Raw genomic sequence first — 115343 nt, forward strand, 5'->3', positions numbered from 1 at the left:
TTGGTCGTGCAGATTCCCGCATCGATAGTCTCGTCCTCTCGGACGGACAATCTCAACGCAGAATCTGCTACAGCGCCATGCGGCCAACCGTTGGCTGCAAGCAAAACACACCTACACAACATGATTAATATATTTAAAAGGAAAAATAAAAAGACCGCAAAAGTAGAAACAAAAGCCAAAACTATTTTATGTATTCCAGGCATTTGGAAGGACAGGTCAGATATTGTTTCTTCAATTACAAAAGAAAACTTAGGTGACTTTCTTGTTGCAGGAACCATCATCATGAATTTGAAAACCGAGCAAGGATTTGAACTCGAAATTCATGAAAGAGATGAGCAAATGAGAGAAGCTTTCAAATCTGCAGGGATTGTCAATCAAATATCTGAAGACTTCTTGAATCTTATTGAACAGCACAACTATGTAATATACTTAATAGGTGAAACAGGAAGTCTAAAAGGAGCAAAAGCAATTTCAGAGGCAGGCAATGCAATTTTGAAAGCAGGAGGAATTGGAATAAAAGTTGAATCGACAGGAAAAGCATTTACAAGAGAACACTGGACTAGCTTATTATCGGATTTTCAAGAATCCAACCTATATGAAATGTTTGTACTAGATTCTATTCACGATGGAAATGGAACGACATATACATGCGGCATGCATAATCTAGGATTTAAAGACTGTATCGTTTCAGATATTGAATTTCAAGAATCAGTTCGCTTATTATCTATTTTTGGTTATTATCAAATTGTTGATAAGCCAGAAATTAAGGAAAAACAAACATTTAGCGAAGATATAAACTCACCAGTTTTTGAAATTAAAAATGAAATAAACCAACCATGTATTGGAGATGAACTTTTCGAAAACCCATATGGCATGTGGAGGTTAAAAAAGAAATAAAATGCCAGCAGCCAACAAACCGTAATAGAGCATAAAGGGTGCAGCGAATCTTGGTTGGTTCGTAGCTTCGGCAACCAACGCCAAAGGCTGATTTGGCTTTATAAATGAAAAGTTAAAAACAAATACAACGCTTTGGCTCAGCCCAATTTGGAAAGTATGTAAGGTTAACTTCCTTTACGCTCCATACGGCAGGCCGTTGGCAGTATCAGCAAGGAATATGACAAACACAAAGCAAATAATTGCATTCACTTTAAGTACAATATTGACAAGTTTAGTATGTAGCATCCTAGTGTTTTTTGTTATCAGCTGGACATTTAAAATGTATGGAATCCGAATTGAACAATCTAATATTTGGGGCACAGGCTTTATCTTTTATCTAGCACTGCTATTTTTCCCATTATCTTTTGTGCTACAGAAATATTTGAAGCGCGAAATGAAGTTGCCCAAATATTTGATTTGGCTAATTTTTCCAACAATCCATATATGCCTTTATTCAGTAGGAATTAATTTAGGATTGATTTATCAATTAGAAAAGATTGGAATATCAGAATCTCAATCATTATATGATTTACCTGTAGCAATTAATTTTAACATGGTAACCTTAAGTTACTTTTTCATATCAGGTATAATTCTCGCTTCAATTATCGAGATTGTATGGATAAGGAACTTGATAACAAAAGACAGCAAATAATCCATATAAAAAATGGAGTTCATTGAATCCAAAATGAAAAACTAGCCCCTAATAACTAAGCGTTCTGGCTGGTTGAAAACCAGAGTCTGAACGCGGTGTTGCCGACAACCGGGTAGAAATCACTGTCCATGGGGAGGGAGGTAAGTCTATAGAAGTCGTTACGCAGTGCACTACGTCTCAACAATTGAGATGGATGTCGTAAAATTTCTACAAGCCACTTTGCATGCAAACCCATAATTTTTCGTAGTTAACCTGGAGGTATAGCTGATAGATGCCCAGCCTCCCGGTTTTTTATTGTATTGGTATGTGGGTAGTGTTGTTAATAACTAACTAACAGTCAATGATAATGATGTTAGTAATTATTCTTATTTTAGGGATAAATGAAATAGAGAGCATATACTGCTTCTTGATAGTTGGCAACAAATAGAAATCAAATAACCTATAACAATCTTAATAACCAAATCATGAGACTACATTTGAAAAGCTTCGGTTCAGCAATAGGGTGCCTGCTGATATCATTTAACCTATTGAGTCAGGGAATTACGCTTCAGGACATTGTCAGGGAGACGAAACCTTTACCATCTGTTACGGTTTATACAGCTAAAGAAATTGTTACATTAGATTCTGAGAAGCCCAAAGCTACAGCGGTAGCAGTTGTAGGAGACAGGATACTTGCTGTTGGCTCGCTGGAGGAATTAACAGCTGCAGCGGGCGAGCAACCCTATACCGTTGACAATACTTTTGCCGATAAAGTAATTGTACCGGGTTTAATCGCTCAGCACGACCATCCTTTATTAAGCAGCTTAGCAATGATGTCGGAGATAATAGCCATTGAAGACTGGGTATTACCAAACAAAACTGTGCCTGCTGCCAATAACCAGGATGAATATCGCCAACGGCTAATAGAAGCTAATAAGCGACTAAAAACAAAAGATGAACTCCTCTTTACCTGGGGGTATCATCCTTCCTTTCATGGCCCCTTGGTGCGTACCGACCTGGATAAAATAAGCACCACCCGCCCAATTATTGTTTGGCACCGTTCCTGCCATGAATTTACCCTAAATACTGTTGCCTTAAAAACATTGGGTATTGATGAGGCATTTGTTGATAAATTTTCAAAAACGGCTAAAGAACAATCTGATTTATCTAAAGGTCACTTTTGGGAGCAGGGCATGTTTGGTATTGTGCCTAAAATTGTTCCTTTCCTTGCCACTCCCGAGCGACTTCAAAAAGGGTTGGAACTGACACAGGAGTTTTACCATACCAACGGAGTAACCCTGGCTTGTGAACCAGGAGGTTTATACTCCCAGAAGCTGCAGGAAGCAGAAAATGCAGTTTTATCCAAGTCATCCAGTCCTTTCCGTTTTTATTTTATTCCCGATGGTAAATCTATTTACAGTCTATACCCCGAAAATGCCATTGTGGAAACTGAAAAAACACTGGATTGGTGCCATGGAATGACCAATATGCTACCTAATCAGGTTAAGTTATTTGCCGATGGAGCTATTTACTCATTAGCCATCCAGCTTCGCGACCCATACATCAACGGTGATTTTAAAGGCGAATGGATTATGGATCCTGAATTGTTTGCCAGGGCTTTTCAGGTTTATTGGGATGCCGGCTATCAGATTCATATTCATGTTAACGGCGATGCGGGCCTGGATATGCTTCTGAATAACTTAGAAGCTAACATGCGCAGAAACCCGCGTTACGATCATCGTATGGTAGTGGTTCATTTTGCGGTATCGGGTACGGATCAGGTAAAACGTATTAAACGATTAGGCGCCATCGTAAGTGGTAATCCGTACTATGTTACTGCTTTGGCCGACATGTATAGCAAAGACGGTTTAGGTCCTGAACGAGCTGATAACATGGTGAGAATGGGCGATGTGGAAAAAGCAAATATTCCTTTCTCATACCACTCTGATATGCCAATGGCACCGGGGCAACCTTTATTTCTAATGGATTGTGGGGTGAATCGTATTACAAAATCAGGAAGAGTGGCGGGTAAAGAGCAGCGGGTTAGCCGCGAAGGAGCATTGAAAGCGGTTACTATTGAAGCAGCGTATTCGCTGGGATTGGAAAAGGAAGTAGGCAGCATTGAAGCTGGTAAACTGGCTAACTTTACCATTTTGGCCGATAATCCAATTACCTGTAAAGCATCTGAAATAAAGGATATTCCCATCTGGGGCACAATGCATGAAGGCAGACTATTGCCAATAAACCATGATAATAGTGTTAGTGGTTCTATAGGCCCTGTATTAAACGAGAATACATACTTAAGCATGCAGGAGATGGAGACAGATCATTGTCATAATGATGAACACAATCATAATAACTGTGTGTGCACCTTAAACCGGATTTTCTCCCACGCGCTTGCTGAGCAATTAGAACGATAGTAAATCTATAAAGATGCAAACAGTTAGTAGTTGATATGCTACTCATCATGCAACTAACTTTTAGTTGCCAATAAGACAATATGAAAAAGCTATATATCTTAATTGCATTTTCTACATTCATCTTGCAATTAAATTGGAGTCAACAAAAAATGGAGTTGGATTCAACAATTAACCATTTGTTTAATCAATCTGAAATTAAGGATCTCGAAACAATATTAAACTTCTTTAATAACCAAATAGCAAGGTTTATAGGCCAGAGTTCTGAAAATGAAGAACTATGTTACCTGAAGTTTTTAGAGATAATGACAACTCCTCCTGATACCGCATGCTTTGATGTGCCTATTTCATTTGAAGAACAGCTAGAAATGTATAGCCAAATAAGCGATACAACCTTTAATCAAATCTGGGTATTTCATGAGAGTATGAAAAAGAATTCAACAGTTACAAATAAACGCCTGGAGCTAACATTTCATGGTAAATATCAATTGTTTTTAAAGCAATTAGGCAACGAGTACAAATTTCTAAAAAATTATCATGAATCATTGAGAGCCATGAGGTGTTTAAGTGCTTCGATGTGGTGGAATCCGATTGTCCATCATAAAGAGTATAATCTAAATGATATAAAAGTTAGACTCTTCATTGCTATTCATTATTTAACTATTAACGACCAGAATAAGAGAAGAGAAAAGTTTTAAAATCAGAGCCTAATATACCCGATAAAGTTAAACCTAAACCAACATTCGTATGATAAACCATATAAGCGCACTTTTAGTTTTATTAATGGTTTGTAATGGCACATTTGCACAGGAGCATCGTGATACTGTATATTCTACAACTCGTTTAGTTCCGCGCTTGGCACTTAATGCGCAGAAAGGGTATGGTATTGAGGCAGGACTATTTTTAAACCGATTCTATACGAGGTATCCAAGAAAACCTGTTATGACCGCACTACCATATGCTTCATCTGGATTTTACTTATCTACAGAAATGAGCTTTCAAGACCTCAACAACTTGGTTATTGGTCCAAAAGTTGGCTGGGAATTAAGTGTAATTGGCGAGACTCATGGAAGTTACTTTGGACTGGAGTTTATTAATTATACTGATTTTGAACAATATAGTCCTGCGCTATGTTAAAAATTGGAATACCTTTAATGTGGTTAAATGTGGGGTATGGATTCACAATGTATTTTGAAGACACACTTAAGGATAAAATTGGAAAGCACAGAATAACAATTTCATACACAATAAACAGAAAGGCTGCAAGAGACTTTAAACGGATTCAGGAGAATTATTTAAGTAGATCCGGAGTAAATTAGCAACGAGTGCCAATAACTTACATTATAACACAAAACCTGCCTGACATACTGAGCTGGCACAGTTGTTGATATCACGCAGCCATCTAAAAAAACATTATCAATGCGAACCATTTATCATCACATTTTACTGATTGTAGTTAGTTTACTCACGGCACAACAGGCTGGCGCCTGGGGGAGTACGGGGCACCGTGCCATTGCTGAAATTGCTTATGGCGAATTATCAGCCGAAGCCAAAGTACGGGTTAAGGAGCTGTTAGGCAATGACTACCTGCCTTTGTATGCCAATTGGGCCGACGAAATTCGTTCAGAAAAAGATAATCCATACAGCAGGCTGCCGCACTACGTTAATATGCCCCTGGATAAGCAATATGAAGAGGCTGTTAAAAATCCCCAGGGCGACCTGGTAACCGTGTTCAATGATATGGTGCAGCTGCTTAAGGATGAAAATGCCACACCCGAACAGCAGGCCATAGCCCTCAAGTTTATCATTCACCTGGTAGGTGATGCTCACCAGCCTATGCACGTTGGCTTGCCCGAGGACCTTGGTGGTAATAGGGTGGAGGTACAATGGTTTGGGCAAAAAAGTAACTTGCATAAGCTGTGGGACGAAGACCTGATTGATTACAGCCGCCTGAGCTATACCGAGCTGGCAGCGTTTGCAGGGAAACCGGGAAGCAAGCAGCTGCAACAATGGACAAGCTTACCGGTTACTGACTGGATTAATGAAACGCATGAAATGACCAGGGTGATATACAACAACCTTGGTGATAAAAACTACAGTTTTAGATATAATCACCAGTTCAGCCCCGTCGTATATGAGCAAATACAGAAAGCCGGCTACCGTTTGGCTTTGTTGTTGAATAAGCTGCTGGTATAGAGTTTGATTCGAAATGATGATAAAAGCACTTATCGGATTGCTGGTAGGTGTTTTTTTAGTAATATCTTCACTGACCAAACTTATGGCTTTGAATAATGATTGAGCCGTAGCCAGACAAATAATTAAGAGGGAATCCTACTGCTTTGCCTTAATTCAGGCAAACAAAGTTTCAAATAATGATTAATAGAGGCCAGTAGTTAAATGCCTATAGGTAAATAGCCTGGTGCAGTTGAATAAAGAGCGTTGGCCTGTCAAAAAGGCGGGCCGGCGTAGGGCTGTGGGGTGAAGCATCTTTTTGACTAGCGTTTTTTGTTTACTTTTTGTGGCGATGACAAAAAGTAAAAGCCCATCCGGCTAGAGGATTAAGTAATATGAAGTGCTTTTTGACAAATGAGTAGGTATCTACTGACCTCAAATGATTAATTTGGCTCGAATAACGAATCCTGACGTATAATTTTATTAGCACTAATGAAAACCATTCGATTAATGACATTTGAGTCGCCTGTTGAAGCCAACCTGGTAAAAGGGCGACTGGAGAACGAAGGCATACCTTGCTTTGTAACGAATGAGCATTTCTCTAACCTGATGCCTCACTACAACCGAATAATGGATTCAGGAGTTCAATTGATGATTCGCGAGATAGATTACCAGAAAGCTATTGAATTACTGGAGCTTAATGTAGAGAAAGAACTGGTGTGTCCACAATGTCATTCGACAAGCATAAAGATGAGTTTAGGAAAGAACTGGTTTAAAAAGCTGATGCTTATTATTGTTTCGCTATTTTGTTTTGTTCCATTTAATAATATTAATGTCAATTATTTGTGCAAGAATTGTCATACAGAGTTTAAGAATATATAGAGCTATGCCTTATCTTGCTATTTCTGTGTAGTTCATTGCCGTTGATGCCTATAGTTTTGCACCACGAAGGAAATACCAAAAAGAGTTATTGGCACTACCTGTACCATTCAATTATTTATGGTAATTTTATAACTAGGAAATAAAACCCTGAGCATATGAAACATATCTTTCAGATCCTGCTGGTTGTATTGACGGTTAGTGCTTGCGGCAGACAAGAAATTGATAAATACCCGGCTAAGCAAGCCGATTGGAAAAGTAAACAAGTAAGTATTGAGCACTTCGATGATTTTTATGTTGGCAAAACCTATTTGCCCGTCTATTCTCATGTATACCATATATACGATCACCGCACCTTCGATCTCACCATCACCGCAAGCATACGCAATGTGTCGGTCAGTGATTCGCTTTTCCTGTTAAAGGCCGATTACTACAACACGGTTGGCGATAATATTCGTCAGTATGTGGAAGCACCCATTTATCTGCGTCCCCTGGAAACCCTGGAAATAGTCATTGAAGAGAAGGATATTGAAGGAGGCTCAGGTGCCAATTTTGTTTTCGACTGGGCCATGAAAAATGATAAAAATCCCCCCTTATTTGAAGCCGTTATGATTTCAACACATGGGCAACAAGGTTTGTCATTTACCACACGCGGGGTACAAATCTTTGAGTGATAAGGATGAAGTGATGACTCATTTCAAGTCTACTAAACCAGCCAGTATGATAGCATCAAAAATTCAGGAGATAAGCACCTTTTGTAAGGCCAACGCCAGCGATGAGGTGGTTAAGAAATACACCCGTTACTTCAAAGAAGGATTTGATGGTTACGGTATTGAGCAAAAAGTGTTTGAGCAGCAGCGCGATGCCTGGATAGAGCACTGGCAAGCTGAAATGACACTGGCCGATTACCTCGACCTGGGCGATGAGCTGTTTAAGCATGGCCGCTACGAAGAGAAATCCTTTGCTATTGCCTTTGTGCACTCACAGCGGGCCCATTATACCAAAGATACCTTTAACCGAATCGGCAAATGGTTCACTTATGGTATTGATAACTGGGCCACCACCGATGTGCTGTGTATGCTCGTGCTATCCGGCTTTTTATTTGATAATATCATTAGCCTCGATGAGTTGAAAAGCTGGCATACCTCTTCGTCAGAATGGCAGCGGAGGGTTATACCTGTTACATTGGTTGAACTGGCCAAAAAAGAGCTGAGGCCGGCAGATGCATTTGATTGTATTGAGCCACTAATGCTTGATGATTCGGAGTATGTGCAAAAAGGCATTGGTACATTGCTGCGTACACTGTGGAAAAAGCATCCTGCCGAAGTTGAAGCTTTTCTTTTGAACTGGAAAGACCAGTGCGGACGCCTGATTGTACAATATGCCACCGAGAAAATGGATAAGGAATATCGCAAACAGTTTCGAAAAGCAAAACTACCCACCTGAAGCATAATTTTGGGTGTATGATACCAATAAGGTACTGATTTTGATTGACGTGGCTATTGAATGGGCTTAACTTTGCTGTTAGATTGTTGACACCCTTAGTAATGGCTGCAGAAATAATAAACGGAGCAGGTTTTCAGCAACAGGTTTTTGCTGAAATACAGGCAGAGGTAAGCGCTATGCAGCGCCAGCACCAGCCAACACCCGGTATCGCATTTATTGCATTTGTTGACCACCTGCCGTTGATGAAATATACTATACCACTTCATACAGAAGCCGCTCGTGCCCTTGGTTTTCAGGTGTCTCTCGAGACATGTTCCGCCTCATCAGGTGAAGAGGCTATGCTAAAAGTTATTGAGCAACTCAATGCAGATGAGTCTGTACATGCCATTGTTTTACTTCAGCCGGTACCAAAGCACATTAATGCCATAAATCTGATTAAGCATATCAACAGCAGCAAGGAGGTGGAAGGATTTCATCCCCAGAATATATTGGCTACGCAGGTGCATGGAGTGTTTGGTACCCGTTATCCGATGTGTTTGCCCATGGCCTTTTTCGAGCTGTTTAAATATGCCGGTATTAAGGTAGAGCGCGGGCAGGAATTTGTGTTTGTGGCTGATCAGGATTTCATATCCAATCCTTTCAGAAGTCTGATACTTAAAACGGCATCGCTGCAGGTTATCCCGCAAGGTTGTTCTTATACGCTTGTTAATGCAGATAATGAGCGAATAGAAGACTACTGTAAGCGAGCCGATTATCTGTTTGTTGTAAGCGAGCAGCCCGAGTTTGTAAAGCCCGAATGGTTGAAAAAAGGCGTTTGCATTATTGATATCTATTCAAATCTGGTTAAAGAGGTGGCTAGTAAGAAAAATCCAGATGTTATGATACCCGTCATCAGGGGAGGTGTTAGTAAAGAGGCAGTAATGCCAGTTGCAGGTAAGATTGCACCCTGTCCGGGTGGCTTGATGCCGGTGTTATTGGCTGTTTTGCTGCGCAATGCCTTAAATGCCTGTAAATACCAATTGAGCCATACATCTATGCTTTCCTAATGTTTGATGATATTACCTGTAACCTGAGTTCGACCTAAAATTTTGAACTCAGGTTTGCAGTACCTGTGATTTCAAAGCCTCTTCACCAGTTTTTTGCCAGGCTCAAACAAGCCCGGTGAATATCAGGATTCGATATTATTCCTATTTTTGATATCATGCTTATGATGCTGGTTGGCATTTTATCAGCATTTTTATCACACATTATTAATTACACACACATGAAAAGAAGTAGTTTAGTCAGAGGCCGTGTGCTTCTACTGTTCGTATTGGTAGGCTCTTGGCTCACCAGTGCCTTTGCCGAAGTTAAATTACCAGCTATTGTATCGTCAAATATGGTGCTGCAGCGCAATGTCACCGTCAAGCTGTGGGGCTGGGCCGATGCCAATGAGAAAATTACCATTCAGGTATCGTGGCAGACAGGCAGTAACAAAGTAGTGGCCGATGAGAAAGGTAACTGGCAACTGGCCGTTACAACAACCGATAGTAAGGCACCGCAGACCATCAGTATTAAAAGCAAAGAATCAGACATCAGGTTGGACAATGTGCTGTTTGGTGAAGTGTGGCTATGTTCGGGCCAGTCAAACATGCAGCAACCCCTAAAAGGCTATATGGGTCAACCCACCTTTGAGGGACCAATGACTATTGCTAAAGCCAATAATCCCAACCTGCGACTTTTTACGGTTAATCGTAAAGCGGCAAAGTCACCTTTAAATGATGTAGCTGAATATGTTGGTTGGCAGGCAGCCAATGCTGCCAGTGTAGCTGATTTTAGTGCAGTGGCCTATTTCTTTGGGCAGCAATTGCAGGAAATACTTGATGTGCCGGTTGGACTAATACATACCTCCTGGGGAGGCAGTGCCATACAAGCCTGGATAAGTGAGGAGGCTATTAGCGCGTTTCAAACGGTTAACCTTGATGAGGTGGATTTAAGCCAACGCACCAATCAGATACCAACGGCTTTATTCAATGCGATGATCAATCCTTTAACTTCGTATGCAATAAAAGGGGTGTTGTGGTACCAAGGCGAAAGTAATCGTCTGGAGCCTGAAAAATATAAGGACTTTCTCCCTGCTATGGTGCAGGATTGGCGCAGTCGCTGGGAGCTGGGTGACTTTCCTTTTTATTACGTGCAGATTGCACCATTTATGTATGGTAAGGATAATGAGGTGTTTCAAAGTACCGAGAATTCTGCATTTATCAGGGAGGCACAGTTACAGTGTCTGGATCTGATTCCTAACTCGGGCATAGCGGTTACCATGGATATTGGCGATGATCACTGCATTCATCCGCCAAAGAAAAAAGAAGTGGCCGACCGTTTGTTATTCAATGCTCTGCATCATACTTACGGTTATCAGACTGTTGACTATTCGGGGCCTGTTTTTAGCAATCAGATAGCTGAAAATGGCGGTCTCCTGCTGGAATTTAAACAGGCTGAGTTGGGTGTGTTTGCCTACGATGAACTGGCAGGATTTGAGATAGCTGGTGAAGATAAGGTGTTCCATCCGGCTAAGGCCAGCATTGTTAAGCGTAAGCAGGTGTTTGTGATGAGCGACTCTGTGCCTCACCCGGTAGCAGTTCGTTATGCCTGGCGAAACTGGGTGAATGGTACCCTCTTTGACTCCAACTTACTGCCGGCTTCATCTTTCAGAACAGATGATTGGGATGATGCTACTAGAGTTGAGTATTAAACCTTCTATTATTGAATCAATAATTAATAGCATACAAACTTTATAGGCCCTATCTGGTACGAAATGTGCAGGATGGGGCTTTTTGCAGGGATAATAATAATGACCAGAAGTAAACAATAATCCTCTGTTGGCCATTGATTGACAGGATAAAAGCAAATGATGACCACCACATATGTTTTAAAGGGGTATAGGTTTGTTAATCTGGCAGTGCTTTCACCTCATTGCGCTTTAAAATATCACTAATCTGTTTAATTTAGTGGAGCTTGAACAGACAAACCAAAACCTGGTATCTAATATGAGTAAATCATCTGTCCCCAAACCTATAAACAACAAAGCGCTGTTGGTTATTGATATGCAGAAAGGGTCATTTACACCCGCCACACCCAGGCATGATGCCCGCGGAGTAATTGAGCGAATCAATTGTTTGGCAGAGTTATTCAGGCAATCAGGGCACACCATCATCTTTATTCAACACGATGGGACTGGTTCGGGTGAGTTTGAAAAGGGTAGCCACTCGTGGGAACTATTAGATGAGTTGGTGGTTGGTACAGACGACGTGCTGGTTGATAAATATGCCAATGATGTGTTTTACCAGTCTCAATTACAGCACCTCCTCAGCACCAGAGGTATAACAGAACTGTATATGGCCGGTTGTGCTACTGATTTTTGTGTTGAAGCCACTATCCAATCTGCCTTGGTGAAAGACTATCAGGTGACAGTTCTTGGTGATGCTCATACAACAGCTGACAGGCCTCACTTAAAGGCTGATAAAATAATTGAGCATTATAATTGGGTGTGGCAAAATATGATTCCAACTAAAGGACGGGTGGAGGTGAAGTCATCGGGGCAGGTGATGGAAGAAACAGGTATTTAGTGTGGCCTGTGCAGGTGTTTCAACTACAATTAAATTGAACTGAAGATGATGAATGAGATTTTGACTGCTTTTATTACATTCTTCACAGTGATTGATCCGATTGGTACAATACCTGTGTTTATTGCTGTTACAGCTAACGCTAAGGCGGCTGAAAAACGAAAGATGGCATTCACTGCTGCCTTAACAGCTGCTGGTGTGTTGTTATTCTTTATTGTATTGGGCGAACTGATATTAAGCGCCATTGATATTCCATTGGCCACCTTCCAGATTGCTGGTGGAATTGTATTATTCCTGTTTGCGCTAACCATGATATTTGGTGAAAGTAAGCCGGAAGAAGAATTGTCGCACATCGATCAAAAAGATAACAAGGCGATATTTCCCCTGGCAATGCCTTCACTGGCAAGTCCCGGAGCTATACTGGCTGCCATTCTGCTCACCGAGAATAGTAAATACAGCTTTGCCGAACAGTCCCTGACAGCGCTGATGATGTTGCTGGTTGTCTTTATAGCATGGGCGTTGATGGCCATGTCAAGCTATATCTTTAAATACATTGGTAATAGTGGGGCAGCAATCATCAGCCGGGTTATGGGACTTATTCTTTCAGCTGTGGCCGTAGCCAATATTTTGGGCGGTTTTAAAATCTACTTTAACTTATAACACCTAATACGATTCACATTTGGTTCTTTATGAATATTAAAAACTTCCTGACCCTTGTTTTTGTGGCGCTGGCAACGTCTTTGCCGGCTCAAAATAGTTTTTACAGCCAGTTGGCCGATTCGGCATTTTTGCTCACCAGGCAGCATGTTATTTACGATCCAACTTATTATTCAATTGATTATCCCAATGGTGATGTGCCAGCTGGCAGGGGTGTTTGTACCGATGTAGTTATCCGTGCCTATCGTATGTTTGATATTGATTTGCAGCAGCTGGTACATGAGGATATGAAGAATAATTTCGGACTATATTCCAAAAACTGGGGGCTCAGTCGGACGGATAGGAATATTGATCACCGACGGGTACCTAATCTCATGACCTTTTTTGAGAGGTATGGGACAGTGCTTGAAGTGTCGGACAGCGGCAATAATTATCAGCCGGGCGATATTGTGTGCTGGAACCTCGGAGGTGGATTGACGCACATTGGCATAGTATCCGATCATAAGTCGTCAGATGGTCGTCGATACAAGATTATACATAATATCGGAGGAGGACAGGTGCTCGAAGACTGTCTCTTTGCCTATAAGATAATAGGTCATTATCGTTATCATTAAAAACTCAAATATTACACTATGAAAAAAATTCTACTATTCGTTACACTATCTGTTTTTTGCGTATTAGCCTCATCGCAGGCTGTATACGAAGATGAACGTTATGTACCCGAAACAGATCCGTTGGTTCTTGAAAAGATTCAGGAATGGCAGGACCTGAAATTTGGATTATTAATGCACTGGGGAGCTTACAGCCAGTGGGGCATTGTTGAGTCCTGGTCTTTATGTCCTGAGGAGTATGGTTGGTGCGAACGCACTAAAGGTGCTAATCCAGATGATTATTTCGCCTATAAAAAGGAGTATGAAGGTCTGATAAAGACGTTTAATCCTACCAAATTCGACCCTGACAAGTGGGCCGATGCAGCAGAAAAGGCAGGGATGAAATATGTCGTTTTTACCACCAAGCATCATGATGGCTTCTGTATGTTTGATTCTAAATACACCGATTATAAAACTACAGGTGACGATTGCCCTTTTTCAACACATCCGAAGAAGAATATTGCCAAAGAGGTGTTTGAAGCTTTCAGAGGGCAAGGTATGTGGGCCGGTGCTTATTTTTCCAAGCCCGACTGGCATGTGGAGAGCTATTGGGATCCTAAGTATCCGCCACGTGACCGCAATGTCAATTATGAGCCCGAAGCTAATCCTGAGCGCTGGCAAGAGTTCATTGATTTTACCCATAACCAGATGCTGGAGCTGGTATCGGACTATGGAAAAATTGACATTATGTGGCTCGATGGTGGCTGGGTAGCAAAAACACCTAAAGATGAGATTACCAGTTGGTACGACAGGCAGCTTCAAAATAATGACAACGGCTATCTGAAACATCGCATTGTGAATCAGGATATAAAGATAGATGAGCTGGTAGTGAAGCTGAGGGAGAAGCAGCCGGGTTTGATAGTCGTGGATCGCGCTGTGCATGGAAAGAACCAAAACTACCTTACCCCTGAAAATCGAGTGCCTCACAAGGCTTTGCCTTATCCGTGGGAATCGTGTATCATTTCAGGTGGAGGATGGGCACATACCCCCAATGCCAAATACATGAGTGGCCGTGATGGTGTGCAGATGCTGGTGGATATTGTGGCCAAAGGAGGTAACCTCTTGCTCAATATTGCCCCAACTCCCGAGGGTGAGTGGCAACAAGGGGCTTACGATTTATTGGAAGAGTATGCCGCGTGGATGGCAGTTAACAGTGAGGCCATTTATAGTAGTAAAGTACTGGCTCCTTTTAAGGAAAACAATATCTGCATGACGCAGCAGGATAACGGGAATGCCTACTTTATGTACATGGCAGAAGAGGGAGAAAATAATATGCCTGCCACTATTACCATTACATCGCAGCAGCCTGCCAATGGGGCTGAGGTACATTTGCTGGGATATAATAAGCCATTGAAATGGAAGAAGGTGGATGATGGTTTCTCAGTATCGATACCAAAAGCATTAAGGCAAAAGCCACCATGTAACTATGTGTGGACACTTAAAGTGTCGAAGTTGAAGTAATAAACGAAAAAGGAAATAAATTTTATCATACTTCCCATTCAACTTTACACTGCGGTTGAATGGGAAGTGTTGTATTTAGATGTTATACAAAACGCATTATCTCATCAATGCTTTTACGTGGTGTTGGTTGGGCATGTTCACCCTCTTCGTAGCCATATACAATAAGTGCTGCTACCGACTCTTCGTTGGGCAGGTTAACGATTTCTGATATCTTTTCATCATCAATCACACCAAAAATGCAGGTGCCAATGCCCTTGGCATGAGCTGCCAGGCAGAAGGTCTGACAAGCGATGCCCGCGTCAAATACTTCCCACACGTTGTTTTTCGATGGACTGTAGCTGCCTTTGGGAGTGTCCAGTTTTCCGCTTTTACCTTTAACAAAGCTTAGTACGGCTACCCCTTTGGCATTTTCCAGTGTTTTAATGTTGTATGAAAAGCCGTGAACACCTTCATCTGCCAGGCGCTTAACGATAGATTCATCATCAACCAGAGTATAGCGGGCCACCTGGTAATTGGCCCATGATGGAGCCCAGCGGCTTAGTTCTATGACTTCCCTCATTATCTCCCGATCAACTTTTTCATTTTTGTATTTACGCACGCTGCGGCGTTCTTTTAATAGTTCAATTGCATCCATGGTTTGTCTTTTATATCTGTTTTGGGGCAAAAGTATTTTATATATATCTTTGAGTCAAGTACCTACTGAAATGGTATATAGTATCTAGAAAGGTACTAATGCAGATAATAAGATAGATAGAGTGGAATTAAACCTGAAGTATGATAAAAAAAGATACTATTCCCCCGGTTTGTGCCCTTGATTATGCCTTCAGAAGAATAGGCGGCAAGCACAAGGCACGTATTTTATGGTATATCTTTAAGCAGGATAATGTAATGCGTTATGGAGAGTTGAAAAAGCGCATTCAGAACATTACCTCTAAGATGCTGACCCAAACTTTGCGCGAACTGGAAGAGGATGGTTTGCTTAACCGGAAAGTATATGCGCAGGTACCGCCCAAAGTGGAATATTCGCTAACAACTACCGGCATGGAGCTCATCCCTTTTATCGACCATATTGGTGCATGGGGACGTAAGCAAATGGAAAAGGAAAGTCAATAGGCCATGTATCAGCATAATCATGAGTGAGAACATTAAAGAGTATCCGTTTAAACATGGCTTGCCTCTGGAGTTTGAGATCATTGATCTGTCAAAGGTATTTGAGTCAAAGAAGAATATGATGACAGTCCCGCACCGGGCGCAGTTCTATCATATTCTATGGCTTGAGAAAGGGGAAGGTACCCATTTCATCGATTTTAATCCGGTGCAGGTAGAGGATAACAGCATTCTTTTCATTCCACATAATTGCGTGAACCTGTTTGATAAAGATGGCCGCTACGAGGGCAAGTCCATCATCTTTACCGATAGCTTTTTCTGTAAGAACGAGCAGGATGCTCAGTTTTTGCATGCCTCCGAATTTTACAGTGAACTGTATGGCACTGCCAGTCTCAAAACCGATACTAAAGATTCTGAACTAGGCATCCTTTTTGAAGCTATGGAAAAAGAGTTTGCCAGGGATAAGGATGAGATGCAATACAGTATTTTGCACAACCTGTTGCATGTTTTTCTGCTGAAAGCTGAGCGGGAGATGCGTCGCCAGGGCTTTAACCAGCTAAAGCCAAGTATTCATCTGGATCATTTGTTGCTGTTTAAAAGTTTACTGGAAAGTCGATTCAAAGAAGAACGCATGGTTAGTAAATATGCTGCTGAGCAAGGTATATCAGAGAAGCAGCTGCACAAAGCCACTACCACTTTACTGGATAAAACTCCCAAACAATTGATCGATGAGCGTGTCATGCTGGAGGCTAAGCGTCTGCTGGTGCATAGCCATCAGTCGGTTAAGGGGATTGCCTACGATTTGGGCTTTGAAGAGCCAACTTACTTCATCAAGTATTTTCGCAAGCATGCTCATACTACTCCTGCGGAGTTTAGGGAGAATTACTAATGCATCTGTTGCTTCCGGGGAGAAAATTACCATATTAGGGCAAAATCTTACCTTTTGCACCCTTCCAAATCCCTTCATCTTTGCATCGTAACAAAAACTTAATGACGATGCTAAAAATTTACATGCTTACAGTATTAACCCTGGCTACATGCATCTCTTGTGAAGCCAATAAAAATGATGAAAAGATGGAAATTTCAAACAAACAAAAGGTACTTGAGTTATTAAAAAGTATTGAGACTGGTGCTACCGAACCAGTGGCTTACATCAACCCTGAAAAATATATTCAGCACAATCAGTCTGTAGCTGATGGTTTGGCTGGCTTTGGAGCTGCTCTTGGAGCATTGGCAGAAATGGCAGCTAGTAATCCGGCCATGGCTCCTGCAGTAAATACGGTTCGTATATTTGAAGATGGTGACTTTGTGATCGCCCATACGGATTATAACTTTTTCGGACCAAAAATTGGGATTGACATTTTCCGTTTTGAGGATGGGCTAATTGTTGAGCATTGGGATAATTTGCAGGAGAAGGTCGACGAAACTGCTTCAGGCAGAACGCAGATTGATGGTCCTGTAGAGGTGCAGGATGTGGAACAAACAGCAGCTAATAAGGCATTGGTGAAAGGTTTGTTAGCAGACGTGTTCTTTGGCGCAAATCCGGAAAAGATTACTGATTATATTTCAACAGAGCAGTATGATCAGCACAACCCGGGAGTTAAAGATGGCCTGACAGGATTGGGAGAAGCTTTAACATCTTTAGCTGAAGCAGGTATGCCCATGGTTTATGAGAAGAACCATGCCTTGTTTGGTGAAGGTAACTTTGTGCTGGCAGTGTCTGAGGGTATTTTTATGAATGAAAGAGTAGCATTTTACGATATTTTCAGAATTGAAAATGGGAAGATTGTTGAGCACTGGGATACCATCGAGAAGATAATTCCAGAGGAATCAGCTAAGAATTCAAATGGAAAATTTGGATTCTGACAGACCTAAATGAAATACCTAATAAGAAAAGCCATGAGAATTCTGCTTCTCATGGCTTTTCTTATTCTGTGTTATAGTATTAATAATCAAAACTGCTACCACCTAAAAACTCGCGAATAATGGAGGTTGGGGGTATTTCATTGGGCTGTATTGGCTTAAATAGGCCAAAGAACTTCAGTAATCGTCTGGCCTCGGCATATTCGGGCTGGTTGGGTTGCACTTCCAGCAGTATAGGTTCGGCCTGTTGTTTCAATACCGAAAGCTCATAGAGCAAAGCGGTGTTAAACATCACATCGGCTTCCTCCTGGTAGGGGAAAATATGTGCATCTTCACCCCGGCGTACACTGCCCCATCTCGATATGGTTGCCTGTGCTGAGTAGCTACGGTATTTGTAATCACGCACAATTCGGCGAATCAATCGGTTGTCGGTGGTGTGTATCAGGTTCTGATCATCAATGTTAACTGACGTGAGCGCCGATACATAAATCTTAAACTTCGAATGATCAGGGATGAGATGGGTGAGCTTTGGATTCAGTCCATGAATGCCTTCAATCACCAGCACATTGTCCGGGTTCATTTGAAGTTTCTCACCATCGTAATAGCGCTGCCCGGTTTCAAAGTTAAATTTGGGGATTTCCACCGCTTTACCGGCCAGCAAATCCAATAGCTGTTGGTTGAATAACTCTACATCCAAGGCTTCCAGAGCTTCAAAATCGTATTCGCCATTTTCATCCAATGGCGTATTCTCTCTGTTTACAAAGTAATTGTCCAGCGAGAGGTTAACAGGTTTCATGCCAGCTACCATTAACTGGATAGCCAAACGCTTGCCAAATGTTGTTTTACCACTGGATGATGGACCACTTATCAGCACCAGCTTGACCGCTTTTTTGCGCGCCTCAATCATATCGGCGATGTGTCCGATTTTCTTTTCGTGTAATGCTTCCGAAATTTTGATAAGGGTTTCGGCCTTGCCGTTGGTACACGATTCATTAATATCAGCCAGATTTCTGACATTTAATACACGGTTCCATTCGGCAAATTCCTGGAAAATATCAAACATCTTGTTCTGAACCACAATCTCTTCGAGGTACTCAGGCTGTGTGCGTTTTGGTATTTGCAGCAGCATGCCGTTGTAGTATTTAATGAGGTCAAATACCTTCAAATACCCGGTTGATGGCACCAGGTAGCCATAGTACAAGCCAATGTGCTTTTCAAGTTGATGGAAAGAGGTGTAAAGCAGGCCTCTATGTCGTATGAGTGCCGCCTTATCCATTTGGTTTTGTTGCTCAAAGCGTTTGATTACTTCCTCCGATTCCTCAACATGCCTTATGAAAGGCGTATCCGAATCAATGATTTCTTTCATCCGGTTTTGTATGGCCATTACATCCTCAATGGTCAGCTCCTCGCCTTCCACTGAGCAATAGGTGCCTTTTGATACCGAGTGTTCGATACGCAGACGGGCCCTCGGATAAAGCTCATTAACCGCTTTGTATAGAACCAGTGATAAACTCCGGATATACATACGCATCCCATCGGGGCGTGTGATATCGATGAATTCAATGGTTTTAGGATGGTACACCTCGTAGTTTAACTCACGTAGCTTATTGTTGACGTAGGCGCCAAGGATAGGGGTATCCAGTTTTACTTTCAAATCCTTTGCGATCTCTTCCAGCGTTGTGCCTGCTTTGTAGCAATTGGTTTTATCGTTATTAAGGCATTTTATATGAACATTCTTCATTGTACTAGTTTTCTGTTTGGCTAATAAAAATAGGATAATTACCGCATAATAGCTGCAACTATTGTTTAAAATGGGTGAAATGAAGGATGAGGAATATTTATTTTCAATTCAAGTTTCAATAAATGCGATATTATTTAAAGTTATCACTTTTTCAAAAGCCCCTTTAGGGGTTTGGGGTTGTCTCGAATAGTGACTTGCATTTTTCTTCAATTACACGAATTACATTATGTATTTCACCCAAGACCTGTTCATTTGTAAATCGAATTACTGTTATTCCATAGTGTTGAAATTCTGCAGTTCTATCAATATCATACTCTTGCTCTTTTTTAGATAGGTGCGTTTTACCATCAATTTCGATGATAAGTTTAAGCTGGTGGCAATAAAAATCAGCAATGAAGATGTCAATAGGATGTTGTGCTCTAAATCTTAAGTTAAATATTTTCTTATTTCGTAGATACTCCCAAAGGATTTTCTCAGGAATAGTCATATTCTTGCGAAGCATCTTAGCTTTTTCAAAAGTGTTAGGTTTGGCACCATAGAACATATTTATTGGGATGCTTCGTTTGTTCATAATAACTGTTTTAATATCGAAAAGGTAATAAAATGAGATTAAAAATAACACTTCTTCGTATGCCATCTCTAATATCCTATTCTGATAGGTTTTTAATGTTAATAATCATTGGCCAGCACAACCCCAAACCCCTAAAGGGGCTTACCCTACGTGCTTTTAATCTAAAGGCATTAAAGGGTAATCGCGCAGAAATGAAGTATTCTTATGGGTGTACTCCAGATGCTAAGGTATTTTAGAGAATTTGTAATACAACAAAAAAGCGCCTGAACTAATTCAGACGCTTTCTGCGGTCAGTTTCTGATAATGTTATTTACTCAACCATGAGTGTAACATCCAGATGGTTTTTTCCTGTTGACTAATATAGTCGGTTAATAGTGTGATAGTTCCTTCGTCATCAGCTTCTTGCGCTAGAGGTAGCATGGCCTTCTCCAGTTTAATAAGTGTTGACATATTGTCGAGTGTCAACTCCATGCATTCGTTGCCATTTGTTTTGTTTTTGGCGGTTTTAATCTCTGCATGGTCCAGGTAATCGCTGAAGGCATGCATCGGTGTGCCACCCAGTGTCAGAATACGTTCTGCAATTTCATCAACTTTCACCACTGCGTCGTTGTATAGTTCTTCGAATTTAAGGTGCAGTTCAAAAAATTTCTCACCCTTTACATTCCAGTGAAAACCCCGCAGGTTTTGGTAGAATAGCTGGTAGTTGGCAAGCAGGTTATTTAGTTCTTTTGTCAGTTGTTCGCTTTCTTGTTGTTTTAGTCCTAATAGTTCGTTAATTGTCTTCATTTTATTTGTTTTTTGTTGTTTTAATTTTCTACGACAAATATATTTCAACAATCAATATCAATCAAATAGATAAATTTTATATATTGCATCAGTAATATTTATAATAATTGATAATCAAATGCTTGGATTAAATTTGCAACAGTTGGAATATCTGGTAGCTGTTGATAATTATAAGCAGTTTACCATAGCTGCCGAGAAATGCTTTGTCACACAGCCTACATTGAGCATGCAAATTAAAAAGGCAGAAGAGCAATTAGACATTGTAATTTTTGATCGTACAAGACAGCCTATTTTAACCACACCTGTTGGGAAAAAGATAATTGCTCAGGCCCGGGTGGTCATCAACGAGTATAATCGCCTGGAGGAAATTGTGCGAGAAGAATCAGGGCGGATTGAGGGCAATCTGACCATTGGCATCATACCATCCCTGGCGCCTTATCTGTTACCGCTATTTGTAGGCCATTTTAAAAATAACAATCCACTGGTTAATATTTCCTTCAAAGAGATGATTACAGAGGAGCTGGTTAAAGCACTTAAGCAGGATCTGCTGGATGCTGCCATATTAGTAACGCCCCTGGAGGAGAATGATATTATTGAGCAACCCTTGTTTTATGAGGATGTACTTATTTATGCTCACCCTGACCACTCCTTGCATAAAGTAGATATATTGACCGTGGATATGCTGACATCATCGGGTTTATGGCTGCTGGATGAAGGCCATTGTTTTCGTTCGCAGGTGCTTAATCTGTGCGAGTTGCAGGAGAATGTGAGCTCTGATTTGCCCCTTCATTTTGAAAGTGGGTCGCTGGATACTATTCGTAAAATGGTTGATACCGAAGGTGGTTATACCTTATTGCCCGGACTGGCTGCCGAAGAACTGGCTTTTGATTTGCACAAGCAGGTGAAGGAATTTGAATCGCCCGTGCCCTTGCGTGAAGTCAGTTTGGTCTATTCACGCGCTTTTTACAAGCGTTTGTTACTCGACCGGCTGGCAGAATCTGTCCAGGCCAATGTACCCGAAGAAATGCTGCACAAAGACAGGGGACATGTGGTTGAATGGAAATAGGGCAAGCTATTGGCTAAAAATCTCCGACTGTATTAGCTGACATTCATAGGTGGTTAATAAGGGGTGCGTATAGCTAAATGATGATGGAGGTATCAGTTGTTGTAATCCATTCTTGATAATAAATGTCTGAATTGTTTGCAAGGCTCTTAATGCTTCCAGATAACTGTTGTTGGTAGTTGATGTTTTGGTAACTGATAGTTGCTTTTTAAGCGTACCGGCTGACTGACTGAGTCGGCTGGCAACAGGATCGGTGGAGGCATTAACTGCTATATGCAGAGTGTCTCCTTGTTCGAATAATTTAATTGATGCCTGTCGTTTAAGTGCATCGCCGGTCATTGGCAGCTTGTATTCCCTTTGGCGATCAGGGTAATGATAATCGGCGGATTGAGGTTTGAGTACATCGCTATGTGTGAAGTGAATGGCAACTGCCTGGTAGTGCTGCAATTGTTCAATCAATATCGTATCGAGGTAATGAGTGTTGTATGAATGGTATTCATCGGGGTGAAAGTAATAGCTAAACGTAGTGTCAAGCTCGCTGAGCAATGGCTGGGGCGGCTCAGCTGCATTGGTCAGACTTACATAGGCTTGAACTTCGTCTTTTTGCTTCCCCCTAAGGCTATACGAGGCCGAAAGTAATCTGATTTGCAATGTCCGTTTGCTGGGATGTGAAGGAAATATAAGATCCTGAGTTTGAAAATCGAATTTTACGCCAGTGGGAAAGACGTAGTTCTCACCTTGTTTCTGCCAGGTTTGAGGATTTGGGCCACATAGTTCTACCATTTCCTTCAGTTGCTCTTCTGCTTGTATGATATCCCGGTTTTCTTTGCTCAGCTTCTCATTAAGTGTCCGGATTCGTTGTTCTTTATCGCTTAAGATGTGAAGCTTACTGTCTATCAGTCTTTTCCGGTAGCTGATGGCATTGGTATTATCCGGCTCATACTTCAGTAGAGTATCAATTTCTGCCTCAAGCTGATGTATCTCATCTTCAACAGCTGCTTTGGAGGCTAGTTCTTTATTGAAGATAGTTGTCAAGGAGTTGTCAGCTTGTAATTCCTTTAGGGGCTCAATTATATGTTTGTGCCGATATTGTTCGATCCGGTCGAAATGTGAAATTCCTTCACCTAAGTGTGCATCAGGAGATAAGGTTTTTGTATCGAAATTGGCAAATAAATGGTAGCTAATGGTGTCATCAGTAATAATCAGCATGGGTTTAAACGATGAATTAAGGCCCCAGAGTGAGGTGTGCAATGCCACACGTTGCCCGGCTGGCAGCTGCATGGTGGTTGACAAATGCTCTTTAAGTCTCACACTTTTCTGATAGGTGCGCAGCTGATAAGTAAATAAACCAATACCTTTGCCATACCAAAGTTGAGAGCTATCGTTTGGGTTGATCTCTTCTTCGTATAACAGTCCGGCAGTGCCACTCCCTTCGCCAGCGGCCAGAAAGGCGGTGTTTACCATATGAGCGCCATCACTCAGAATTGAAAAGAAATACTGGCTGCGCACCTGGCAATAGTCGGCCACCATCTGGCTCCATCTATTCAGTACTTCTTTTTGTTCCATAGCATCAAGCTTTAATGCCTCGAGTGTTTCAATCTTTTTAAATATAGGCAGAGAAGGGTGCATAACCGTTTTTATGGCTTCCTCTTGTTTCTTACTTTTTATTTTTGGTAGCAGCGCAATAAGCGGTTTGCTAAACTGAACCCAAAGCGCATGGTTTCGGTTGTCAGGATGATAGATGCATGCCTTCAGCTCTTCATTCAGTTCCCAGAGGGTGAGCTTGATGGCTGCTTCAGTAATTAGTCCATGCGATGAGGTCTTTATTGCCTGATAATTGATCTGAAGACTTTCTGGAAATTGCTGCTGGTAGTTGAATATTGCATCAAAATCGCTCTTTAATTCGCCTTGTTGCACTCTTTGAAACGGCTCTGTGTTAAATGTGAAATGTTCCTTCCAGCTGTTGCTGAGGGCAGGTGTTTTTTGCACAATACGATAGAGCCAGGCTTCTTGTTGGGTAGTCATCTCTTGCGATTGAGCCAAAAGAGCAGTAAAAAAAATTAGCAGTAATAAGGTTAAAAGACGCGGTGTAATCATTATTCTATTGTGGCAAATCCATATTAAACCAAAGATAGCTTAAAAAAAGTTGTCATAGCAGGCCGGGGTATAAGTCTGCGCCAACTAATCAGCTATCTTTGTAACATGCAACATTTATCAAAAGCAAGTAAGGCGGCTTTGCATCGCCTCAATATTCAGGCATTAAATCCCATGCAGGAAGCGGCTATGGAAGCAATCGGTCAAAGACAGGACACCATATTACTGTCGCCCACAGGTTCGGGTAAAACACTGGCCTTTTTGTTACCATTGCTGGAACAGCTCGATCGGAATATTAAAAATGTACAGGTGTTGATACTGACACCAGCCCGTGAATTGGCCTTGCAAATTGAAAGTGTTTTCAAACAAATGCAATCGGGTTTTAAGGTGAATTGTTGCTATGGTGGCCATGCCATTCGTACCGAGATTAATAATCTGAAACATCCGCCTGCAGTGTTAATAGGTACGCCCGGACGAATAGCCGATCATCTGCGACGTGGTTCATTCAAACCTTCTGAAACTCGCTTTTTAGTCTTGGATGAGTTTGATAAAGCGCTGGAACTGGGTTTTCAGAAGGAGATGAAAGAAATTGCAGCTCAGCTGCGAGGCGTGAAACAGCGTGTGTTGACATCGGCTACACCCATGGAGGAGATACCACCTTTTACACAACTTCGGGAGCCTGTTGAACTGAATTACATTGATGAGCAAAAACAGCCCGATGGCCTGCAACTAAAGGCGGCGCGGGCTAATGAAAAAGATAAACTGGCCTTGTTTGTTAGGTTGATAGGTCAGCTGGGTAATGCCCCAATGCTGGCGTTTGTCAATCATCGCGATGCAGCCGACAGAATCAGCAATCATTTAAACGATCAAAGTGTGGCGCACGATGTGTTTCATGGTGGCATGAAGCAGGAAGACCGGGAGCGTGCGCTAATTAAGTTTCGCAATGGCAGTCATCATTTGCTAATCACAACCGATTTGGCATCGCGCGGACTGGATATACCGGAAATTGAATACGTGATTCACTACCACCTGCCATCCAAGGAAGACGCATTTATCCACCGCAATGGCCGTACAGCTCGTATGCATGCCGATGGAACGGCTTATGTGTTGTTGTCAGAAGGAGAAGAGCTGCCTTCTTTTATTCCGGATACAATCTATTTTGAGGAAGTATTGGCTGAAGCGATTTTGCCCGAACCACCCGAATGGCAAACGATTTATATAGGCAGTGGTAAGAAAGATAAAATCAATAAGGTAGATATTGTGGGCCTTTTCCTGAAGAAAGGTAAACTTCAAAAGGATGAACTAGGTCTGATAGATGTGTTGGATCACAGTGCCTTTGTGGCCATTCGTCGCAATAAAGTAAAGAAAGTACTACAACTGCTGAAGCACGAAAAGATAAAAGGCAAAAAGCTGAAGATGGCCGTGTCTAAATAATGGCTTAGCCAATCTCAGCTCCTTCATAGATAATAACGCCATCAATTGAATGTTGTGTTTTGTTGTACATGGCCATGGCTACGTCACTGGCCTCAATGGCTTTATACTTCCGCAACCGGCCTTTCATCATTGGGTTGAAAAGACGCATCATTATTTCGGATACTTTCTCACCAAAGCGGAATTCATCGCGTTGGCCTAGTAGTAAGGATGGTCGGAAGATGTGAATGGCAGGAATGTTGAGTGTAGATATAGCGGCTTCCATCTCGCCTTTGGTGCGCAGGTAAAAGTTGGAGGTATTAGTGCTGGCACCAACTGAACTGATGGCGGCAAATTGCTGGCAATGCTTATTCTCTGCCCACTTGGCCAGTTCAATTACGTAAGTGAAATCGACCTTTCGGAATGCCTCCTGGCTGCCTGCTGTTTTTATGGTGGTACCCAGACAGCAAAATACGTCGTCAACATTGTGAGGTGATTCATAAGAACCAAGGTCCTCGAAGTTTATAACCTCCTCTTTAAGCTTTGGGTGGTTACCCAGCGACGGGCGTCGCACCAAGGCAATGATTTTACTGTATTGGTCGCTATGCAGCAGCTGTAGCAAAAGAGATTGGCCTACCAATCCACTTGCACCGGCAATAAGAGCTGTTTTCATTTTATTAAAAGATTAGAACGAGCAATATTATAATTAATAAAAGAATGATAATAAAAGATTGAACCAATGCTGATTTACCCCATATGTTGTTTTTACTCATTTTTATTGTTATTGGCTCTTCGTGAGTCGTTAATGCCTCACGAAGAGCTGTTTTTTAAAAATCCCAGTCTAAACCATATTTATCGCTAATCTCCAATGGGGGCATAGGGCCATCTAATGGCTGCAGGTCTTTCACATACCAATCCATCCAGCCTATCTGGCGATACAGCACATCGATGCGGCCCACTTGTTTGCGGTTGCCATGGCCTTCGCCCGGGTATTGTACAAGGCGCACAGCCGGGTGGTCGTTCATCTTCATGCGGCGATACAGCTCCATGCTTTGCGATGGGTGAATACGTGGATCGGCGGCTCCACCATAAATCAATGTGGCCGTTTTACTTTTATGTGCATGATATACCGGGCTGCGTTTCAGGTTCATCTCCCACTGTTTCTCCAGTGGTTGACCGCTGTGTACATATAGCTCTTCATAGGCAATGTCGGTCGTTCCCTTTTTGCTGATGATATTGGTGATGCCCACAAACACGGCTGCCGCTTTAATGTAATCTGTGTAATAGGTGGCAAACCAGGCTGAGGCAAAACCGCCATATGAACCACCGGCCATGCCCACACGGTTGCGGTCGGCACCATAGTTTTCAACCAGGTAGTCAATGCCATCGGCTAAATCATCAAACTCCTTGCCGGCCGGGTCTTCAAAACCTTCCATGGCAAAGTCAACGCCATAGCCGGTACTGGCGCGGTAGTTGAAATAGGCCACCAGGTAACCTTTGCCGGCCATCACCTGTCCGGGGGTTGAGTAGCCTGTTAGCCAGCCATTGGAGTGGTGCGACTCAGGGCCGCCATGCACGTATACGATTAGCGGGTATGTTTCACCCTCTTTGTAGCCGATTGGCTTCATCAGCAGGCCTTCAATGTTCAGTCCGTCGCGCGCAGTAAAGTTGATGACTTCCTGCTTACCCAGCGTTGTTTGGGCTAATTCAGGATTGATGTCTGTAATCTTCGAAAGGGCAGTTTTACCATCCCATTTGTAAAGGTTGGAAATATCATTGGGTGTATTGCCCGTGAAAGCAAACGATTTGAAATCAGGCGTAAAAAGCGGTGTGCCGAAGATGACGCCATTGGTCCCGGCATCCAATATCAGGTTTCGTTTATTGTTTTTAAGCGAAAGCGTGTAAAGTTTTGGGTAAACGCCTTCGTGCGCCAGGTACACAATTTCTTTGTTATTCTTCCAGTCGGCCCAACTCACATGCCCTTTGTACTTTTCCGAGGTGAGGTTCTGGATAGAACCATCTGCTAAATCGACTTTATATACCTGGCTTACTGCATGGTCGTTGATATTCAGCGCGCCGGTGTAGGTCAGCTGCTGCCCATCAGGACTAAAACGGTAGTTACCCAGCTTACCAACGTTATTGAGAACGCGGCTGACTTTACCCGTTTCCAGGCTATAAATATGAATCTTTCTGAACACGTACCGCTGGTCAATCAGCTTTTGCTCAGTAGCGGCATAGGCCAGTTGTTGGCCCTGGTGGTCAAAGGTAAAATCCCACACGTTAACATTTTCCGTGATTTGCACTTTAGCAGTTTGTTTAAAATGCTCATCAATCTTAATTAGATAGAGGTTGTCGTTTTTGATATTCTCTTCGTAATAGATGAAGTCATAGCCCCTCTGTTTAAGCTCCTTTTCTCGTGCCGAGTAGGGCGTAGTTGACAGATAGGCAAAACCTGTTCCATCGGGGTTCCACTCAAATGAGTTAACACCATTACTTTCATCACTTACCTGGATAGGCTCCGTGGCGTTTTCGGGTAATACAAAAATCTGATAGGCATTGTCTGCCCTCATCTTGAAGGCCAGGTGTTTGCCATCGGGGCTCCATTGCGGCGAGCTGCCTTTAATGGCTTCGTCAAACAGCGGCTTGCTTTCACCTGTTTTTAGGTTGGCCAGTATATAGCTTGTGCGCGAGCCACCAGGAGCTTCATTGGCTGTTCGCGGGGTGTACACGGCATAGATAAGCTGATCGCCATCGGGGTGTAGCTGTACTGCACGACTGTTTTTTAGTTTGAGTAATTCATCGGGCGTTAGTGTATTTTGAGCATGTAGCAGGGTGCCGATGCACATAAGTAGTGCCAGCGATAAGCCAGTTTTTATGATTGCTTTCATATGTATGTTGATTGATTTTTGATTAAAGATAGAAAGAATGTGATTATTTGAACCTGATTATTGGGTATCGCTATTCTTATATCTTTAAAATAAGTTAGTTTCGCATAAAAAATAGTTTATGCCCTGGGAAAAGAAATGGTTTCAGTTTACAGTCTTACTTCTGTTGGCCTTTATTTGGGGCAGCTCATTCATCTTGATGAAAATAGGCTTAAAAAGCTTTGATAATATTCAGGTTGCTTCGTTGCGTATGGGTTTTGCATCTTTATTTTTGTTGCCATTGGCATTGCCTCATCTGAAAACACTGAAGCGTAAAGATATATTGCCATTACTGGTGGCCGGCTTTGTGGGAAACCTGATTCCGGCTTTTTTATTTACCAAGGCACAAACACGCATTGATAGCTCACTGGCCGGTATGCTTAACTCATTAACACCGGTTTTTACACTTGTGGTTAGTGTGGTATTTTTCAAGCTGAAGAGCCGCCTGAGTCAGTATCTGGGTATTACGCTGGGTCTGATTGGTGCTTTGGGTTTAATAGTATCCGGACAAAGTGTATCGCTCAACAACCTGAATACTTACGCCTTTTTTGTGGTAGCTGCCACCATCTGTTATGCCGTTAATATCAATGTTGTCAAAGCATACCTTACTCATTTAAGTGGTGTGCAGATAACTGCCTTATCATTTCTGTTTTTCGGCCCTGTGGCCTTGTATTACTTTTTTAGTTCTGATATACAGGCGGCCACACAGAACCCGGATTGGTTACTTCATCTTGGAGCCTTGGCTTTATTAGGCTTTATTGGTACTGCCACTGCTATGCTACTGATGAATACCTTGATTAAATATTCGTCACCCGTATTTGCATCTTCGGTTACCTATGTCATTCCAATATTTGCCATTATGTGGGGCATGCTTGACGGGGAGACAGTCACCGCTTATCATTTCCTGTTTATGGGTATTGTATTGCTGGGGGTTTACCTTACTAAAAAAGGTTCCAGATGAAAAGCGACTAGCTGATAGCTGTTTCTTGTCAGCCTCAGAAGAAATTGAGATAGTTGGAGGATGGCTAAAAAATAAAGGCTGCCTTATTTAGACAGCCTTTCTTCGAGTTATGTAATTGCTTACTATTTGTTTTGCTCTTTAATTAGGTTAAGTGCCGATCCGGCCTTAAACCAGGCAATCTGCTGCTCGTTGTACGAGTGGTTGGCTACAATCACTTCTTTTGAACCGTCGGCGTGAACCACTTCCAGCTGTAATGGTTTACCAGGCACAAAAGCATCCAAATCCAGGAAGTTAAACGTATCGTCCTCCATGATTTTGTCGTAGTCTGCTTCGTTGGCAAAGGTCAAACCAAGCATGCCCTGCTTCTTCAGGTTGGTTTCGTGGATGCGGGCAAAGCTTTTTACCAATACAGCACGAACGCCCATGTGACGAGGTTCCATGGCAGCATGCTCACGCGATGAACCTTCGCCATAGTTATGGTCACCCACCACAATAGTTGGAATACCTTCGGCTTTATAGGCTCTTTGTGTGGCAGGCACTTCGCCGTACTCACCTGTCAGCTGGCTTTTCACCATATTGGTTTCTTCATTGAAGAAGTTAACTGCTCCAATCAGCATGTTGTTGGAAATATTATCCAGGTGACCGCGGAACTTTAACCAAGGACCAGCCATTGATATATGGTCAGTTGTACATTTGCCTTTGGCTTTAATTAGCAGTTTGGCACCCGTGATATTTTTGCCATCCCAAGGTGTAAATGGTGTCAGCAGCTGCAGACGCTCACTTTCAGGGCTCACAACCACTTCCACACCAGAACCATCGGCCGCTGGGGCCTGATAACCGGCATCTTCTACGTCAAAACCTTTTGGAGGTAATTCATGACCGGTTGGTTCATCCAGCTTCACTTCCTCTCCCTTGGCATTTTTCAGCGTGTCTGTAATCGGGTTGAAGCCCAAGTCACCGGCAATGGCTAATGCTGTTACTAGTTCAGGAGACCCTACAAATGCAAAGGTATTTGGGTTGCCATCTGCACGCTTAGCAAAGTTGCGGTTAAACGAATGCACGATGGTGTTCTTCTCTTGTTTTTCAGCACCTGTGCGTGCCCACATACCAATACACGGTCCACAGGCATTGGCGTAAACTTCGCCACCCATTTGGTTGAAGATATCTATCAGGCCATCGCGTTCAATGGTGTAACGCACCTGCTCAGAGCCTGGTGTGATTTTAAACTCACCGGCTGCTTTCAGGTTTTTCTCAGCTGCCTGTTTGGCAATTGAGGCTGCACGTGAAATATCTTCGTATGATGAGTTGGTACATGAACCAATCAAACCAACTTCAACCTTCAATGGCCAGCCATTTTTCTCAGCTTCTTCGCGCATTTGCGAAATAGGAGTGGCTTTGTCAGGTGTAAACGGACCATTCAAATGTGGCTCAAGTGTATTTAAATCGATTTCAATCAGTTGATCGAAGTATTGCTCAGGATTAGCATAAACCTCTGCATCGGCAGTTAAGTGTTCCTTCACCTGATTAGCAGCAGCTGCTACATCAGCACGGCCGGTTGCTTCCAGGTAACGCGCCATAGATGCATCGTAGCCAAAGGTAGAAGTAGTGGCGCCAATTTCGGCTCCCATATTACAAATGGTACCTTTACCAGTACAGCTTAACGATTCGGCACCTTCACCGAAATACTCAACGATACAGCCAGTACCACCTTTTACAGTCAGCAGGCCTGCTACTTTAAGGATAATATCTTTAGGAGCTGCCCAGCCATTTAGTTTTCCGGTCAGCTTAACACCAATCAGCTTTGGAAATTTCAGTTCCCATGGCATGCCTGCCATTACGTCTACCGCATCGGCACCACCAACACCAATAGCCACCATGCCTAGTCCGCCGGCATTAACTGTGTGGGAGTCAGTTCCGATCATCATACCGCCCGGGAAAGCATAGTTTTCGAGCACGACCTGATGGATGATACCAGCACCTGGTTTCCAGAAGCCAATACCATACTTATTTGATACTGAACTTAGAAAGTCGTAAACCTCTTTGTTAGTTACTTCGGCTGTTGCTAAATCTTTATCAGCTCCTACCTTGGCCTGTATCAGGTGGTCTGCATGGACCGTTGAAGGAACTGCTGCCTTAGCTTTGCCGGCCTGCATAAACTGCAGAAGCGCCATTTGTGCCGTAGCATCCTGCATCGCCACTCTGTCCGGATTAAAATTAACGTACGAGTTGCCTCGTTCGTATGGGACCGCAGGTTGTGCATCAGCCAGATGAGCGTATAAAATCTTTTCAGTTAAGGTCAGCGGCTTGTCAAGCAATTGTCGTGTTTTCTCCACTTTGCCTGGCAGCTCGGCATACACCTTTTTAATCATTTCAATATCAAAAGCCATTTTACTACTGGTTTAGTATTTTTACATTCGATTTTTTATCAGATTATAAGAATAACAAACTTACTAAAAACTGCTTATTTATTACCATGTTTTAGAACAGTTCAAAAATGATTTGGTTGTTCAGAAGGCCTCTATTAAAATACTTTTAGTAACTTGAAGCCTTATTCAAACCAGCTGAAATCTAACCAATATGAAGTTCACCTTGCTTTATGAAAATCTACGAATAGCCTTAGGTTCAATCAGAACCAATTTGCTACGAACTATTTTAACCATTTTGATAATTGGCATTGGCTTAACCGCTCTCATTGGTATTTTAACAGCTATTTCTTCCATTGAAGCAACCATCAGCAATAAATTCACCGGGATGGGCGCCAATTCATTTACCATTGAGAATCGTGGAATGAATGTGCAGATTGGTAAACGTAAGCTGCGTAACAAGCGTTTTGGCTCTATTACTTTCAAAGAAGCGATGCAATTTAAGGAAGAGTTTGATTTTCCAGCTATAGTGGCTGTATCGCATATAGCCACAGGTGCAGCTACTGTAAAGCATGAATCCGAGAAGTCAAATCCTAATGTGATGGTCATTGGCGTAGATGAGAACTTCCTGGATGTGGAAGGTCATAATATCAGCTCAGGTCGCAATTTTACACAACAGGAAATAAAAGATAACAGGTATGTAGCCATACTAGGAAGTGCGCTAGCTAAAAAAGTATTTCCTAATGATCAAAATCCGGTTGATAAGGTCATTGTATCGGGAGGAGCCAAGTATAGGGTGATTGGACTGCTTGACGAGAAGGGTGCCGGTTTTGGGTCACAAAGTGATAATATTCTGTTATTACCTGTTACCAATGTCAGACAGGTGTTTAGCCGGCCAAATATGTCCTACAAGATTGTGGTAAAAGCGAATGATAGCGGGCAGGTAGATGTGGCTATTTCGGAGGCAACCGGCTTATTTAGGGTAATTCGCCGTTTGACAGTTCATGATGAAAGTAACTTTAATGTGAACAAGAGCGATAACTTATCGCGACTATTGATAGAAAGTACTGGCAGTGTAACACTCGTCGCCTTTTTCATTGGCTTAATTACCTTACTGGGTGCAGCTATTGGTTTGATGAATATTATGCTGGTGGCCGTAGCTGAGCGTACACGCGAGATTGGCATTCGAAAAGCCATAGGCGCCAATTCCAAGGCTATCAGAAATCAGTTTCTCTTTGAATCAATTATCATAGGACAGCTTGGTGGAATGATAGGTATAGTGCTGGGCGTACTTGTCGGCAATTTGATGTCAATGGTGATGAAATCTGATTTTATTGTACCATGGGGGTGGGTTCTTGTAGGTATCATCGTTTGTCTGGTGGTAGGTGTCCTGTCTGGATTGATGCCCGCCATAAAAGCTTCCAAACTGGATCCTATTGAATCGTTGCGTTACGAGTAATAATTGATTATATTATTTCAGATAGGGTTGTTTTATTAGGCTCAATGTGTGAGCATCTCTACTTGCAGGTTTCATGTTTGTATTAAGTTCAGAAATTTCTGATTGGATGATAACCTGTTGTTTGGCAGTTGAATCATGTTAATAAACGTGAATAACAGCAGTTGGTTTTCAGGAGGTTTATTAAAAAAACTTAATGCAAAGCGCAACTTTAGTTAGGTGTGAGGCGTAAGCAGGAGAGTATCATCGTATAAAATCATGGTACTTTGGGGTTATTTAGTGTAGGTGGTTATATAAATCATTGGTAATAACAAGTGAGAGTTGGACGGTATCTTACATCTCACCTAACATTAACCAGCATGAAAAGGATATATCTTTATCTTCTTCTGTTGACTGTGGTATCTGCAGTGAACGGACAGATTGGTCGTGAATTTTGGTTTGCTGCACCCGACATTTGGGAGGGGTACGGCGATGCGCCACTAGTGTTGCGCGTTACAACTTTTGAAGAAGCGGCAACTATTACAGTTTCTTTACCAGCTCAGGGAGGAAAGGTACTCAGTACGCAAACAGTACAGCCTTATTCTCATCTGGGTATTGAACTGAATAAAAATGACGTTGAGAACTCACCGGCTAATCAGGTAAATAATAAGGGCTTGCTTATTATCTCAACCGCCGATATTGCTGCTTATTATGATATAAGTGCAGCTGATAATCCGGATAAATTCATTTTAAAGGAAGATAAAGCCCTGGGGTTTGAGTTTTATGTGCCAGGTCAAAATAGTTATGGTAACTGCATCGATTACAGCGGCAAGGCCAATGAAAAGGCCGATATTGTGGCTACTGAAGATAATACCACTGTCACCATTACGCCGGCTGTTGATGTTACGGGTCACCTGGCAGGGGTGCCTTATACAATTACGCTAAACAAAGGTCAAACCTATTGCATTGAGAACAGAAATATTGCACCTGCTTCCACATTGGCGGGCACGCATATACTGGCCGATAAGCGCATTGCTGTCACCATTTCTGATGATGCGATAGTGGAAGACGTCAATAGTTTTCCAAAGGATTTGATAGGCGATCAGTTGGTACCTGTTAATGTTATTGGTAACGAATACATTGCGATGAATACAAGCAAGGCTTCATCCAGTTATAAGAATCAGAATTCGGTACAAAAGATATTTGTATTGGCTATTGAGGATAATACGCTGGTGTTTGCTAATAACACTACTAAAAATGCCAAAGCCTTGAATAAAGGTGAAATAGCTGAGTTTGATATTTCGGATCATGCCCTTTACATCTATGCTACCAAAAAAGTTTATGCCTATCAGCTGACAGGTCTGGTCAACCCCAATTCATCTACCATTGCCAATGAGATTGGCAGTGCCATTCTGCCAAGTTATAGTTGTAATGGTTCCACTAGTGTGTCATTCACACGGGTGTTTAATCGTGATTTTTGGGTCAATATCATTATCAAGAGGAAAGATGTTAAGAATTTCATTCTCTACGATAATAAAGGCAATGATATTGGCGTCACTAAGTATATAAAGAGTTGGCAAACGGTACCTGGACAGGGAACGGGTCAGGATGCCTGGGTGTGTTGCGCCGTTAATCTGGATGAACTAAGTACAGGTGTTCCATATCGCCTTGAAAATACCAGCGGACTGTTCCATTTGTGTATCCTCGATGAGAGTGATTCGAAGAAAGCAGATGGAGGAGGGGCCAGCTTTGGCTATTTCTCATCTTATAATTCGTTTTATGCCGCTGGTGCCGGCGACAAATGCCTGGGCGAGGAAATTATATTGGAAGCCAAGGAGGGCATGAAAAATTATACATGGTATTCGGTTGAAACGGGTAACCAGGTGCTGTCAACAGACAGGGTGTTAACAGTTACCGAAGGAGGTAAATATTGGGTGGAAGCCGAAGTGGCTTTTGGAGGTTGTATTATCGCAGATACGCTTAATGTCAACTTTCTATTCCCCGAGGTTGATTTGGGTAATGATACGACTGTTTGTCAAGGCGAGGTGCTCGACTATGAAGTTGAAGATGCATATAGTGCTTATTTATGGAGCAATGGAGATACCAACCATCAAACACAACTAGTGGTCGATGGTAGTACCTCTGAATTAAACGTGATAGTGACGGATGCGATGGGCTGTATCAATAGCGATACAGTGCAAATAAATATTTCACCGGTACCCGATATTGTGTTGGATGCCACCACTGTTTGTGAAGGCACAGCAGTAATTAACACTACTGGATTTGAGCGCTACGAGTGGCGATACAATGGAGTTGTTTTAAATGAAGATGAATCCCAAAACTGGATTATTCCTGATCAGAGTGGAACTTATACAGTAACTGCCTGGACGATTGATGAATGCTCTGCCAGCGAAACCATTAATATCACGGTGCTTCCATTGCCTTCTTTTACCTTAGCAGATCAAACTGGGTGCCAAGGAAGCGTAGTGACCATTGACGGACCTGCAGGTTTTGTAAGCTATAACTGGAGTACGGGCGAGCAAACACAGTCTATTGATGTGAGTACTGGCGGTAATTATTGGTTAGAAGTAACTGATGCTAATGGTTGTATGGCTCGAGAAGAGGCGCAACTTAGCTTGCACGAACCGCTTTATATCGATTTAGGACCGGATAGGGATGAGTGCGTAGGAATAACATTGACAATAGGTAACGAAACAAACTATACCGGATTTAACTGGACTTTTGAGCCAGCTAATAATCCCGGCACTAGCGAAGACTTAAACCCATCACCTGCACATGCATACCAGATAACTAACTCTACTGTTGATAATAGTGGGATATATCGGGTTGAAGCCATAGATGTTAACGGTTGCCCGGTGAGTGATGAGGTGAATGTTGCTTTTTATACCACCAATCCTATCGACCTGATTATTACCAAAGATTTATGTGATGGTGAATCGGTTGATGTTATTGCCAGTGAAGGCTATGATACGTATTCATGGACGATTGATAATGTCTCCAGGCCTGAATTCGATAATCAAAATAGGATTATTAATGTATCATCAGGAGCTGTTTATGAAGTAATTGCTACCTCCGGAACTTGTACGAAGCGTAACGAGATAACGGTGGCTGAGCATAGCTTACCAGAGGTTAAGCTGCCAGATCTTTTCTCGCTATGTGATGGCCTTGAACAGGAGTTGATGGTGGAAAGCTTTTCTTCACCTGATAACGCCAAATTTGGCTACTTGTATTGGAATGGAAATGTAAATAGTCGTTATAGTGACTGGCAAACGGCATTAATCACAGTATCATCACCTGGTTTGTATTCAGTAACCGCGGTGGATGAGTTTGGTTGTGCAGCTACCGACGATGTTAATGTTAATAGTATGGCCACCACACCACTTAACCTGGTTACGCCTCCATCGGCTTGTGATGATGAAACGGTTGACTTACCAAATGCGCCTGCTGATGCGCAGAGCTACAGTTGGTACCGTTTAGGTGCTGCGGGGGAAAGTCATCTGGCAGATAATACACCGCTTACAGTTGATGCATCAGGTACCTATGTTTTAAAAATAGTTGATGTCAATGGGTGTGATGTGTCTGATGATGTTGTGGTAAATATCTATCCATCGCCTATAGTTGATTTAGGTGATGATATTAATGCTTGCGGTGATATCAGTATTGGTATTTCGCCTAAGGAAAGCTATACACAATACCAGTGGAATGATAATCCAGCTTTAAATACACAGAGTCTTTGGGTTACACAATCAGGTGCTTATAAACTTGAGGTATTGAACCGTTATGGTTGCCGTGCCGAAGATGTAGTTAATGTGTCACTATTTGAAGCGCCGATAGTTGAATTAGAAGATTTTATAGATTGTGCAGGAACCCTGGCAACGCTTTCGGGGCCGAGTGGCGATTTTCAATACCTGTGGAGTAATGGTGCAGTTACACAGTCAATAACGGTAGGCAATGGTTACTATGAGTTAAAGGTCACTGACGTAAACGATTGTGCTTCTTCAGCGGGTGCTTCAGTTGTTTGGAGGCCTGTTCCTGAAGTTGATTTAGGACCTGATATGATCATTTGTCCGGTTGATACCTGGGTACTTGATGCCGGCATTGGCTATGCCTCATATCTGTGGCATAATGGTGCCACCTCTCAAAGTATTATAGCTAACCGCATGGATACAGTTAATACAGTAGTTGTAACTGATGAATTTGGGTGTACGGGTTTTGATACACAAACGCTTAAGCATAAGGTGGCTCAGCCTATTGGTTTATTGTCTGACACTTCAGTCTGCTCGTTCAATAGCATATGGATTGATGCTGATATGGGCTTTGAGCAGTACGAGTGGAGTACCGGAGATGTGGTGCCATCGGTAGAGTTGGATGCTGCCGGCACCTATTGGTTGCGTGCTTTTGATGGTTGCGTATGGGCCAGCGATACCATGCAGCTGGTTGTTCATCCAACACCGGTTATTGCTTATCTCGATACCTCTATATATGCTCAGGCAGTTGTAATGGCCGATGGTGGTACATCTCCGTATTGGTACGCCATTAATGATGAGGATTTGCAGGAGAGTAATGTGTTTAGCAAATTACCTAATGGTGAGCATATATTCTATGTGGAAGATGTCAATGGCTGTTTTGCAGTGGATACACTGTTGCTCGATAATATTTTGGAGATAGGCGTACCGCCGGTTCTAACGCCTAATGGCGATGGCTATAATGATACCTGGCACATCAAGGGACTCGATAAACTGCCCGATTCAATTATTCGCGTTTTTGACAGGTATGGCAAGTTACTCAAAGAGTTTTATGCATCCGATCCACCATGGGATGGAAAATACCTGGGTAAACCGCTTCCTTCAGATGCATATTGGTACGTGATAGAATTGAAGCCGATAAATAAATTGATGAAGGGGCATCTTACGATTAAACGCTAAACTTAAACGAGGAATTATTGTGCGGAAGCTAGGGTTGATAATAGGTTTATTTATTGCCACTCAGATAGGGTATGCTCAAAAGTATTATCTGACAAATCAGTACGTGTATGATTTGTTCCAGATGAATCCGGCAGCTGCGGCCTTTCATAAGAACTGTTTCACTGCCACAGGTATCTTTCAAAAGCAGTGGTTTGGTACCGATTTGGCTCCAACATACCAGGTGTTTAGTTTTCAGATACCTGTGCTGGAGCAGATGGGATCAGGAACCTATGTGTACAATGATAGAAATGGCTATTATAAAGAGTTAGGTTTGCATCAGGCTTTCTCATATGAATTGCAGCTTAAGAAATCAAAGAGAAAGGCTATAACGCTTTCTTTCGGTTTAGCTTTTTCGCTTGAACAAAGTTCATTGCAAGTGCAGGATTTACTGGACCCCGATTATTTTGATCCCATATTAAACGGAGGTAACGAAAGCGGTTGGGGTTTTAATGCTAGTACAGGGGTGCTTCTGAAATACAATGATTATCATTTTGGAGTGGGTATTACCAACCTGTTGCCGCAAAACAATCGTTTATATGCTCATGAAGATGAACCTCCGCTAACGACCGATATTCATATCCACGCAGGAAGCAGTTTTAAAATACCGGATAGGGACTTTTATCTTGAGCCTACTTTCCTTTATCGGCGCAATATGTATGTTGATAGTCGTTTGGATGCTAATTTAAAGTTATACATGCCAACGCCTGATCCTGATTGGGCTACCTGGGGTTTGGTGTCGTATCGTCACACTACTGAAGATAAAATTGGTAAATCGCTTGGTATGGCTGTAACCGGGGGTATTGTTTATAAAAACTTTAGTGTAGGACTAGAGTATCAGTTTGGCTTAACAAAAGCGCGTTCGGCATATGGAAATACCTACCAGCTTGTGGTCAACTATCGTGTTTGCCGAGATAAAAGCAAAAGTGCCATCCCGTGTTCAATTGAGCGACGTAACAAAAAACACAATTACAAGTTCTTGAGCTACTAAACGCCTGCCTTTGATGGGATTTAAGAAGAGGAATGACTGTTCATTTGTTATTGGTAAAAAATGAACAAAATTTTAGCACCTAGGTTTAAGAAGTATGGGTGATTGATATTTATTAAAAGTATTGATTTTTCCCTGATTGATTCTATATCAAATAAAAGAACCTATGGCATTTTATCAGTTAATAAGGCAGCAGCATCTAAACTCCGATCTGCAAAGTGTTTGGGAATTTGTATCTAACCCAGCCAATCTGCGGAAAATCACCCCTACATCCATGGGCTTTGATATTGTTACCAGGCATATGCCTGCCCAAATGTATGAGGGAATGATAATTGAATACAATGTAAAGCCGTTTACTATGTATCGTGCTAGATGGGTCACCGAAATTACTCACATAAAGCAAGGGCAATATTTTGTTGATGAACAACGAATTGGTCCCTACAAAATGTGGCATCATGAGCATTGGATAGAGCAGACGGATAACGGTACTTTAATGACAGATATCGTGAGTTACAGTCCGCCTTTTGGTTTATTGGGGCGTATTGCCAATGCCTTGTTTATTCAGCGGCGCCTGGCAAGTATATTCGATTACAGAGAGAGGATTCTGGCGAAGCATTTTAGTCAGGTTCAGGTTAATGCATAGAGTTTGAGGTTATGAAACTGTTCTTAGTAATATTGATTGGTATGATGGTGAATACAAGCGATAAAACGATTTATGATTTCTCAAAAAATGACAATTCGTCTGGCTGGCAGGTAATTAATGATGGCGTGATGGGCGGGATGTCGCAAGGACAGCTGAAAGTTAATAGTGATGGCAAGGGGGTGTTTTATGGTTATGTTTCGCTCGAGAATAACGGAGGATTTTCTTCTGTCAGATATCAGTTCGAGCAGTTAGATGTAAGGTCATATTCAACTGCTGTTATACGATTAAAAGGTGATGGTAAACGTTATCAGTTTCGGGTAAAAAGCCATCGGGAAGACAAACATGCTTATATACAGTATTTCAATACCACGGGAGACTGGCAATTAATAGAAGTAGATTTAGGTAGGATGTATCCAACCTTTCGTGGACGACAGCTAAATATGCCGAACTATCCGGCTAATAAACTTGAAGAAGTGGCTTTTTTAATAGCCAATAAGCGAGCTGAAGCATTTCAACTGGAGATTGATTATATCCGTTTAAGATAGATGTAGGAGCATATTTTCTTTCTATTTCCAACCGTTTATTCAAACTCAAATTATAATATGTTCGTTGATGTTTATTAAATGAAATCAACTATAAATATATGCTTTTGCTTAAAAAGGTATTGACAGAACCCACATTCTCCCTTATTATGAGTTTGCTAACATACCAATTCATCAATTTTGATTCATTAGTGGGTTCAGGCCATCATTAGTATTTGAAGGTTTATTAATAGGTAGGACAATTTTTAAATTCTCACATTAAGGTTTAGGGTGCTTAAACGGTTAGAACTTAAATCTGGCATTAATGGTGTTGCCTGTTCCTCTTATGCAGAAGGGTTTGAGTACTAAAAAAGGCTCCCAGTATTGGAAGCCTTTCTTATATGATTGAGGGAATCAATTATTTTACTGATTCCATGTACTCGATCAATTCACATACTTTAGCTGAGTAACCCATTTCGTTGTCATACCATGATACAACTTTTACGAAAGTGTCAGTTAAAGCGATACCAGCTTTAGCGTCGAATACTGAAGTTTGAGTTTCACCGATGAAATCGTTAGAAACAACAGCGTCTTCAGTGTATCCTAAAATACCTTTCAATTCGCCTTCAGAAGCTTCTTTCATTGCAGCGCAAATCTCGTCGTAAGAAGCACCTTTTGCTAAGTTTACAGTTAAGTCAACAACTGATACATCAGGAGTTGGTACGCGGAAAGCCATACCAGTTAACTTACCATTCAACTCAGGAATTACTTTACCTACAGCTTTAGCAGCACCAGTTGATGAAGGGATGATGTTTTGACCAGCACCACGTCCACCTCTCCAGTCTTTAGCTGAAGGACCGTCAACAGTCTTTTGAGTAGCAGTAGTAGCGTGAACAGTAGTCATCAAACCGTCAACAATACCGAACTTGTCGTTCAATACTTTTGCGATAGGAGCTAAACAGTTAGTAGTACAAGAAGCGTTTGACACGAAAGTCATATCGTTAGTGTACTTAGTGTTGTTAACACCCATTACGAACATAGGCGTGTCGTCCTTAGAAGGAGCAGACATAACCACTTTTTTAGCACCAGCGTCGATGTGACCTTGTGCAGTTTCTTTTGTTAGGAAAAGGCCAGTTGACTCAACTACGTAGTCAGCACCTACAGCACCCCATGCAATGTCAGCAGGGTTTCTTTCAGCAGTAACACGGATTTCGTCACCGTTTACGATTAATTTACCGTCTTTTACTTCAACAGTACCGTCGAAACGACCGTGAGTTGAATCGTACTTCAACATGTAAGCCATGTAATCTACATCGATCAAGTCGTTGATAGCAACAACCTGAACAGTTCCTTTAGCTACAGCCTGACGGAAAACGAAACGTCCGATACGGCCAAACCCGTTAATCCCAATCTTGATTTTTGACATTTTATTGCTTTTTTAAGAATTGTTTTAATAAGGTCTTCAAAAATGCAACGCAAAAGTAGCAATTCATAATTAAATCATCAAGAAATCAGAAAATGATTTTCTTAATAAACTTTAAAATGGTGGGATAAAATTGTAATTGAGGAACAAAGAGATAGGTAGACTTGCTACCATAAAAATGTAACATAAAAGAAAGAAGCTGCACTTTCTCTTATGTTACGCGTAATGCTTTTTCGGACTGTGTTATTTAGGCTCGTGCAGTGTTATTGTCAACCACTACTTCTGCTTGTCCGTAGGCTGGACAATCCTGAGTACTTTTACATGAACTCATCCCCAACACCAATAAAAATAAAACAGCGGCAATCAACGAAATCTTTTTCATTTTTCTATCCTTTACTTTGTCTGTAAAATTAGGAGATTATTCCATATCTCCAAAATGTTTTAGTTTACAAGACTGTAAACGAGAAAAGTAAAAATGGGTTACGTTAAAGGTATAGCTTATTGGGCAACGGTCGGGATTTCTTTGTGAAAGCTACTTTTTTTTACATGAATGAAAAAAAGAGGCTGTCGTTTGACAGCCCCTGTATCTTAATCTTCATCATTCTTACTTCTCTCCGGCCAGCGGATCGTTTCATCATCGACCCATTCAGGCCCAATCTGAATCGAGGTAATTGCCTCTTCGTCCAGCCAGATGTTGATGTTTTCTTTCTCAAATGTGTATAGCTCTTTATCATCAAAGCCATCTTCTTTCATGTCTTCCATCTCGTAGTCTTCCATTTTTAGCTCCTTTACGGCTGCTAAAAAGTCCTCTTTCGACATGCCTACTTTTATCTTGTCATAAAGAATAAACTTGTCGTTCTCAAATGAGATTTCAACTAATTTGTAATCTGCTTCCTTGTCGAATGACATGGAAATACCCATTTCATCGAAATAAAGCACATTCGCTTCGGCGCCTTCGCCATAGTCTTGTACTTCCGTTTCATCGGGATCGCCTAGATAGTTTGATACTTCGTGTTCTTCCATCCCGAATTTGATGTTGCCGAATCCTATGTACGGCAAAATGGCTTTTGGTGTCATTTTATTATAAATAAATTAAAAAGTTAACGGGGTAAATATAGAAAACCCCTTTGATATATTCTACTGTTTTTGTTAAGAGTACTTTAAAAGATGTTTGAAGACAGATAACGAAAGTGTGCTAGATGGCAACTTAGGTCTTCTGTCTTCAAACTTTACAGCATTAATTCCATTGAGGAATGCGGCCGTTGGTATATGGTGCATTTAATGCATCAAGCTGTTGTCTGAGCTCAGGCAGCTTCACTTTAGCAATTTGCTCTACTTGTTTTAATACCGGCGGGAATTGCTCTTTAAGTATTTCAAAACTGTTTTTTGAAGTGCTTGTAATGTCAGATGTGCTGTTAATTTGTGCCCAGATGATACTGTTTAGTCGGTTCATTAATGGCATCTCAGCCGGAGGAATTTCTTCCCAACTGGCTTTGGCTCTCAATCCTCTGAAGGCAAAGCGAATCTCATCCAGTTCCTTTTCCAACTCAGTTAAAGCAGGTATTAACTGGTTATGAGCATTAGCTATTGATAGCGATGTTTGCTTCATGCTAGCTACTTCTTCCCTCATTTCGTTAACCAAAGTAAGCGTACCATTCATCGCTTTGGACAGTTCACTCACTTCTTTCTGGAAGGCCACCATTGCCGCACGATTTTTCGCCGGAAGCGTTGTGTTATTCAGCGCTTTTACTTCAAATTCAGCCGGACCAGCCAGTTGTGTTGCAATGCCATTCTGTACTTGGTTTATTTCGATGGTGTACGTTCCAGGAAGTACATACACGCTGCCTTCCGACTTTTTGAACGGATCGAACTTTTTGGCTTTAATAATTTCAGGGCTGTCGTATTGTAAATCCCAGTTAAAACGTGTGATGCCTTTGGCTGGCTTTTTAGTAAACGTACGCACTACACTGCCAGTTTCATCCTTAATGGAAATAAGCTGGTAGGCAGGCACTTCTTTTTCTTCCGCCTCTAATTCTGACCAACTTGGTTGAGGAATGCGTTCACCTTTTTCAAACAGCTCTTTTTCTCTTTTATGGCGCAGTTCCCGCTGTGTTTTAGGCGTTTCGTTCTGGTAAAACGTGAAAGTAGCACCAAACTCCGGATTGGCAGCACCGTAATATGTAGCACCCTGTCCATATATTTTATCTACCTGCATAAAAAGCAGTGCATCTTTAGTGGCAAAAAGGTGTGCATCTTTCTCCGGCAGTTGGTTTGTTAATTCGCGCAAAGGAGCATAGTTGTCAAGTACATAAAAACCGCGACCAAATGTGGCTAATACCAAATCATTTTCGCGTTCCTGAATGGCCAGGTCTCTGACGGCAATTGTAGGTATTCCAGCTTTTAACTGTACCCAATTTTGGCCTTCGTCAATGGTAAAGAAGATGCCAAATTCGGTACCTGCAAATAGCAATTCAGGCTTTTCAGTATCTTGTTCAAGCGTGTGAACAGTACCATTTTCTGGTAAGTTGGATGCTATTGGGGTCCAGGTTTTACCTTTGTCAGAGCTCTTAAGTACATAGGGTTTGAAATCATCGCTTTTCATGCCGTCGAAGGTGGCATAAACCACGTTTTCATCGAAACGGGAGGCGTAAATATCACTAACGTAGGTATGAGCAGGTACGCCTGGGAAACTACCTGCTTTACGCCAGGTTTGACCATCATCTTCAGTTATCTGAATAACACCATCATCGCTGCCGGCATAAATAAGACCAGCTTTGACAGGGGACTCATCCAGCGACACAATGGTGTTGTACTGCGAGGTAGATACATCTTTAGCCACTGCATCAATGCTCCAGTATTTATCCATTACCGGCCATGTGTTGCGGTCAATCTGAGCAGTCAGGTCATCTGATATCACTTCCCATGTGTTGCCGCGGTCAGTACTTTTAAATACTTTGTTGGCTGCCATGTAAATGGTGGTTGGGTTGTGCTTACTCAGAATCAGAGGAGCATTCCAGTTCCAGCGATAAGTGAGTTCGTCTTTTCGGGGTTGTGGTTTGATGCTGATCTTTTCTCCACTTTTCTTATCATATCTAACGACATTACCATATTGCCATTCGCTATAAACAATGTCAGGATTGGTAGGATCAACACGTGACCAGAAGCCATCGCCAAATACCGTTACAATCCATTCGCCTGAAGTAACGCCAAATTCAGAAGTGTTACGAACCGGGCCTCCCAAAGTAGCATTGTCCTGAGTACCTCCATAAACATTGTAGAATGGCGCTTCGTTATCAACAGTTACACGGTAGAATTGTGTAACCGGCAGGTTGCTAACCTGACGCCAGGCTGCTCCTTCGTCGTAGGTCATATATACACCACCGTCGCCACCAATCATCAGGTGCTTATTATCATTGGGATCAATCCAAAGGGCGTGATCATCCACATGTCGATCTTTGGTGCTAAGTTTTGTCCAGGTTTTTCCACCATCGTTAGTAACGTGTGAAAAGGTTTCAACCGAATAGACTTTGTCAAACTCAACGGGGTCACAGTAAATCTCGTTGTAATACTGACCACTTGAGTGGTGGTCGCTCATTTTACTCCACGACTCGCCACGATCTGTTGTACGGAAAAAGCCGCCTGATTCATTGGCAGCTTCAATAATCAGATACAAAACATCCGGATTTTGAGGGGAGATGGCAATGCCCATACCACCAATATGTTCTGAAGGTAGTCCGGTCATAATCTTACGCCAGTTCTGGCCGGCATCAGTTGATTTGTACACAGCTGATTCGGGCCCACCACCCACTTTGGTATGAACATGCCTGCGTCGTTGTTCAGTGGTAGCATACAGAATATCCGGGTTGCGCGGATCGCATATAATATTATTAACTCCCGTGTGCTGGCTGATGTCCAGTACTTTTATCCAGTTTTCACCACCATCAGTGCTTTTATAGAGGCCACGGTCACCACCACTTCCCCAGGCAGAACCTTCAGCAGCTACATAAACAACATTGGAGTTGCGCGGATCAATCAAAATCATACCAATTTGGCGCGATTCTTTTAAACCCATGTTTTTCCATGATTTACCGCCGTCGACCGTTTTGTATATACCATCACCATAACCCAGTGCACGCTGGTGGTTGTTTTCGCCAGTACCGGCCCACACTACATTACTGTTATTAGGATCCATAGCCAGGCAACCAATCGAATAGGCACCATACTTATCAAACACTGGTTCGAATGTGATGCCTTTGTTGGTAGTTTTCCAAATGTTTCCACTGGCAACTGCTACATAAAATTCAGAGTGATTTTTGGGGTTAACGGCAAAATCAGCAATTCGACCAGAGGTAAAAGCAGGGCCGATGTTACGAAATTTAAGACCAGAGACTAATTCGCTGTTAATAGGTTTTTTATCTTCTTCAGCTTCTATGTTTTTTTTCTTTTGGGCTGAAGTGTTCAGTGAGCACAGTAAAAGTGTACATGCTAATACAGTGCTGACCAGCTTACTGAAATGGTTCATCTTATTTTGATTTGGGTTTGAAATATTTTAAAACCGAAAAGATAAGGATAATAAAGAAGAATGTATGGTTGTTATTTGCCAAATATTTCTTGTCCCAATAGAAAGGCAAAGGGCTGCAAGATGCAGCCCTTTTAATACGTTTACAAGTGTGCGATAGGATCGGGATCTCCATCCGGGTCGTTATTAACAAAGCCTTCAGTTGACAGATTATTGGTAAGTAACAATAATCCGCAAACATGTGGAGCAGCCATTGATGTACCGCTGAGTGTTGAGTAGCCACCGTTTTTGTATGTTGATTGGATGCTGTAGCCAGGCGCACAATAATCAACACTTGGTCCGTAATTAGAAAAGTAAGCCCAGTTGTCGTTTATGTCCATAGCTGAAATGGTATAAACATTTGGCCCATTGACGCGTGCAGGCGAGTGGCTATCGGCGTCATCAGATTCATTACCGGCTGCCAAAACAAATTTCAATTGTGATGAGGCGTTTAGTACAGCTTCATCGAGTGTAGTTGAGATACCTCCGCCTAAACTCATGTTGGCAACATCGCTTGATGAAGCATTGGCTGCAACGTAATCAACACCGGCAATTACGCCTGAAGTGCTGCCACTTCCTCTTCGGTCAAGCACTCTCACGGGAACAACAGAAGCACCCGGTGCTACTCCAACAACACCGATGTTGTTATCCAGCGCTGCTACTGTGCCGGCTACATGTGTTCCATGGCCGTTTTGGTCATCAGGTGTGTCTCTCGGACCTAAAAATACAGCTGCTCTTTGGGTATCAACATTTAAGTCCGGATGATCCAGATCAATACCCGAATCAATGATCCAGGCTGTTTTGCCGGCACCACTTACAGGGCCACCAACGCGTGTGATGCCCCAAGGTGTTGTCTGAGCCGGATCTTCTTTGCCTGGTTTAGCTTTTGCTTTTGGAGGAGCCAAGGCAATGATTTTATCAATTTCTACTCGTAGCACACTCTCTTCATTTTGTAGGGCGGCAGCTTCCATTTCTGTTAAATCCATTGCAAACCCTTTAACAGCTTTACCGTAGAGGTGCTTGAATTGCTTCGATTTAATTTTGTTCTTTTTCAACAGTTTATCAGCATGTTTAAACACCTTCTCCTTTTTGGCATTGTACGATTCACCTGCTACATCAAAGGTGGCGTCTGATTTAAACACAACAATGTAACTGTTGAGTTCTGTCTTTGCACCCTTTAGTTCGGGTGTTGCTGTATCCTGTTCCTGCAGGACGATTTGGTCTTTTTCACAACCGAAAAATAGCATGGCTGATATGGCGATAGCGCATGCAAAAAAATAATTTCTTCTCATTTTTTGACGATTTAAAAATTAATTGAGGTAATTAACGGTAAAATATTCATATTGTCAAGTAAGATATTTCTTCAAATCTTTATTTTATTTATTAACAGGCACGAAATGAGGGGAGTGTGGATGTTTTTTTCTAAAATACTAGAAAAATAGTTGCAATACTAAAAAAATAGTATTAGAATTGTAGTAGTTGTGATTTATACCTTTGAAGGATATTAATATATTTTTATAATCAAGTGATTGTTACGATGAAACAACTGACAAAAGCGGAAGAAGAAGTGATGCAAATCCTATGGAAGATGAAAGAGGGGATGATAAAAGATATATTGGAAGGATTTACAAATAAGCAGCCAGCATACAATACGGTGGCAACAGTATTAAAAGTGTTGAAAAATAAGGGTGTTGTTGATTATAGGAAAGTGGGCAATGTTTATGTGTATTATCCTGTGATTACGAAAGAAGAGTATTCGTCGTTTCAGATGAAACATCTTCTGAAGAATTACTTTGGCGGAAGTTTTACTCGTTTGGCTGCTTTTTTTGCCAAGGATAATGACATGTCACTAGAGGATTTAGAAGCCATGTTAAAAGAAGCTGATACGCAACATCTAAAATAGGAGCCATGGAATTATTAACTTATTTAGGACGCTCAATTGTAGTACTGATGCTGTTTGTGATGGTTTACCGTCTTTTTCTAAGAAGCGATGCTCATTATTCAGCCAATAGGTACTTTCTGTTGTTGGGTTTACTGGCTTCTTTTATAATGCCATTGGCTCAGCTACAATATACGGTGTTGCTTGATGTGGTTGAGCGATCTGAACTTTTTACACCTGTAGCACCTAGCGCAGCTGTTGAAGAATCTATTATTGCAGAAGAAGTCGCAGGTGTCAATTGGATGGGAGTCTTATTGTATGTTTATGCAGCCATTACCATATTCTTTGTACTTAGGTTGTTCGTGCTGTTTGGTAAATTGCTCCGGTTGGCTCATCGTTCGGAGAAAGTGGAAATTGAAGGGATTATCATTTGTATCAATGAGCAGGTTGATGAACCCTTTGTGTTTGGTAATCGCATATTTTTGAAAGATAAAAATTACCTCGCGCCTGAGAATGCAGAAATATTGGTGCATGAGCGAGTACATTTATTGCAGTATCATTGGGTAGATGTGTTTATAAGTGAACTGTTGATTGCTGTGCAATGGTTTAATCCACTGGCTTGGTATTATGCCAGAATTGTTAAGCAAAATTTGGAGTTTCTGGCAGATCAGGGCGTGTTGAAAAAAGGCTTCAAACTAGAAAAATACATTCAACACATAATTTGTGAAACAATGGGAGCGGAAGTGTCAGTGCTAGCCAATCACTTCCGTTTCTCCCAAAATAAACGACGACTAAAAATGATGAAAAACGACAAGAAATCCAAATGGCGACTGTTGAAGTTGCTGCTGGTACTGCCTGTATTGGGCGGTTTGCTGTGGGCTTTTAGTGAGCCGGTGTATGAGTATCCTTCTAATCCTGAATTGATAAACGACAATATAATACAGGATAGTAAAGAGACCTTTGTTGTAAAAGGGTATGTGTATGGGCGCACAACAATCGGGAAGAATGACAATGCTTCCGGTTTAGATGAGGAAAAGCCTATACCAGGTACGAGTATTGTGCTTAAAGGTAAGACCATCGGTACTGTTGCGGATATGGAAGGTTACTTTGAATTAGAATTAAATAAGGAGGATATTATTGTATTTTCTTTTGTTGGTTTTGAAACAAAAGAAGTGGTGCCCCAAATGGGTGAAGAGATAAAAGTGGTGTTGACACGCACGGCCTATCAGCTTGATCCATCTCCTTACCGTGGTAAATATAAAGGAAAAATGGTTCCTCCTCCGCCACCTCCTAAGGCAGCTAAGAGCAAGGCAATGGTGCCTCCACCACCTCCACCACCTCCGGGTGATGATAAGCCGGTTTTTTATGTAGTTGAGGATATGCCAAGCTATAAAGGCGGTATGGAAGCTTACTTTGCAAATTTATATACAAGCATTACCCAGGTTAAAAGCAAAGCTAATTTGAGTGGGACAATTAATGTGCAATTTACAGTTAATGCTAAAGGTGGCATATCAGATGTAAAGGCACTGAACAGGGGCAATAAAGATGAAGCCCGTCATGCGGTTGAGATTGTATCGGCGTTAAAAAACTGGCAGCCCGGCGTGCAAAGGGGGAAAGCGGTTTCGACTACTTTAGTAGTACCGGTTGAGTTTAATTAAAGGAAGTGTTATACAATATGTAAGGGCAGTGTAAAATAAAATGCACTGCCTTTGTTTATTTCACTTTCTACCCAGATTTGTCCCCCATGCATTTCAATAAATTCTTTGCAAAGGCTAAGGCCGAGTCCGCTTCCTTGCTCGTTATTTGTGCCTTGGGTCGATAAATTCTGGTCAATCATAAATAGCTTGGGGATATTATCTTCAGCAATACCAATGCCATCGTCTTTTATAGTAAAAGTTATATGCGTTTTATTGGGATGGCAGGAAAGCTCAATGAGTCCTTTATTATCAGTAAATTTAATGGCATTGGATATGAGGTTTCTAAAAACCGAGCCAATCATGTATCTGTCGGCAAAAACTTGTGTTGTTACAGGTATGCTCTTCTTAATTGCAATATTCTTCTGTTTGTAATTGGCCTCAAGGGCCTTTAACTCCTCATTTAACACATCGCAAATGTCAAGGGTGTCGGGCTTGTAGTCAATTTTGCCACTTTGCGAGCTGGACCATTCAAGCAGGTTGCTGATTAAGGCCATAGCCTGTTGTGAAGATTTTTGTATACTTCTGGCAGTTGCTTCAATATCATCTTTATCTATAGCTTTTGAGACTAACAGGTCACTTAATCCCAGAATGCTATTGAAAGGGCTTCGTAAATCATGGGCAATTATTGAAAAGAACTTATCCTTTGTACGGTTTAGTTCCTGAAGTTGCGTTTCACTTTTCTTTAAGGCTTTTTGAGCCACAATGCGCTGCGTGATATTGTTGGCAAAAAAGGACGCACCAATAACCTGATTGTTGCTTAAGATGGGGTTCATTGACACTTCAACGTAGTAAATCTGTTTGCCGGTATCTATTTCATCGATAAACGAAAAGCGTTCATTGTTCAAAGCCCGGTCATATCGTGGTTTCCAAATCGGCTTTAATATGTCAGGAAGTGCCTTAAGTAAATTAGTACCCTTGCTAAGTTCAACTCCAAAACTTTTACTGAATTCACTTTTAAATACAGAGTTAGTGAACAGGATATTGTAGTTGGTATCAATGGCCCAGATAGACTCTAAGGTATTGTCCATAATAGCCAGGATGTTGGTATTGTTTTCGGCAAGGGCCGCTTCTACCTGTTTCTGATTGGTAATATCAGTACTTAAGGCTGATACGCCTGTTACCTTATTGTTGGCTAATACAGGATTAAGTGAGACCTGGTATATTGATTCTTTGCCATTAGAGGTATTAGTGAATTCGAAATCAGTTTTTTGACCTGCTAAAGCGATGTCGTATTTCTCTTTCCAGAAGTTAGCTAAATCAGGTGGCAGAATGCCTAAGGCTGAAGTGCCTTTCTGTAAATCAATGCCAAAAGCCTCTTTATATGCTTTAATAAAGAAGTTATTAAGAACAACATAGTTGTAGTTGGTGTCTATGGACCAGATGGAAGCATCCTGGTTGTTGATTAATGAATTAACCTTAGCTTCAGATGTTTCAATCAGTTCATTGTAACGACGATAGCTTTCAAGCTCTTTTTGCAGCTTTTGGCATTCGTTAATAAGATCCTGATATGTTGCTTCTTTCTTACTCAAGATGTTGGAAATAGGTATAACCCCCAAATAGCTGAATTTTTACACATTCATCAGCATTAAAAAGTGTCTTATAATGCGTTTGAATGGTTTTAAATCAGCTGCTTATAAAGTGAAACAAAAATGATAGGAAAAAGATTAATCCATTCGGTACTTTTTCGTCATTATATGTTCTGTATTTTAAGCAGGAGGCAGGAGCTACTAATCATTTATTGAGAATGATGCAGAACTTTATTATCATGCAGCGTGATATTACTTCTGCTTATAAGCTGTTTTTAAGTTTTTAAGTATGGTAAAGCCTCTATCTACATCTTCATCGTTCACAATAATGGTGAACTCATTAGTAGTTGAAATAACCTCTTTAATGTTGACACCTTCCCACGCTATGGCCTTTAATATGTGATAGTAAAATCCTGTTACCTGCACATTGTCAGCTGGTAGCTTTAGTGTGATGGCTGATAATTCTCCCTGTCTAAGCAGGCAATCTTCTTCGGCAAAGTACTTTTCAACCAAATCTTCATAGGCAGAACTTACTACCAGGTTGGATTCAAATACTCCTCGTACCAGTGTGTAAAAAACATCCTGGTGATTGCTTATTTCCTGCATTACCTTTGTGTGGCTGTTAAAAATGGTATTGCTATTCCGAAATGTATAATCTGTCAGGTTAGAGCGTACAATAATATCACCCAGAGATTCCAGTAGTTTCTGCAGATTACGGTTAAGTGAATAATCAAGTTGGGGAGTCAGTCGGTTTAGGGCCATTACAATGGCACCTTGCTTAACAGGTTTCTCAGTTAGCTTTTCTACCATGGGCTGTATCTGTCGTGCTAATGACGAGATGTTTAATAATCCTTCGCACAGGGCTTCTATAACGAATGGTTTTACTTTAATAACTGACTCAACGGCTTGACTTACTGTTTTCATGGTTTCCTGATATTTGGTCACAAATATATACAATGTTAAGATATTAACAAAGTGTTATAAAGAAGTTTTTTTTGTTGAAAAACTTTTGTAACCGCAATGCATTTGATATTTTTGACACTTGATTAGAAGAATTTGTATTTGGTCGAAACAAGATAAGGATGAAAAAATTTGATTTGAAAGGCTCTATAGTAGCAATTGTTACTCCCTTTAAAGATAATGGCGAGATTGATGTGGACGCATTTGATCAATTGATTGACTGGCATCTGGAAAGTGGTACAAATGGATTGGTTGTATGCGGAACAACAGGTGAAACGCCAGCGCTAACTGGGGATGAAGATGCCTTTTTAATTGAACGGGCAGTTAAACGAGTGGCAGGGCGAATACCTGTTATTGCCGGAACTGGCAGTAACTCAACCCAGGAATGTATTAAATATACGCGCAAAGCAGAAGCTATTGGAGTTGATGCCGTGTTGGTAGTAGGTCCTTATTACAATAAACCTACCGAAAAGGGGATGTATATGCATTTTGCCACGGTAGCCGAGGCTGTTGATGTGCCAATTATACTTTATAATGTTCCGGGTCGCACCGGGTCAAGCATTTCTGTTGATAACTCTATAAAACTGGCGAATACCTATAATAATATAGTTGGTATAAAAGAGGCATCGGGCGATTTATCTCTTTTTACCGAGTTGGTTGCGCGCAGACCTGATAATTTCCTAATTTACAGTGGTGATGATTTTCTGGCTGCTTCAGCCAATGTGTTAGGTGCCGATGGTTGTATCTCGGTAATAGCAAATGTAGTACCTCAGCAATTTGCACAGCTTATGGGTGCTTCATTGACCGGTGATATAGCTGATTTGAATGCAATTTTCTATAAATACCGCCGATTAATGGATTTGATGTTTATTGAATCAAATCCGATACCGGTTAAAACGGCTTTGGCTGAGATGGGCAAAGTAAATGAAGTGTTTCGTGCTCCAATGTGTAGCATGGAAGAAAATACCAGGAGTGCATTAATAGAAGAACTTAAAAAACTAAATATTATTTAGATAATTTAGTTGTTGTTGGATTGGATAAAAAAGAGTGTTTCAACGGAAACACTCTTTTTTCGTTTTGATTTTAGCTTTCTATAATCTCGTTGTTGTCTTCTTTTAAGGGGTCAACTGGTTTGACTTCTTCAATCACTTTCTTCCCTTTCAGATAGTCAGGTAGTTGCATTCCCGCCATGTTAAACAGCTCGTCCATAGGAGGTAATGAGCCTAACATACCAGATAGAAATTTAGCCGACGTTGGTGAATTGCCATCTTTGCCTCCTGACATAGAGTCCCATACGGTTATCTTATCAATCTTAAGGTTTTTGATAGCTTCTACTTGTGTTTTAACAAGTTCAGGTAGTTTGTCAGCGATCATCAGCATCACTGCGTTGTTTGAATCGCCACCCGAAGCTTTTACTAACTTATCGAATCCTTCTGCTTGCTTACTGAGAATCTCGAAAATACCTTTAGCTTCTGCTTCCATTTTCATATAAATAGCATCAGCATCACCTTTGGCGTGTCTTCTTGTTTGTTCGGCAACAGCTTCTGCTTCAATCTCAACTTTTTGTTTGTCAACTTCAGCCGGAACAACAACATCAGCTGTTTGCGCGGCCTTATCTCTCAATGCTCTGGCAGTCTCCGCTTTTTGCTCTGCAGCATAGGCTTCCTCCAATGCTTTGGCCTGACTTACCTTTTCTGCAGCCACTGCTTTTCGTTCTGCTTCAGCTTCATTTTCTCGACGATTGGCATCTGAGTTGGCAATGGTGATTTTGGCGCTATTCTCACCTTCTACGGCAGTTGCATCAGCGCTGGCTACCTGAACGCGTTGGTCCTGAAGAGCGTTTGCCTCACCAATTGAACCATCCCGGTTTTTTTCAGCAACACTCTTTTTTGCATCATTGATGGCCTTGGCGGCTGCCTCTTTACCCAAAGCTTCAATATAACCCGATTCATCATTGATGTCGGTTACGTTAACATTGATAAGTTTTAGGCCAATTTTCTTCAGTTCTTGTTCCACATTGCTTGATACTGCAGCAAGAAATTTATCGCGGTTGCTGTTGATTTCTTCAATGTCCATGGTTGCAACAACTAGCCTTAGCTGACCAAAAATAATGTCTTTAGCCAGGTTGCTGACATTCTCCTGTGATAGGCCTAGCAAACGTTCAGCGGCATTGGTCATCACTCCTGATTCAGTTGAAATGCCGACAGTAAATCTGGATGGGACATCTACCCTGATGTTTTGTTTACTAAGTGCATTGGTCAGGTTGATTTCGATCGATATAGGTGTCAAATCCAGGAATGAATAATCTTGGATGATTGGCCAAATGAAAGCCGCACCACCATGAATACACTTGGCAGATCTTGAAGCTGCCCCTGTACCTTTCCCAACTTTTCCATAAACTACTAAAACACGATCGGATGGACAGCGTTTATATCGTCTAAAAAAAGAAATTATGAGAATAAACAGGAATAGAACTACTGCTGCGATAAGAAATACTAAATATTGTCCCATTGTTTAAATGTTTGTTTTACTTATTGATTTTTACTAATAATATATCATTGTTTAATACATCCACAACTTCAATAATGGCTCCGGTTGCTATATCCTCATTGTTGTCGGTCACGGCATCAATGGTTCTATAGCCTTGCGCATTAATCTGAATTTGGCCTCTTCCATTTCTTTTGGCAGGTATTGTCAGATAAACTGTTCCAGATTTCCCAATTGTACTATTGATTTGGAAGGTGCCATTTTCAGTTAGTCTACCCATTAAGTACATTATGGAAGCCATCATTAGCATCATTACTAATCCGCAAAGGGTAGAAATTAAGATTGTGGTCCATGTGCTTAAGTTAAGATTCAAGCAGATGATACCAGTCCAGCCAAATATAGTGAAGAAGGCTACAATATTTTTTAAACTTAAAAATTGAAACTCTATTCCATGGTCACTTTCAATTGAAACATCAACATCACCACTGGCTTCAATATCATGCATGTCACTTCCTAAAATAGTGAGGAGTACTTGAATGATAAAGACTAAAGAAAAGGGAATGGCAAAACACCAATAGATTTTTTCAAGTAAAACCATGGTTTCCCATGATTGTGTAAAAGATTCCATCATATATCTGAATTTTAGTTCGTCCTAAATTAATAAAATAGTTGAAATTTATTATTCGATTTGTTAAATAGATTATTTGATTTATAAACTATTGGAAAGGAGTTGAGAGCAATATCATCGTATTATGCCTTTTATTTTTTTACATTTGGTTTTCAAAAAAAAATCGTTGTAATGATAGATATTTTAAAAAAACACAAGACCATTCGACAATATACCGATAAACCAATAAGCGAGGAGTTGCTCAATGAAATTCTGGAGGCGGGAGTAAGAGCCTCAACGACCGGTAATATGCAAGTGTATAGTGTTGTGGTAACACAAGATGAGGCCATGAAAGAAAAGCTGGCTCCGTGTCATTTTAATCAGCCCATGGTTAAACAGGCGCCGGTTACTTTGACGTTCTGTGCCGACTTTAATCGGTTTAACCAGTGGTGCCGTCAGAGAAATGCAGAACCAGGCTACGATAACTTCTTGTCATTTATGACTGCCGCAATTGATGCACTTTTAGTAGCACAGAATGTGTGTGTGGCTGCCGAGACAAAAGGTTTGGGTATTTGTTACCTGGGAACAACCACTTACTTAGCGGATAAAATCATCGATGTGCTAGAGTTGCCGAAGGGGGTAGTGCCTGTTACAACTGTAACCATTGGATATCCTGATGAAAATCCAGAACAAGTTGAGCGTTTGCCATTGGATGCCGTTGTGCATTATGAAACATATAAGGACTATACTACTGAGCGTATTGATGCATTATATGAAGCAAAAGAAGAGCTCGCAGTAAATAAGGCCTTTGTTGCTGAGAATGAAAAAGAGACACTCGCGCAAGTGTTTACTGATGTCCGCTATAAAAAAGCAGATAATGAGCATTTTAGTAGTGTTTTGCTGCAAGTCCTAAAAAATCAGGGATTTATGTAGTGCCACATGTTCGAAAAAAATAACGGGGCAGGCTATTGTAGCTTGCCTTTTTTGTATGTTTTGTTTTGTCAAGCCCTGGCGTTCTGTCGTACCTTTAAATATTGGGAATTATTCGTAATAGGATTAAATGTATTTGTTTATTAAGGTTGGGGGAACAGCAATGAAATCACAATTGTTAGGTTTGGAATATAGTTTTCTGAGACTACTGCTGGCTGGACTTTTTACTATAATTGCTTTAAGTGCAGCCAATGGTCAGGTGGTGTCTGATTCGCCTTTGAGCAAAACAGTTGTGTACGCTGATGCTGGTGTTCACTTTGGAGCGCAGGTGTCGGCAAATATTGAATTTCAGATGGCTAATGGAGAAAAGGTTACCTGGTATGGACGAGGCGGAGTTGGATTTGCAGGTGTTATTATGGCAACCGGAGGCCCAGGTGTCTTAGGAGGAGTGTCAATGCTAACTGGTAGGCAAAACAAGCATTTTGAGCTGAATGGTGGCGCCTTTGTTGGTAAGGATGTGGAACGTGATGAAATGTTTGTCTTGCCGTTGGTTGATGTAGGATATCGTTATCAAAAACCGGAAGGTGGATTTGTTTTTAAAGCAAAGATTGGAATTTTGGGTGTAGGTATTGGATTGGGTTATGCATTTTAAATATCGCGAATCCCCCAATGCAGTGGGATTGTTGGGCTGTCGCAGGTAGTTTGTATTTTGAAAAAGCTTAGAATGAGAGTGGCTTGATTCCTAATTCCTGGCTTAAGTCATTCAGTTCCTCAATCACTAATGGATGGATAGGAATACCTGTTTTAATGCGCTCCTCCTCAATAGTTCTCTCCTGATCACCAGGTATCTGTACTTTTGGTTGTCCTTCAATGTTTTGCGCGTCTCTAAAAGCTTTTATCCAGATGTCCATGTGTAATTTGAATTCGTGAGCCGGCCGGAAAGCATCAATACGCATGGCACCAATGAAATGTCCGATGCCTTCACCTAAAGGATTGGGAGGTGGTGATAAAAAGGCCACAAATGGAGGAACCCAGGGGCCGTAATTAGCTCCTGAGAGAACTGCTGAGAAGATATCAACCCATGCACCAAGGCAATAGCCTTTATGTGAACCATGTTCGCGGTCTGAGCCCAGGGGAAGCATAGCTCCACCGTTTTTAAGAGCTCTGTTATCAGTAGTTGTAGTGCCTTCTTTTGTTTGTGCCCAGCCTTGAGGAATATTTTTGTTTAGCCGCTCGTGCACTTCCAGCTTACCGTTGGCGGCAGGCGTGGTGGCCATGTCCATTACAAAAGGCGGTTCATTGTTGGCAGGTATGGCTACCGCAATGGGATTTGTACCGAGCATGCGATCTTTGGAAAAGGTTGGTGCAACCAGGGCACTGGCATTCGTCATGCTGATGCCAATCATATCATGCTGAAGTGCCTTCATAGCATGGTAACCGGCAATGCCAAAGTGGTTGGAGTTTTTTACAGCTACCCAGCCACTACCTGCTACTTTGGCTTTCTCTATAGCTATGTCCATTGCTTTTTGTGCCACCACCAACCCAGCTCCCTTATCGCCGTCTAGTACGGCAGTGCTGGGCGTTTCATGCACTATATTCATATTGGGCTGCATGTTTAGGCGTTGTTGCTGCCAAAGCCGAATGTAGCCTGAAAGCCTGGCGATACCATGTGAATCAACACCTCTTAAGTCAGCTGCCAGAAGCGCTTGTGAAGCCAGTGATGCATGTTCAGTGCTGCTTCCGGCCGCTAAAAAACTTTCCTCAATAAATGCTTTAACCTTTTGGGCAGGATATTTCATTTACTCTTCTCTGTGATTATAAACTGCACTGGCCTGCGCTGTTGGCATGATGAGGATATCGTTAATATTCACATGAGGCGGACGTGTAATCATGAACTCAATAGCATCGGCAATATCATCAGCGAAGAGAGGAGTAAGGCCTTTGTAAACATTGTCAGCTTTTTCTTTATCGCCATGGTATCTTACGATAGAAAATTCAGTTTCAACCATACCTGGCGATACCGAAGATACCTTGATGTTATAAGGGAGTAAATCAATGCGCATGCCTTTGGTAATAGCTTCAACAGCATGTTTGGTAGCGCAATATACATTGCCATTGGCATAGGTTTCTTTCCCGGCAATGGATGAAACGTTGATGATGTGGCCTTGTTTGCGCTCCATCATATTTGGTATAATTAGCTTTGATAAGTAAAGAAGTCCTTTAATATTGGTGTCAATCATTTGCTCCCAATCGCTCCATAAACCGTTGTATATTGGATCGGCACCTGCTGCCAAACCGGCATTATTGACCAAAACATCAATGTTGGTCCATTCGGCAGGTAGCTGCTTAACCGCATTTTCAATGGCAGTCGTTTCCCGAATATCAAAACACAAAGTTTCAACATCCACAGAGTGACCTTTAAGCTCATCTTTAAGTTCCTGTAGTCTGTCACTTCTTCGGCCTGTAATTATTAGATGGTAACCCGATTGGGCTAATTTTTTTGCAGTTGCTTTTCCAATCCCGGAAGTTGCACCGGTAATCATTGCAATTTTTTTCATTGTAATATCTTTAATTAGCATTGATTTAATCTGATTGACCTTCGAATTGATGCCGGCGATGTTTCTAATTCCCGTCTTTTAATTGCAGTTATCCGTTTGGTATTTCTGTTATTTTTTATACTTTCAACATGAATTAGATACTAGCCAAAACCCATTACAAATGTAATTTAAATTGTTTCTGCTAAAAAGAACAATTCAAAAATGCTGAACCATGAGTGCGAACATACCGTCATTAGAAGAAGCTGAGAAGTTGGACCTGACTTCAGTTGAGTTTGAGAAGATAAAAAGTCTGTTAAATCGTCATCCTAATGCCCTTGAACTGGAATTGTTTTCCAGGCTCTGGTCGGAGCATGCCAGTTATAAGAATTCAATCAAGTGGTTGAAGACCTTGCCTACTAAAGGTGAGAATATACTGGTGGAGGCTGGTGATGACAATGCGGGAGTAGTTGATTTGGGAGATGGTAATGCCTGTGTTTTTAAGGTGGAATCTCACAATAGCCCGTGTGCTATTCAACCACGTTTAGGTGCTTTTACAGGCCTGCGGGTAGTTATGCGCGATGTGGTTTCAATGGGGGCTAAACCGGCGGCATTTCTTAGCTCACTGCGCTTTGGCGATGGCAAACGAGACACAGCTCGCTGGCTGTTTGAAGAGGTTGCTGATGGAATTTGTGAGTTCGAAAGGGGTTTTGGTGTGCCTATACTTGGAGGTGAAACTTTTTTTTCAAGGGGGTATAACACAACGCCTATCGTGAATAATATGGCAATTGGGATAGTGCCTAAAGACAATATTATATATGGAAAGGCAGAAGGAAAAGATAGCCTTCTGCTGATTGTTGGTGCTCGTACAGGTAAAGATGGTGTTGAGCGCGATGTGTTTGAAACGGATATACTGGCTGAAATAGATTCGCCACCTGTTTCCATCGATCAAATGATGGATGCATCTATTGAAAAGGAATTGTTTGAAGCAATTCAGCAATTGAATAAGCAGGTTAATTTGGTGGGCGTTCAGCCAATTGGAACGCAGGGTATTGTTGGGGCAGCTGTTGAGATGGCTGCTCGTGGAAATGCAGGAGCTGCGATTGCTGTAGAGAAGATTCCTCAAAGGCAGTCGGGATTGAATATCAAAGATGTATTGCTTTCCCAGACATGGGGCAGAGTGTTAATCTGTGTGACAGCGGAGGAGCTGGGACGTGTGAAAGAAGTTGTTGAATCGTTGGAAGTGGCGATGGCTGTAATCGGAAAGGTGACCGACGGCGACAAGATTGTGTGTTCTTCTGGTGAAGAAATTGTAGCTGAGTTGCCTGTTAACATAGCAATGCTTGGTGATGAATCACCTGTTTATGAGCGAGATTTTGTTGATATTAAAGATAAAGCACCCGGTATCAATCTGGATATATATGACGAACCGGATCATTACCCGGATGTGGTTCAGAAAATGCTGACTAACCTGAACGTGACATCCAAAAGCTGGCTAACTAATAAGTTTAATAACTTAAATGGTGACGGAGGTGATAATGGAGACTATCCATCGGATGCTGCCTTTATTAATGTCGAGGGGTCTGATAAAGCCTTAACGGCTACGATGGATTGTAACTCAAGGTATATGAAGTCGGATGCGTTTATTGGTGCACAAATAGCTGTAGCTGAAGCCGCTCGTAATATTGTATGTGCTGGCGGACAACCATTGGCTTTATCTGATTGTCTCAACTTTGGCAATCCGCATGATCCTAAAGTGTATGGTACCTTTGTTGAATCGGTTAAAGGAATAACAAAAGCCTGTAAGGATTTTAATGTGCCTGTGGTGAGTGGAAATGTGAGTTTTTACAATCAACGCTCCGAAGATGGACATCTAAAGCCAATAACACCAACGCCTGTTATTGGGATGATTGGCTTGATGGAAAACAAGAAGCACCATAGTACACTTTCGTTTAAGCATAAGGGTGATATGATTTTTCTGGTAGGGCAATCTCGTAATGATGTTAATTCATCCGAATACGCCAGTAGCATATTGAATATTAAAAAATCCGCCGCACCATATTATGATGCTGAAGAGGAAAAGGAATTACAGGCTGCTGTGATGCAGATGATTAAAAAGGGTTTGGTACGCTCAGTGCATGATGTTTCCAATGGCGGACTGTTCTTTAGTTTGCTGGAATCAGCCATACCTATGGAGTTTGGATTTGATATCACCTCAGATGCCGAGATTCGTAAGGAGGCCTTTTTATTTGGTGAGACGCAGAGTCGGGTAGTTGTTTCAGTTGCTCCTGAAAAGCAGGATGATTTTGTAGACTTTATGATGGAGACGGATGTTCCATTCTCTATTCTTGGTCATGTTACCAAGGGCGAGGTGCGAATCGATGACGAGTCGTATGGGTATATTAGCGAATTAAAAGAAGCCTTCGAACAAAAACTCGAAATTTGGGTTGAAGGAGAGTAAGCAAACACAATTAAATCTATGAAATGAATCACTGACAGTAGCTTTGAAACTTTGTTGTCAGGTATGAATTTCATGTGAACTACAAACAATATTAAATTCATGAAATTAAGATTATTATCAGCTGTTATGTTGATCCTAACAGCAGGTGTTTTAGTGGCTTGGGCCAGCACTGAGGAAGCGGATAAAGTTAATGTTGGCGAGGTAGCTCCGGCTTTTAAAGTATTAACTCCCAATGGAGAAGTAAGCAGTGAGTCCTTAAAAGGAAAAGTGGTGTTGATTAACTTTTTTGCCACCTGGTGCCCGCCTTGTTTGAAAGAATTACCTGTGTTGGAAGAGAAGGTGTGGGAAGTATACAAAGACAATGAAGATTTTGTGCTGTTGGTTGTTGGTCGAGAGCATACCAGCGAGGAATTAGAGAAGTTTGCCAAAGATAAAGGTTTTGACTTGCCATTTTGTCCGGATGTGAATCGTGAGGTATTTGGCAAATTTGCTACACAATCAATTCCGCGTAACTACATCATTAATAAAGCGGGTAAAATTGTATATGCCTCAAAGGGGTATAGTCCAACAGAGTTTGACCACATGATTAGTGTTCTTAAAACACATTTGTAGTGAATTGAATTAAAATATAGAGGGTGTTGACAGGCAACATCCTCTTTTTTTATCCGATAAATTCTTCCTTTTTTATACTTTTGACGAAAATCAAGAATCAAATGACGGTTAAACCATATACATCCGAAGGATCAAAGAAATCTCAGGTGGCGGGCATGTTTAATAATATTGCGCCCAAGTATGACTTTTTGAATCATTTTTTGTCGCTGGGAATTGATAAAATCTGGCGCAAAAAGGCCATCAACCTGCTAAAGGATATTGAGCAGCCTTTGGTGTTGGATGTGGCTACCGGTACCGGAGATTTGGCTCTGGAAGCTAATCGCAGACTAGGATGTAAGGTTGTGGGGGTAGATATCTCAACAGAAATGCTTAAAGTAGCTAGGGAAAAGATTGTCCGACGCAATTTGCAGGAGCATATAAGCGTGCAGGAAGGCGACTCTGAGAATCTGCCATTTGAGGATAACCATTTTGATGCCGTGATGGTGGCTTTTGGTGTGCGTAATTTTGAGAATCTGAATAAGGGATTGACAGATATGGCCCGCACCTTAAAAGTTGGTGGTAAAATGGTTGTCTTAGAATTTTCTAAGCCCGCCTATTTTCCATTTAAGCAGTTGTATTTGTTTTACTTCCGTTATATTCTGCCGTGGTTGGGTGGAGTGATTTCCAAAGATAAGGCGGCTTATACTTATTTGCCCGAATCGGTGTTAAGCTTCCCGGATGGCGAGCAATTTGATGCAGAACTGAAGAAGGCGGGTATGACACCGCTAAAACGCTACAAACAAACCATGGGCATTGCCACCATCTATTTATCAGAAAAGAGAGCGCAATAAAAACCACAATTCTAAGTTTATAAAGTAAATTCAATTCGCATCCATTGAAAAAACTGGTTCTCTTTATAGTTGTTTTAGTACAGGTATGTGCCGCTTCTGGTCAGGGTAAGAATAGCAGAATAGCTAATCTGCGCTCTTTTGATGAGCGCCCTCTGCACTTTGGGTTTCTTATTGGGATAAATACCATGGACTTCAGAGTGTATAATACCGGAAAAGCTATAGATGAACAGGGGAATATGATGTATGGCGACGTGTTAACGTTGACGCCCGGATTGAATATTGGGATTGTTTCCAGTTATAAGCTGACCAGGGATTTGAATTTGCGCTTCCTGCCAGGCATTAGTTTCGGACAACGTAACCTCACTTATAATGTCTATGATAGAGAAGGTAATTTCATCGAACAAAAGGAACCTATTAAAATTAAATCCACTTTTCTGGAGTTTCCGCTTTTGTTAAAGTACAATGCCTTTCGGATGCACAATGCCAAGCCATACCTGGTGGGTGGTTTTAATACGCGTTACGATTTGGCTAAAAACAGGCAAGACAGGCTTTTGTTAACATCTTTGGATGGCTATGTAGAGTTTGGTGCAGGCTTCGACTTTTATCTAACTTACTTTCGCTTGTCTGTTGAGGCAAAAGCATCTATTGGTCTGGCCAATATTCTTAACCCCGAAGGTACTGGAGAGCCAGGAGATGAACCATACACTAAGGCACTGGATAAGCTGAAATCGCGTATTTTTTGCCTGACCTTCTATTTTGAATAAATTCAATTACTTTTGCGTTTTGATTTGATTCATTCCATTCCGGGGTGAACCTTTAATATTTGGTATAGCATGAAGCGCGAAATTGTATTACGACTCTCTCCTAAAGATGCGGCTGATGATAAGTTAATTAAGTCATTGGTTGCAAAAAAGATGAAGGTGTCACCTGATAAATTATCTTCTTTTAGAGTTGTGAAGCGTTCAATTGATGCACGTCAGAAGATCGTGTTGGTGCAGCTGCATATTGAGGCTTATGCCAACGCGAAGCCGCCCAAGGAAAAGCCAGTTGTATTTGAGTATCCTGATGTGAGCAATAAGCCGGAAGTGGTTGTGGTTGGTGCTGGTCCGGGTGGATATTTTGCTGCTTTACGTCTGCTTGAATTAGGATTAAAGCCAATCGTCCTTGAGCGAGGTAAAGGTGTCAATGAGCGCAAGAAGGATTTAGCCTTGCTTAATCGGAATGAATCTGTTAATACTGAATCAAACTATGCCTTTGGAGAAGGTGGTGCCGGTACATTCTCTGATGGTAAACTTTATACCCGGAGCACAAAGCGTGGCGATTTCAGAAAGGTGCTCGAAGTATTCCATTTTCACGGCGCCAGTGGTGATATTCTGATAGATGCTCATCCGCATATTGGTACAGATAAGTTGCCGGAAGTGATAAAGGCCATGCGTCAGTCTATTATAGATGCTGGTGGTGAAGTGCACTTTGATACGAAAGTGACCAACGTGCTGTTAGATGGTCAGAAAATAACCGGCGTTGAAACACAATCTGGCCATAAGATAACAGGGGATGCTGTTATATTGGCAACGGGCCATTCGGCGAGGGATATCTATTACATGCTCGATGAAAATAATGTTTTGCTCGAAGCCAAAACCTGGGCTATGGGCGTGAGGGTTGAACATCCGCAGGATTTAATCGATCAAATACAGTATCATTCACCTAAAGGCAGGGGAGAGTATTTACCTGCAGCCAGCTATAGTTTGTCATGTCAGATAGAAGAGCGCGGTGTGTATTCTTTTTGCATGTGCCCGGGAGGTTTTATTGTACCAGCTATGACGGATGCTGATGAGATGGTGGTGAACGGTATGTCGCCTTCGAAGCGTAACTCACCCTGGGCCAATTCGGGCATGGTTGTCGAAATCCGACCTGAAGATATTGGGGAATATCAGAATAAAGGTGTACTGGGCGGCCTGGAATATCAGAAGGAGCTGGAGCGCCTGGCATTTGTTAATGGGGGTCAGGGAGTTGTTGCTCCGGCACAGAGCCTGGCTGATTTTGTGGATGGCCAGTTGTCTTTTGATTTACCAGAGTGTTCATATGTGCCTGGCCTGGTGGCTTCACCGCTGCATTTTTGGTTGCCAGAGAATATTGGTCAACGTCTGCGTAAAGGATTTGAGTATTTTGACCGACGTGCTCGTGGTTTTGTCACCAACGAGGCCCTTGTTGTTGGGGTTGAAAGTCGTACTTCGTCGCCTGTTAGAATCCCCCGGGACAGGATGTCCTTTCAGCATGTGCAGATAGCCGGGTTATATCCGTGTGGCGAAGGTGCCGGATACGCCGGAGGAATTGCATCATCAGCCATTGATGGTGAAAAATGTGCTGAAAAGGCCTGGGAATTTGTGACCGGCAGGAGCTTAGATTAAGCTTATTTAGCTTGTCGGCGAAATTCGGCACAGGTAATAGCTGTCGCAACAGATACATTTAACGACTCGGATGTTGGTATATCTGCCGGGAAAGAAGGAATAAAAAGACGTTGGTTTACAAAGTCTTCAACCTCCTTGCTTATGCCTTTGCCTTCGTTGCCCATAACAATTAGTCCTTGATTGCTTAGTGTTTGTTTATAGATGTTTGTGCCGTCCAGAAAAGTGCCGTATACCGGCAGGTTCAATGCTTTGTAGGCTGTAAGAAATTTGATGGGTTCAACATAGTGCAGGTTTACACGGCTGATTGCCCCCATGGTTGATTGTATTGTTTTGGGATTATAAATATCAGCACAGTTGAGTGAGCAAAATACATGCTCAATGCCAAACCAATCGGCTAGTCTGACAATGGTACCTAGATTACCTGGGTCCTGCACTTCATCAAGCAATAAACACAACTGACTGCTTAGCGAATGAATGCTATACTTAACTTGCTTTTGCTCAAATATACCTATTACGCTGGGCGGGCTTTTTAGTGTCGATACCTTTTTTAGCTCCTCTGTTGTGGCCGAAATAAGTTCATCGGTCTTGCCAATAACTGCCTGGTTGTGATTGAGCCAATCATCAGTGGCTATTAGGGTTTTTGGGTTGCATGATGATTGAAGTAAATCTGTTACCAGCTTGGTTCCTTCTGCTACAAACATGCCATTTTGTTCTCTTATCTTCTTTCTGCTTAATGACAAAATGAACTTTTGCTTGTTTTTACTGAGCATATCCCAATGATGTTTAAATTAGAATTGTGTTTATAGGGCGCAAAGTTATAGCATATCAAGCGAATTAAATATCTTTATGGCAAAATAAGATAACTCATAGCCAAACCACCATTACCACAGAGGAGTATTTGAACTAATGAAGGGGCATCGTGTATTACTAGTTGTTGGATTGTTAATATTAGTCGGACTGTTTGGATGCCGATCTACAAAATACGTCCCTGAGGGTGAATACCTGCTCAATAAGGTGGAGGTCGATAATCAGGCAAAAGATATCTCCAACGAAGAAATTAAGTACTACATCCGTCAGAAAGAAAACGTTAAGATTCTTGGTTTCTGGCGCTTCCATATGGGCTTGTATAACTTGTCCGGTCGTGATAATAGCAAAGGTTTTAATCAGTGGTTGAGGCGTATTGGCGAGGAGCCTGTGCTGTATGATGAGCTGCTTAAGGAAAAGTCGAATGAGCAAATCAGCTTATTTCTCAAGAATAAAGGTTATTACAATGCTCAGGTGAGCGATACTGTTGTGTTTTATAATAATAAGAAAGCAAAGGTCAGGTACACAATAAATGCAGGTGATCGCTATAGTATTAACAAGCTCTCTTACCGTATTGATGACGATTCTATCCGAAAGTATGTATATGCTGATACAGCTAAAACGGTTTTGAAGAGTGGAGCACCGTTTGATGCTGATTTGCATGATGACGAACGAAAGCGCATAACTCAGAATATGCGTAATGAAGGATATTATGGTTTTCGTAAGGAGTATGTTTACTTTCTGGCGGACAGCGCCATTGGTAATTATCGCGTCAACGATTCTTTGATAATTGTTAAGGATCGCATTCAGGAAGCTGGTAAAGCCGACTCCATTATCAGTCACCGGAAATATAAAATTAAAGATGTTTATTTCATGGTGGGCTACGATCCTCAAAAGGCTGTTAGAAAAGGAGCCGATTATATGAATCAGTTCGATAGTCTGGAGTATGGAGGGTGTAAAATATTATATGCAGATAATCTCGAGTTTAGGGCTGATGTATTGGTTAACTCAAACTATATATTCCCGGGCGATTATTATAACCAGCAATTGGTAGAGAAAACCCAACTGCTATTGTCGGAATTGCAGCTATTCCGCTTTGTTAATATTCGCTTTAAGATAGTTGAAGGCGAAAGTGACAGTGATGGAAATGGTATGCTGGAGTGTATTATTCAGTTGTCCTCATCAAAAATGCAAAGTTACACAGTTGATTTGGAAGGGACTAACTCATCAGGAAACCTTGGGGCTGCGGGTAGTTTCCGCTATAAGCATAAAAACTTCCTTCGTGGAGGCGAGGTATTTGATATGCGCTTTAGGGTGGCCGGCGAAAATCAGATTGCCAAAGATAAGAGCACATTTCAGACACTTGAGTATGGGGGTGATGCTACACTGACTTTGCCAAAATTTATGGTGCCATTTAAGGTCGATAATTTCCGGAGGCGTTTTAATCCACGCACCAACTTTACATTATCATACAACTATCAGCGACGCCCTGATTATACAAGAACCATCGCCAATGGGCGATTTGGTTATGCCTGGAAGTCATCACCTCTCGTGAGCCATTACCTGGCGCCGATTGATTTTAGTGTAATTAACGTGCCTTATATACACCCCGACTTCAAAAGCAATATTGATAGCACTTTCTTGCGGTATAGTTATGAAGACCACCTTATAAGCAGTACTTCCTATACGTTTACTTATAATGAACAATCAATCGCAGGTAATAAAAACTATCACTTCCTGCAAGCAAATATTCAGTCGGCTGGAAATATAATTGATGGCGTTGTTTCATTGTTTTCAAGTCGCGATGGGGAGGATTATAATGAGGTGCTGGGTATTAGGTATGCGCAATATATTAAGGCCGATATTGACTGGCGCTATCACATGAATGTTAACCGAGCTAATTCCTTTGCTTACCGCTTGTTTGTCGGGGCCGGATATCCATACGGGAACCTGACGGTACTTCCTTTCGAGAAACGATATTTTTCTGGTGGTGCCAACAGTATCAGGGCATGGCCGGTACGAGGATTGGGACCCGGTTCCTATGAGGAAACACAGCTTAATTATTACAATCAAACCGCCGACATAAAGCTGGAAGCAAATGCTGAATATCGCTTTAAATTGTTTTGGTTACTCGAAGGCGCGTTTTTTGTGGATGTAGGTAATATCTGGACAATTCGTAACTCGGGCCATGAAGAAATTGATGCAAAGGGCTTATTTAAGTTTGATAAATTCTATAAGCAAATAGCTGTGGGAGTTGGTACTGGTGCCAGGTTAGACTTTAATTACTTTGTGTTTCGCCTCGATATGGGTATTAAGGCGCGAGATCCGATATTACCAGAAGGTCAGCGTTGGATCTTGGGAAGAAAAGCTATAACCTGGGATGATATGGCTTTTAATTTTGCCATTGGATATCCGTTCTAAGCAAGATGTAAACAATCGTTAAACTTCTTTTAAAACTCCAAAAGAGGCAGTTGGATTTACAGAATTACAAAGTGCTCTTTTTTTACAATTCTGCCTGTTTTTAAATCTGCTTGTTTGCTGAAAGCTATTGATTGACAAAAATATAAGTGATATTTGTCATGTGTTCAGCTTTTAATTTGTAATCAATTTGTGGCAATAAGTGTAAGCGATAGGAGGTTAGTGGGTGAATAAATGTAATTTTTTCTCGATGTTTTTCACTAATTTCGTAGAGTTTTTTAGAAAAGTATTATTTCGAACTATAAATTAAAAGCTATGAAGCGAGTATTAGATGTTGTAAAACCTGGTGTTGTTACTGGTGATGACTTAGGTAAACTTTTAGCAGTAGCAAAAGAAGAAGGTTTTGCAATGCCTGCTGTAAATGTTGTTGGTACAGATTCAATTAATGGTATTCTTGAGGCTGCAAAGGCAGTTAACTCTCCTGTAATGATTCAGCTTTCAAATGGTGGAGCTGCATTCTATGCTGGTAAAGGTTTAAAGTTAGAAGGTCAGCAAGCACAAGTATTGGGTGCAGTTTCGGCTGCGAAACATGTTCATACTTTGGCTGAAGCTTATGGGGTGCCTGTTGTGTTGCACACAGACCACGCTGCTAAGAAATTATTGCCTTGGATTGACGGATTATTGGATGCCAGCGAAAAGCATTTTGCAGAAACTGGTAAGCCTTTATTTAGCTCACACATGCTTGACCTTTCAGAGGAGCCATTAGAAGAAAATATTGCTATCTGTAAAGAATACTTAGCTCGCATGAGCAAAATGGGTATGACTTTAGAGATTGAATTAGGTATTACTGGTGGTGAAGAAGATGGTGTTGACAACTCTGATGTAGATAATGCATTGCTTTATACTCAGCCAGAGGAGGTATGTTATGCATACGAACAATTGTTGGAAGTGTCTCCAAACTTCACTGTTGCAGCTTCATTTGGTAATGTGCACGGTGTTTACAAGCCAGGTAACGTTGTATTGAAGCCATCTATTCTTGATGATTCTCAGAAATACATCCAGAAGAAGCATAATACAGCAGAAAAGCCTGTTAACTTTGTTTTCCATGGTGGTTCAGGTTCTACACTTGAGGAAATTCGTGAAGCAATCAGCTATGGTGTAATTAAGATGAATATCGATACTGATACACAGTGGGCTACTTGGGATGGTATCCGTAAGTTTGAGGCTGCTAATCGCGATTACCTGCAAGGTCAGATTGGAAACCCTGAAGGTGACGACAAACCAAATAAGAAGTACTATGATCCTCGCGTATGGTTACGTAAAGGACAAGAGACTTTGGTTGAGCGTTTGAAAGTGGCTTTCGAAGATCTTAACTGCATCGATCGTCTGTAAAAAAAACTTAAGAGTTTAAATATCATTATAAAGAGGCACGGGTTTTGTACTTGGTGCCTCTTTTTTAATTATATTGTAACGGATTAAATAACAAGTAAGTATGAGTGCTACATCAAGAGATGGTTTTACAAATAAGTTTGGAGTTATTGCTGCAGCGGCAGGTTCAGCTGTAGGTTTGGGAAATATCTGGCGTTTCCCTTATGTTGCCGGTGAAAATGGGGGAGGTGCCTTTTTGTTGGTTTACCTTCTTTTTATTGTGATGATTGGTCTGCCAGTAATGTTATCTGAATTATTGATCGGACGTAGGGCTCAAAAAAGTGTATTCGGTGCCTTCCGAACACTGGCTCCTGATAAGCCACTATTTATGTCAGTTGGTATAATGGGAGTTGGTGCGGCTTTTATGATTCTGGCATTTTATGCTGTTGTGGCTGGCTGGACCATGGAATACACCTATCTGGCTATAACAGATAGTTTATCAGATATGACTCCTTCAGAGTTAAGTGCTTTCTTTAGTGAGTTTCAAACCTCTACCGTAGGTCCTCTGGTGTGGGTTGGTGTTTTTATGATATTGACCGCTGGTATAGTGATAGGTGGCGTAAAAAATGGTATTGAAAAATATACGAAGATTTTGATGCCTTTGTTGCTGGTTATTATTATCATCTTAAGTATCAAATCGGTTAGCCTTGAAGGTGCGCATGCTGGTTTGGCATTTTTGTTTAAACCTGATTTTTCCAAGCTAAGTGGGGATGTAATATTAGAGGCTTTAGGTCAGGCCTTCTTTTCTTTAAGTATTGGTATGGGAGTGATTGCAACATATGGTTCTTACATCCAAAAGAAGGAAAATCTAATTCACACTGCTGTCTCTGTTTCTTTTGCTGATAGCTTAATTGCTGTATTGGCGGGAGTGGCTATTTTTCCTGCCGTTTTTGCTTTTGGTATCGATCCAAGTTCGGGGCCTGGTTTAGTTTTTGAAACGCTGCCAAATGTATTTAATAGCATGCAAGGCGGATATATTTTTTCTGTTGCATTCTTTATTTTGCTGGTGATTGCAGCGCTCACTTCATCCGTTTCCTTGCTGGAAGTTGTGGTCGCCTATTTTGTGGAAGAACTCGGGTTAACTCGTAAGAAGGCAACCATTATAGCTGCGGGTAGTATATCTGTTTTAGGTGCGTTCTGTGTCTTGTCTGATGGCGCTTTTAAATTCTTTGACTGGACTTCTTCAAATATTTTATTGCCATTAGGAGGTATTCTGATTGCTGTATTTGCAGGATGGGTGCTAGGTAAGGCTAAGGTAGCAGACGAACTGAAAGCACACGGCGGTAAAATTTATTTGACAGGCGTGTTGATGGTTATTCTCAAGTTTATTGCTCCATTGGCTATTAGTGCAGTATTCTTACATGGCCTTGGTTTACTTTAACCTTTACATATGTGGCGCGATTTACTAACACTATCCAAAAGAGAACAGCTTGCTTTATTGACGCTGGTTGTTTTGCTTATATTAGTTGCCAGTGTTTTTCTTATTGCGCCAAGCGAGCATGACGTTTTTGTAGACCAAGAATTAATTGCCTGGGCTGAAGGTGTTAGTGTTTCAAAAGACATTCCCAAGGGAGCAAAACTGGATACTGTTTTCTTTTTTAATCCCAATCATGAGAGCGTAAGTAGGTTGCAAATGTTGGGTTTTACCAATCATGCTATTATAAATCTATTAAAATACAGAGAAGCGGGGGGGAGAATTAAAACGCCCGAGAAGCTCAGAAGTATTTATGGGGTGGATTCGGTGTTGTATGTTAAGCTGGAAAACTATATCCTTTGTGATGATGTTCGACAGGAGGTAAGCTATCAACCTGAGAAAAGGGTGAGTTATGATGCGTATAATATCATGCATCATGAAAACGAGGGTGTAAAAGCATACCAGACAACTCAAGTGCTTGTTGATGACAGGCCAAAATTGTCAATAGAAATTAATAGTGCTGACACGGCAATGTTTGCCTTGTTACGAGGGATTGGCCCGGTGCTGTCAAAGCGTATTGTGGCTTATCGAAATAGGATAGGTGGTTATTGTTCTGTTGATCAGTTGAAAGAGGTGTATGGACTTTCGATGCAAGTGATTGAGCAAAACAGAGAGTATCTTAAAGTGGATGAAAAACGGGTGATGCCAATGGATATTGCCAAAGCCAGCCTGAAACAGATGAAGAATCATCCGTACCTTGATTTTTATATGGCCAAGGATATTTATGAGATTCGAAAGGCCGGTCAGCTCAATTCTATAATGCAGTTTCGTGATTCACTCTCTTTCGCTAAGGCTGACATGCAGCTGTTGGCCAGGTATTTTGTTGTTGATGTCAGGTAAATAGCAATAATTCATTGAAAAAATAAGGACGAAAATTTGTTGTAATCGCTAAACTTCATTTTCTTTGCAGCTGCAAAAAATTAAGGTTGGGGAGTGAAAATGCTTCAAACAGTTGAGATTTTGCGGTTTAATGACTAATTTTGCGGTCCAAATAAAAAGTAAGCGTTATGATAGTAATTCCTATTAAAGAGGGCGAAAACATTGAAAGAGCTCTTAAAAAATTCAAAAGAAAATTCGAAAAGACTGGTGCTATGCGTGAGTTGAGATCGCGTCAGGCATTTACTAAGCCATCTGTAGTCAGAAGAGAGCAAGTAAAAAAAGCTATATACATCGAGCAATTGCAGCGCGAGTCTGAATAAATTGCTTGCGGAGGGCGTCTGTTTACTGCTTTTTTCGTATATTCGTTTAAAGCATAAAAGGACACCCTCTGTTGATGCAATACTTAGATTCTTTCTTTAAATATCTGGAATTTGAGCGGAGAAATTCTCCGCATACGATCACTGCCTACAAGACAGATGTTAATCAGTTTTGTGAGTATTTGAATGATTGTGAAATAGGGTTCTGGAATGAAGTTACTTCGAAAACAATCCGAGCCTGGGTTGTTAAGCTGGTTAATGATGGTGTCACAGCACGATCAGTAACTCGCAAAATTTCTACACTTAAAGTTTTATTTCGGTATTTGATGCAACAGGGGGGTGTAGAGACCAATGTGGCGGAATATGTTTCTGTTCCAAAGCTTCCTAAGCGTTTGCCTGTGTTTGTCAAGGAGCAGGAAATGGATTTGTTGCTTGATAAAGTGGATTTCGGGAAGGGATTTAAAGGGCAGCGTGATCGTTTGATTATCGAGATGTTTTATAATACCGGGATGCGCCTTTCTGAGTTGGCCGGGTTAACAAATGAGCAGATTGATTTAGCTAACGGATTATTGAAAGTTAAGGGGAAGCGAAATAAAGAGCGGATTATTCCTATTATTCCGGAACTAAAGGTTTCACTTGTTGGTTATCTAAAGAGTAGGGATGGTGAGTTTCCGGAGCGCTCGGCTAAGCATATTTTTTTAACGGAAAAGGGAATGCCTGTCTACCATAAATTGGTGTATCGAGTGGTGAACCGGTATTTGGGGCAGGTTTCAACAGTAGCTAAGAAGAGTCCTCATGTAATTCGGCATTCATTTGCGACAGCTTTATTAAATAGGGGAGCTGATTTGAATGCCATCAAGGAATTGCTGGGGCATGCTAATCTGGCGGCGACAGAGGTTTATACACACAATACTTATGCGCAATTAAATTCTATTTATAAACAGGCTCATCCAAGAGCCGAAAAGATGGAGGATTATTTATGAATATTACAATTCAATCCGTACGCTTTACTGCGTCTGCACAGTTAGAGGAGTTTATTCAGCAAAAAGTAGCGAAAATGGGGCAGTTCTTTGATGGGATTGTTTCGGCCGAGGTGATTCTGAAGTTGGATAAGTCTGACTCAACGGAGAATAAAGTGACAGAGATAAGTCTGAATATTCCGGGGGGAGAGCTGTTTGCGAAAAAGCAATGTAAGACATTTGAAGAGGGGGTGGATTTGTCAGTTGATGCCCTGCGTAAGCAGCTGATTAAATGGAAGGAAAAGGTGAGAGCTAAATAGGCAAAAAAAAGATTTATTTTTTTGTGTTCTTGAAAAATAATTATACATTTGCACACCGATTTTAGGGTAGTAGAAGTGCCCTAAAGCGCTATAAATAGGCTGATTGACCAAGGTTATCGGCCTATTAAAATGAAATAAAGTTAGTGTTTTGAAACTAACAACGGTCTTTAAATATTATTGAAAAACCAAATGGGGAGATACCAAAGTGGCCAACTGGGGCGGACTGTAACTCCGCTGACTTATGTCTTCGTAGGTTCGAATCCTGCTCTCCCCACTTTTTTAGGAACAAAATCTGTTTTTTGCTGACATTGAAGTTTAATTTACTTATCTTTAACGTCCTGCGAAAAATGCGGGAGTAGCTCAGTAGATAGAGCATCAGCCTTCCAAGCTGAGGGTCGCGGGTTTGAGCCCCGTCTCCCGCTCTCTCTTGGAGCTGTGATAGTGATTCCTTAAAATGCTTTAAATTAAGATTTAATTTATATCTAATTGTCTAATATTTCGAGTTATGGCTAAAGAAACATTTGTAAGAACGAAGCCTCACGTTAATATCGGAACCATTGGTCACGTTGACCACGGTAAAACTACCTTGACTGCTGCAATTACTAAAGTGTTGGCAGATAAAGGACTTTCTGAAGTGAAAGACTTCGATCAGATTGATAACGCTCCTGAAGAAAAAGAAAGGGGTATTACAATTAATACTGCTCACGTTGAGTATCAAACTGAAAACCGTCACTACGCACACGTTGACTGTCCAGGTCACGCCGACTACGTTAAGAACATGGTAACTGGTGCTGCTCAGATGGATGGTGCTATTCTTGTATGTGCTGCTACTGATGGTCCTATGCCACAGACTCGCGAGCACATCCTGCTTTGTCGTCAGGTAAACGTTCCTAAGATCGTTGTATTCTTGAACAAAGTTGATATGGTAGATGACGAAGAGCTTCTTGAACTAGTTGAAATGGAAGTTCGTGATCTATTGAGCTTCTACGAGTTCGAAGGTGATGATTCTCCAGTAATCATGGGTTCTGCTCTTGGTGCATTGAACGGTGAAGAAGAGTGGGTTGAAAAAGTAATGGAATTAATGGCTGCTGTTGATGAGTGGATTCCGCTTCCTCCACGCGATGTTGAAAAGCCATTCTTGATGCCTGTTGAGGATGTATTCTCTATCACAGGTCGTGGTACTGTAGCTACTGGTCGTATCGAAACTGGTGTTATCAACTCAGGTGAAGAAATGCAAATCATCGGTCTTGGTGCTGAAGGTAAGAAGACTGTATGTACTGGTGTTGAGATGTTCCGTAAGATTCTTGACCGTGGTGAAGCTGGTGATAACGTAGGTCTGTTATTACGTGGTATCGACAAGAAAGAGATTAAGCGTGGTATGGTATTAGCTAAGCCAGGTTCAATCACTCCTCACTCTAAGTTCAAAGGTGAGATTTATGTATTGAAGAAAGAAGAAGGTGGTCGTCACACCCCTTTCCACAATAAGTACCGTCCTCAGTTCTACCTGCGTACGCTTGACGTAACAGGTGAGATTACTCTTCCAGAAGGAACTGAAATGGTAATGCCTGGTGATAACGTAACTATCACAGTAGATTTGATTTACCCAGTAGCATTGAACCAAGGCCTACGTTTCGCTATCCGCGAAGGTGGACGTACAGTAGGTGCTGGTCAGGTAACTGAAATTCTTGACTAATCACTGATTAGAATATACCATAACCGGAAGTGCTGCTTCCGGTTATTTTACGGGTGTAGCTCAGTTGGTAGAGCACTGGTCTCCAAAACCAGGTGTCGGGCGTTCGAGTCGCTCCTCCCGTGCACAAAAGAGCCGGTTTTAGATTCTTAAATTTAGGACCGGCAAACTAATGAAAAGTACTATGAGTAAGATAACAGCATATTTCAAGGATGTTCAGAATGAACTAATTCATAAGACATCATGGCCAAGTTGGTCAGAACTGACTAACAGTGCTATCGTGGTAATGGTAGCCTCAGTGATTATTGCAGGCGTTGTCTTTGCAATGGATTATTCGTTTGATACAATTCTTGACTGGGTATATAAACGCCTTTACTAATTTATAAGGACTCTCAAATAATGGCAGAAGTCAGTAAGAAATGGTATGTCCTTCGTGCAATCGGAGGAAAAGAGAAGAAGGTTAAAGAATATGTGGAGAGCGAAATCGCCGGCCTTAAGCTGACTGATTACGTTAGCCAGGTATTAATTCCCACCGAAAAAGTTTACCAGATTCGTAACGGTAAAAAAGTAAGTAAGGAGCGTCCTTATTTGCCAGGTTACGTTTTGGTTGAAGCGGCTATGGTTGGTGAGATACCACATATCCTTAGAAATATACCTAATGTTATCGGATTTCTCAATGATAATGATGATATGCCGGTACCATTGCGTCAATCTGAGGTTAACCGTATACTAGGTAAGGTTGACGAATTGAATGAGACCGATGAGGAAATCAATGTACCTTACTTTGTTGGCGAAACAATTAAAGTAATTGATGGACCATTTAATGGATTCAATGGCTTAATTGAGGAAGTTAACGAAGAGAAGAAGAAATTAAAAGTAATGGTGAAGATTTTCGGAAGAAAGACACCATTAGAGTTGAGTTTTATGCAGGTTGAAAAGGAATAGTGACTTAGTAGTAATGGCTTCCATGTAAACGTTAAGTTTGCATCTACAAGTTAAACACTTTTTAAACCTCTAAACTATATATTTATTAATAAATACGAATTGCTACAATGGCTAAAGAAGTAGAAACCTTTATCAAACTTCAGATCAAAGGTGGTGCAGCAAATCCTTCACCTCCAGTAGGACCTGCGTTAGGTGCTAAAGGAGTGAACATCATGGAATTCTGTAAGCAATTCAATGCCAGAACACAGGAAAAAGCTGGTAAAGTTTTACCTGTGGTCATTTCGGTGTATAAAGATAAGTCTTTTGACTTTGTCATTAAAACACCTCCGGCAGCCGTTCAAATTATGGAAGCAGCTAAGCTTAAAGGTGGTTCACCCGAACCTAACCGTAAGAAAGTTGGTTCTATTACCTGGGAACAGGCAAGAACAATTGCTGAAGATAAAATGGCTGACTTGAATTGTTTTACTGTAGAATCTGCAATGAGGATGATCGCCGGTACCGCCCGAAGTATGGGAGTAACCGTAACTGGAGAATTCCCTGGTAGTAACTAATTAAGACCTTTTTGCGAAAATGACAAAACTAACAAAAAATAAAAAGTTAGCGTTAGAAAAATTCGACACCTCAAAGCAATATTCTCTTGAGGATGCAGCAAAATTGGTAAAGGAAATCACCACTACCAAATTTGATGCCTCTGTGGATGTTGATGTGCGTTTAGGAGTTGACCCTCGTAAAGCAAATCAAATGGTTAGAGGGGTTGTAACTTTACCTCACGGAACTGGTAAGGAGACTCGCGTTCTTGTAATGTGTACTCCTGACAAGGAAGAAGAGGCTAAAGCTGCAGGTGCGGATCATGTTGGATTGGACGAATACATTGAGAAAATCAAAGGCGGTTGGACTGATGTAGACGTGATCATAACAATGCCTAGCGTGATGGCTAAAGTAGGTGCTCTTGGACGTATATTAGGTCCACGTGGTTTGATGCCAAACCCAAAGAGTGGTACTGTAACTATGGACATCGCTAAAGCTGTTAACGAAGTTAAGGCTGGTAAGATTGACTTTAAAGTGGATCGCTACGGTATTGTTCATACCTCAATCGGTAAAGTATCATTTACTGAAGATAAGATTGTTGACAACGTAAAGGAATTTATGAGCACTATTATGAAGCTTAAGCCTTCAGCTGCTAAAGGAACTTACGTAAAAAGTATTAGTCTTTCTAGTACCATGAGTCCTGGTATTCGCATCGAACCTAAATCGGTTGATGCTTAATGTTTAACTTTTAAAGAACAAAGGAATCATGAGAAAAGAAGATAAAAGTACATTAGTCAACGAACTGCTTTCAAACTTAAACGAGTACAGCCACTTCTATGTGACTGAAGCAGGTGGTTTGAATGCTGAAAATAGTAGTAAGTTACGTCGCGAGTGCTTCAGCAAAGAAGTGAAGATGATCATGGTAAAAAATACCATTTTCAAGAAAGCTTTGGAGCAACACGAGGGCGAGTACGAAGAGCTTTATGATACATTAAAAGGAACAACAGCCATCATGTTTTCGAACACTGGTAACGTTCCTGCCAAGTTGATTAAGGAATTCTCAAAAGGAAAAGAGAAACCAACTTTAAAAGGTGCGTATGTAGAGGAATCACTTTACGTAGGTGCTGACCAACTTGAGGCACTATGTAACATTAAGTCTAAGGACGAGTTACTCGGCGATGTAATCGGATTACTACAGTCTCCAATGAAGAATGTTGTTTCTGCGCTTCAATCAGGAGGTTCAACAATACATGGTTTATTACAAACCTTAGCAGAAAAAGAATAAAAAAAGTACAAACAATATTTAATAAATAGAAAAATGGCTGATATCAAGAAGCTTGCTGAAGAGTTAGTAAATTTAACTGTTAAAGAAGTTAACGAACTTGCTGAAGTATTAAAAGAAGAGTATGGTATCGAACCTGCTGCTGCAGCTGTAGCTGTTGCAGGTCCTGCTGCTGGTGGCGAAGCTGGTGGTGCTGCTGAGCAAACAGAATTCGACGTAATTTTGAAAGCTGCTGGTGGTTCTAAATTAGCTATCGTTAAGTTAGTAAAAGAAATGACTGGCGTTGGTCTTAAAGAAGCTAAAGAATTAGTTGACAAAGCTCCAGCTCCATTGAAGGAGAAAGTTACTAAAGAAGAAGCTGAAGCATTAAAATCTCAGTTAGAAGAAGCGGGAGCAGAAGTTGAACTTAAGTAATTTTGGTCCTATATAGGATATCCGGTTTAGGAATCAGCGCAAGCTGACTCCTAAACCTTTTTGTGCTTTTATATTTTAGGTTCAATAAATTAGTTGATAGATGACTCCAAATACTACAGAAAGGATTAGTTTTGCTTCCATCCAGAACAGGTTAAATTATCCTGATTTACTGGAGGTTCAATTAAAATCTTTCCGCGAATTTTTTCAGATGGGTACTACCCCTGAAGAGCGGACAAAGGAGGGGTTGTACCAGGTATTCAACGAGAATTTTCCGATTACCGACACAAGAAACAATTTCGTTCTTGAGTTTCTTGATTTCTCGATTGACCCTGCTCGTTACACCATCCCTGAGTGCATTGAAAGAGGTTTGACCTACAGTGTACCTCTTAAAGCCAAGTTAAAATTGTACTGTACAGATCCCGAGCATGAGGATTTCGATACTGTGGTACAAGATGTTTACTTGGGAACTATCCCTTATATGACCGATAAGGGAAGCTTCATTATTAATGGAGCTGAGCGTGTTGTTGTTAGCCAGTTACACCGTTCGCCTGGTGTTTTCTTCGGCCAAAGTGTACACGCTAATGGTACAAAGTTATACTCTGCACGTATAATCCCTTTCAAAGGGTCATGGATTGAGTTTGCAACCGATATCAACAGTGTGATGTATGCCTACATCGACAGGAAAAAGAAATTACCTGTAACAACACTGTTAAGAGCCATCGGATACGAAGGAGATAAAGACATCCTTGAAATATTCGATTTGGCAGACGAAATTAAAGTTAATAAGGCAAGTCTAAAAAAAGTTGTTGGCCGTAAGCTGGCAGCTCGTGTTCTAAAGAGTTGGATAGAGGATTTTGTAGATGAGGATACAGGTGAAGTTGTATCGATCGAACGTAACGAAGTGATTATCGATCGTGAAACCGTTATTACCGATGAACACGTAGACGAAATTATTGACTCCGGAGCAAAAACAATTTTACTCCATAAGGAGAATCAAAACCTTTCTGATTTTGCCATCATTTACAATACGCTTCAAAAGGACCCATGTAACTCCGAAAAAGAAGCGGTTGTTCACATCTATCGACAGCTACGTAATGCTGAGCCACCCGATGAGGCAACAGCACGCGATGTAATTGATAAGTTATTCTTCTCTGATAAGCGTTATGATTTAGGAGAAGTAGGACGCTACCGATTAAATAAAAAACTGAATCTAAGTACGGATTGGGAGACTAAAGTGTTGACACGCGATGATATCATTGCGATTATCAAACACCTGATTCAGTTGATCAATTCAAAAACTGACGTTGATGATATTGACCACTTGAGTAACCGTCGTGTAAGAACCGTTGGTGAACAAATGGCTAATCAATTCGGTGTCGGTTTAGCTCGTATGGCACGTACTATTCGTGAGAGAATGAATGTGCGCGACAACGAAGTGTTTACGCCAATTGACCTGATTAACAGCAAGACTTTATCTTCTGTAATTAACAGTTTCTTTGGTACAAACGCTTTATCTCAGTTTATGGATCAAACAAACCCATTGGCTGAGATTACCCATAAGCGACGTATGTCAGCGCTTGGACCTGGTGGTCTTTCGCGTGAAAGAGCAGGTTTCGAGGTACGTGACGTTCACTATACCCACTATGGACGTCTTTGTCCGATTGAAACACCTGAAGGACCAAACATTGGTTTGATTTCTTCATTGTGTGTTTATGCTAAGATTAATGATCTTGGTTTTATTGAAACACCATACCGTAAGGTAACCGACGGTCAAGTTGAATTGTCTAATGAAGGTGTTTCATACTTGACAGCCGAAGAAGAAGAATCAAAAATTATTGCACAGGCTAACGCCCCATTGAATGAGGATGGACGTTTCGTCAATGACCGCGTTAAGGCGCGTGAAGAAGGTGACTTCCCGGTAGTAGAGCCAGGCGAAGTGCATATGATGGACGTTGCGCCTAACCAGATTGCTTCTGTAGCTGCCTCGTTGATTCCTTTCCTTGAGCATGATGATGCGAACCGTGCATTGATGGGTTCTAACATGATGCGTCAGGCCGTACCATTGTTGCGCCCAGAATCACCTATCGTTGGAACAGGATTGGAAGGAAAATTGATTCAGGATTCGCGGACCCACGTTGTTGCTGAAGGCGATGGTGTAGTTGAGTACGTTGATGCTGATGAGATAGTCATTCGTTATGATCTTACTGACGATGAGCGTTATGTAAGCTTCGAAGGGGAGACAAAGCGTTATCCTATTGTAAAATATCAGAAGACCAACCAGAATACCTGTATCGATATCAAACCATTGGTTCATAAGGGAGACCGTGTGACTGAAGGTATGATTTTGACAGAAGGCTATTCAACTCAAAAGGGTGAGCTTGGTTTAGGTCGCAACCTGAAAGTGGCATTTATGCCTTGGAAGGGATATAACTTTGAGGATGCGATCGTAATATCTGAGAAAGTTGTACGTGATGATGTATTTACATCGGTACACATTGACGAGTATTCACTGGAAGTGCGTGATACTAAGCGTGGTCTGGAAGAGTTAACTTCTGATATACCTAACGTTAGTGAAGAAGCTACCAAGGATTTGGACGAGAATGGTTTGATCCGTATTGGAGCTCATGTGAAGCCTGGTGATATTCTGATTGGTAAGATTACTCCTAAAGGAGAAAGTGATCCTACACCTGAAGAGAAGTTGCTTCGTGCCATTTTCGGTGAGAAAGCAGGTGATGTGAAGGATGCTTCATTGAAAGCCTCGCCTTCATTGAAAGGTGTTGTAATTGATAAGAAGTTATTCTCAAGAATCGTTAAGGATCGTAAATCAAGAACTTCAGAGAAGAGTCAGATTGCCAAAATTGATGAAGATTTCATCAGGGCAACTGAGGAATTGAAGGGACGTTTGGTAGACAAATTGTTTACACAGGTTAATGGTAAAACTTCGCAAGGAGTTAAAGACTATTACGATGTAGACATTGTGTCGAAAGGAACGAAGTTTACTCAGAAGATTCTGAATGATATTGATTATATCAATGTAAATCCTAACAAGTGGACAACCGATAACGATAAGAATGAACTTATTGCTAAAGTTATCCATAACTACAGGATGAAATATAAAGAGTTGGAAGCGAAAGAAAAGCGCCAGAAGTACAATGTTACGATTGGTGATGAACTTCCAGCTGGTATTGTACAGCTTGCTAAAGTATATATCGCCAAGAAGCGTAAGATTACAGTTGGTGATAAGATGGCAGGCCGTCACGGTAACAAAGGTATTGTATCACGTATTGTTCGTGCGGAAGATATGCCGTTCCTGGAAGATGGAACACCTGTTGATATTGTATTGAACCCACTGGGTGTACCATCAAGGATGAACCTTGGACAGATTTATGAAACTGTTCTTGGTTGGGCCGGGTTGAATCTAGGAGTGAAGTTTGCAACACCTATTTTTGACGGTGCCAAGATGGACGACCTGAACAAGTGGACGGACGATGCTGGTATTCCAAGGTATGGACGTACTTACTTATACGATGGAGGTACAGGAGAGCGTTTCCACCAGCCGGCAACTGTTGGTGTGATTTATATGCTTAAGCTGGGCCACATGGTTGAAGATAAGATGCACGCGCGTTCAATTGGTCCTTACTCACTGATTACTCAGCAGCCATTAGGTGGTAAAGCACAGTTTGGTGGTCAGCGTTTTGGTGAGATGGAGGTATGGGCACTGGAAGCATTCGGTGCAGCTAATATCCTTCAGGAGATCTTAACAGTTAAGTCTGATGATGTAATTGGTCGAGCCAAAGCTTATGAAGCAATTGTTAAAGGAGATGGTCTGCCACAGCCTGGTATTCCAGAGTCTTTAAATGTATTGTTGCATGAGATGAGAGGTCTTGGACTAAGTGTGACCCTAGAATAATAGTCTGATCGAAGAGAGTAGCCTTGTGTTACTCTCTTGATAACCATATTATATAATTTACAATAATACTCTACGCTATATGGCATTTAGAAGAGATCAGAAACAAAAGAGTAACTTCAATAAAATCACTATTGGATTGGCTTCTCCTGAGGAAATTTTGGAGATGTCGAGTGGTGAAGTATTGAAGCCTGAAACAATTAATTACCGTACATACAAGCCAGAACGCGACGGATTATTCTGTGAAAGAATTTTCGGTCCTGTGAAGGATTACGAATGTCATTGCGGTAAATATAAACGTATTCGTTACCGTGGAATCGTGTGTGACCGATGTGGTGTGGAGGTAACGGAGAAGAAAGTACGTCGCGAGCGTATGGGCCACATTTCATTGGTGGTGCCTGTTGCTCATATTTGGTACTTTAAATCGTTGCCAAACAAAATTGGTTACTTGCTTGGTTTGCCAACAAAGAAACTAGATACTATTATTTATTACGAGCGTTACGTTGTAATAAATGCTGGTATTAAGGCGGAAGATGGCATCAATAAGATGGATTTCCTTACGGAAGAAGAATACTTAGATATTCTTGAAACATTACCAAAGGAAAACCAGCATTTAGATGACGATGATCCAAACAAGTTCATTGCAAAAATGGGTGCTGAAGCATTGCATATGCTTTTGAGCCGTATCGACTTGGATTCATTATCATATGACTTACGCCATAAGGCTAACACTGAAACATCTCAACAGCGTAAAAATGAGGCGCTTAAGCGCTTGAATGTTGTTGAGTCATTCCGTGATTCACAAGGAATCAACCGTCCTGAGTGGATGGTTGTGAAGGTTGTGCCTGTAATTCCACCAGAATTGCGCCCTCTTGTACCTTTGGATGGTGGTCGTTTTGCTACCTCTGACCTGAACGATTTATATCGTCGTGTTATTATCCGTAATAACCGTTTGAAACGATTAATTGAAATTAAGGCACCTGAGGTAATCTTGCGTAATGAGAAGCGTATGCTTCAAGAGTCTGTAGATTCGTTATTTGATAACTCACGTAAATCAAATGCGGTAAAAACAGATTCAAACCGTCCGCTTAAGTCATTAAGTGATAGTTTGAAAGGTAAGCAAGGACGTTTCCGTCAGAACCTACTTGGTAAGCGTGTTGACTATTCAGCTCGTTCGGTAATTGTTGTAGGTCCTGAATTAAATATGCATGAGTGTGGTCTGCCTAAGGATATGGCAGCCGAGCTATATAAGCCGTTTGTTATCCGTAAGCTAATTGAGCGCGGAGTAGTAAAAACGGTTAAGTCAGCCAAAAAGATTGTTGATCGTAAGGATCCGGTTGTTTGGGATATACTGGAAAATGTATTGAAAGGACACCCAGTACTGTTAAACCGTGCCCCTACGCTTCACCGTTTGGGTATTCAGGCTTTCCAGCCTAAACTGATCGAAGGAAAAGCGATTCAGTTACACCCATTAGCTTGTGCGGCATTTAACGCCGACTTCGACGGTGACCAGATGGCGGTACACTTACCACTTGGTAATGCTGCTATTTTGGAAGCACAAATGTTGATGCTGGCTTCTCAGAATATTCTAAACCCTGCCAACGGTGCACCTATTACGGTACCTTCTCAGGATATGGTTCTTGGTCTGTACTATATGACCAAAGCACGCGAAGGCGCTAAAGGTGAAGGTTTAGTATTTTATTCTCCTGAGGAGACAAAGATTGCCTTTAACGAAAAGCGTGTTGATTTACATGCGATTGTTAAAGTTAAAACGCTCGATACTAACGATGAAGGTGAAGTTGTTACAAAAATGATTGAAACCACTGTTGGACGAATTCTTTTCAACGAATTTGTACCGAACGAAGCCGGTTATATCAATGCTGTATTAACTAAGAAAGCCTTACGTGATATTATTGGAGACGTACATAAAGTATGTGGAACACCACGTACTGCTGCGTTCCTTGATGACATTAAAAACCTTGGATACCGTATGGCATTCGAAGGTGGTCTGTCATTTAACTTGGGTGATGTGATAATTCCTGCTGAGAAAGAAACGCTTGTTCAGGAAGGTTACGACGAGGCCGAAGAAGTAATGAACAACTATAACATGGGTTTCATTACCAACAACGAACGTTACAATCAGATCATCGATATCTGGACGCATGTTAACGCGCGCCTGACGCAAACATTGATGAACCAGATTAGTACCGATAATCAAGGTTTCAACTCTGTGTATATGATGCTTGATTCCGGTGCGAGGGGTTCTAAAGAGCAGATTCGTCAGTTATCTGGTATGAGGGGTCTGATGGCCAAGCCACAAAAAGCTGGTGCTGAAGGCGGTCAGATTATTGAAAACCCAATTCTTTCGAACTTTAAAGAAGGTCTGTCTGTACTTGAGTACTTTATTTCTACTCACGGTGCCCGTAAGGGTCTTGCAGATACCGCTCTTAAAACGGCGGATGCGGGTTACCTGACTCGTCGTTTGGTTGATGTATCGCAGGATGTTGTGATTTTAGAAGAAGACTGTGGAACTTTGCGTGGTCTTACTGCTACAGATATCAAAAACAACGAAGAAATTGTTGCTTCATTATACGAGCGTATTCTTGGTCGTGTGTCTGTTCACGATATTTATCATCCAAATACTGGAGAACTGATTATTAAGTCAGGTCAAGAGTTTGGTGAGAGTGAAGCCAGAATTGTCGACGAGTCTCCAATCGAACGTGTTGAAATCCGTTCAGTATTGACTTGTGAGTCTAAGAAAGGAGTATGTGCTAAGTGTTATGGCCGTAACTTGGCAACTGGCCGTATGGTTCAGTTAGGTGAATCAGTTGGTGTTATAGCAGCTCAGTCGATTGGTGAGCCGGGTACACAGTTAACACTGCGTACGTTCCACGTAGGGGGTACAGCAGGTAACATTACTTCTGAGAACAAGATTCATGCTAAATACGATGGTATTGCTGAAATTGAAGAATTGCGTACCGTACCATCGAAGACAGAAGAAGGAGATGAAGTGGATATTGTAATTGGCCGTTTGGCAGAATTACGTATCATCGACAAGAATACCAATATTGCTTTAACCACTTATCCAATTCCTTATGGTGCTAAACTTTTCATCAAGAATGGTGCTGAAATTAAGAAGGATGATGTGATTTGTGAGTGGGACCCATATAATGCGCTGATTATCTCTGAGAAAAAAGGTAAGGTGGCTTTCGAAAATATGATCGATGGTGTTACCTACAAGGAGGAGTCGGATGAACAGACTGGTTTCCGCGAAAAAGTAATTACTGAAACAAGGGATAAAACGAAGAATGCCGGCTTACGTGTGGTCAGCCCTGAAGGTGAAGTGTTGAAAAACTACAACTTACCTGTAGGTGCTCACATGGCTGTAGATGAAGGCGATGATGTGGCTCAAGGTCAGATTCTTGCCAAGATTCCTCGTGCAGTTGGTAAAGCAGGCGATATCACCGGTGGTCTTCCACGTGTAACTGAGTTATTCGAAGCCCGTAACCCAAGTAACCCGGCTGTGGTTTCTGAGGTGGATGGTGAGGTAACATTCGGTAAAATTAAGCGTGGTAACCGCGAAATTATCGTAACTACCAAAGCAGGTGATGTTAAGAAATACCTTGTGTCTCTTTCTAAGCAGATTCTTGTACAAGAGAATGACTATGTTCGTGCTGGTACACCACTTTCTGATGGTGCAACTACGCCAAATGATATTTTAAGTATCAAAGGGCCTACTGCTGTTCAGGAGTACATTGTAAACGAGGTACAGGATGTATACCGTTTACAGGGTGTGAAAATCAACGATAAGCACTTCGAAATCATTGTGCGTCAGATGATGCGTAAGGTTGATATTGCTGATCCGGGTGATACTAAGTTCCTTGAAAAGCAGGTTGTTGACAAGATCGAATTCATGGAAGAGAACGATAATATCTGGGGTAAAAAAGTGGTAGAAGATGCCGGTGATTCAACATCATTGAAGCCTGGTATGATTATCACCGCCCGTCGTTTACGTGATGAGAACTCACAACTTAAGCGTCGTGACCTTAAACTAGTAACGGCTCGTGAAGCTATTCCAGCAACATCAAGCCAGGTACTGCAAGGTATTACACGCGCAGCTCTTCAAACACAGAGCTTTATGTCTGCAGCTTCCTTCCAGGAAACAACTAAAGTACTGAATGAAGCAGCTATCCAGGGTAAAGTAGACCAACTTGATGGTTTGAAGGAAAATGTGATTTGTGGTCACTTAATTCCAGCTGGTACAGGTGTGCGTAATTTCACAAAGGTTGTGGTAGGTTCGAAAGAAGAATACGATAGCCTGGTGAGTAAGCAAACTGCCAGTGAAGACGTTGAGTAAGCAAATTTTATGAGATAATAGGAAGAGGGGAAGCACAATTGTGACTTCCCCTTTTTTAAAAAATAAAACCATGGAAGAAAAAAAGAATCCGAATCAGTTGAATATAGAGCTTAACGAAGAGGTTTCGCAGGGTACTTATTCAAATCTGGCGATAATTACTCATTCACCAGCTGAATTTGTTATTGATTTTGTGCGTATCATGCCAGGCGTACCTAAGGCGCAGGTGAAATCGCGTGTGATTGTTACACCAGAGCATGCCAAACGTTTAATGAATGCACTCAAGGATAATATAGCCCGGTACGAATCATTGCACGGCCCGATTAAGAATACCGATAATAATGGTCAGGGCCCTGTGATGCCGATGAACTTCGGACCAGCCGGACAAGCATAAGCGCACGTAGCTAATTAATTAGGAAGAACGAAGCAGCACTGCTTCGTTTTTTTTATTTTTACTAAAAAAATCCAATGCGCAATTTCATTTTGGTTACTCTTTTGGTTTTTAGTCTCATTTCTGCATATTCATGTCAACTAAGCGTTCAGGATGATTTACCCGAATTAAGATTGGGATGTGAACAGTTTGAACAATACCTCCCATTATTAGAAGGTAAGCATGTTGGATTATTGGTCAATCATACATCTTTGGTTGACGATAGCCATCTTGTTGATACGCTCCTTGCGAGAGGTATTCTGGTTAAAAAGATATTTGCCCCTGAGCATGGCTTTAGAGGTAATGCTGATGCAGGTGAACTTATCGATAACAATGTGGATACCCAAACAGGTTTGCCCATTATTTCATTGTATGGTAAGCATAAGAAACCAACAGTAGAAGATTTGGAAGGAATTGATGTTGTTGTCTTCGATATTCAGGATGTAGGAGCGCGCTTTTATACCTATATTTCATCCATGCATTACATGATGGAGGCTTGTGCCGGGCATGCTGTTAAAATGCTTGTGCTTGATCGCCCAAATCCCAATGGTAATTATTTCGATGGGCCTGTTCTTCAGAAAGAGTTTCAATCTTTTGTTGGGATGCATCCAATACCAGTCGTTCATGGCTTAACGGTTGGGGAGCTGGCTTTAATGATTAATGGAGAATATTGGCTTAATGATTCTTTGCAATGTGACTTGTCGGTGATTAAAATGGTTAATTACACGCATCATACGGCATACTCATTACCCGTTAAACCATCGCCCAATCTTCCTAATGATTTATCAATACGGCTGTATCCATCTCTTTGCTATTTTGAAGCTACGGAAGTGAGTATTGGTCGTGGTACTTATATGCCTTTTCAGGTAATTGGCTATCCCGACTCGATTTTTGGGCAGTTTACGTTTACCCCTGTTAGTATTGAGGGTATGTCCAAACATCCACAGCAGCAAGATAAATTGTGTTATGGTGTTGATTTGCGAGGAGAAAGTTTGAATCATCAGTTTACTCTAAGATATCTACTCGAGTTTTATGAGAAGTCTGGTAAACGGGAGGACTTTATTAACCGAAAACGTTGGTTTAATTTACTGGCAGGAAACGATACTTTACTCAAGAAAGTGGAAGCTGGCTGGACTGAGGAAGCTATAAAAGAAAGCTGGCAAGAGGAACTAAACGCGTATTCTAAACTTAGAGAGCAATACCTGCTTTATCCTTAATTATACTAATGAAAAAAGCAATCATCGCAATAATTCTTGTTTTTGGATGGATTTCTGCCAGTAAGGCGGAGGCACATCTCAATGATTCTGTAGAATATTCTTTCAAATTATATGAGGTTCTCAAGCAATTTAGTTGGCTCAAGCAAACAGCTGATAATATGCCGCTACAAGATCTTTCAAAAGATAAGATAGGCATTGTAGTACCCGATAATTATGACGAATGGGAGACAAATCTGTACCGATATCAGCAAGTGGCAGTATATTCTGCCAATGATTCCTCTTTTAAAGATAAAGTTGTAGCAGATGCCATCACACACCTTGTAGTTGTTACCAATGATAGCAATTCATCGGTTTTAGATGATGTTGCTGACCAAAACCTAACTTTATCTCTGTTAAATTTCGCCGATTCATTAATGCTTGCAGATGAGCAATTAGAAAAGGTGGATAATGCGCTCTTTTGTTCATCAAATACTTCTTTAAATAGGGATTTAGCCGTTCAGCTTGTTTATAAAGCCATTTCGCTTCCTACAGAGGTTGAAGCGCTTAATTTATCCGATAAAAATCAGCGTTTGAAACATCTGTCGGCAGAGGTTTTCGGTTTAGATCAACAAGAGATAAAGGCATGCGTTGATTCAGTTGTTTATGAAGCCATCAATGCCAAAGCATTCCCAGGTTGTCGGGTGCTTGTGGCGCTAAAAGGGGTAGTGATATTTAACGAAGCTTATGGCTATCATACCTATGACAAGCGGATTAATGTCAGACAGCATGATGTTTATGATTTGGCATCGGTAACAAAGATAAGTGGCCCATTACCATTAATTATGAAAGCTTGCGATGAGCAATTGATGGAGCTTGATCAACCATTCTATTATTATTGGCCCGATTGGAATAGCCGTTTATTTCACCGTTCCAATAAGGAGGAAATGACAGTGCGAGAAGTGTTGGCTCACCAGGCCCGACTAACACCTTACATCAACTATTATCCGATACTATTAAAAGATGGGATGTACAAAGAGCGATATTTCGATATCAACAAATCAGACAAAAATAGCTTACAAATAGATCGACACCTTTATTTGTCAGCTAGCTTTAAAAACCAGGTTTATAAAGCTATACGTAAGTCGCCACTGCTTAATGAGGCGAAGTATAAATACAGTGGTTTATCGTATATGATTTATCCTGAGCTGCTGAGTAGGCTTTATAAAACAGATTATGAAGACCTGCTGTATAATGAATTTTTTAAACCTTTGGGGGCGTCATCACTCACCTATAAGCCATTGGAATACATCGAGTCATCACGCATTATACCAACAGAGTATGATCACCATTTTAGAAAGCAGCAGATTAAAGGTCTGGTTCACGATGAGGCAGCTGCTGTAATGGGTGGCGTATCGGGTAATGCCGGCTTGTTTAGCAGTGCCGATGATTTGGCTAAACTAATGCAGATGTACCTTCAGAAGGGTAGCTATGGGGGTATCCAATATATTTCGGAGGAAACAATGAATGAATTTACAAAGGTGCAATTCCCAGAGAATGACAATCGTCGCGGAGCAGGTTTTGACAAGCCTTTGTTTGGAAATGATACGTTATCAATTCAGGATAGCTACCCGGCACCGGGTGTCAGCAGAGCCAGTTATGGGCATAGCGGTTTTACAGGCACTTTTGTGTGGATAGATCCTGAATATGAACTGGTTTACATTTTTTTATCTAACCGGGTGTATCCAACGCGTGATAATCCATTAATTTACCAAATGAATGTAAGGCCACGCATACAGCAGATTTTTTATGATGCGCTAAAGAATTCTGATGGCTACCAATCTTCAGGCAAACCTTGATTAGGTTCCGGGTATTCAGGTTTGCTGTTCATCTTATAAAAGATCTGGGATTCGGTAATATCCATCTCAATCACCTTCATATGAATAAGATTTATCAGAATCTTCTCTGCTTTGCGTGGGCTGATATTGGCCATGCCGCAAAATTTTGAGAAGGTGATATAGCCATGTATACCAAGATAAGTTAATAGTTTACTTTCGGCATATTTAATTTTGAGTAAGGCGCCTCCTGGCTCTTTTTCACGTTTCCACACCTCAGTTAAGATACGATTAGCTACCAGATTTTGGTCTTTCACTCTGACATAATAGATAGGTTTACCATCTTTATCTGGCGCTGAATGAGGTTTTTTGCTACTCTTTTCAATAATGATCTCCAGAACTGTTTTTCCTTCTATTTCCCACTTTCGCGTTTCGAAATTAACAGATGGGCGGCAGTGGCGTTTGGCAGCCGATTCAATCATGTAGTATTCCTCATCTGATTCAACGCCTGCTATTTTACCATTGTCTTTGACGCCAATTAGTAAACGGCCACCATCTGTATTGGCAAAAGCAGCTATTGAGCGGGCAATCTTTTTTGTATCGGTTATGGCAAACTTAAAATCCTGGGTCTGGTGCTCACCCTCCTGGATCATTTGCTGAAGTTCTTTCTGATTCACTTGACTAGTATTTTGCACAAAGATCGAAAAATTGGCCTGATTATTAAAACTCAATGAAGAAATGTTGGATTTGGACTATTAAAGTATTGTAAATACATAAATAGGTAATAATATGTTGATAGATAGCTATTAAGAATCAGTATTAATAGCGATTAATTTCTATAATTATGAGAAAAATCATGGAATTAAGTGTTAAAAAAACTTAACTTTTAAAGAAATAATTCTTTATACCAAGTTTATTTTAATCCCTTAAATCAACAGTTATGACTGAAGTTAAACAATTGGTAAAAGGATTGGCTGACCAACATGGCCGGACAATGGAAAGCCTTTTACCCATTCTTCAAGGAATTGTACACCAAGAGCAGCACATTTCTGAAGATGCCATGGTAGAAGTTGCCCGCGAATTAAATATCTCGGCAGCCCAGGTTTATGGCACGGCAACTTTCTACTCCTTCCTCCACACCAAGCCTTTGGGAAAGTATGTTATTCGCGTTTGTAAAACAATTACCTGCATGATGCATGGTAAAAATCAAATTATTAAAGAGTTGGAAACAGTTCTAAAGATTAACCTGGGCGAAACAACGCATGATGGTAAATTTACACTGTTGGAAACCAATTGTTTAGGTCAGTGTCATAAGGGGCCGGCAATGCTCATCAATGATGAGCCTTATACCGAGCTTACGCCTGAAAAAGTGCGCGAAGTAATTATGAGCTATAAAAAGAAGGAAATTAGTGCTAATTAATATCAAAGCAACAATTCACCTTCTCTATATGACCTAGCTAATAACCTGTAAACACCAATGCCAGGTTCATATTTATTATTGACTGTGGCATGCGTCTCAACATATTATGTAATAAACATTTGGTTGTACGAAAATAAGGCAAAATAGCTTTAATGTATTCTATCAAGTGTGACATCATAGTTTAAACGAACCAATTGAGAGTCGATTAATATTAAAAGACTCTGATTTAGAACCTTTGGTCGTTCAAGTAATTATCAGGCAAGTTAAACGAACGCAAATTGTAACATACTAATTGACATCCATTAGGATGAATCAAATTCAGCGAGAGTTCACCTGCCAACTAAAGATAAACTTAAACAGATGAAAAAGAACTTACAACGACTCGACCTCATTTTTAAGAATGAGCACGATACCAAAACAATATTAAAGAAAACACTAGCCCGAAGCAATGATGAAGTGATCAATGATTTAATCAGTTCAGGGTTGAAAGGGCGTGGAGGAGCAGGTTTCCCAACCGGCTTAAAATGGAAACTGGCAGCTGAAGCAGAAGCCGAGAATAAGTATGTGATTTGTAATGCGGATGAAGGTGAACCTGGCACTTTTAAAGATCGCGAAATTCTATCAAGTGTACCGCATAAGGTGTTGACAGGTATGGCTGTTTGTGCCCACATTATTGGTGCTAAACAAGGATTTATTTACCTCAGAGGTGAATACAGTTTCCTAAAAAGCCAGCTTTTAGAGATTATCGATGATTTTCATGGCATTCTAGATGAGTGTGGTGTTAACTTCAGAGTAGAAATATTTATGGGAAGTGGCGCCTACATCTGCGGAGAAGAAAGTGCGTTATTTGAGAGTATGGAAGGAAAGCGAGGTGAACCTCGAAATAAACCTCCATTCCCAACCGATTGTGGATATATGAACCGTCCAACCGTTATTAACAATGTAGAAACCCTCGCACATACGTATTCAATAATGAAATACGGGCCTGAGAAATTTAAAGACTTAGGTGTGCAGGATTCAAGAGGGTCTAAAGTGTTTTCTGTTTCGGGCGATACCCCCATACCAGGCATCTATGAACTGGAGTTTGGTATGTCGCTGCAAAAGTTTGTGGACGATTTTGGTGATGGTGACTCCAAAGCTGTTCAGGTAGGTGGGGCTTCAGGGTTTTGTGTGCCACGCAAACGATTTGAAAAAACGATAATTGGCTATCAGGGCAAATTACGAGGAACATCATTGCCGACGGGTGGTTCTATGATGATATTTAATTCATCACGTTCCATGTATAACGTGTTGCACAATTATCTTGATTTCTTTGTTGAGGAATCTTGTGGTCAGTGCACGCCATGCAGGGTTGGAACCCAGCAATTGCTTTTAGGTATTCAGGCAGTTAAAAAAGGCGAGCAACCATCTGTTTATTTGGATAAGTTATTGGATTTAGCCGAAGCGATGCGCGTTACCGCCAAATGTGGATTAGGGCAATCAGTCGCTAATTCATTCTCATCCATTGTGGAAAATTTCCGAGAAGAAATGATTTACTAACCTTTCATCCAATTGTTATGTCTGATAAGATTAATCTAAAAATAGATAATATAGCTGTTAGTATTAATGGAGGTTCCACAATACTTGAGGCAGCCCGGAAAATTAATATTCGTATTCCAACATTGTGCTATCATGAGGATTTGTGTGTCGCTGGTAATTGTCGTGTGTGTGTGGTTGAACAAGCAGGTAGTGACAGGTTGTTGCCTGCCTGTGCGATGCCAGTGTCCGAAGGCATGGAGATACATACCAACAGCATGAAAGTGCGCAACGCCCGCAAGCAGATTGTGGAATTGCTGGTGAGTGAACACCGGGCTGATTGTACCAGGTGCTATAAAAATGGAAAATGCGAATTGCAGGAACTGGCATCGGAATATATTGTTGGTGAGAATGGGTTTATTGACCTTGTTGCTCATAAAGGCTATACAATCGATAACTTTTCCCCATCTATCATTAAAGATGACAGTAAATGTATACGGTGCCAACGGTGTGTGCGCACCTGTGACCAGCTACAGAGCATAAGTGCCTTGACAGTGGCACACAAAGGAGAGCATATGAAAATATCCTCTTTCTTCGAGAAACCGATGTTTGAGGTAGTTTGTACAAATTGTGGGCAGTGTGTTAACCGATGTCCAACCGGTGCGTTAACCGAAAAAACATATCTCGATGAAGTATGGTCTTCACTTAATTCTGAAAGAAAGCATGTGGTTGTTCAAACTGCTCCTGCTGTGAGAATTGCTTTGGGAGAAGCCCTGGGGATGCCTGCCGGTGAAATTGTTACGGGTAAAATGGTATCTGCTCTACGTCGATTGGGCTTCAGTTCGGTTTTGGATACCGATTTTACGGCTGACCTTACCATTATAGAAGAGGGAAATGAGCTGTTGCATCGCCTGAAGAAAGTAGTAAAAGATAAGGATGATAGCGTTAAATTACCTATGACCACATCATGTTCGCCCGGTTGGGTGAAGTTTATCGAACATGCTTTTCCAGAATATTTGCCTAATGTATCAACAGCTAAATCGCCGCAACAAATGTTTGGTGCATTGGCAAAAACCTTCTATGCTAATAAAATTGGTGTTGAACCCGAAAATATGGTGAGTGTGTCAATAATGCCATGCACCGCCAAAAAATATGAGGCTGATCGACCTGAAATGCGCAGCAGCGGATATAAGGATGTTGACTATGTGTTAACGACGAGAGAGCTGGCATTGATGATTAAGCAAGCTGGTATTGACTTTGCTTCTTTGCCCGACGATGAGTTTGACAGTATAATGGGTGAGTCGAGTGGTGCTGCTGTTATTTTTGGAGCAACAGGTGGAGTGATGGAAGCTGCTTTGCGAACAGCATACGAGGTAGTGACTGGTCGAGAGGTGCCGTTTGAAAACCTGGAAATAACACCTGTTCGTGGCATGGAAAGCATCAGAGAAGCCAATATTAAAATTGAGAATGTGTTGCCCGAGTGGGATTTTCTGGAAGGAGTCGAGCTTAAAACATGCGTGGCTCATGGTTTATCAAATGCTAAAAAGATAATGGAAGCCGTGCGAGACGGTAAAGCTGAGTACCATTTCATAGAGATAATGGCTTGTCCGGGTGGTTGCCTAGGAGGCGGAGGTCAGCCAATACCTACGTCACCAGCCATTCGTAAGAAGCGGAGTGAGGCCATTTATGCCGAAGACAGACACAAACCAATCAGGAAATCGCATGAAAATCCGGAAGTGATGCATTTGTATGAAGAGTTTCTGAAAGAGCCTCTTGGGCATGTGTCGCATAAGTTATTGCATACGCATTATACAGAAAGAAATCGATATTAATTTTCTGAAACCGGCTTAGGTCGGTTTCTTTTTACTATTTTGAACTTGAAATTCGAGTTTTTAGGAGTATGGATACTAAGCATGAAATAATTATTTGTCTCGGAAGCTCATGTTTCTCAAGAGGAAATAAAGATGTTTTAGAAGTAGTGAAAGAGTTTCTGAAAGAACATCAGTTATCTGCCGAGGTCTTCTTCCATGGCGATTTGTGTGGGGGTAAGTGTGAAGAAGGTCCGGTATTAAAAATAGATACGACTTTGTTTTCGCAGGTAACCGTTGATAATGTGTATGAGATTCTAACCAGCTACTTCGATGTAGAAAAGGAAAAGTAAACGTATGGGGCAATTGATTGTAACTGATAAGGATAAATGTAATCTTAGTTATACTTGTGTTAGAGTATGTCCGGCCAAGGCCATTAAAATAGCTGACAAATATGCACAGATACTGCCTGACAGGTGTATTGGCTGCGGCCAGTGTGTTACCATGTGTGCTCAGCAGGCTATTCAGTACCGTAGCGATGTAGAGATTGTTAAGAGTTTAATTGGTCAAAATGATAAGGTTGCTGCTATTTGTGATCCGGCTATATCTGGCGAATTTACAGATGTGGCAGATTATCGAAAGTTTGTAGCAATGATACGGGAAATTGGCTTTGACATTGTTACGGAAATGTCTTTTGCGGTTGACTTGGTGGCATACAAGTACAAGGACCTGGTGGACAGTTTTCAGGGTAAGCACTATATTACCACCAAATGTCCGCCTGTTGTCAGCTATATAGAGAAACAAGAGCCGGAGCTGGTCGAAAACCTGGCACCAATTGTGCCGCCATACATTGCCATGGCAAAAATTATTCACAAGCGCTATGGTGATGATGTTAAAATCGTTTACCTCACAGCATGTACTGCAGCTAAAGATGAAAAGAAGCAATTTTATCATACCGATGGGCATATTGATGGTGTACTTACGTTTGTTGAATTGCGGCAGCTGTTTGCTCAGAAGGGCATCACTGAAAAAACTGTTGAATTTAGTGAGTTTGATCCGCCATTGGGCCGCAAAGGTGGACTATTTCCGATATCCCATGGATTGTTTCAAGCGGTAGATATCAATCAAGGTTTGCTCGAGGGAGATATCATTATCACCGAAGGTCGAACTAACTTTTTGCAATCAATTAAAGAATTTAAGCAGGAAAACCAGCTTAATCAGCACCTCGATCTGTTCTATTGCAAGGGTTGCATACAAGGACCCGGTACATCGCAGGGAGGTAAGAAATTTACCCGGCGTTCGCAGGTGATTAAGTATGTTAATAAGCGCATGAAAGCCATTGATGCCTATCAGTGGCGCCTGGATATTGAAGAGTTTAAAACCCTTGATTTAAACAGAAACTTTAAATCTAAAGATATTCGACTGCCAATTCCATCTAAGGAACAGATAGATGCAGTTCTGGCCGATATGGGTAAATCGAAGCAAGAAGATCAGCTGGGTTGTGGTGCTTGTGGTTATCCATCATGCAGAGAATTTGCAGTGGCCCACTTACAGGGCTTAACCGACTATGAACAGTGCTACACTTTCTCCATCAAAAAGCTGCGATCATATGTCAATAAGGTGAATGCATCCAATGAAAAATACAGGAAGACGCAGGAAGCTTTAGTGATAAGTGAGGAAAAGGCCAGAGTAGAAGAAAAACTGGCTCGTGAAGCTGCTGAAACAACTACGGCCATGTTAAATAAGTTAAGGGCGGGGGTAGTTATAGTTGATGAAGGACTTAATGTGATTGAAGCCAATCAGCGCTTTGTGGAGATGATTGGAGATGATGCACGTGAAATAGCAGAAGTGGTGCCTGGTTTGAAAGGGGCTGAATTGAAAAGTCTGGTTGATTTTCATAAGGTGTTTGCATCGGTTTTGCAGTCGGGGCAAGATGTATTGGAGCGTGATGTTGAATTCGCCAATTCAATCATTAACGTATCTGTTTTTACCATTAAGCGGCATGAAATAGTTGGAGGAATAATACGAGACTTGATAACCCCAGAGGTTCGAAAGGAAGAAGTAATAAAGCGGGCCCGTGACGTGATTAAGGAGAATCTGGAAACGGTTCAGCAAATTGCTTTCTTACTGGGCGAGAGTGCCTCCAAAACAGAGAAGACCCTCAATAGCATAATCGAAGCGCAACAGTTAGGCGAAAAGCATGGATCCGGTAAATAAATACTTTATTGACGTTGAGTGTCGCCAAAACAATCATGTTGGTGAGATAATCTGTGGCGATGTCTTTCTTTCCAGGCGGATAAAGGAGGAGGGGCGGATAATTGCTGTGCTTTCCGATGGTATGGGAAGTGGTGTTAAGGCTAATGTTCTTGCAACATTAACGGCTTCAATGGCTATGAACTTCACGATAGAACACAGGGAAGTGGCTCGTTCAGCCGAAATAATTATGAATACCTTACCGGTATGTAGTGTGCGAAAGGTTAGTTACAGCACTTTTACTATTATTGATATTGAGGATGACGGAACCACTACTATTGTGGAATACGATAATCCGTTGTGTATGATAATGAGGGGAATGGATGAATATGATCCTGGCTGGGAAGATTTAATTCTTGATGGAGAACAAAATAAGGGTAAGAAACTCCGCATCTGCAAGTTTAAGGCCCAATTAGAGGATAGAGTTTTCTTCTGGTCAGATGGTATTGTACAGTCTGGCATGGGTACAAGAGCTTTCCCCTTTGGTTGGGGTAGAGAAGAGTTAGGCGAGTATGTGCAAAAGATTGTGAAGTACACCCCATTTGCATCCTCGGGTAAGCTGGCGCAAAAAGTCATTAATATGGCCCAGTTACATGATGGTGATAAGCCCAAAGATGACTCCTCATGTGGCGTTATATACTATCGGGAGCCACGCAAGTTACTGTTAATTACTGGCCCGCCTTTTGAAGATAGTAATGATTTTGCTTTCTCTTTAAAAGTCAAGCAGTTTAAGGGGCGTAAAATTATTGCTGGCGGAACAACCGCTGAAATTGTCGCTCGTGAGCTGGCGCTAAAATTTGATGCAGGTTTTGAGTCTGAAGACAACGAATTGCCGCCCGTTTCCTACATGGAAAGTATCAACCTGGTAACTGAAGGTATTCTGACACTGGGTAAATTGGCTCGTTTATTGGAAACCTATACGGTTAATACACGACTTTCCAAGGGACCTGCTGACCAAATCATAAAGATGCTATTTGAAAGTGACCGCATTCACATCCTTAACGGTACCAGAATAAATGTAGCACATCAGGATCCTAATCTGCCTGTGGAGCTGGAAATCAGGCGCACAGTTGTAAAACGCATCATGCGTCTTTTGGAAGTCAGATTCCTGAAAGATGTAACAATCGAATATATGTAAGTAAACATGATGTAAATCATGAATCTTCAAAAGCTTCTAGATTGATATTCAGCTTTTAGTGGCGCTTTTAATTTGTAAGTTATTCCTATGTCTGCCAAGTGATTTGTTGGGAATTAATTTAGACTTGTTCTGTATTATTGAAAACAGACTTCTGGCCTTTTTTTTCTCGGTATATTAGTATTAGTTTGCTGTAGTAATCAGGAAATATTTCTTTAATAATTAGCAACATTAACCTAGCTAAGAATAACAAATATGGCGACATCAATTAAAATAAGAAAAATAGCCGAACTGCTGGATGCCCAAGTTGTTTGCGGTGTTGATCTTATTGAAAATGAAGTGAGGTATGCATTTGCCAGTGATTTAATGAGTGATGTCTTGACCCTTGAGTCAGAACACCTGGTGCTGATTACCGGCTTAACCAATATGCAAACTGTAAGAACCGCTGAAATGGCGGATATTAACTGTATAGTGTTTGTGCGGGGCAAAAAGGTGACCCCTGAGATGATTGATGTGGCTAGTGAAAATAATACTGTTCTGATAGAATGTAAGTATTCGATGTTCAGAACAATTGGGATGTTGCACGATGCAGGTGTTTGTCCTGTGTATTGATAATTGAATATGAAGTTTAGCTACGAAGTTGAAGGAGGGAATTTTGCCAAGGCTGGTAATGCAGCCAGTAATGTCAAAAAAGTACTTAAACAGCTAAATGTTGATCCGAAAATAATAAAGCGCATTGTAGTAGCTCTATACGAAGGAGAAGTGAACGTTGTAGCTCATGCATACAAAGGAATGGTGTTAGTTGATATTGATCCCAGCCGAATACATATTCGTATTGAGGATGAAGGACCCGGGATACCAGATATTGATTTAGCTATGCAGGTGGGTTACTCAACTGCATCGGCCATGGTGCGCGAGATGGGATTTGGTGCAGGTATGGGCTTGCCTAATATGAAGAGAAATGCCGATGTAATTGATATTAGCAGTAAGGTTGGTGAAGGAACAGTCGTTGAGCTTACAACTAAATTGACAAGTTAATTGAGAATGGCTATGAGCGAGCAACAGTTTTATCATGCATTAAAAGTGGATAAGGATTTATGCTTTGGATGTACCCATTGTATGAATGTATGTCCAACCGATGCCATTCGTATCCGCGATGGTATTGCCTCTATTCGGAAAAACTGGTGTGTTGACTGTGGCGAATGTATGAAATCATGTCCGGTAGATGCTTTCTACGTTGAACAGGATGATTTTGAGAAAATCTTCAATTTTAAATACCGGGTGGCTGTTCTACCGTCGGTGTTTATAGGTCAGTTTTCTAAGCAAATTAAAGAGTGTGAAATCATTGATGTGCTCAAAGGCTTGGGATTTACTCATGTAGTGCCGGCTGAAGCTACTGTTGATGTCATCAATGAATCGATGCTGGATGAACTAAAGTCGGATAGAGACAAGCCAATGATAAGTGCTTTCTGTCCATCAATTGTTCGCCTCATTCAGGTGCGTTTTCCTGGGTTGGTGAACAATATAATACCCATAAAACCACCTATCGATACCACGGCCATGTATTATCGCGAATTACTTCAGGAAGAAGGAAAAAGTGCCGATGAGATAGGGGTATTTTATGTGACACCCTGTGCTTCCAAAATAGCTACAGTAAAGAGTCCGGTTGGTGATGACATGTCAAATGTTGATGGTGTTATCAACATGGACTTTCTGTATAACAAAGTGTACCACGTGCTGAAAACACGTAGTAACACCCAATTCTCATGTGAAGAAACAGTGCCTTACCTTTCTCCCAAAGGACTCAACTGGAGCCTAACTGATGGAGAGGCCAGCCAGATGACTGGCCGTTGCCTGGCGATAGATGAGATTCATAATGTTATTTCTTTCTTAGAGAAAGTTGAAAATGATGAAATTATTAATGTAGACTTTCTTGAATTAAGAGCATGTGATCAGAGTTGTGCCGGTGGTGTTTTGTTAACCGAAAACAGATTTCTAACCGTTGAACGGCTCAAGAATAGGGCAGAACGCATCAATGCATCTGGCAAGTATGTGCAGAATATCTCCGATGCTCACAGGCAATTGATTAAGAATAATAACTACGTTGGCAGGGTTGAACCACGCTCGATGATGGTGCTTGACGAAGACATGAGTATTGCATTAAAGAAGATGGAACGTGTTCGTCGAATGATGTGCTATTTGCCTGGTATTGACTGTGGAGCATGCGGTGCTCCAAATTGTGAAAGTCTGGCTAAAGACATTGTGCGTAAAGAAGCTAATTTGTCGAATTGCGTCTTTCTGCAGCGCATGATGGAAAAGAGTAAGAAACTGGATCCTCAGCATTCAATTCGTATCATTGAGAAGACCTGGGGGAAGGATCGTTTAGATAAAGATTGTAAGAAAAAAGGTGCTAAGGATGAGGCTAATATGTAACTATTGAGAAACGCAAGTCTATGTCTGAGGCATTAAAATATATATAAAGATGAAGGTTGCTGATATCATTGAAAAACTGGATCTCAAAGTAATTGGAGGCGAAGAAGGCCTTCAGAATGAAATAACAGGTGGTTATACATCTGACTTATTGAGTGATGTAATGGGAAATGTGGATGAGGGTGATGTGTGGATAACTCTGCAGACTCACCGTAATGTAATGGCGGTTGCATCACTTAAAGAGGTAGCGGCTGTAATTATCGTTAAAGGATTGGAGGCGGATGAGAACACCATTAATCAGAGTAATGATGAAGGGATACCTTTGTTAAGCACCGAAATGGAGACGTTTGAGTTATCCGGTAAATTGTATCAAATGCTCAATGAATAGTGATGAGACGCTTTAAGGCCGATTTGCACATGCACACCGTCTTATCTCCATGTGGAAGTTTAGAGATGAGTCCGGTTGTCATTGTTGATAAAGCCTTAGAGCGAGGAATCGATATAATTGGAATAACTGACCATAACAGCACCAGGCAATGCGCCGAAGTGTATAAGGTTGGACAGCAAAAGGGAGTAACAGTGTTTTGCGGAGCTGAGGTCACTACCAAAGAAGAAGTACACTGTTTAACGTTCTTTGAAAATTTTGAAAAACTTGACGCTTTTCAGGCGTATCTGGATAAGCATCTGCCTGAAATACCCAATGATCCGGAAAGGTTTGGCCATCAGGTGTGGGTAGATGCCGATGAAGAAATACTTGGACAGGAAGAGCGGTTGTTGATTAGTGCCATTGACCAGTCTATTGATGAGGTGGAATCTAAAGTGAGAGAGCTGGATGGTTTGTTTATACCTGCACACATCTTCAGACCAAGTTTTAGTGTATACAGCCAGTTGGGATTTATGCCATTTGATATAAAACCCGACGCCATTGGAATAAGCTCGCGATACAATGTGGAGGAACAGCTTAATAAGCATACCGAACTTAAACAATTTACTGTGTTGCGCTCATCCGATGCTCATTTTCCGGAGCAGATAGGCATACACTATACCGTTGTAGAAATGGAAGAGCCCAGTTTCGAGGAGTTTCGAAAGGCATTGCACAATGTTGAAGGAAGAAGAGTAATTGAATTGAGGTAATGAAGGATTTATCAATGCATATTATGGATATTGTCCAGAACTCTGTAAGAGCCAAAGCTGAAAATGTAACACTATTCATTGTGATGGATGAATACTGGTTGACCATAACGGTGCAGGATGATGGGACAGGTATGGATGAGGTTACGCTGCAAAAAGTACGCGATCCTTTTTATACATCACGCACTACTCGTAAAGTGGGGATGGGTATTCCACTTATACAGCAAAATGCAGAGCTAACCGGTGGACATGTGGAAATAGAATCGACGCTTGGCGTTGGTACGACTTTAACCGCGCAGTTTGGAAGAAAACACATTGACAGGCCGCCAATGGGTGACATTGCATCCACAGCAGCCATGATGATGACAGGTAATGATGGTGTTAATCTGCAATTTGAAGTTCAATGTGGAGATGAACAGTTTGCAATAAGCACCAATGAGGTAAAAGAAGTATTAGGAGATGTAGACATTCGCCTGCCGAAAGTAACAAGTTTTTTGAAGGAAATGATTGAGGAAAATTTAAGGGAATTAAATATAGAATTTGATTAAAAGCCTGATTAAATCGGGCAACCAGACAAACAAAAGAATGTGTAATTAATAATAACCAATCGCTATGTCAAAAGTTAAATCTCTTGCTGATTTGCGCAAAATGCGCGATGAACTGCAAACAAAAGTGAGTTTGCGCGAGAAAAGCGACCATCCTGATAAACTGGTTCAGGTGAAAGTGTCGATGGCTACCTGTGGAATTGCCTCAGGAGCTAAGGAAGTGATGAACCATATGATTGAAGAAATGGATCGTCAGGCTATAGATGCCATAGTTACTCAAACCGGATGTATGGGTTACTGCTATGCAGAACCAACTATCGAAGTCACGCTGCCCAATAGTGCACCAGTGGTTTTTGGTCATGTGGATAATAAAAAGGCCAATGAAATCATTGAGAAGTACATTATTAGAGGTGAACTGGTGGATGGCATCATCCCGGTAAATTACGAAACAGTAAAAGAGAATAAAAACGAATAGTTTTTTGCACTATGGCTAAATATAAGAATCATATCCTTGTATGTGGCGGAACTGGCTGCCGTGCATCACAGGGTGAAGAAATTGTACAAAATCTTGGGAAAGTAATTGAGGAGAATAGCCTTGAGAATGAAGTACAAGTAGTGAGAACCGGTTGCTTCGGTTTTTGTGAGAAAGGTCCTGTTGTTAAAATGGTACCCGACAATACTTTTTACGTGCAGGTAACACCTGAAGATGCCACTGAAATTGTATCAGAGCATTTAGTAAAAGGACGTAAAGTAGAACGTTTACTTTATACCGATCCAGAGACACAGGAACGTGTTTCGGAATCGAAAGATATGGGCTTCTACAAAAAACAGATACGTATTGCCTTGCGTAATTGTGGTTTTATCAACCCTGAAAATATTGATGAGTACATTGCTCGTGATGGATATGCTGCTTTAGGTAAAGTGTTAACTGAACTGACACCTGAAGAAGCTATTAAAGTGATTATTGACTCTGGTCTTCGCGGTCGCGGTGGTGGTGGTTTCCCAACAGGATTAAAGTGGGACATCACACGTAAAGTGGAAGCTGAGCAAAAATATGTGGTGTGTAATGCCGATGAAGGTGACCCGGGGGCTTTTATGGATCGTTCTATTCTTGAAGGAGATCCACATGCAGTATTGGAGGCGATGGCTATTAACGGGTATTGTACCGGTGCTACTAAAGGATTGATTTACATCCGTGCCGAGTATCCATTGGCTATTTCACGCTTAAAGATTGCCATTAATCAAGCCCGAGAGTATGGTTTGTTAGGTGAAGATATTTTTGGTACAGGCTTTAGTTTTGATGTTGAATTACGCTATGGTGCAGGTGCTTTCGTTTGTGGAGAAGAAACATCATTGATTCACTCCATGGAAGGATTGCGTGGTGAGCCAACCGTGAAACCGCCATTCCCCTCAGAGAGTGGTTACAAGGGTATGCCAACCAACGTAAATAACGTTGAAACTTATGCTAATATACCGGTTATTATCCTCGAAGGGGCCGAGTGGTTCAGCAGTATCGGTACCGAAAAGAGTAAAGGAACCAAGGTATTTGCCCTGGCTGGTAAAGTAAATAATGTTGGACTTATTGAAGTGCCAATGGGTACCACACTTCGCGAAGTAATTTTCGATATTGGTGGTGGTATTAAAGATGGTAAAAAGTTTAAAGCTGTTCAGACCGGTGGCCCATCAGGTGGCTGCTTAACTGAAAAGCATCTGGATATTCCTATCGATTACGATAACCTGTTAGCTTGTGGCTCAATGATGGGCTCAGGTGGTATGATTGTAATGGATGAGGACGATTGTATGGTTTCTGTAGCCAAATTCTATTTAGATTTTACAGTTGAAGAATCGTGTGGTAAGTGTGCGCCTTGTCGTATTGGTAACAAGCGCTTATACGAAATGCTTGATAAGTTGACTGAAGGCAAAGGAACAGAAGAAGACCTTACTTTATTACGTAACCTGAGTAATGTAATTAAGGATACTTCTCTTTGTGGATTAGGTCAAACATCGCCTAACCCGGTTCTGTCAACCATGGAAAACTTTGCTGATGAGTATGAAGCACACGTTCGTGACGGGAAATGTCCGGCAGGTCAGTGTAAGTCGCTGATGCAGTATGTGATTGAGGCCGAAAAATGTATCGGTTGTACACTATGTTCGCGCGTTTGTCCGGTTGATGCGATTACCGGAGATAAGAAAGAACCTCATTTAATCAGTCAGGAGACTTGTATTAAGTGTGGTGCTTGTTATGAAAAATGTAAGTTTGGTGCAATCAGCATTCAGTAACCAGGCTAATTTTTGAACAGTAAAAGATAGAAGAATGGAAATCGTTCAATTAAGCATAGATAATAAAAAGGTAGTTGTTGAGAAAGGCACTACCATCTTAGAGGCAGCGAAAAACATCGGGGTGGATATTCCCACTTTATGTCATATGAAGCTGCACGATATGAACATTGAGAATAAGCCAGGCGGATGTCGTGTTTGCGTGGTGGAGGTGGAAGGTCGTCGTAACCTGGCGCCTGCTTGTAAAACAGAGTGTACCGAAGGTATGGACATTCAAACGCACTCCGTTCGTGTGGTCAATGCCCGTCGTACAGTGATGGAACTGATCTTATCGGATCACCCGTTTGATTGCTTGGTGTGTGCTAAATCAGGTGACTGCGAATTACAGACAATGGCACAGAACCTAGGTATTCGCGAAGTGCGTTACCAGGGTGAGAAAAACTCCTATAAGAGTGATGAATCACCTGCTATTGTGCGCGAAATGGAGAAATGTATCATGTGCCGCCGTTGTGAAACCGCTTGTAACGAGGTACAGACAGTAGGTGTGCTTTCGGCTGTAAACCGTGGTTTTGAGTCGGTAGTTGCTCCAGCTTTTGAAATGGATTTGGATCACTCGGCCTGTACTTTCTGTGGGCAGTGTGTGGCTGTTTGTCCAACAGGTGCTTTAACAGAGCGTGATAGTTCAGCTAAAGTGATGGATGCCATTGTTGATCCTAAGAAAACAGTGATTGTTCAGACGGCTCCGGCTGTTCGTGCTGCGTTAGGCGAGGAGTTTGGCATGGAAGCAGGTACTTTGGTGACCGGTAAAATGGTTTCAGCTCTACGCAAATTAGGTTTCGACCATGTATTTGATACTGACTTTGCAGCTGACTTAACCATTATGGAAGAAGGTACCGAGTTGTTAGGTCGTTTAGGTAAGCATTTAGCTGGTGACAAGGATGTGAAGTTACCTATTTTAACTTCTTGTTGTCCGGGTTGGGTGAATTTCTTCGAGCATCAGTTCCCTGATATGATAGATATTCCATCGACAGCTAAGTCGCCTCAGCAAATGTTTGGAGCCATTGCTAAAACATATTTCGCTGATCAGCTGAAGCAGAAGCGCGAAGATGTAGTGGTCGTTTCAGTGATGCCTTGCTTGGCTAAAAAATATGAGTGTGCACGCGATGAATTTAAAGTAGATGGTGATCCAGACGTGAACTTATCAATTTCTACTCGTGAGTTAGCTCAGATGATTCGTAATGCCAACTTAAACTTCGAAGCACTGGAAGAAGATGATTTTGACCAGCCATTAGGCGAGTCAACAGGTGCTGCTGTTATCTTCGGTACTACAGGTGGTGTAATCGAAGCAGCTGTTCGTACGGCTTATGAGGTGCATACCAAAAAGCCACTTCCAAAACTTGACTTTGAAGAGTTGAGAGGTTTCGAAGGTATTCGTTCGGCAACCATTGATTTTGATGGTCTTCCGATTAATATTGGTATTGCCCATGGATTAGGAAATGCCCGTAAATTATTAGAAGATATCCGAGCTGGTAAATCACAGTTCCATGCCATCGAAATTATGGCATGTCCTGGTGGTTGTATCGGTGGTGGTGGTCAGCCATATCACCACGGTGATGTAGAGGTGTTGAAGAAGCGTCAGCGTGCTATTTATGAGGAGGATAAAGGTAAAGTGCTACGTAAATCGCATGAAAATCCATTTGTTCAGAAACTGTATAGCGAATTTCTGGGTGAGCCATGTGGACATAAATCGCATGAGTTGCTTCATACGCACTATTACGATAAGAAAAAGAAGATTGAAATCTAATTAGTATCAAGGTTATAGTATCAAGATGCAAGTCAGTCTTGATACTTGATACTTGTATCTTTTATCTTAAAAGGAAATTAAAATGGCAGATATAAAATTACCCGCCGGTAAGGTGGAAGAATTAAAAGAAGTTTGCAAAAAACTCGGTAACGAAGGAGGCGAGTTAATTAATGCACTTCATGCAGCTCAGGAATTGTTTGGCTATTTACCAGCTGAAGTTCAGGAGTTGGTCGCAAATGAAATGAATGTGTCTGTTGCACACGTTTATGGTGTCGTAACGTTCTACTCATTCTTCTCGATGATTCCAAAAGGAGAGCATCCTATCTCAATTTGTATGGGAACGGCCTGCTACGTGCGTGGAGCTGAGAAGGTGTTGGACGAGTTTAAGCGTCATCTGGATGTAAAAGTTGGTGAAACCACACCTGATGGTAAATTCTCTATCAGCTGCTTACGTTGTGTTGGAGCTTGCGGCTTGGCACCTGTAGTAACAGTTGGCGATAAAGTATATGGTCGTGTGGCTGCTGAAGATGTAAAAGGTATTTTAGAAGAATACAAATAATATACATGCTTTAAAAATGGAACCGCCTCACTTTATGGGGCGGTTTTTTGTTATTTATATTGTAATTAAATGCCTCGCCGTAAAGATATATCAGCGGCAAGGTTAGGCCTAAGCTTATGATTTAAAGTTTAAAATTAGGGTGGAAGGTCTAATTATAAGTATAATGTAAATAGTGTTTTTTAACAGCTAATAATTCTGGTAATATATTGCTTAAATCAGCTTAAAACACCTAATTTTGAACCATGAAGTGTTGATTGGGACAACACGTAAAAGCAAATCAGATGTCAATAATTTATACCCCGCAAAAATATAAGCTGGCTGATAAGCCAATGGAGAATTTTATTGATCCGGAGGAAATCAATGAGATTCTGGCGACTCATCAGCAACCAAGCATGCAGCAGGTTAATGAGGTGATTGCCAAATCGATGCAGAAGCAGCGATTGAGTTTGCAAGACACGGCGATTCTATTGAATGCCAATGAGCCTGAAATGGTAGATACTATTAAGTCGGCTGCCAGGCAACTTAAAGAACAGGTGTATGGTAAACGAATTGTGTTGTTTGCACCGCTGTATGTTGGCAACCTGTGTATCAATGATTGTACCTATTGTGGGTTCCGTTCAACCAATAAAAAACAAGAGCGCATAACCCTTGGTAAGCAGGATATTATTGATCAGGTGAAGGCTTTGGAAGATACAGGCCATAAGCGTTTGATATTGGTTTATGGCGAGCATCCACGCTACGATGCACAGTTCATTGCAGAGACCGTCAAGATGGTTTACGGTGTTAAGCATAAAAATGGTGAAATTCGCCGGGTTAACATCAATGCTGCACCGCTGGATATTGAGGGGTATAAAATTGTGAAAGAAGCAGGCATTGGTACCTACCAGATCTTTCAGGAGACCTACCATAAGCCCACCTATGAGAAGGTTCACCTGAAAGGCACTAAGAAGCATTTTGAATGGCGGTTGGCCGGTTTGGATCGGGCACAGGAAGCAGGAATTGATGATGTAGGTATTGGCGCTTTGTTTGGACTTTACGATTGGCGCTTTGAAGCAATGGGACTTGTGCGCCATGTCAATCATTTTGAGGCTGTTTATAATGTTGGGCCACACACTATTTCATTTCCTCGTATTCAGTCTGCTTCAGGCTTTGAGGTAGATAAACGCTACGAAGTGAGTGATACCGATTTTACCAAGCTGGTGGCTGTATTGCGATTGGCTGTACCATACACCGGATTGATTTTGACTGCTCGTGAACCCGGCTATATTCGTGATGAGATTTTGCAATATGGGGTGTCGCAGATTGATGGCGGTACAAATATAGAAATGAAAGGATATACCAGCCATAAGGAGCAACAGGATTTAGATCATGAACAATTTGAGATTTGTGACGATCGCTCCTTGAATGAGGTGATGGAAGAGCTGGTGGAAGATGGCTATATACCTTCTTTTTGCACGGCCTGCTATCGTTTAAACCGCACCGGTGAGCACTTCATGGAGTTTTCTGTTCCCGGATTTATCAAGCGCTTTTGTCAGCCCAATGCCATACTTACTTTGGCTGAATACCTTGAGGATTATGCTCCGCCTGCAACTAAAGAGAAGGGTTACAAACTGATTGAAGATAGTTTGAAGGACTATGAAGATGAACGCTTCAAAACAAAATTAGTTGAGCGTTTGGGGCGTATACAAGCCGGCGAACGAGATTTGTACTTCTAAGAACTTATCATATTTGAAAGTCTGATTAATAGCTGTTAATCAGGCTTTTTTCTGTTCATTGCTTAATAAAAAGATAAAAACATCCAAAAATCCATATAATTTAAAAACTAATCGATACATTCGTGCTTTTAGTTTTCATTCTGGATAATTATAGTAGGGTGACCATGGTTTAAGTATATGCATTTTAGACCAAAGCTCAACTATGTTTATCTGTAAAATAAGGTAGATGCAAATACAATCAATAGCTGAGGTAGGAAGTAATTTGGACCGACAGTTCGAAAAAATTCTGAAGCGCTTAAAAGCCAAAATGAAAAGCGTTTATCATGAGCGCAGTGATATTAATGAACTTGGTATTAACCGGGGTATGCCGCCTTTTGTGATGCGCGAGATAATGTCCACTAATCCTTTTTCTGCCATTATCCCAACTAAGTACGGAGGATTAGGAGGTGACACCAAAGAGAGTATTGCCTTAATGGCGGCCGCATCATACGAATCATTGGCTTTGTCACTAACCTTTGGTATTAATATGGCTCTATTTCTGCAACCTGTTATTAAAGCAGGTCAACCGGCAGCCAAAGCTGAAGTGCTGAAGCGTTTTGTTGAGCAGCAAAATATGGGTGGATTAATGATTACGGAGCCTGATTTTGGTAGTGATGCATTAAATATGCAGACATCCTATACTGAATCTGGCAATTCAGCTAAACTTAAAGGTACAAAGCATTGGGCAGGCTTAACGGGGTGGGCCGATTTCTGGCTGTTAACGGCTCGTAAAGATATGGGTGGTAACAGCCTGGCACGTGATCTTGATTTCTTTATTTGTGATGTAACGCAGCCTAAGCAGGGCATTGTTGTGGAAGAGCATTTTAATAATCTGGGTTTGTATCAAATACCATACGGGCGTAATCGTATTGATGTTGAGATTCCTGGTGTACAGAAGTTAGTGCCAGAAAAATCCGGGGTTAAGCTGATGCTGGATTTATTGCACCGCAGTCGTATGTCATTTCCAGGCATGGCTATCGGTTTTATTCAACGTATGCTCGATGAGGCTATTCAGCATTGTCAGCAGCGCTTTGTCGGCGGGAAAAGTCTTTTGTCCTATGATCAGGTGCAACAGCGCATTAGTCAGCTGCAGGCATATTTCACCACTGTATCAGCTTTTTGTGTAAATAGTAGTACAAAGGCAGGACTGAAAAATGACTTATCTACTATTGGGATAGAAGCCAATGCAGTTAAAAGCATTGCTACAGATATGATGCAGGCAGCTTCGCAAACATTGTTGCAGTTGGTAGGTGCCAAAGGTTATAAACTCAATCATATTGCCGGGCGCTCAACTGTTGATAGTCGTCCCTTTCAGATTTTTGAAGGCTCTAACGATATGCTTTATTCGCAGGTGGCAGAAAGTGTTATTAAATTGATGCGTAAAGCCAGGCAGACCAATGTGCTTGATTTCATCAATGGTTTTGAGCTAACGTCAAGTGCAGGCAGTGTTGTGAAGGATTTATTAAATTTTAAATTGAGCGACTCTATTCCACAGCGTAAGTTGGTTGAATTTGGTCAGATTTTTAGTCGTTTAATCTCCCTGGAAAAAGTATTAAAGCTGGGTGACAAAGGCTTTGCTGCACAGCTGATTGATGGGGCGGTTGTTCATTTACGTCAGGATATTCAACAACTGTTAGCAGCTTTTAATGCTGATAACCAAACAAGGGTAATTGAGGATTATCGTTCTAAATCTAATTGGCTCTCTTTTGTTTAAAAGAATGTGACTTCTATATGATACAACAAAACCGGATTTTACGTCCGGTTTTGTTATTTAATAGTTGTACTGAATTATTTTCTTCGCCACAGTGTTTTCTGAAAGATAATACCATAATAGGCATCTCCTGTATCACTCATAATGCAGTATTCGGCTCCAATCTGAATTCCACCAAAAGCTTTGATGTTATAATAAGCATCTACCCAAAGTGAGTTATTTGCGTAGCCATCTTTATTGAAGTTGGTGGTAGTACCAACAGCAAAGTCAAAACGTCCGCCATATGAGTAATATAAACCATTTACCAATGCCTGGTTTTTCCAGGTTTCTACATCCTGATTATAGGTGGTGTAAGGTAAAAAGAGGTGGTTGTCAGCATATAATTCATATCCATATCCTATTCCGACACTGAAATATTCGCCTTCAAAGCGGTTATGACTAAGGCGTAAGTTGACGTTGTGCTTCGAATTTTTGCTGACTGACGCCCAAAAGCTCGCTTCCAGATCAGAATAACCCACTGTATTAAATAATTGTATACCTAACGAATTGACTACATGTGCAGACTTTTCGTCTGATTTTTCATTATAAAACTGATTGTCTTCAACTGCAATGCCCTCAAAACCTGCGTTACTGTTAAAATCCTGTGCATTAATATTGACAAGGCAACACGCCCCAACAATCATTGAGAAAATAAACTTCATACTTAATCCTTTACAATTTACTGAGTCTTAATACTAGCTTTGATGGTAATTAATGGCCGTAACCAGCAATAACTTTACCAGCATTGTTTTGCAAGTTTAGAATTAGGAATATTTAAGACTTGGAATAGAACCTGTTTAATAACGTTAAGTCATTAAAGTAAGGAAATGCCATTATTGTCTATTTTTATAAGACGTTGTTTATACAATGCGCCAATGGCTTTTTTAAAGTTTTTCTTACTGGTTCCAAATACTTTGTAGATGAGTTCAGCGGGACTTTTGTCAGTGATGTCCATGTGACCACCTTTGACTTTAAGCTTTTCAATGATGTCAGCAGCCAGACCACCAATTTTTTCGTAACCTGGTTTTTCCAGACTAATATCCAGCTTGTCGTCTTCCCTCACTTTTTTGATATACCCTTTACAACTGTCCCCAATTTTTATGGGCTTAAACAATTCATTATGATAGAGCATACCTGAATGTGTATTGTTGACAGCCACCTTATAGCCTAAATCGGTTTTCCCTATCACCATGATGTCCACTTCTTCACCTTCCTCATACTCAGGCATAAGATTGTCTAGAACCGAATTGAGTTTTGATGTAGCTACAATACGTCTGCTTTCATCGTCAAGGTATACATACACCACATACCGCTCGCCTTCTTTCATGCGTTCAGCCTGTTCGCGGTAGGGTACCAGCAAATCTTTCATCAGACCCCAATCAAGAAAAGCGCCTGTTTTGTTGACTGAAACAACTTTTAAATAAGCCAACTCACCTACTATAGCATGTGGTTCTTCTGTTGTAGCTATAATGCGGTCTTCGGAGTCGAGGTAAATAAATACTTCAAGGTCATCATCAACTTTTAACCCTGGTGGTACATAACGTATTGGTAATAATATTTCGCCTAATTCCCCTCCATCCAGGTAAACGCCAAAGTCTACTGTCTTAATTACACGTAATGTATTGTATTTCCCTATCATCCTGATATTTTTAAAGAGGGTGCAAAGGTAAGGAAATGTATGGCATATTACACTATTCACCGTTTGAGATCTTCATTTATTTCCACATATAGTTTTTGTGCATTAGCTACTTTTTCTACGGCATATGAAATAAAAAAGGATAAAAGTGTATTAATTTATGTAACAGGTAATCAGGATGATGTGGAAAAATAACATATACAAACATCTAGAAAGTTGCATATATAGAAAAATAGATATATGTTTGTCCCTGAAATTTTACTTCGGTAAATGAATATGGAAAAACAAACAAAACATATGAACAGAAATTTTTTAAATGGGATTCTAATAGCCTGCATATCATTGGCAGGCTTGGCATCTCAGGCCCAGGAAAAAACGGGTAATGAGATGTTTTCGTTGGATGAGGCATTGCAGTTAGCGTCAGAGAATAACAGAGAAATTCAGAAAGCGCTGGCTGATGTGAATGCTGCAAAGGGGGCAAATCAGCAGGCTAATGCCGCATTTCTGCCTTCAGTTGAGTTGTCAAGTGGCTATATGACTTCAAATGATCCACTTTATGCTTTTGGTTTTAAGCTGCAGCAGCAAGGAGTGACTATGGCTGATTTTGATCCGGCGGTGATTAATGCGCCGGGACAAACCAATCATTTTGCTACACAGGTAATGGTTGAACAGCCATTGATTAATGTGGATGCCTGGATGGGTAAAGGAGCTGCCGGTAAGCAGGTAAAAGCCATGGAGCACCAGACAGAGTACACACGCGAGTATGTGAATTTTTTGGTAAAGCAAACTTATTATGCTTTGCAATTGGCACAAAACCGTGTTGAAGTCATGAAAAAGGCTCAGGCCACCACTAATTCCTATCTGAAAATGGCTGAAGATAACCTGCAACAAGGATACCTGAAAGAAGCAGATGTAATGGCTATTAAAGTGCGCCAGTACGAGCAGGTGGCTATGGTTCAGGAGGCAGAAAATCAGGTGAAGAGTGTAAGTGAAACATTAAACTTTTTAATGGGAAGGGCTATTCATTTGCCTGTGCAGGTAACCGATTCTATTACGCAGGTGTCCTTTTCATTTAATAACGCTACTTCTATTTTCAATCGTTCCGATGTGGTGGCTATGCAGTATGGCCTGGAGGCCCAAAAGAAAATGGAGAAGAGTGATTTGATGAAGTTTGCGCCGCGCATCAATGCTTTTGGTTCTTATAACCTTTATGATGCTGATTTTGGCGGTTTTGGTGCCGACAGCTACATGGTGGGCATTAAGCTGCAGTGGCGTATTTTTAATGGTGGGCGAAATATTGGAAAGTACAACCAGACCAAGGCTAATTATCAAAAAGCACAAGTGTCGTACCAGGATTATGTAGAGAAAGAAAATATGGAATTGTCGAAGGCCACCAGAGCTATTGCGGTTGCTGAAAGTCAGTTGGCTACCTACAACCTGGCTGCTGAACAGGCAAACGAATCATTGCGCATCAGAACCAACCGCTATAACCAGGGCATGGAGAGTACCTCAGATTTGCTAATGGCCGAAACCAAGGCCGAAGAAAGTGTTCTCAAGAAATTGTATGCCATCTATAACTACAATGTGGCTGTGTTCAAATATCAAATGCTGGCATCGGAAACTACCCAGCAATAATTCATTACATCATTCGAAAAACAAAAAATAGTATAAATATGAAATCTGTAAACTTATTAATTGCTGCAGCTGCATTTGCCTTTTTAACACAAGCCTGCGGCAGCAGTAACGAGGAGAATGCTAAAGCTAAACCAGCTGTAAAAGCTAAAGTTGAGACGCTTGAGTTAACTACGGTACCAAAGAAGTTTCATTATACAGGAACGGTTTCTTCGGTGAACCAATCAACATTAAGTACCCGCATAATGGGCCAGATAAGTCAGGTTTTGGTACGCGAAGGTGATATGGTTAAGAAAGGCCAGTTGCTGGTGTCTATCCGTAGTAACGATATTCAGGCCAAGGAGCAGCAGGTTGAAGCCAACATTATTCAGGCCAAAGCTGCCTACAAACACGCCAAAGATGACTTTGAACGTATTCAGGCATTGTTCAACAGTAAAAGCGCCACGCAAAAAGAGTTGGATGATATTACGGTGCATCTGAAGATGACAAAAGCTCAGTTGGCTGCGGCACAAAAAGCAAAGGATGAGGTGGTTGAAATGCTCTCATACGCTGATATTCGTGCGCCTTATGATGGCGTTATCACTCAGAAATTTGTGGATAGCGGCGACATGGCCAATCCAGGTATGCCTTTGCTGGCCATTGAAGCACCGGGCCTGTTTGAGGTAATAGCTAAAATTCCGGAATCGGAAATATACAAGGTGGAAAAGGGAGATGTGGTAGAAGTCCATATCGATGCTTGTAAAGAGATGATTAGCGGCAGTATTACACATGTTAGTCCGTCCAGTCGTTTTTCAGGCTCGCAGTTTGATGCCCGCATCAGCCTTTTGCCTACAGAGGAACAAAAGCAAGCCATCAGAAGTGGTGTTTTTGCCCACGTAAACCATCTGAAAGGAGAGGAACAGAAGCTGTTAGTGCCTGCGGATATGATTGTTGAACGTGGACAGTTAAAAGGCATCTGGACAGTCAGTCAGGCCAACAAGGCATTACTTCGTTGGGTTAGATTGGGTAAGCTATATGGAGACAAAATTGAGGTCTTGTCTGGTTTAAGCGATGGCAACCAGTTAGTCGTTGCTTCGGAAGGGCGCTTGTTCGACGGAGCCGAATTGCAATTAAACTAATGTTCCTAACCTTTAATTTTTAGAAGAATGAAAACAGGATTTGCCGGGACATTAGCCCGGATGTTTATAAAATCAAAACTGACACCGCTATTGATGGTCGCTTTCATGATTATCGGCGTGTACAGTTCATACCTTACACCTCGTGAAGAGGAACCGCAGATTGATGTTCCCATAGCCGATA

The 115343-nt window shown here is 41.3% G+C and carries 99 protein-coding genes and 3 tRNA genes (1 of these 102 running past the window's edge); 79 read left to right on the top strand and 23 right to left on the bottom strand.

Going from position 1 to position 115343, the window contains the following annotated elements; translation table 11 throughout:
- From KEM09_RS11260 to KEM09_RS11330, 15 genes are all read left to right on the top strand, one after another.
- Positions 1-897 (top strand): DUF4261 domain-containing protein (locus KEM09_RS11260; protein ID WP_212228381.1); only part of this gene is annotated, 897 nt, incomplete at its 5' end.
- Positions 898-2052: 1155 nt separating this feature from the next.
- Positions 2053-3987 carry an amidohydrolase gene (locus KEM09_RS11265; protein ID WP_212228383.1) on the top strand — a complete coding sequence of 645 codons (1935 nt, stop codon included), beginning with the start codon at positions 2053-2055 and terminating at the stop codon, positions 3985-3987.
- A gap of 80 nt (positions 3988-4067) precedes the next feature.
- Positions 4068-4682, top strand: coding sequence for a hypothetical protein (locus KEM09_RS11270; protein ID WP_212228385.1), 615 nt, complete (start codon positions 4068-4070; stop codon positions 4680-4682).
- 49 nt (positions 4683-4731) lie between these two features.
- Complete coding sequence (locus tag KEM09_RS11275) at positions 4732-5121, top strand: hypothetical protein (protein WP_212228387.1); 390 nt, start codon at positions 4732-4734, stop codon at positions 5119-5121.
- Positions 5115-5303, top strand: coding sequence for a hypothetical protein (locus tag KEM09_RS11280; protein ID WP_212228389.1), 189 nt, complete (start codon positions 5115-5117; stop codon positions 5301-5303). The genes KEM09_RS11275 and KEM09_RS11280 overlap by 7 nt, the downstream gene beginning before the upstream one ends.
- A gap of 100 nt (positions 5304-5403) precedes the next feature.
- Entirely contained in the window at positions 5404-6180 is a 777-nt protein-coding gene (locus KEM09_RS11285) for a S1/P1 nuclease (protein ID WP_212228391.1), read from the top strand.
- Between the two features lie 468 nt (positions 6181-6648).
- Positions 6649-7038 (top strand): putative signal transducing protein, encoded by a 390-nt coding sequence (locus KEM09_RS11290; protein WP_212228393.1) that lies wholly within the window; start codon positions 6649-6651, stop codon positions 7036-7038.
- 155 nt (positions 7039-7193) lie between these two features.
- A complete protein-coding gene (locus tag KEM09_RS11295) occupies positions 7194-7709 on the top strand; it encodes a DUF3124 domain-containing protein (protein ID WP_212228394.1) in 516 nt (171 codons plus the stop codon).
- A gap of 46 nt (positions 7710-7755) precedes the next feature.
- Positions 7756-8481, top strand: a complete 726-nt coding sequence (locus tag KEM09_RS11300; protein WP_212228395.1) for a DNA alkylation repair protein — start codon at positions 7756-7758, stop codon at positions 8479-8481.
- A gap of 101 nt (positions 8482-8582) precedes the next feature.
- Positions 8583-9527, top strand: coding sequence for a tetrahydrofolate dehydrogenase/cyclohydrolase catalytic domain-containing protein (locus KEM09_RS11305; protein ID WP_212228396.1), 945 nt, complete (start codon positions 8583-8585; stop codon positions 9525-9527).
- A 218-nt stretch (positions 9528-9745) separates the two neighbouring features.
- The gene (locus KEM09_RS11310) at positions 9746-11215 is read left to right on the top strand and encodes a sialate O-acetylesterase (RefSeq protein WP_212228397.1); all 1470 of its coding nucleotides are present in this window, start codon (positions 9746-9748) and stop codon (positions 11213-11215) included.
- A 295-nt stretch (positions 11216-11510) separates the two neighbouring features.
- Positions 11511-12089 carry a cysteine hydrolase family protein gene (locus tag KEM09_RS11315; RefSeq protein ID WP_212228398.1) on the top strand — a complete coding sequence of 193 codons (579 nt, stop codon included), beginning with the start codon at positions 11511-11513 and terminating at the stop codon, positions 12087-12089.
- Positions 12090-12134: 45 nt separating this feature from the next.
- Positions 12135-12746, top strand: a complete 612-nt coding sequence (locus tag KEM09_RS11320; RefSeq protein ID WP_212228399.1) for a MarC family protein — start codon at positions 12135-12137, stop codon at positions 12744-12746.
- 29 nt (positions 12747-12775) lie between these two features.
- Positions 12776-13357: a DUF1287 domain-containing protein gene (locus KEM09_RS11325; RefSeq protein WP_212228402.1), complete on the top strand. Its 582-nt coding sequence runs from the start codon at positions 12776-12778 to the stop codon at positions 13355-13357.
- Positions 13358-13375: 18 nt separating this feature from the next.
- Positions 13376-14854 (top strand): alpha-L-fucosidase, encoded by a 1479-nt coding sequence (locus KEM09_RS11330; RefSeq protein ID WP_212228404.1) that lies wholly within the window; start codon positions 13376-13378, stop codon positions 14852-14854.
- 82 nt (positions 14855-14936) lie between these two features.
- Here the strand turns inward: KEM09_RS11330 and KEM09_RS11335 are convergent, their stop codons facing one another.
- On the bottom strand, positions 14937-15488 hold the full coding sequence (locus tag KEM09_RS11335; RefSeq protein WP_212228406.1) for a nitroreductase family protein: 552 nt from the start codon (positions 15486-15488) through the stop codon (positions 14937-14939).
- Between the two features lie 140 nt (positions 15489-15628).
- On the opposite strand from KEM09_RS11335, the gene KEM09_RS11340 reads away from it, so the two are divergent.
- The 3 genes from KEM09_RS11340 (at position 15629) to KEM09_RS11350 (ending at position 17827) form a co-directional block, all read left to right on the top strand.
- Positions 15629-15967, top strand: a complete 339-nt coding sequence (locus KEM09_RS11340) for a winged helix-turn-helix transcriptional regulator (protein ID WP_212228408.1) — start codon at positions 15629-15631, stop codon at positions 15965-15967.
- A 19-nt stretch (positions 15968-15986) separates the two neighbouring features.
- A complete protein-coding gene (locus KEM09_RS11345) occupies positions 15987-16850 on the top strand; it encodes a helix-turn-helix transcriptional regulator (RefSeq protein ID WP_212228410.1) in 864 nt (287 codons plus the stop codon).
- Between the two features lie 107 nt (positions 16851-16957).
- Positions 16958-17827 carry a nuclear transport factor 2 family protein gene (locus tag KEM09_RS11350; RefSeq protein WP_212228412.1) on the top strand — a complete coding sequence of 290 codons (870 nt, stop codon included), beginning with the start codon at positions 16958-16960 and terminating at the stop codon, positions 17825-17827.
- Between the two features lie 79 nt (positions 17828-17906).
- Here KEM09_RS11350 and KEM09_RS11355 read toward each other — a convergent pair whose 3' ends face one another.
- From KEM09_RS11355 to KEM09_RS11365, 3 genes are all read right to left on the bottom strand, one after another.
- Positions 17907-19565 carry a nucleoside kinase gene (locus KEM09_RS11355; protein ID WP_212228414.1) on the bottom strand — a complete coding sequence of 553 codons (1659 nt, stop codon included), beginning with the start codon at positions 19563-19565 and terminating at the stop codon, positions 17907-17909.
- Between the two features lie 163 nt (positions 19566-19728).
- Positions 19729-20136 (bottom strand): endonuclease domain-containing protein, encoded by a 408-nt coding sequence (locus KEM09_RS11360; RefSeq protein ID WP_212228416.1) that lies wholly within the window; start codon positions 20134-20136, stop codon positions 19729-19731.
- Between the two features lie 306 nt (positions 20137-20442).
- Positions 20443-20922, bottom strand: coding sequence for a Dps family protein (locus KEM09_RS11365; RefSeq protein ID WP_212228418.1), 480 nt, complete (start codon positions 20920-20922; stop codon positions 20443-20445).
- Between the two features lie 118 nt (positions 20923-21040).
- Here KEM09_RS11365 and KEM09_RS11370 point away from each other — a divergent pair, with 118 nt between their 5' ends.
- Positions 21041-21988, top strand: a complete 948-nt coding sequence (locus KEM09_RS11370) for a hydrogen peroxide-inducible genes activator (RefSeq protein ID WP_212228420.1) — start codon at positions 21041-21043, stop codon at positions 21986-21988.
- A 6-nt stretch (positions 21989-21994) separates the two neighbouring features.
- Here KEM09_RS11370 and KEM09_RS11375 read toward each other — a convergent pair whose 3' ends face one another.
- Positions 21995-24010 (bottom strand): hypothetical protein, encoded by a 2016-nt coding sequence (locus KEM09_RS11375; RefSeq protein ID WP_212228422.1) that lies wholly within the window; start codon positions 24008-24010, stop codon positions 21995-21997.
- Positions 24011-24187: 177 nt separating this feature from the next.
- On the opposite strand from KEM09_RS11375, the gene KEM09_RS11380 reads away from it, so the two are divergent.
- A complete protein-coding gene (locus KEM09_RS11380; protein WP_212228424.1) occupies positions 24188-25513 on the top strand; it encodes a DEAD/DEAH box helicase in 1326 nt (441 codons plus the stop codon).
- A gap of 4 nt (positions 25514-25517) precedes the next feature.
- On the opposite strand, the gene KEM09_RS11385 is transcribed toward KEM09_RS11380, so the two are convergent.
- Together KEM09_RS11385 and KEM09_RS11390 are read right to left on the bottom strand one after the other, a co-directional pair.
- Positions 25518-26162 carry an NAD-dependent epimerase/dehydratase family protein gene (locus KEM09_RS11385; protein ID WP_212228426.1) on the bottom strand — a complete coding sequence of 215 codons (645 nt, stop codon included), beginning with the start codon at positions 26160-26162 and terminating at the stop codon, positions 25518-25520.
- Between the two features lie 154 nt (positions 26163-26316).
- Positions 26317-28377: a S9 family peptidase gene (locus KEM09_RS11390; RefSeq protein WP_212228427.1), complete on the bottom strand. Its 2061-nt coding sequence runs from the start codon at positions 28375-28377 to the stop codon at positions 26317-26319.
- A gap of 118 nt (positions 28378-28495) precedes the next feature.
- On the opposite strand from KEM09_RS11390, the gene KEM09_RS11395 reads away from it, so the two are divergent.
- The gene (locus KEM09_RS11395; protein ID WP_212228429.1) at positions 28496-29374 is read left to right on the top strand and encodes a DMT family transporter; all 879 of its coding nucleotides are present in this window, start codon (positions 28496-28498) and stop codon (positions 29372-29374) included.
- Between the two features lie 122 nt (positions 29375-29496).
- Here KEM09_RS11395 and KEM09_RS11400 read toward each other — a convergent pair whose 3' ends face one another.
- Positions 29497-31761 (bottom strand): aconitate hydratase, encoded by a 2265-nt coding sequence (locus KEM09_RS11400; protein WP_212228431.1) that lies wholly within the window; start codon positions 31759-31761, stop codon positions 29497-29499.
- Positions 31762-31951: 190 nt separating this feature from the next.
- Here KEM09_RS11400 and KEM09_RS11405 point away from each other — a divergent pair, with 190 nt between their 5' ends.
- The 5 genes from KEM09_RS11405 (at position 31952) to KEM09_RS11425 (ending at position 40330) form a co-directional block, all read left to right on the top strand.
- Positions 31952-33196 (top strand): ABC transporter permease, encoded by a 1245-nt coding sequence (locus KEM09_RS11405; protein WP_212228434.1) that lies wholly within the window; start codon positions 31952-31954, stop codon positions 33194-33196.
- A gap of 356 nt (positions 33197-33552) precedes the next feature.
- Positions 33553-38118, top strand: coding sequence for a T9SS type B sorting domain-containing protein (locus KEM09_RS11410; protein WP_212228436.1), 4566 nt, complete (start codon positions 33553-33555; stop codon positions 38116-38118).
- Positions 38119-38137: 19 nt separating this feature from the next.
- Complete coding sequence (locus tag KEM09_RS11415; RefSeq protein WP_212228438.1) at positions 38138-39145, top strand: PorP/SprF family type IX secretion system membrane protein; 1008 nt, start codon at positions 38138-38140, stop codon at positions 39143-39145.
- 163 nt (positions 39146-39308) lie between these two features.
- Complete coding sequence (locus tag KEM09_RS11420; RefSeq protein ID WP_212228440.1) at positions 39309-39785, top strand: SRPBCC family protein; 477 nt, start codon at positions 39309-39311, stop codon at positions 39783-39785.
- Between the two features lie 11 nt (positions 39786-39796).
- On the top strand, positions 39797-40330 hold the full coding sequence (locus KEM09_RS11425) for a CIA30 family protein (RefSeq protein WP_212228442.1): 534 nt from the start codon (positions 39797-39799) through the stop codon (positions 40328-40330).
- Between the two features lie 394 nt (positions 40331-40724).
- Here KEM09_RS11425 and gap read toward each other — a convergent pair whose 3' ends face one another.
- From gap to KEM09_RS11445, 5 genes are all read right to left on the bottom strand, one after another.
- The gene (gap, locus tag KEM09_RS11430) at positions 40725-41732 is read right to left on the bottom strand and encodes a type I glyceraldehyde-3-phosphate dehydrogenase (RefSeq protein WP_212228444.1); all 1008 of its coding nucleotides are present in this window, start codon (positions 41730-41732) and stop codon (positions 40725-40727) included.
- Positions 41733-41976: 244 nt separating this feature from the next.
- On the bottom strand, positions 41977-42111 hold the full coding sequence (locus tag KEM09_RS22020) for a hypothetical protein (protein WP_262898234.1): 135 nt from the start codon (positions 42109-42111) through the stop codon (positions 41977-41979).
- A gap of 206 nt (positions 42112-42317) precedes the next feature.
- On the bottom strand, positions 42318-42752 hold the full coding sequence (locus tag KEM09_RS11435; RefSeq protein WP_212228446.1) for a hypothetical protein: 435 nt from the start codon (positions 42750-42752) through the stop codon (positions 42318-42320).
- A gap of 214 nt (positions 42753-42966) precedes the next feature.
- Entirely contained in the window at positions 42967-46251 is a 3285-nt protein-coding gene (locus tag KEM09_RS11440; RefSeq protein ID WP_212228448.1) for a VPS10 domain-containing protein, read from the bottom strand.
- A gap of 140 nt (positions 46252-46391) precedes the next feature.
- Positions 46392-47579 carry a S8 family peptidase gene (locus KEM09_RS11445; protein ID WP_212228450.1) on the bottom strand — a complete coding sequence of 396 codons (1188 nt, stop codon included), beginning with the start codon at positions 47577-47579 and terminating at the stop codon, positions 46392-46394.
- 245 nt (positions 47580-47824) lie between these two features.
- On the opposite strand from KEM09_RS11445, the gene KEM09_RS11450 reads away from it, so the two are divergent.
- Both KEM09_RS11450 and KEM09_RS11455 read left to right on the top strand, forming a co-directional pair.
- The gene (locus KEM09_RS11450; RefSeq protein WP_212228452.1) at positions 47825-48190 is read left to right on the top strand and encodes a BlaI/MecI/CopY family transcriptional regulator; all 366 of its coding nucleotides are present in this window, start codon (positions 47825-47827) and stop codon (positions 48188-48190) included.
- A gap of 5 nt (positions 48191-48195) precedes the next feature.
- Positions 48196-49824: a M56 family metallopeptidase gene (locus KEM09_RS11455; RefSeq protein ID WP_212228454.1), complete on the top strand. Its 1629-nt coding sequence runs from the start codon at positions 48196-48198 to the stop codon at positions 49822-49824.
- A gap of 8 nt (positions 49825-49832) precedes the next feature.
- Here KEM09_RS11455 and KEM09_RS11460 read toward each other — a convergent pair whose 3' ends face one another.
- Entirely contained in the window at positions 49833-51392 is a 1560-nt protein-coding gene (locus KEM09_RS11460; RefSeq protein ID WP_212228456.1) for a sensor histidine kinase, read from the bottom strand.
- Positions 51393-51641: 249 nt separating this feature from the next.
- Positions 51642-52313: a hypothetical protein gene (locus KEM09_RS11465; protein ID WP_212228458.1), complete on the bottom strand. Its 672-nt coding sequence runs from the start codon at positions 52311-52313 to the stop codon at positions 51642-51644.
- 158 nt (positions 52314-52471) lie between these two features.
- On the opposite strand from KEM09_RS11465, the gene dapA reads away from it, so the two are divergent.
- Complete coding sequence (dapA, locus tag KEM09_RS11470) at positions 52472-53362, top strand: 4-hydroxy-tetrahydrodipicolinate synthase (protein ID WP_212228460.1); 891 nt, start codon at positions 52472-52474, stop codon at positions 53360-53362.
- Between the two features lie 70 nt (positions 53363-53432).
- Here the strand turns inward: dapA and KEM09_RS11475 are convergent, their stop codons facing one another.
- Together KEM09_RS11475 and KEM09_RS11480 are read right to left on the bottom strand one after the other, a co-directional pair.
- Entirely contained in the window at positions 53433-54860 is a 1428-nt protein-coding gene (locus tag KEM09_RS11475; RefSeq protein ID WP_212228462.1) for a flotillin family protein, read from the bottom strand.
- Between the two features lie 16 nt (positions 54861-54876).
- Positions 54877-55467 carry a hypothetical protein gene (locus KEM09_RS11480; RefSeq protein WP_212228463.1) on the bottom strand — a complete coding sequence of 197 codons (591 nt, stop codon included), beginning with the start codon at positions 55465-55467 and terminating at the stop codon, positions 54877-54879.
- 168 nt (positions 55468-55635) lie between these two features.
- Here KEM09_RS11480 and KEM09_RS11485 point away from each other — a divergent pair, with 168 nt between their 5' ends.
- Both KEM09_RS11485 and KEM09_RS11490 read left to right on the top strand, forming a co-directional pair.
- Entirely contained in the window at positions 55636-56376 is a 741-nt protein-coding gene (locus tag KEM09_RS11485; RefSeq protein WP_212228466.1) for an NADPH-dependent oxidoreductase, read from the top strand.
- 160 nt (positions 56377-56536) lie between these two features.
- The gene (locus KEM09_RS11490) at positions 56537-57025 is read left to right on the top strand and encodes a hypothetical protein (RefSeq protein ID WP_212228468.1); all 489 of its coding nucleotides are present in this window, start codon (positions 56537-56539) and stop codon (positions 57023-57025) included.
- 67 nt (positions 57026-57092) lie between these two features.
- Here KEM09_RS11490 and KEM09_RS11495 read toward each other — a convergent pair whose 3' ends face one another.
- Together KEM09_RS11495 and KEM09_RS11500 are read right to left on the bottom strand one after the other, a co-directional pair.
- On the bottom strand, positions 57093-58172 hold the full coding sequence (locus KEM09_RS11495) for an Ldh family oxidoreductase (RefSeq protein WP_212228470.1): 1080 nt from the start codon (positions 58170-58172) through the stop codon (positions 57093-57095).
- Positions 58173-58931, bottom strand: a complete 759-nt coding sequence (locus tag KEM09_RS11500; RefSeq protein ID WP_212228472.1) for an SDR family oxidoreductase — start codon at positions 58929-58931, stop codon at positions 58173-58175.
- Between the two features lie 211 nt (positions 58932-59142).
- Here KEM09_RS11500 and purL point away from each other — a divergent pair, with 211 nt between their 5' ends.
- From purL to KEM09_RS11525, 5 genes are all read left to right on the top strand, one after another.
- Complete coding sequence (gene purL / locus KEM09_RS11505; RefSeq protein WP_212228474.1) at positions 59143-61368, top strand: phosphoribosylformylglycinamidine synthase subunit PurL; 2226 nt, start codon at positions 59143-59145, stop codon at positions 61366-61368.
- A 99-nt stretch (positions 61369-61467) separates the two neighbouring features.
- The gene (locus KEM09_RS11510) at positions 61468-61980 is read left to right on the top strand and encodes a TlpA family protein disulfide reductase (RefSeq protein WP_212228476.1); all 513 of its coding nucleotides are present in this window, start codon (positions 61468-61470) and stop codon (positions 61978-61980) included.
- A gap of 101 nt (positions 61981-62081) precedes the next feature.
- Positions 62082-62810, top strand: coding sequence for a bifunctional demethylmenaquinone methyltransferase/2-methoxy-6-polyprenyl-1,4-benzoquinol methylase UbiE (ubiE, locus tag KEM09_RS11515; RefSeq protein ID WP_212228478.1), 729 nt, complete (start codon positions 62082-62084; stop codon positions 62808-62810).
- A 44-nt stretch (positions 62811-62854) separates the two neighbouring features.
- Positions 62855-63574 carry a type IX secretion/gliding motility protein PorT/SprT gene (gene porT / locus KEM09_RS11520; RefSeq protein ID WP_212228480.1) on the top strand — a complete coding sequence of 240 codons (720 nt, stop codon included), beginning with the start codon at positions 62855-62857 and terminating at the stop codon, positions 63572-63574.
- A 69-nt stretch (positions 63575-63643) separates the two neighbouring features.
- Positions 63644-65218 (top strand): NAD(P)/FAD-dependent oxidoreductase, encoded by a 1575-nt coding sequence (locus KEM09_RS11525; protein ID WP_212228482.1) that lies wholly within the window; start codon positions 63644-63646, stop codon positions 65216-65218.
- 2 nt (positions 65219-65220) lie between these two features.
- Here the strand turns inward: KEM09_RS11525 and KEM09_RS11530 are convergent, their stop codons facing one another.
- The gene (locus KEM09_RS11530) at positions 65221-65988 is read right to left on the bottom strand and encodes an RNA methyltransferase (RefSeq protein ID WP_212228485.1); all 768 of its coding nucleotides are present in this window, start codon (positions 65986-65988) and stop codon (positions 65221-65223) included.
- Positions 65989-66124: 136 nt separating this feature from the next.
- Between KEM09_RS11530 and tamL the strand changes: the two genes are divergently transcribed.
- From tamL to KEM09_RS11640, 22 genes are all read left to right on the top strand, one after another.
- Positions 66125-68443 carry a translocation and assembly module lipoprotein TamL gene (gene tamL / locus KEM09_RS11535; RefSeq protein ID WP_212228486.1) on the top strand — a complete coding sequence of 773 codons (2319 nt, stop codon included), beginning with the start codon at positions 66125-66127 and terminating at the stop codon, positions 68441-68443.
- Between the two features lie 312 nt (positions 68444-68755).
- Positions 68756-69832: a class II fructose-bisphosphate aldolase gene (gene fbaA / locus KEM09_RS11540; RefSeq protein WP_212188070.1), complete on the top strand. Its 1077-nt coding sequence runs from the start codon at positions 68756-68758 to the stop codon at positions 69830-69832.
- A gap of 100 nt (positions 69833-69932) precedes the next feature.
- Entirely contained in the window at positions 69933-71249 is a 1317-nt protein-coding gene (locus KEM09_RS11545) for a sodium-dependent transporter (protein ID WP_212228487.1), read from the top strand.
- Between the two features lie 9 nt (positions 71250-71258).
- Entirely contained in the window at positions 71259-72182 is a 924-nt protein-coding gene (locus tag KEM09_RS11550; protein WP_212228488.1) for a helix-hairpin-helix domain-containing protein, read from the top strand.
- A 167-nt stretch (positions 72183-72349) separates the two neighbouring features.
- A complete protein-coding gene (rpsU, locus tag KEM09_RS11555; protein ID WP_212228489.1) occupies positions 72350-72541 on the top strand; it encodes a 30S ribosomal protein S21 in 192 nt (63 codons plus the stop codon).
- Positions 72542-72615: 74 nt separating this feature from the next.
- Positions 72616-73521: a tyrosine-type recombinase/integrase gene (locus KEM09_RS11560; RefSeq protein WP_212228490.1), complete on the top strand. Its 906-nt coding sequence runs from the start codon at positions 72616-72618 to the stop codon at positions 73519-73521.
- Positions 73518-73817, top strand: coding sequence for a ribosome hibernation-promoting factor, HPF/YfiA family (gene hpf, locus KEM09_RS11565; protein ID WP_212228491.1), 300 nt, complete (start codon positions 73518-73520; stop codon positions 73815-73817). The genes KEM09_RS11560 and hpf overlap by 4 nt, the downstream gene beginning before the upstream one ends.
- 191 nt (positions 73818-74008) lie before the next feature.
- A tRNA-Tyr gene (locus KEM09_RS11570) sits at positions 74009-74091 on the top strand.
- Positions 74092-74166: 75 nt separating this feature from the next.
- Positions 74167-74239 (top strand) — tRNA-Gly (locus KEM09_RS11575).
- An 83-nt stretch (positions 74240-74322) separates the two neighbouring features.
- On the top strand, positions 74323-75510 hold the full coding sequence (tuf, locus tag KEM09_RS11580) for an elongation factor Tu (RefSeq protein WP_212228493.1): 1188 nt from the start codon (positions 74323-74325) through the stop codon (positions 75508-75510).
- A 49-nt stretch (positions 75511-75559) separates the two neighbouring features.
- Positions 75560-75632, top strand: a tRNA-Trp gene (locus tag KEM09_RS11585).
- Between the two features lie 59 nt (positions 75633-75691).
- Positions 75692-75886 carry a preprotein translocase subunit SecE gene (gene secE, locus KEM09_RS11590; protein WP_212188063.1) on the top strand — a complete coding sequence of 65 codons (195 nt, stop codon included), beginning with the start codon at positions 75692-75694 and terminating at the stop codon, positions 75884-75886.
- Between the two features lie 20 nt (positions 75887-75906).
- Positions 75907-76452, top strand: coding sequence for a transcription termination/antitermination protein NusG (gene nusG / locus KEM09_RS11595; protein ID WP_212188062.1), 546 nt, complete (start codon positions 75907-75909; stop codon positions 76450-76452).
- 107 nt (positions 76453-76559) lie between these two features.
- Positions 76560-77003 carry a 50S ribosomal protein L11 gene (gene rplK, locus KEM09_RS11600; protein WP_212228495.1) on the top strand — a complete coding sequence of 148 codons (444 nt, stop codon included), beginning with the start codon at positions 76560-76562 and terminating at the stop codon, positions 77001-77003.
- A gap of 19 nt (positions 77004-77022) precedes the next feature.
- The gene (gene rplA, locus KEM09_RS11605; protein ID WP_212188060.1) at positions 77023-77718 is read left to right on the top strand and encodes a 50S ribosomal protein L1; all 696 of its coding nucleotides are present in this window, start codon (positions 77023-77025) and stop codon (positions 77716-77718) included.
- Positions 77719-77746: 28 nt separating this feature from the next.
- Positions 77747-78265, top strand: coding sequence for a 50S ribosomal protein L10 (gene rplJ / locus KEM09_RS11610; protein ID WP_212228496.1), 519 nt, complete (start codon positions 77747-77749; stop codon positions 78263-78265).
- Positions 78266-78298: 33 nt separating this feature from the next.
- Entirely contained in the window at positions 78299-78676 is a 378-nt protein-coding gene (gene rplL, locus KEM09_RS11615; RefSeq protein WP_212188058.1) for a 50S ribosomal protein L7/L12, read from the top strand.
- Positions 78677-78776: 100 nt separating this feature from the next.
- Positions 78777-82586: a DNA-directed RNA polymerase subunit beta gene (gene rpoB, locus KEM09_RS11620; RefSeq protein WP_212228498.1), complete on the top strand. Its 3810-nt coding sequence runs from the start codon at positions 78777-78779 to the stop codon at positions 82584-82586.
- Positions 82587-82665: 79 nt separating this feature from the next.
- Positions 82666-86940, top strand: a complete 4275-nt coding sequence (gene rpoC, locus KEM09_RS11625) for a DNA-directed RNA polymerase subunit beta' (protein ID WP_212228500.1) — start codon at positions 82666-82668, stop codon at positions 86938-86940.
- 70 nt (positions 86941-87010) lie between these two features.
- On the top strand, positions 87011-87331 hold the full coding sequence (locus tag KEM09_RS11630) for a DUF3467 domain-containing protein (protein WP_212188055.1): 321 nt from the start codon (positions 87011-87013) through the stop codon (positions 87329-87331).
- A 74-nt stretch (positions 87332-87405) separates the two neighbouring features.
- Positions 87406-88584: an exo-beta-N-acetylmuramidase NamZ family protein gene (locus tag KEM09_RS11635; RefSeq protein WP_212228502.1), complete on the top strand. Its 1179-nt coding sequence runs from the start codon at positions 87406-87408 to the stop codon at positions 88582-88584.
- Positions 88585-88592: 8 nt separating this feature from the next.
- Positions 88593-90419, top strand: a complete 1827-nt coding sequence (locus tag KEM09_RS11640) for a serine hydrolase domain-containing protein (protein ID WP_212228504.1) — start codon at positions 88593-88595, stop codon at positions 90417-90419.
- Here KEM09_RS11640 and KEM09_RS11645 read toward each other — a convergent pair.
- Positions 90395-91072, bottom strand: coding sequence for an AlbA family DNA-binding domain-containing protein (locus KEM09_RS11645; protein ID WP_342344005.1), 678 nt, complete (start codon positions 91070-91072; stop codon positions 90395-90397). The two genes, KEM09_RS11640 and KEM09_RS11645, sit on opposite strands and share 25 nt — an antisense overlap.
- Before the next feature lie 263 nt (positions 91073-91335).
- Between KEM09_RS11645 and nuoE the strand changes: the two genes are divergently transcribed.
- The 18 genes from nuoE (at position 91336) to KEM09_RS11735 (ending at position 110740) form a co-directional block, all read left to right on the top strand.
- Complete coding sequence (gene nuoE / locus KEM09_RS11650; RefSeq protein ID WP_212228506.1) at positions 91336-91815, top strand: NADH-quinone oxidoreductase subunit NuoE; 480 nt, start codon at positions 91336-91338, stop codon at positions 91813-91815.
- Positions 91816-92175: 360 nt separating this feature from the next.
- Complete coding sequence (locus KEM09_RS11655; RefSeq protein ID WP_212228508.1) at positions 92176-93354, top strand: NADH-ubiquinone oxidoreductase-F iron-sulfur binding region domain-containing protein; 1179 nt, start codon at positions 92176-92178, stop codon at positions 93352-93354.
- A 17-nt stretch (positions 93355-93371) separates the two neighbouring features.
- The gene (locus KEM09_RS11660; protein ID WP_212228510.1) at positions 93372-95162 is read left to right on the top strand and encodes an NADH-dependent [FeFe] hydrogenase, group A6; all 1791 of its coding nucleotides are present in this window, start codon (positions 93372-93374) and stop codon (positions 95160-95162) included.
- A 68-nt stretch (positions 95163-95230) separates the two neighbouring features.
- Positions 95231-95491: an NAD(P)H-dependent oxidoreductase subunit E gene (locus KEM09_RS11665; protein WP_212188049.1), complete on the top strand. Its 261-nt coding sequence runs from the start codon at positions 95231-95233 to the stop codon at positions 95489-95491.
- Positions 95492-95495: 4 nt separating this feature from the next.
- Entirely contained in the window at positions 95496-97355 is a 1860-nt protein-coding gene (locus KEM09_RS11670; protein WP_212228512.1) for a [Fe-Fe] hydrogenase large subunit C-terminal domain-containing protein, read from the top strand.
- Positions 97339-98529: a SpoIIE family protein phosphatase gene (locus KEM09_RS11675; RefSeq protein WP_212228514.1), complete on the top strand. Its 1191-nt coding sequence runs from the start codon at positions 97339-97341 to the stop codon at positions 98527-98529. Before KEM09_RS11670 ends, KEM09_RS11675 begins: the two co-directional genes overlap by 17 nt.
- Positions 98530-98781: 252 nt before the next feature.
- On the top strand, positions 98782-99138 hold the full coding sequence (locus KEM09_RS11680) for a DRTGG domain-containing protein (RefSeq protein ID WP_244824973.1): 357 nt from the start codon (positions 98782-98784) through the stop codon (positions 99136-99138).
- A 9-nt stretch (positions 99139-99147) separates the two neighbouring features.
- A complete protein-coding gene (locus KEM09_RS11685) occupies positions 99148-99564 on the top strand; it encodes an ATP-binding protein (RefSeq protein ID WP_212188046.1) in 417 nt (138 codons plus the stop codon).
- A gap of 12 nt (positions 99565-99576) precedes the next feature.
- A complete protein-coding gene (locus KEM09_RS11690; protein WP_212188045.1) occupies positions 99577-100959 on the top strand; it encodes a [Fe-Fe] hydrogenase large subunit C-terminal domain-containing protein in 1383 nt (460 codons plus the stop codon).
- Positions 100960-101008: 49 nt separating this feature from the next.
- Complete coding sequence (locus tag KEM09_RS11695) at positions 101009-101344, top strand: DRTGG domain-containing protein (protein ID WP_212228516.1); 336 nt, start codon at positions 101009-101011, stop codon at positions 101342-101344.
- Between the two features lie 2 nt (positions 101345-101346).
- Positions 101347-102090, top strand: coding sequence for a PHP domain-containing protein (locus KEM09_RS11700; protein ID WP_244824974.1), 744 nt, complete (start codon positions 101347-101349; stop codon positions 102088-102090).
- A complete protein-coding gene (locus KEM09_RS11705) occupies positions 102090-102635 on the top strand; it encodes an ATP-binding protein (protein WP_212228520.1) in 546 nt (181 codons plus the stop codon). The genes KEM09_RS11700 and KEM09_RS11705 overlap by 1 nt, the downstream gene beginning before the upstream one ends.
- A gap of 64 nt (positions 102636-102699) precedes the next feature.
- Positions 102700-103107, top strand: a complete 408-nt coding sequence (locus KEM09_RS11710; protein WP_212228522.1) for a (2Fe-2S) ferredoxin domain-containing protein — start codon at positions 102700-102702, stop codon at positions 103105-103107.
- An 11-nt stretch (positions 103108-103118) separates the two neighbouring features.
- Positions 103119-104912 (top strand): NADH-quinone oxidoreductase subunit NuoF, encoded by a 1794-nt coding sequence (locus tag KEM09_RS11715; RefSeq protein WP_212228524.1) that lies wholly within the window; start codon positions 103119-103121, stop codon positions 104910-104912.
- Between the two features lie 34 nt (positions 104913-104946).
- Entirely contained in the window at positions 104947-106713 is a 1767-nt protein-coding gene (locus KEM09_RS11720) for an NADH-dependent [FeFe] hydrogenase, group A6 (RefSeq protein ID WP_212228526.1), read from the top strand.
- Between the two features lie 82 nt (positions 106714-106795).
- A complete protein-coding gene (locus KEM09_RS11725) occupies positions 106796-107272 on the top strand; it encodes an NADH-quinone oxidoreductase subunit NuoE family protein (RefSeq protein ID WP_212188038.1) in 477 nt (158 codons plus the stop codon).
- Positions 107273-107553: 281 nt separating this feature from the next.
- A complete protein-coding gene (hydG, locus tag KEM09_RS11730; RefSeq protein ID WP_212228528.1) occupies positions 107554-108987 on the top strand; it encodes a [FeFe] hydrogenase H-cluster radical SAM maturase HydG in 1434 nt (477 codons plus the stop codon).
- A 226-nt stretch (positions 108988-109213) separates the two neighbouring features.
- Positions 109214-110740, top strand: a complete 1527-nt coding sequence (locus tag KEM09_RS11735) for an acyl-CoA dehydrogenase family protein (RefSeq protein ID WP_212228530.1) — start codon at positions 109214-109216, stop codon at positions 110738-110740.
- A gap of 74 nt (positions 110741-110814) precedes the next feature.
- Here the strand turns inward: KEM09_RS11735 and KEM09_RS11740 are convergent, their stop codons facing one another.
- Both KEM09_RS11740 and KEM09_RS11745 read right to left on the bottom strand, forming a co-directional pair.
- Positions 110815-111438: a hypothetical protein gene (locus tag KEM09_RS11740; RefSeq protein WP_212228531.1), complete on the bottom strand. Its 624-nt coding sequence runs from the start codon at positions 111436-111438 to the stop codon at positions 110815-110817.
- A gap of 152 nt (positions 111439-111590) precedes the next feature.
- Positions 111591-112415 carry a CvfB family protein gene (locus KEM09_RS11745; RefSeq protein WP_244824976.1) on the bottom strand — a complete coding sequence of 275 codons (825 nt, stop codon included), beginning with the start codon at positions 112413-112415 and terminating at the stop codon, positions 111591-111593.
- Between the two features lie 294 nt (positions 112416-112709).
- On the opposite strand from KEM09_RS11745, the gene KEM09_RS11750 reads away from it, so the two are divergent.
- The 3 genes in view from KEM09_RS11750 to KEM09_RS11760 are tightly spaced (at most 38 nt apart) and all read left to right on the top strand, a layout consistent with a single transcriptional unit that may run on beyond the window.
- Positions 112710-114047 (top strand): TolC family protein, encoded by a 1338-nt coding sequence (locus KEM09_RS11750; RefSeq protein WP_212228532.1) that lies wholly within the window; start codon positions 112710-112712, stop codon positions 114045-114047.
- A gap of 38 nt (positions 114048-114085) precedes the next feature.
- A complete protein-coding gene (locus KEM09_RS11755; protein WP_212228533.1) occupies positions 114086-115162 on the top strand; it encodes an efflux RND transporter periplasmic adaptor subunit in 1077 nt (358 codons plus the stop codon).
- 27 nt (positions 115163-115189) lie between these two features.
- Positions 115190-115343, top strand: the beginning of a protein-coding gene (locus KEM09_RS11760; protein WP_212228534.1) for an efflux RND transporter permease subunit. The gene runs 3116 nt beyond the window's last position; the window shows 154 of its 3270 coding nt (coding positions 1-154); it begins with the start codon at positions 115190-115192; its stop codon lies off the right edge, out of view.

The organism is Carboxylicivirga mesophila (genome assembly GCF_018271975.1).
In the GTDB taxonomy this organism is placed as follows: domain Bacteria; phylum Bacteroidota; class Bacteroidia; order Bacteroidales; family Marinilabiliaceae; genus Carboxylicivirga; species Carboxylicivirga mesophila.

Excerpts from the sequence above, each read along its gene's own strand:
- KEM09_RS11265 (WP_212228383.1), top strand. The coding sequence starts at position 2,053 with ATGAGACTACATTTGAAAAGCTTCGGTTCAGCAATAGGGTGCCTGCTG.
- KEM09_RS11270 (WP_212228385.1), top strand. The coding sequence starts at position 4,068 with ATGAAAAAGCTATATATCTTAATTGCATTTTCTACATTCATCTTGCAA.
- KEM09_RS11275 (WP_212228387.1), top strand. The coding sequence starts at position 4,732 with ATGATAAACCATATAAGCGCACTTTTAGTTTTATTAATGGTTTGTAAT.
- KEM09_RS11280 (WP_212228389.1), top strand. The coding sequence starts at position 5,115 with ATGTTAAAAATTGGAATACCTTTAATGTGGTTAAATGTGGGGTATGGA.
- KEM09_RS11285 (WP_212228391.1), top strand. The coding sequence starts at position 5,404 with ATGCGAACCATTTATCATCACATTTTACTGATTGTAGTTAGTTTACTC.
- KEM09_RS11290 (WP_212228393.1), top strand. The coding sequence starts at position 6,649 with ATGAAAACCATTCGATTAATGACATTTGAGTCGCCTGTTGAAGCCAAC.
- KEM09_RS11295 (WP_212228394.1), top strand. The coding sequence starts at position 7,194 with ATGAAACATATCTTTCAGATCCTGCTGGTTGTATTGACGGTTAGTGCT.
- KEM09_RS11300 (WP_212228395.1), top strand. The coding sequence starts at position 7,756 with ATGATAGCATCAAAAATTCAGGAGATAAGCACCTTTTGTAAGGCCAAC.
- KEM09_RS11305 (WP_212228396.1), top strand. The coding sequence starts at position 8,583 with ATGGCTGCAGAAATAATAAACGGAGCAGGTTTTCAGCAACAGGTTTTT.
- KEM09_RS11310 (WP_212228397.1), top strand. The coding sequence starts at position 9,746 with ATGAAAAGAAGTAGTTTAGTCAGAGGCCGTGTGCTTCTACTGTTCGTA.
- KEM09_RS11315 (WP_212228398.1), top strand. The coding sequence starts at position 11,511 with ATGAGTAAATCATCTGTCCCCAAACCTATAAACAACAAAGCGCTGTTG.
- KEM09_RS11320 (WP_212228399.1), top strand. The coding sequence starts at position 12,135 with ATGATGAATGAGATTTTGACTGCTTTTATTACATTCTTCACAGTGATT.
- KEM09_RS11325 (WP_212228402.1), top strand. The coding sequence starts at position 12,776 with ATGAATATTAAAAACTTCCTGACCCTTGTTTTTGTGGCGCTGGCAACG.
- KEM09_RS11330 (WP_212228404.1), top strand. The coding sequence starts at position 13,376 with ATGAAAAAAATTCTACTATTCGTTACACTATCTGTTTTTTGCGTATTA.
- KEM09_RS11335 (WP_212228406.1), bottom strand. The coding sequence starts at position 15,488 with ATGGATGCAATTGAACTATTAAAAGAACGCCGCAGCGTGCGTAAATAC.
- KEM09_RS11340 (WP_212228408.1), top strand. The coding sequence starts at position 15,629 with ATGATAAAAAAAGATACTATTCCCCCGGTTTGTGCCCTTGATTATGCC.
- KEM09_RS11345 (WP_212228410.1), top strand. The coding sequence starts at position 15,987 with ATGAGTGAGAACATTAAAGAGTATCCGTTTAAACATGGCTTGCCTCTG.
- KEM09_RS11350 (WP_212228412.1), top strand. The coding sequence starts at position 16,958 with ATGCTAAAAATTTACATGCTTACAGTATTAACCCTGGCTACATGCATC.
- KEM09_RS11355 (WP_212228414.1), bottom strand. The coding sequence starts at position 19,565 with ATGAAGAATGTTCATATAAAATGCCTTAATAACGATAAAACCAATTGC.
- KEM09_RS11360 (WP_212228416.1), bottom strand. The coding sequence starts at position 20,136 with ATGAACAAACGAAGCATCCCAATAAATATGTTCTATGGTGCCAAACCT.
- KEM09_RS11365 (WP_212228418.1), bottom strand. The coding sequence starts at position 20,922 with ATGAAGACAATTAACGAACTATTAGGACTAAAACAACAAGAAAGCGAA.
- KEM09_RS11370 (WP_212228420.1), top strand. The coding sequence starts at position 21,041 with ATGCTTGGATTAAATTTGCAACAGTTGGAATATCTGGTAGCTGTTGAT.
- KEM09_RS11375 (WP_212228422.1), bottom strand. The coding sequence starts at position 24,010 with ATGACTACCCAACAAGAAGCCTGGCTCTATCGTATTGTGCAAAAAACA.
- KEM09_RS11380 (WP_212228424.1), top strand. The coding sequence starts at position 24,188 with ATGCAACATTTATCAAAAGCAAGTAAGGCGGCTTTGCATCGCCTCAAT.
- KEM09_RS11385 (WP_212228426.1), bottom strand. The coding sequence starts at position 26,162 with ATGAAAACAGCTCTTATTGCCGGTGCAAGTGGATTGGTAGGCCAATCT.
- KEM09_RS11390 (WP_212228427.1), bottom strand. The coding sequence starts at position 28,377 with ATGAAAGCAATCATAAAAACTGGCTTATCGCTGGCACTACTTATGTGC.
- KEM09_RS11395 (WP_212228429.1), top strand. The coding sequence starts at position 28,496 with ATGCCCTGGGAAAAGAAATGGTTTCAGTTTACAGTCTTACTTCTGTTG.
- KEM09_RS11400 (WP_212228431.1), bottom strand. The coding sequence starts at position 31,761 with ATGGCTTTTGATATTGAAATGATTAAAAAGGTGTATGCCGAGCTGCCA.
- KEM09_RS11405 (WP_212228434.1), top strand. The coding sequence starts at position 31,952 with ATGAAGTTCACCTTGCTTTATGAAAATCTACGAATAGCCTTAGGTTCA.
- KEM09_RS11410 (WP_212228436.1), top strand. The coding sequence starts at position 33,553 with ATGAAAAGGATATATCTTTATCTTCTTCTGTTGACTGTGGTATCTGCA.
- KEM09_RS11420 (WP_212228440.1), top strand. The coding sequence starts at position 39,309 with ATGGCATTTTATCAGTTAATAAGGCAGCAGCATCTAAACTCCGATCTG.
- KEM09_RS11425 (WP_212228442.1), top strand. The coding sequence starts at position 39,797 with ATGAAACTGTTCTTAGTAATATTGATTGGTATGATGGTGAATACAAGC.
- gap (WP_212228444.1), bottom strand. The coding sequence starts at position 41,732 with ATGTCAAAAATCAAGATTGGGATTAACGGGTTTGGCCGTATCGGACGT.
- KEM09_RS22020 (WP_262898234.1), bottom strand. The coding sequence starts at position 42,111 with ATGAAAAAGATTTCGTTGATTGCCGCTGTTTTATTTTTATTGGTGTTG.
- KEM09_RS11435 (WP_212228446.1), bottom strand. The coding sequence starts at position 42,752 with ATGGAAGAACACGAAGTATCAAACTATCTAGGCGATCCCGATGAAACG.
- KEM09_RS11440 (WP_212228448.1), bottom strand. The coding sequence starts at position 46,251 with ATGAACCATTTCAGTAAGCTGGTCAGCACTGTATTAGCATGTACACTT.
- KEM09_RS11445 (WP_212228450.1), bottom strand. The coding sequence starts at position 47,579 with ATGAGAAGAAATTATTTTTTTGCATGCGCTATCGCCATATCAGCCATG.
- KEM09_RS11450 (WP_212228452.1), top strand. The coding sequence starts at position 47,825 with ATGAAACAACTGACAAAAGCGGAAGAAGAAGTGATGCAAATCCTATGG.
- KEM09_RS11455 (WP_212228454.1), top strand. The coding sequence starts at position 48,196 with ATGGAATTATTAACTTATTTAGGACGCTCAATTGTAGTACTGATGCTG.
- KEM09_RS11465 (WP_212228458.1), bottom strand. The coding sequence starts at position 52,313 with ATGAAAACAGTAAGTCAAGCCGTTGAGTCAGTTATTAAAGTAAAACCA.
- dapA (WP_212228460.1), top strand. The coding sequence starts at position 52,472 with ATGAAAAAATTTGATTTGAAAGGCTCTATAGTAGCAATTGTTACTCCC.
- KEM09_RS11475 (WP_212228462.1), bottom strand. The coding sequence starts at position 54,860 with ATGGGACAATATTTAGTATTTCTTATCGCAGCAGTAGTTCTATTCCTG.
- KEM09_RS11480 (WP_212228463.1), bottom strand. The coding sequence starts at position 55,467 with ATGATGGAATCTTTTACACAATCATGGGAAACCATGGTTTTACTTGAA.
- KEM09_RS11485 (WP_212228466.1), top strand. The coding sequence starts at position 55,636 with ATGATAGATATTTTAAAAAAACACAAGACCATTCGACAATATACCGAT.
- KEM09_RS11490 (WP_212228468.1), top strand. The coding sequence starts at position 56,537 with ATGAAATCACAATTGTTAGGTTTGGAATATAGTTTTCTGAGACTACTG.
- KEM09_RS11495 (WP_212228470.1), bottom strand. The coding sequence starts at position 58,172 with ATGAAATATCCTGCCCAAAAGGTTAAAGCATTTATTGAGGAAAGTTTT.
- KEM09_RS11500 (WP_212228472.1), bottom strand. The coding sequence starts at position 58,931 with ATGAAAAAAATTGCAATGATTACCGGTGCAACTTCCGGGATTGGAAAA.
- purL (WP_212228474.1), top strand. The coding sequence starts at position 59,143 with ATGAGTGCGAACATACCGTCATTAGAAGAAGCTGAGAAGTTGGACCTG.
- KEM09_RS11510 (WP_212228476.1), top strand. The coding sequence starts at position 61,468 with ATGAAATTAAGATTATTATCAGCTGTTATGTTGATCCTAACAGCAGGT.
- ubiE (WP_212228478.1), top strand. The coding sequence starts at position 62,082 with ATGACGGTTAAACCATATACATCCGAAGGATCAAAGAAATCTCAGGTG.
- KEM09_RS11525 (WP_212228482.1), top strand. The coding sequence starts at position 63,644 with ATGAAGCGCGAAATTGTATTACGACTCTCTCCTAAAGATGCGGCTGAT.
- KEM09_RS11530 (WP_212228485.1), bottom strand. The coding sequence starts at position 65,988 with ATGCTCAGTAAAAACAAGCAAAAGTTCATTTTGTCATTAAGCAGAAAG.
- tamL (WP_212228486.1), top strand. The coding sequence starts at position 66,125 with ATGAAGGGGCATCGTGTATTACTAGTTGTTGGATTGTTAATATTAGTC.
- fbaA (WP_212188070.1), top strand. The coding sequence starts at position 68,756 with ATGAAGCGAGTATTAGATGTTGTAAAACCTGGTGTTGTTACTGGTGAT.
- KEM09_RS11545 (WP_212228487.1), top strand. The coding sequence starts at position 69,933 with ATGAGTGCTACATCAAGAGATGGTTTTACAAATAAGTTTGGAGTTATT.
- KEM09_RS11550 (WP_212228488.1), top strand. The coding sequence starts at position 71,259 with ATGTGGCGCGATTTACTAACACTATCCAAAAGAGAACAGCTTGCTTTA.
- rpsU (WP_212228489.1), top strand. The coding sequence starts at position 72,350 with ATGATAGTAATTCCTATTAAAGAGGGCGAAAACATTGAAAGAGCTCTT.
- KEM09_RS11560 (WP_212228490.1), top strand. The coding sequence starts at position 72,616 with ATGCAATACTTAGATTCTTTCTTTAAATATCTGGAATTTGAGCGGAGA.
- hpf (WP_212228491.1), top strand. The coding sequence starts at position 73,518 with ATGAATATTACAATTCAATCCGTACGCTTTACTGCGTCTGCACAGTTA.
- tuf (WP_212228493.1), top strand. The coding sequence starts at position 74,323 with ATGGCTAAAGAAACATTTGTAAGAACGAAGCCTCACGTTAATATCGGA.
- secE (WP_212188063.1), top strand. The coding sequence starts at position 75,692 with ATGAGTAAGATAACAGCATATTTCAAGGATGTTCAGAATGAACTAATT.
- nusG (WP_212188062.1), top strand. The coding sequence starts at position 75,907 with ATGGCAGAAGTCAGTAAGAAATGGTATGTCCTTCGTGCAATCGGAGGA.
- rplK (WP_212228495.1), top strand. The coding sequence starts at position 76,560 with ATGGCTAAAGAAGTAGAAACCTTTATCAAACTTCAGATCAAAGGTGGT.
- rplA (WP_212188060.1), top strand. The coding sequence starts at position 77,023 with ATGACAAAACTAACAAAAAATAAAAAGTTAGCGTTAGAAAAATTCGAC.
- rplJ (WP_212228496.1), top strand. The coding sequence starts at position 77,747 with ATGAGAAAAGAAGATAAAAGTACATTAGTCAACGAACTGCTTTCAAAC.
- rplL (WP_212188058.1), top strand. The coding sequence starts at position 78,299 with ATGGCTGATATCAAGAAGCTTGCTGAAGAGTTAGTAAATTTAACTGTT.
- rpoB (WP_212228498.1), top strand. The coding sequence starts at position 78,777 with ATGACTCCAAATACTACAGAAAGGATTAGTTTTGCTTCCATCCAGAAC.
- rpoC (WP_212228500.1), top strand. The coding sequence starts at position 82,666 with ATGGCATTTAGAAGAGATCAGAAACAAAAGAGTAACTTCAATAAAATC.
- KEM09_RS11630 (WP_212188055.1), top strand. The coding sequence starts at position 87,011 with ATGGAAGAAAAAAAGAATCCGAATCAGTTGAATATAGAGCTTAACGAA.
- KEM09_RS11635 (WP_212228502.1), top strand. The coding sequence starts at position 87,406 with ATGCGCAATTTCATTTTGGTTACTCTTTTGGTTTTTAGTCTCATTTCT.
- KEM09_RS11640 (WP_212228504.1), top strand. The coding sequence starts at position 88,593 with ATGAAAAAAGCAATCATCGCAATAATTCTTGTTTTTGGATGGATTTCT.
- nuoE (WP_212228506.1), top strand. The coding sequence starts at position 91,336 with ATGACTGAAGTTAAACAATTGGTAAAAGGATTGGCTGACCAACATGGC.
- KEM09_RS11655 (WP_212228508.1), top strand. The coding sequence starts at position 92,176 with ATGAAAAAGAACTTACAACGACTCGACCTCATTTTTAAGAATGAGCAC.
- KEM09_RS11660 (WP_212228510.1), top strand. The coding sequence starts at position 93,372 with ATGTCTGATAAGATTAATCTAAAAATAGATAATATAGCTGTTAGTATT.
- KEM09_RS11665 (WP_212188049.1), top strand. The coding sequence starts at position 95,231 with ATGGATACTAAGCATGAAATAATTATTTGTCTCGGAAGCTCATGTTTC.
- KEM09_RS11670 (WP_212228512.1), top strand. The coding sequence starts at position 95,496 with ATGGGGCAATTGATTGTAACTGATAAGGATAAATGTAATCTTAGTTAT.
- KEM09_RS11675 (WP_212228514.1), top strand. The coding sequence starts at position 97,339 with ATGGATCCGGTAAATAAATACTTTATTGACGTTGAGTGTCGCCAAAAC.
- KEM09_RS11680 (WP_244824973.1), top strand. The coding sequence starts at position 98,782 with ATGGCGACATCAATTAAAATAAGAAAAATAGCCGAACTGCTGGATGCC.
- KEM09_RS11685 (WP_212188046.1), top strand. The coding sequence starts at position 99,148 with ATGAAGTTTAGCTACGAAGTTGAAGGAGGGAATTTTGCCAAGGCTGGT.
- KEM09_RS11690 (WP_212188045.1), top strand. The coding sequence starts at position 99,577 with ATGAGCGAGCAACAGTTTTATCATGCATTAAAAGTGGATAAGGATTTA.
- KEM09_RS11695 (WP_212228516.1), top strand. The coding sequence starts at position 101,009 with ATGAAGGTTGCTGATATCATTGAAAAACTGGATCTCAAAGTAATTGGA.
- KEM09_RS11700 (WP_244824974.1), top strand. The coding sequence starts at position 101,347 with ATGAGACGCTTTAAGGCCGATTTGCACATGCACACCGTCTTATCTCCA.
- KEM09_RS11705 (WP_212228520.1), top strand. The coding sequence starts at position 102,090 with ATGAAGGATTTATCAATGCATATTATGGATATTGTCCAGAACTCTGTA.
- KEM09_RS11710 (WP_212228522.1), top strand. The coding sequence starts at position 102,700 with ATGTCAAAAGTTAAATCTCTTGCTGATTTGCGCAAAATGCGCGATGAA.
- KEM09_RS11715 (WP_212228524.1), top strand. The coding sequence starts at position 103,119 with ATGGCTAAATATAAGAATCATATCCTTGTATGTGGCGGAACTGGCTGC.
- KEM09_RS11720 (WP_212228526.1), top strand. The coding sequence starts at position 104,947 with ATGGAAATCGTTCAATTAAGCATAGATAATAAAAAGGTAGTTGTTGAG.
- KEM09_RS11725 (WP_212188038.1), top strand. The coding sequence starts at position 106,796 with ATGGCAGATATAAAATTACCCGCCGGTAAGGTGGAAGAATTAAAAGAA.
- hydG (WP_212228528.1), top strand. The coding sequence starts at position 107,554 with ATGTCAATAATTTATACCCCGCAAAAATATAAGCTGGCTGATAAGCCA.
- KEM09_RS11735 (WP_212228530.1), top strand. The coding sequence starts at position 109,214 with ATGCAAATACAATCAATAGCTGAGGTAGGAAGTAATTTGGACCGACAG.
- KEM09_RS11740 (WP_212228531.1), bottom strand. The coding sequence starts at position 111,438 with ATGAAGTTTATTTTCTCAATGATTGTTGGGGCGTGTTGCCTTGTCAAT.
- KEM09_RS11745 (WP_244824976.1), bottom strand. The coding sequence starts at position 112,415 with ATGATAGGGAAATACAATACATTACGTGTAATTAAGACAGTAGACTTT.
- KEM09_RS11750 (WP_212228532.1), top strand. The coding sequence starts at position 112,710 with ATGAACAGAAATTTTTTAAATGGGATTCTAATAGCCTGCATATCATTG.
- KEM09_RS11755 (WP_212228533.1), top strand. The coding sequence starts at position 114,086 with ATGAAATCTGTAAACTTATTAATTGCTGCAGCTGCATTTGCCTTTTTA.